Raw genomic sequence first — 115,343 nt, 5'->3', positions numbered from 1 at the left:
TTGGTCCGGACGGCACGGTTGGGCCATACCTGATGCGCGACGGCAATGTCTGGCACCTCAATAATTCGCGCTTGCACGGTGGCAATGATCGCTCCGGCGAGTTGGCCCGCGAGCGATTGCGCAAGAAGCTTGACGGGCCGATCGCCAAGGCTCAGGCCGAGATAGAGCGGCTTATCCTGGCCGCAGAGGCTGCCACGAAGGATTTCAACGCGTTGAGCGAGCAGATTGTCGGTTTGCGTGATCCGGTAAAAAAAGTCGAGGAACGGTTGCAAAAGGCGCCACCCACCGAGCCGGGAGAACGTGCGCAATTCGAGCAGGCTACCGAGTTGTTCAAGCTCAAGTTCCAGCAGTTGCAAGAGCAGACGAGTAAGTTGCGCAACCAGCGCCTGCCCTTGAACGAAAGATTGTTTCTTGATTATCTCGAGGCCGAACGCAACATTACCTACGTGCTTGACAAGTCGAGCGCCTCGACGCACGTCGGCAGCGTGAGAGATCAACGGATACTCTTGGGCCAGGTCCGCAAGAACCTGATCAGCTTTGGCATGTTCTTCATTGATGAGCTGCTGGCCTTGGGTGGGTTCAGGGAATATGACCAACTCACCAATGCGCTCAATGTCGCACCGCCAGAGAAACAGGCCGAGTTGTATGCCAGGTTCCGGACGATGTTGGAAAAGTTGCTTGAAGAGCAGCCCAGGATCATCAATGTCTCCAGCCAGCTGGATCGCCTGTTGGCCATCACCGACATCGACATGCAAGTGCCTTACGTCAATACCACTCTGACCGTCTCGAGCATTATCGCGAGCCGTAAGACGACCACGATCAACATCCGGTTTTTCCAGGCCATGGGCCTGGTCGAGCTGGCCCTGCAGTGGCACAAAGGCACGCCTACCCAGCACTACATGATCTTCCGCCATGCGCTCGCCAGTCAGCGTCTGCGGGTGGCCGCACAAACGCATCATCTGCTGATGTTCTGTGACTTGCCTGTCGCCGAACGAATCGAGGTGCTGCAAAGTGCGTGGGACGAATACCTCGCGGCGATTCTCAACGCCGAACGGATCAAGACACTCGGCAGCAAGCTCATCGATGTCCAGCGCCTTGAGGCCTACAAGCAACAGATGGTGGAACTGAAAACCATAGCCGGTGAGGCGTTGGTCGAGGCCATGCGCGAGCAGGCGGACGGGCAGGTCCGTGGCTCACGTCGTGCGGTCTATTCACGAAAGAGCCTGCAGGTGGCCCATACGCGGGCTGGTCAGATAGTCATTGGCAGCGAATCGGTGGTCGACGGGCAGGCTGTGCTGCAAGTTGTAGCGGCTTTCAACAAGAGTGCGCTGCATCGCTTCCAGAAGCAGGGAAACACCTGGGTTGAAGAGGTAGCCGCGGGCGAACCGGAACAGCAGTCGCGGACTTCTACGCCGGAGTCCGAAAGGAACAACCGGGAGCTGGCCGAGGCCATGCTGGCACAGAACGAAAATGTCATCGCTCAAGCCAGAGCCCTGGTTGCCAAGGATGCTGACGATATGGGCCTGATGTCGATGCTGGACGGCCAGATCAACGAAGTGTCCGAGTTGCGTGAACAGCTCAGCGATGCCAACGCAGAGCACGCGCTGCTGGCGGGCATGGACGATGCGCTGATTCAGTTGCGTCAGGCCCGCCGCGACTGTTTGGTAGCGCTTTACAGCAAGACGCGCTATCCAGGTGCCAGAGGGCTGAATTTTCTCCATCAGCAGGGTTTGCTCGCCGTGGAATATGTCGGGCCTCGGCAGGTGGTTTCCGATGGCTATCTGGACGAGTACCGGATCAGCCTGTTGCGTGCTCCCGGTGAGGGTCGAGGTAAACCCTTGTGGGCCGCGCATTTCCATTTTGCCGACTCGCAGGCGGCGCCGACGGCGTTTGGCAAAGGCCATCTCAAGCTGTGGAGCCAGCGCAAAATGGGGTATCGCGAGCAAATGAAGGCGGCGAGCGAGGGGCAGGTACTGAGCATTTATCGGGGTAACCTGACCTACGCACAGGCCAGGGATGTCATTCCGTTCAACCTCTGAACTTTGCCCGGGTGGCCCAGCGGCTGCCCGCGATCAGCAAATGCTAGCGATTGCTGTAACGGCCATGCTTACCGTGTGCAGGCATGGCCTGGTTGCCACGTGTGGCGATCATCTGTTGCAGCGTGACCAGTTCGATCCCCAATTGCTTGAGCCGTGGAATCTGACTTTCCAGCACCGCTAGCGTCTGCGGGTAGGGGTGGCCGATCAACACGGCCGAGCCTTGCTTGCGGGCCAGTGCAATACCCTGTTGCAGCTGAGCGTCGATGGCTTCCGGCGTGCGCACGTCATCCAGAAATACATCCCGTGATACATGCGCGACATCGTGTGCTTGAGCCTCGGCCGCGGCAACCGTGGCGGCACTGGTGCGGCTGTCGACAAAGAACAGATGGCGCCGCTGCAGCTCGCCCATCAACCACGCCATGGGTTCACGCTGTGCGGTCATGCGGCTACCCATGTGGTTGTTGATGCCGGCGGCGTAGGGCACCTTGACCAATGCTGCGTCCAGGCGCCGCGCCAGCTCTTCGATGGCGATGCCCGGGTGCCAGGCATAGGGCCCGGTGGCCGGGTCCATGGGCATGTGCAGGATCACCGTCTTGCCGGCCTTGTGCGCCTGGCGTGCAAAGTCGGTGGCATGCGGGGTGTCGGGCATGATCGCCATGGTCACCGGCCCAGGCAGGGCCAGGGTACGGCTGTCGCGCTCTGGGCTCTGGCCCAGGTCGTCGATGATGATGCTCATGTAGGCCTTGTTGGCCGGTGCCGCTTGCGCGATTCCGGCCATCAGGCAAAACAACAGACACAGCAGATAACGCATAGGGTGGCTCAGTCGCCCTTGGTGATGTTCAGGCCCTTGAGCAGGCTCAGTGCCTGGCTCAGCTGGAAGTCGTCATCCTGCGGGCGTTCCTTGCGCTTGCTGCTGCCGGTCGGGCGGTCGGCGCCGCCGTTGCCGTTGCCCAGGTGGCCCTGCAGGTCGGCTTCCTTGAAGTTTTCGGTGTCGGCTTCGGCGGTGAGCTTGGCCGGGCGCACCTCGATGTCCGGGACGATGCCCTGGGCCTGGATCGAGCGGCCATTGGGGGTGTAGTACAGCGCAGTGGTGAGCTTCAGGGCGCGGTCGTTGGCCAGTGGCAGCACGGTCTGCACCGAGCCTTTGCCGAAGCTGTCGGTGCCCATCAGCACGGCACGCTTCTGGTCCTGCAGGGCGCCGGCGACAATTTCCGATGCCGATGCACTGCCACCGTTGATCAGTACCACCAGCGGCACGCCCGCGCTGGCATCGGCCGGGTCGGCCGAGAAACGCAGCTCGGAGTTGGCGATGCGGCCTTTGGTGTAGACGATCAGACCTTTGGTCAGGAAGTGGTCGGCCACTTCCACTGCCGATTGCAGCACGCCGCCTGGGTTGTTGCGCAGGTCCAGCACCACCCCGCGCAGCTTCTTGCCGTTGTCCTTGCGCAGCTTGGCCAGGGCCTTGCCCACTTCGTCACCGGTCTTGACCTGGAACTGGGTGATACGGATGTAGCCGTAGTCGTTCTCCAGTAGCTGGCTCTTCACGCTCTTGACCTGAATGACTGCACGGGTCAGGTTCACGTCGAACGGGTTGCCGCCGTCGCGCACCAAGGTCAGGGTGATTTTCTCGCCGACCTTGCCGCGCATCTTGTCGACGGCTTCGGTCATGGTCTGGCCGCGGGTCGGGGCGCCGTTGATCTTGACGATCAGGTCACCAGCCTGCACGCCGGCACGCGAGGCTGGGGTGTCGTCGATTGGCGAAACTACCTTGATGAAGCCGTCTTCCTGGCCTACTTCAATGCCCAGCCCGCCGAACTCGCCGCTGGTGCTTTCCTGCAGCTCCTGGAAGTCCTCGGGGCCGAGGTAGGCCGAATGCGGGTCAAGGTTGCTAAGCATGCCCTTGATGGCGTTTTCCAGCAGGGTCTTGTCGTCTACCGGTTCGACGTAGGCAGCTTTGATGCGGTCCAGGACCTCGGCGAAGGTGCGCAGTTCTTCCAGCGGCAGTGGCGCCTTGGCGGTCACCTCGGTGGCTGGCACTGCAGCGGCCTTGGCCGGCTCTGCGGCGGTGGCCAGGGGCGCGCCGACCGCCAGGGCGATGGACAGGGCCAGCTGGGTGAGACGAGGCGAGTGCAGCATGTCGAACGAACTCCTGATCCTGTAAGCGCTCCCTGGGGAGCATCGGCGCAGCACTCAGGCTGCGCCGTAGAAATTTGACTAGCCCCGGCACCACTGCGAAGGGTCGGTAGGCCGGCCCTGCTGGCGGATAGCGAAATACAAGCCTGCCGCGTCCTGACCACCGCTGTCGCCAACGGTGGAAATGGCTTCACCGGCCTTGACGATATCACCGGCATTCTTGAGCAGGCTCTGGTTGTGGCCGTACAGGCTCAGGTAACCGTTGCCATGGTCGAGAATGACCAGAAGCCCGGCACCGCGCAACCAGTCCGCGAATACCACACGCCCGCCGTGCACGGCACGTACCTGGGTGCCTGGGTTGGCGCTGATCATAACCCCGTCCCACTTGGCACGGGCGTCGCTACCGCGGGCATCACCGAAACGTGCCAGCAATCGACCATTGACTGGCCATGGAAGTTTGCCCCGCGCAGCAGAAAATGCGCCGCCGTAGTTGGCGCCATCGCTGGAAACCATCGGCCCGAGGGTGGTACGGGCCTTTTTCGGCGGTTCCACTGGCTCTGCAGGCTCACGGGCCCGGTCGCGGGCAGCGGCGGCGGCCAGCGCTTCCTGCTGGCGGCGTTTTTCCGCTTCCTGCTGCGCCAGCAGGGCCTTCTTGCGTGCCTCTTCAGCTTCACGGGCCTGGCGGGCGAGGGTTTCCTCGATGGTCTTCAAGACCTTGGCCAGGTCGGCCTGGTCCTGTTCGCGCGCTTGCAGCTTCTGATCGCGGTCCTTCACATCGCTGTTGAGCTTTGCCAGTACCTGCTGGCGCTTGGCGCGCTCGGTTTCCAGGGCCTGGCGGCGGCTGTCGAGGTCGGTGCGCTGGGCCAGCTGTTGTTGTTGCTGGCTGGAAATTTCCTGTTCGACGTTGGCCAGTTGGCGCAAGGTCTCGTTGAAGGTGCGCAATTGCTCCAGGCGCGCCTTGCTCAGGTAGTCGTAATAGGTGAGGGTGCGGGCGAATTTCTCGGGGTTCTGCTGGTTGAGCAGCAGCTTGAGGTATTCCTCGCGACCATTGTTCTGGTAGGCCGAACGGGCCTGAATGGCGATCAGTCGTTGTTGTTCAACGCGGGCGCTCTGGAGTTTTTTTTTCTCGGTATCAAGGCGCTCCAGCTCGCCTTCAGTCTTTTTTAGTTCTTGCTGCAGGGCCTCCACCTGCTTTTCGAGGTTGCCGATGTCGGTTTCGGTGGCTTTGAGGTCTTTTTGCACACCGGCCTTTTCTTCCTGGAGCTTGCTCAGCGTTTTCTTGAGCTCGGCAATGTCCTGGCGGGTGGCATCCAGTTGCTGCTGGGTCTGCGCACGCTCATCGGCGAAGGCCGGGCTGAGCAGGCAAGACAGGGCTAGGAGGATCAGGGCGCGAAGCATGGGGTTTGGCGTACCAAGGATGGAGACTGGCCTAGTATGCCCGCCTGGGCAGGCAAAAAAAACGCCTCGCTGCGGATGCAGGGGGGCGTTTGTCTGGAATTCATGTGCAATTGGGGCTGCAACGCAGCCCCTTTCGACATTCAGGCGTCGACCAGAATCGAGGTACCGGTCATTTCCACCGGCTTTTCCAGCCCCAGCAGCTTCAGCATGGTTGGCGCCACGTCGGCCAGCACGCCGCCCTCGCGCACTTTCACGTTGCGCTTGCCCACGTAGATGAACGGTACCGGCTCGGTCGTGTGCGCGGTGTGCGCCTGGCCGGTGCACTCGTCTTCCATCTGCTCGACGTTGCCGTGGTCAGCGGTGATCAGCGCTTCGCCGCCGACCTTGTCCAGTGCGTCGACAATGCGCCCTACACAGGTATCCAGTGCTTCGACGGCCTTGACCGCTGCCTCGAACACGCCGGTGTGGCCGACCATGTCGCCGTTGGCGTAGTTGACCACGATGACGTCGAAGCGCTGCTGTTCGATGGCTTCGACGATGCGATCGGTCACCTCTGGTGCGCTCATTTCCGGTTGCAGGTCATAGGTGGCGACCTTCGGCGACGGGATCAGGATGCGTTCTTCGCCTTCGAACGGCTCTTCGCGGCCACCCGAGAAGAAGAAGGTGACGTGGGCGTATTTCTCGGTTTCGGCGATGCGCAGCTGGGTCTTGCCGTTTTTTGCAAGGTATTCGCCCAGCACGTTGTTCAGGCTGGACGGAGCGAAGGCTGCTGGTGCCGGGATCTTCGCCGAATACTGGGTCAGGCCGATGTACGCCGCCATCTTCGGCAGGCGCGCACGGGCGAATTCCGTGAAGTCTGGCTCTACGAATGCACGCGACAGCTCGCGAGCACGGTCGGCGCGGAAGTTCATGAAAATCACGGCATCGCCATCTTCGACCTTGACGGCTTCGCCAATGCGCGTGGCCTTGACGAATTCGTCGCTTTCGTCGCGGGCGTAGGCTGCTTCAAGGCCTGCCAGGGCTGTGTCAGCGGTGTACTCGGCAGCGCTGTCGACGATGAGGTTGTAGGCAGCGCTGACGCGGTCCCAGCGGTTATCGCGGTCCATGGCGTAGTAGCGGCCGATCAGGCTGGCGATACGGCCCTTGCCCAGTTTGGCGAAGGTGGCGTCGAGCAGTTCGATGGACGACTGCGCGCTGCGTGGCGGGGTGTCGCGGCCATCGAGGAAGGCGTGCAGGTAGATCTTTTCAGCGCCACGCTGGGCGGCCAGTTCGGCCATGGCCACCAAGTGGTCCTGGTGGCTGTGTACACCACCATCGGACAGCAGTCCGAGGATGTGCACGGCCTTGCCAGCACCGACTGCCTTGTCCACAGCACCGGTCAGTACCGGGTTTTCGAAGAACTCGCCGTCGCGGATGGCCTTGGTCACCCGCGTGAAGTCCTGATACACGACGCGACCTGCGCCGAGGTTCATATGACCGACTTCGGAGTTGCCCATCTGCCCGTCCGGCAGGCCGACATCCATGCCCGAGCCGGAAATGAGGCCATGCGGCTGGGTGGCGCACAGGCGGTCATAGACCGGTTTATTGGCGGCAAAGATGGCGTTGTGTTCGGGGATATCGCTATGGCCGAAGCCATCCAGGATAATCAGGACCAGGGGTTTGGGCGTGCTCGTCATCAATCAAACTCACGGTTGTTCAAAGATGATAAAGACACGCATTTTAGGGCAAATACGCCACCTGCGGCGAATATTCGTCCCATTCCACCGACCGGCGCACCTGTGGTGGCAACATGAAGGTGGTTTTGTGGCCGGCCCGTCGGGCTTTGGTGGCACCAAGGGGCTGTGTATACTGGCCGGCATTTTCAATCGCCTGGAACACCGCTGATGGTTGCTCACCTGATTCAATTCGCGACAGATCACTACATCCTGGTTGCGATCTTCCTCATTCTGCTGGTCCTGCTGCTCATCAATGAAATCCGTCGTGGTGGCCAAAGCCTGACCAACGGCCAACTGACAGCCCTGGTCAATGCCGAGAAGGCCCTGGTGATCGACATTCGCCCGGCCAAGGAATACTCCGCCGGTCATATCGTCGGCGCGGTGAACATCCCGCAGGACAAGCTGGCCAACCGCATGACCGAGCTGGGCAAGCATAAAGAAAAGACCTTGATCGTCGTCGACGCGATGGGCCAGCAGTCCGGCACCATTTGCCGCGAGCTGCTCAAAGCTGGTTACAACGCCGCCAAACTGAGCGGTGGCGTTTCCAGCTGGAAAGCCGATAACCTGCCCCTGGTGAAGTGATATGAAGCCTGTCATCGTCTACTCCAGCGACTACTGCCCCTACTGCATGCGCGCCAAGTACCTGCTCGAGAGCAAGGGCGTGGCCTTCGAGGAAATCAAGGTCGACGGCAAGCCGCAGGTTCGCGCCGAGATGAGTCAGAAAGCCGGCCGCACGTCGGTGCCGCAGATCTGGATCGGCAGCACCCATGTCGGTGGATGCGATGACCTCTATGCCCTGGAGCGCGCGGGCAAGCTCGACGCGTTGCTGGCGGCCTGATTTGCACTGCATTCAAAAACATTAGGATAAGGATCTGACATGACTGACCAACAGACCAACGGCGCTGCTGCAGAAGACAACAGCCCTCAGTTCTCCCTGCAACGCATCTATGTGCGTGACCTGTCGTTCGAGGCCCCGAAAAGCCCGCAGATCTTCCGTCAGACCTGGGAACCGAGCGTTGCCCTGGACCTGAACACCAAGCAGAAATCCCTGGAAGGTGACTTCCACGAGGTCGTGCTGACCCTGTCGGTTACCGTCAAGAACGGTGACGAAGTGGCCTTCATTGCTGAAGTGCAGCAGGCCGGTATCTTCCTGATCGCCAACCTCGATGCGCCTTCGATGAGCCACACCCTGGGTGCGTTCTGCCCGAACATCCTGTTCCCTTATGCCCGTGAGGCCCTGGACAGCCTGGTGACCCGCGGTTCGTTCCCGGCGCTGATGCTGTCGCCGGTCAACTTCGACGCCCTGTACGCGCAAGAAATGCAGCGTATGCAGGAAGCGGGTGAAGCGCCTACTGTGCAGTAATTACTGCCGGTTTCAAGAAAGCGCCTCTCGGGGCGCTTTTTTGTTGCCGGCGCGGGCCTCTTCGCGGGTAAACCCGCTCCTACAGGGGATTGCGCCGTTCCCTCGGCCTGCGTAGGAGCGGGTTTACCCGCGAAGAGGCCCGCACAGGCAACACATCAGCTCCCGGCAAACCCGTTCTGCCGCCACGCCTCATACACCGTCACCGCCACCGTATTGGACAGGTTCAGGCTACGGCACCCCGGCCGCATCGGCAGGCGCAGGCGATGCTCGGCCGGCAGGCTGTCCAGCACCTCGGCCGGCAACCCGCGGCTCTCTGGCCCGAACAGGAAGGCGTCGCCCGGCTGGAAGGCCACTTCGTGGAACGGGTGCGAGCCCTTGGTGGTAAAGGCGAACAACCGTGGGTTGCCAAGGCTTTCCAGGCATCCGGCCAAGCTCTCGTGGCGCTTGAGCGTGGCATACTCGTGGTAGTCCAGCCCTGCGCGGCGCAGGCGCTTGTCATCCAGTTCGAAGCTGATGGGTTCGATCAGGTGCAGGGCGCAGCCGCTGTTGGCGCATAGACGAATGATGTTGCCGGTATTCGGCGGAATTTCTGGTTGAAAAAGGATGACGTGAAACATGCACGGCTCCAAACGTGAAGATGACGGGCATTCTACCCCTGAACCGGACGTGCGTTCGAAGGCCTTCCCACGGGTGATGCTGTCGTTGGCGATCGTCGGCTTGATGGTAGGGCTGATGATCGGTCGCCTGACTACGCCGGACGAGCGTGAACTGCAGCAGGTGCAAGTGATGCAGGATGGCCTGGAGCTGTGGTTCAACGAAGAGCCCAAGCTGCATGGCGAGAACGTGGAAGGGACGGTGGCGTTGCTGTTTCAGGCCCAGGGCAAGGCTCAGCAAGGGCAGCTCAGCCTGCAGGGCAAGCCGGTGAGCTGGCGGGTACAGCACAGCAAGGAAGGTTTGTTGCTGACGGTGGTGGCCGCGCGCCCCCTGCACGGCGAATGGGCCGGTGCAGAGGACGCTGGGCGCTGGCGGGTGCAAGTGAAACTGCACGAATAAAAGAGGGGATATCCCGGCCTGCCTGTACCAGGGTCCCCAAAAGGGGTACTGCGTATAAAGGGGGGATACCCGGCCTGCCTGTACCGAGGTCCCCAAAAGCGGCGGTGCTGCAAATAAAAGAGGGGTTCACCCGGCCTGCCTGTACCAGGGCCCCCGAAACTGAAGATGTATTGCTTATTGCAGGGGGCGTGCCAGTTTTGCAAAAGCCGTGAATACTGGGCTTTGCGGGTGATTTGGCCGGATTTTGAGGGGATTTGTGCCTTCCAGAGGTGCAGCGGGCACAGGAACGGTGCATTCAGACGACTGAAATGGCTGGGGCCGCTTTGCGCCCCATCGCGACACAAGGCCGCTCCCACAGGATTGGGGTAGGAGATTCTATGGCCGGAGGCAAATTTTCAGTAAAAACGCCATCGGCCTCTCTCAGCAACCTCGAGGTACGAGTCAGCGTGCCAGAGAATTTCTCCCCAGCATTGGATACTGCCCGTCAGTTTGGGCGGGCTGCGTTGCAGCCCCAGCCTCAGCTGGCCGGCTTGGCACCTCCGGTATATATCTCGGGCTTCCAGTCGGCCTGATGCCTCATCAGGCCGAAGGCCAGCCGAGCCAAGCGACGTGCAAGGATCACCAAGGCTTGAGTGGTTTTCTTCCCCCGGGCTTGGTGATGGGCGTAATACTGCTTCCAGGTCGCGGTTCGACTGCCGCTCATCGAGGCGTTGTACAGGAGTCTACGGACCTCCGAGTCTCCGCGCTTGCTCAACTTCCCTCTGCCTGCCCATTTACCGGATTGGGAAACCGTTACATCCATGCCTAGATAAGCGACAAAGGCGTCGCTGTTCTTGAACTCGCCGCGCATGAAGGACATCACCAGGCCGGCAGCCGTTAAGAAACCAACACCCGGAAGCCTCTGAACACGGCGCATCTGATCGGAAAGCCCCGCCTTCTTGATCACCGCACGCAGCTGTTTTTCCAGCGAAAGCTCTATGCGTTCGAGCACTTCCTCAACACGTTTGAGTTCTGAGGCAAACAATTTGTCGCCCGACAAGCTCATCCGCAGCATGCCGCGCACTGCTACAAGTTTGGCGCGGCGGCGCAGCAGCACCTGGATCTCACGATGCCCGGCTGGTGGCGGAGTCCAAGCCTTCAAAGAGCCCCGCTCGTTGCTCAGGAAGCGGGCGAGCAAAGCGGCATCATGGGCATCTGTTTTTGCCCGTATAGCAACACTTTCCCGGTACTTACTCAGCCTCAGCCCATCGATAACGTATACCGCGAAGCCCGCAGCATGGGCTTGCTCCGCCATTTCCATGTGATAGGTACTGGTCGCTTCGATGGCCAGCGCTGAGCCTTTGGGCAGCGTCTTGAGCCAGGCTTTGATTGCTTTCGGAGTGTTAGGGATGGCGAAGGATTTGGTATTCGGAGCGGCTTGAATCACCAGTTCATCTTTGGAGGTGTCCACGCCAGCTTCGATTGGGATTGCGGACATTGCCATGAATAGCTGCTCCTTGTAGCGTAGTGTGACTTGAAGGGCACACCCTGGCGCAGGCTTGCTTCTATTGTCGCTTGCTCGCGAGGCATTCCTTATCGGCGCTTGGGTGTTGAAAGGAGGAGGGGTGATTTCTCCTACGGTCTGTACTGCGCGAACAGTCAGAAGCGAGTTATGGCCCTCCTCCTCCCTTCAAGTCCTACCATACAAGCGGGTTTACCCGCGAATACGGTGGTGGCGGCAACGCTGAACGGCAGGTGGAGATTGGCCAGCAGGCGCGGCCTCTTCGCGGGTGAACCCGCTCCTACGACGACCCCGATATGTGCCCACCGCCGTGGTAGGCGCGGGTTTACCCGCGAATACGGTGGCGGCAGCAACGGTGAACGGCAGGTGGAGATTGGCCAGCAGGCCCGGCCTCTTCGCGGGTGAACCCGCTCCTACGACGACCGCGATGTGTGTCCACCGCATCAGCCTTGGGGGCAGAGGTGATCCTGTGGGAGCGGCCTTGTGTCGCGATGGGCTGCAAAGCAGCCCCAGCAATCTAAAAAGCTAATTCAGAGCTCAGTGGTCATCACCTTCCTCATCATCCCCCCCGGCCACATTCATCCCCAGCTCCTTGATCTTGCGCGTCAGGGTATTGCGCCCCCAACCCAGCAACAGCGCAGCATCGCGACGGCGGCCGGCGGTGTGCTTGAGTGCCGTCTCGATCATGATCCGTTCAAAGCTCGGCACTGCGCTGTCCAGCAGGCTGGTCTGCCCGCGCGCCAAGGCCTGGTCGGCCCACTGGCGCAGGGCCTGCTCCCAGTTGGTTACCGGCGCGGCATCGTGTGGCAGGTTCAGCAGTTCTGGTGGCAGGTCGCCGATCAGCACTTCGCGGCTGGAGGCCATCACGGTGATCCAGCGGCAGGTGTTCTCCATCTGTCGCACATTGCCCGGCCATGGCAGGTTGCGGATGAACTCTTCAGTCTCCGGCTTGAGGATCTTCGGCTCGACTGCCAGCTCCTGGGCCGCCCGGGCAAGGAAGTGGCGGGCGAGGGCGGGGATATCCTCGCGGCGGTCGGCCAGGCGCGGAATATGGATACGGATCACGTTCAGGCGGTGGAACAAGTCCTCACGGAACTTGCCGGCCTGCACCAGTGACTCCAGGTTCTGGTGGGTGGCGGCGATGATGCGCACGTCGACCTTGACCGGCACATGGCCGCCCACGCGGTAGAACTCGCCATCGGCCAGCACACGCAGCAGGCGGGTCTGGGTGTCGGCAGGCATGTCCCCGATTTCGTCGAGAAACAGCGTGCCACCATCGGCCTGCTCGAAACGGCCGCGACGCAAGTTGGCAGCACCTGTGAAGGCGCCTTTCTCATGGCCGAACAGCTCCGACTCCATCAAGTCCTTGGGGATGGCGGCCATGTTCAGGGCAATGAACGGGGATGCTGCGCGTGGGCTGTGCCGGTGCAGGGCGTGGGCCACCAGTTCTTTGCCGGTGCCGGACTCGCCGTTGATCAGCACGGTGATGTTGGAGTGGCTGAGGCGGCCGATGGCGCGGAACACCTCCTGCATTGCCGGGGCTTCACCAATGATTTCCGGGGTGCGCGCCAGGTTCTGTGGCACATCCAGGCCTTGCTGCTCCTGGGCGTGCTGGTTGGCGCGCTTGACCAGCGATACCGCTTCGTCGACGTCGAATGGCTTGGGCAGGTACTCGAAGGCACCGCCTTGGTACGAGGCCACGGCGCTGTCCAGGTCGGAGTGGGCGGTCATGATGATGACCGGCAGGCGCGGGTGCTGCTCGCGGATCTGCGCCAGCAGGTCGAGGCCGCTGGTGCCAGGCATGCGAATGTCGGAAATGATCACGTCGGGTTGCTGACGTGCCAGGCGCCCCATGACACCGTCTGCGCTGTCGAAGCTCTGGGTGGTCATGCCTTCCTGTTGCAGGGCTTTTTCCAGGACCCAGCGGATGGAGCGATCATCGTCGACGATCCATACGGTTTCACTTCGGCTCATGAGGCGGTGGCTCCTTGTTCCAGAGGCAGGTAAATCGAGAAGGCGGTATGGCCAGCGTGGCTTTCACACTCGATCAGGCCCTGGTGCTGGCTGATGATGTTCTGGGTAATGGCCAGGCCCAGCCCGGTACCGTCCGGGCGGCCACTGACCATGGGATAGAAGAGGGTTTCCTGCAGTTCCGGCGGGATGCCTGGGCCGTTGTCGATGATCTCTACCCGCGCTACCAGGCGGTGACGCACGTGGCCGATGGTGAACTGGCGCAGGGCGCGGCTGCGCAAGGTGATGCGACCCAGGCGCAGCTCATTCTGCGAGCTGATCGCCTGCATGGCGTTGCGCACGATGTTGAGTACGGCCTGAATCATCTGTTCTCGGTCGATCAGCACGTCCGGCAGGCTTGGGTCGTAATCGCGCACCAAAGTGATGCACCCCTGGCTTTCGGCATCGACCAGGCTGCACACCCGCTCCAGCACTTCGTGAATATTGGTCATGGCCAGCGACGGCAGCTTGTTCGAGCCGAGCATGCGGTCGACCAGGTTACGCAAGCGGTCGGCCTCCTCGATGATCACATTGGTGTAGTCGCGCAGCCCTTCCTCTGGCAGTTCGCGGGCCAGTAGCTGGGCCGCTCCGCGGATGCCGCCAAGGGGGTTCTTGATTTCGTGGGCCAGGCCGCGCACCAGCATCTTGGTGGTTTCCTGCTTGCTCAGTTGGGCCTCTTCCTTGGTGATGCGCAGCAGCCGGTCACGCGGGTGCACCTCGAGCAGCAGCAGGGTCTGGCCTTGATGCAGTATCGGCGTTACCGCGTAATCGACGGTGATGGTCTGCCCGGTCAGCGATGTAAGCTGCGCTTCACGCTTGGTGAACGGGTGCGCCTGCTCGACCGCCTGGCGCAGCGAACTGAGCGCCTCGGTCGATTCGGTGAACAGCTCGCTGATGAACTGCCCATGGCTGCGCTGGCCACTGACGGCCAGCAGCATTTCTGCGGCCGGGTTCATGTACTCCAGGCGCAGCTCGGCGTTGAGCAGCAACGTGGCGGTGGTCAGGTTGTCCAGAAGCAGACGGTGCTGTGCATCGCTGATGGTCATAAGGCGTCGTTGACCTCGTTTGGCGCTTGCCTGGCACTGCTTTAGTCAGGGCCGGACGCGGGGTGGATCCACTGATGCGAGACTCAGGATAAGAAAATGCAAGAAACAAACCACAGCTCCGAAAAGAAGCGGGATTTACCGATAAAGGCCTGAATCTGCGCAAATTCGGATCAGAAAGTCTTGGTGAAACGTTTAACCTGAACCAGATTGGGGAGCAATTGAGGGCATGGTGTGAATTAATGCACCAAGATAGAGCATAGCGTGACAGGCGAATCAGCGGCGCTTCTGCAAGGTGCGCAGAAACAAAAACGGCCTCCCGAGGGAGGCCGTTTTGATCATGTCATCGGCGCGAGGCGCCAATCAGATCAGCAGCTGTAGTACAGCTCGTATTCCAGCGGGTGTACGAAGGTACGGACCTTGATTTCTTCTTCGCTCTTCAGCTCGATGAAGGCATCGATGAAGTCGTCGGAGAACACGCCGCCCTTGGTCAGGAACGCACGGCCTTTATCCAGCTCTTCCAGAGCTTCTTTCAGGCTGCCGCACACTTGCGGGATGTTCTTGGCTTCTTCTGGCGGCAGGTCGTACAGGTTCTTGTCGGCCGCGTCGCCTGGGTGGATCTTGTTCTGGATGCCGTCCAGGCCAGCCATCAGCAGGGCCGCGAACGCCAGGTACGGGTTGGCCGATGGGTCCGGGAAGCGTGCTTCGATACGTCGGGCTTTCGGGCTGCCAACGTAAGGAATACGGATCGAGGCGGAACGGTTGCGAGCCGAGTAGGCCAGCATTACCGGGGCTTCGAAGCCTGGGACCAGACGCTTGTACGAGTTGGTCGACGGGTTGGTGAAGCCGTTCAGGGCCTTACCGTGCTTGATGATACCGCCGATGAAGTACAGGGCGGTGTCGGACAGGCCGGCATAGCCTTCACCCGAGAAGGTGTTCTTGCCGTCTTTCCAGATCGACATGTGCACGTGCATGCCCGAGCCGTTGTCGCCGTACAGTGGCTTCGGCATGAAGGTGGCGGTACGGCCGTAAGCGTCGGCAACGTTGTGCACGACGTATTTCAGCGCCTGTACTTCGTCAGCCTTCTTCACCAGGGTGTTGAACTTGACGCCGATTTCGTTCTGGCCGGCAGTCGCCACTTCGTGGTGGTGAACTTCAACGGTCTGGCCCATTTCTTCCAGGGCGTTGCACATGGCAGTACGGATTTCGTGGTCATGGTCGAACGGCGGAACCGGGAAGTAGCCGCCTTTCACGCCTGGACGGTGGCCTTTGTTGCCGCCTTCCACGTCAGCGCCGGTCATCCACGAGCCCTGCTCGGAGAAGATCTTGAACATCGAACCGGAGATGTCCGAGTGGAACTTCACTTCGTCGAAGATGAAGAACTCAGGCTCTGGACCGGCGAATACGGTGTCACCGATGCCGGTGCTCTTCAGGTACTCTTCAGCACGCTTGGCGATGGCGCGTGGGTCGCGGTCGTAGCCCTGCATACTCGACGGGTCGACGATGTCGCAGGTGATGATCAGGGTTGGTTCTTCGGTGAACGGGTCCAGAACGGCGGTTTCGTCGACCGGCATCAGGATCATGTCGGAAGCTTCGATGCCTTTCCAGCCAGCGATGGAGGAACCGTCGAACATCTTGCCGACTTCGAAGAAGTCTTCGTCCAGCGCATCACGCGACGGCATGGTCACGTGGTGCTGAATGCCTTTGGTGTCCGTGAAACGCAGATCAATCCACTTGACGTCATGATCTTTGATGAGTTGAACCGACTTCGACATGTTGTCCTCCGGATGGTCTAGAGCGCGGTGGGCCGCTGCCCTGGAAAAAGGGTGTTGCCGGGCGCGGATAGTCGGCCAAGCTTACCTGCCTCACAAGGGAGCAAATTGCATGCCAGTGCCCGAAAATGGCGAGGGTGGGATAAAAGGGGGCGTTTGCGGGCATTTGGCGTTGGGTTAGCGGGTGAAAGTGCACCCTTACGATGCGTTTTTTGATCGTGTCGCACCAATAGGGTGCGTGGCGTGAGTGGTGTGCCAGGTTCTAGGGCCTCTTCGCGGGTAAACCCGCTCCTACGGGCTTTGCACCGCCTGTAGGCGCGGGTTTACCCGCGAAAGGGCCGGAACAGGCGCTGCAAAACCTGGCCTCTGCATTTATCTCAAAGCTTCTGATCAAAAGTTGGTCAAATCCTGAGCAATTTCCGATATAATTCGCGCCCCTCATTTTCGGCAGGCCCTGCGCGCGCTGTTAACCAATGAAACTTATCGTCAAAGTCTTCCCAGAAATCACCATCAAAAGCCGGCCGGTGCGCAAGCGCTTCATCCGCCAGCTTGGCAAGAACATCCGCAACGTGCTCAAGGATCTCGACCCTGAGCTCGCGGTCGATGGTGTCTGGGACAATCTCGAGGTGGTCACCCGCGTCGAAGACGAAAAAGTCCAGCGCGAGATGATCGAACGCCTCACCTGCACCCCGGGTATCACCCACTTCCTGCAGGTAGAGGAATACCCGCTGGGTGACTTCGACGACATCGTCGCCAAGTGCAAGCACCACTTCGGCCACCTGCTGGCCGGCAAGCACTTCGCCGTGCGCTGCAAGCGCGGTGGCCACCATGACTTCACCTCGATGGACGTCGACCGTTACGTCGGCAGCCAACTGCGTCAGCAGTGTGGCGCCGCCGGGATCGAGCTGAAAAAGCCTGAAGTGCTGGTGCGCATCGAAATCCGCGACCAGCGCCTGTACGTGATCCACAACCAGCACAATGGCATCGGCGGTTATCCGCTGGGTGCCCTGGAGCAGACTCTGGTGCTGATGTCCGGTGGTTTCGACTCCACCGTTGCGGCCTACCAGATGATGCGCCGCGGCCTGATGACCCACTTCTGCTTCTTCAACCTCGGCGGCCGTGCCCACGAGCTGGGCGTAATGGAAGTGGCCCATTACCTGTGGAAAAAATACGGCAGCAGCCAGCGCGTACTGTTCATCAGCGTGCCTTTCGAAGAAGTGGTTGGCGAGATCCTCAACAAGGTCGACAACAGCTACATGGGCGTGACCCTCAAGCGCATGATGCTGCGCGGCGCCGCCCATATGGCCGACCGCCTGCAGATTGACGCGCTGGTGACCGGCGAAGCGATTTCCCAGGTGTCCAGCCAGACCCTGCCGAACCTGTCGATCATCGACTCGGCCACCGACAAGCTGGTGCTGCGCCCGCTGCTGGCCAGCCACAAGCAGGACATCATCGACCAGGCCACCGAAATCGGTACCGCGGACTTTGCCAAGCACATGCCGGAATACTGCGGCGTGATCTCGGTAAACCCGACCACCCATGCCAAGCGTCACCGCATGGAGCACGAAGAAAAGCAGTTCGACATGGCCGTGCTGGAGCGCGCTCTTGAGCGCGCCAAGTTCATTTCCATCGATCATGTGATCGATGAGCTGGGCAAGGACATCGAAATCGAGGAAGTGGCCGAGGCGCTGCCAGGCCAGATCGTCATCGACATTCGCCACCCCGATGCCCAGGAAGACGAACCTCTGGTGCTGGAAGGTATCGAAGTCCAGGCCATGCCGTTCTACGCCATCAACAGCAAGTTCAAGCACCTGGACCCCACGCGCCAGTACTTGCTGTATTGCGACAAGGGTGTGATGAGCCGTTTGCACGCACACCATCTGCTCAGTGAGGGACATGCCAATGTGCGTGTTTATCGTCCGACATAAGACGCCGGGGCTGTATGGCGGCAGTATTCGCCATCGCCCTCCCGACCGCCGGGCCCGCTGAGCCTTAAACGGTACATATTGGCCGCCTACACTGGGCGGCAACCGAATCCTCTGATCGAGATACACTTGTGATCGAAAATCTGCGTAACATCGCCATCATCGCCCACGTTGACCATGGTAAAACCACTCTGGTCGACAAACTCCTGCGTCAGTCCGGCACTCTGGAGCGTAACGAGCTCAACGACGAGCGCGTCATGGACTCCAACGACCAGGAAAAAGAGCGCGGTATTACCATTCTGGCGAAAAACACCGCCATCAACTGGAACGGCTACCACATCAACATCGTCGACACCCCCGGCCACGCCGACTTCGGTGGCGAGGTTGAGCGTGTAATGTCGATGGTCGACTCCGTGCTGCTGCTGGTCGACGCCCAGGACGGCCCGATGCCGCAAACTCGCTTCGTGACCAAGAAGGCTTTCGAAGCCGGCCTGAAGCCAATCGTCGTGATCAACAAGGTTGACCGTCCGGGCGCACGTCCTGACTGGGTTCTGGACCAGATCTTCGACCTGTTCGACAACCTCGGTGCCACCGACGAACAGCTGGACTTCAAAGTGGTCTACGCCTCGGCCCTGAACGGCATTGCCGGCCTGGACCACACTGCCATGGCCGAAGACATGACCCCGCTGTACCAGTCGATCGTCGACAACGTACCAGCACCGTCTGTTGACCGCGACGGCCCGTTCCAGATGCAGATCTCGGCACTGGACTACAACAGCTTCCTCGGCGTTATCGGTGTTGGCCGCATCGCCCGTGGCCGCGTCAAGCCGAACACCCCGGTTGTCGCCATCGACACCAACGGCAAGAAGCGTAACGGCCGTATCCTGAAGCTGATGGGTCACCACGGTCTGCACCGCGTTGACGTCGAAGAAGCCCAGGCTGGCGATATCGTCTGCATCAGCGGTTTCGATGAGCTGTTCATCTCCGACACCCTGTGCGCCCCGGATGCGGTAGAAGCGATGAAGCCGCTGACCGTTGACGAGCCGACCGTTTCGATGACCTTCCAGGTCAACGACTCGCCGTTCTGCGGTAAAGAAGGCAAGTTCGTCACCAGCCGTAACATCAAGGACCGTCTGGACAAGGAGCTGCTGTACAACGTTGCCCTGCGCGTTCAGGAGACCGACTCCCCAGACAAGTTCAAGGTTTCGGGCCGTGGTGAGCTGCACCTGTCGGTGCTGATCGAAACCATGCGTCGTGAAGGCTTCGAAATGGCCGTGGGCCGTCCTGAAGTGATCATCCGCGAAGTCGACGGCGTGAAGCAGGAGCCGTTCGAGAACGTCACCATCGACATCCCTGAAGAATCCCAGGGCAAGGTCATGGAAGAGATGGGTCTGCGTAAAGGCGACCTGACCAACATGGTTCCGGATGGCAAGGGCCGTGTTCGTCTGGAGTACAACATTCCAGCCCGTGGTCTGATCGGTTTCCGTAACCAGTTCCTGACCCTGACCAACGGTGCAGGCATCCTGACCTCGATCTTCGATCGCTACGACACCATGAAGTCGGGCCAGATGTCCGGCCGCCTCAACGGCGTACTGGTTTCGGTCGAGACCGGCAAGGCACTGACCTACTCGCTGGAAACCCTGCAGGCTCGCGGCAAGCTGTTCGTTGAACACGGCCAGGAGATCTACAACGGTCAGATCATCGGCCTGAACAGCCGTGACAACGACCTGGGCGTGAACCCGACCAAAGGCAAGAAGCTCGACAACATGCGTGCTTCGGGCAAAGACGAAGTCATCGCCCTGGTACCGCCAGTTCGCCACACCCTCGAGCAGGCCCTGGAATTCATCCAGGACGACGAGCTGTGCGAAGTGACTCCTAAGTCGATCCGTCTGCGCAAGAAGATCCTGGACGAAGGCGAGCGTACCCGCGCAGCCAAGAAAGCCAAAAACTGAGTTAGCTCAGGCTGAATGAAAACGCCCCCGGTCGAAAGGCCGGGGGCGTTTTTGTGTGCCTTGTGGAAAGCTCCAGTAGGAAGCGACTGTGTTTTGCAGGTGCTTGTTCGACGGCAAACCGAGGAGCCTTGTGACAATCAGAAGCCGTGCTTAGGTTGGCTGGCTCTTGCTTTGGAGCTTGGAACATGAATTGTCGTTACCTGTTGTTTATTCCGTGTCTCGCCGTCAGTTTTCAGGCCAGTGCCCAGCAGGCGTGTAGCGCGTTGCGACCGCAGGAAATAGCCCGCTGTCATGTCGAGAAGGTGAGACAGGCACCCTTGCAGTACCAGTTGGAGCAGAAGACACCCGCACAGGGCTATACGCTGTATCAATACCGGATGACCTCACAGACCTGGTCGCCTGAGCCCGTTGTTGAGCCCCGCCTGTGGGAGCACCGCGTCGAACTGTTCGTGCCAGACGTGGCATTGGCGGAGAAAGCGTTGGTAGTAGTCAATAACGGTGTGAGGTTTGGTGAGGAACAACAAATCCCTGACTACTCGTCCGAGGCGTTGAGTGCCATTGCCGTGCAGACACAGACTGTTGTGGCATCGATCAGCGATGTGCCCAACCAGTATGTGACCTTCCGTGATGCACAAGCGCCGATGCGCGAGGATGATGCCGTGGCCCATACCTGGGCGCATTGGCTGCGTAACGAAGCGGCTGCGCCGGAGCTGCCGCTGCATGTGCCAATGGCCGCTGTCGCCAGCAGGGGCATGGACCTCATGGCTGACGCGTTGCCCGAGCTACGCCTCGAGCAGTTCATCATCACCGGTGCCTCGAAACGCGGTTGGAGTGCATGGCTGACGGCCATGGCCGATGACCGGGTAATTGCCATCGTGCCCAGCGTCATCGATGTTGCCGACACTTCCAGCATGCTGGAGGGCTTGCGCAAGCGGTACGGTGGTTCATGGCCATTGGCGCTTTGGTCCTATCAGGCTGCGGAGGTATTGCAGCAGTTGGGCAGCCCGGCCTTCGCTCGGTTGATGGCACTGATGGACCCGATGCAGTACCTGGATGAGCCGGGTGCTCGCCTGAAGATACCGAAATACCTGGTGTCCGCCAGCGGGGATGATTTCTTCGCCCCTGATCACGCCACGGACTACCTGCAGCGCCTGCCTGGCCAGACCAGCCTCAGGGTGCTGCCGAACTCGGACCATGGGGGCGTGCGTGCGCATGTTGTCACTACCCTCGTGCCGATGGTTCAGCGTATCCAGGCCAGCCTGCCGATGCCTCGCGTGCAAGTGGCTCCGGGCGAAGGAGCTGCGCATGTGCTGGTACGGCTTTCGGAAATGCCTGTAGCAGTGAAGGTATGGACTGCGGCTAACCCCTTGGATCGGGACTTCCGCCATGCCTGCGGGGTACGCTACACATCGCAGACGATCATCCCCAGTGAGGCGTTCAGCCTTGACTGGGCGCCGCCGGCGCAAGGCTGGCAGGCGCGGTTCGTAGAGGCGCGGTTTGCTGATGGTTTCGTTGTCACCAGCCCGGTCAGCGTTTTGCCGCAGACTTATCCTGAGCATCCACCAGCGGATCAGGGGGGTGCTTGCCGGAGCTTCCCCGCTGGCTGAAATGGGAGCGGTGGGTTCAGTGCTTCATGCCCAGCTCGGCATCGCCACAGAATCGAGCGCCGCCCGCGCGGCGCTCGATTTATGCCCCGGCGCAAGACTCAACGCCCAACCACCTTGGGCTTGTAGGCGCAATACCCCGGCCGTGGCCCGACCTTGGGGTGGTTGCGGCAGGTATCCGGGCGCTTGTCATAAATGGTGCACAGCCGGCTTTTACGATCCAGGTACATGCAGTCGTCGTTGCTCATCCGGGTCAGGGTGAAGATCCCGGACTTCTGGTTGAAGCGCTCGATGATGCCTTCTTTTTGCAGGCGCTTGGCCACGTTCTTGGGTGGTTCGTCTTTTTCGAACTCGTCGACCACGCCGATACGGATCAGATCCTTGATCTTCACCTCCACCGGCAGGGTGCAGCAGGTCGAATGGCAGCCATGGCACATGTTGCTGGTGTAGCGCTGCCAGGTCTCCAGGCGGTCGACTTCGGCCGCGGCGATCAGGGTCGTTTTCATCTTTATAGGGTGGATCACGGTCTTGGGGCGCGCGATGATACCGGAATTGTTCAATTTATGAACAACCTTTTGCCGGAATCGCAGAGTGGGCATGAAAACTGCGAACCGTAACTGTCGCTCTCTGTCGAAGGGTCTAGTCTCAACACTCTCCCTCCGCTTTCGTCAACTTGCCCGAGGATGCCGCATGTCCCAGGAACCTAAAGCACGTGACGCCGAAGTCGCGGATTTTCGCGCTGCTGTACTGAACAAGCTGACCTATGCAGTCGGCAAGGACCCCGAGCACGCCTTCGACCATGACTGGTTCGAAGCCATTGCCCTGGCCGCGCGCGATCACATGGTCGACCACTGGATGGATCACACCCGGCAGGCCTATCGGCGCAGCCAGAAGCGTGTCTACTACCTTTCCCTGGAGTTTCTCATCGGCCGCTTGCTGTACGACAGCCTGAGCAACCTGGGCCTGCTGGACGTCGCCCGCGATGCGCTGGAAGGGCTGAATGTGGACCTCGAACGCATTCGCCTGCTCGAACCGGACGCCGCGCTGGGCAATGGCGGCCTTGGCCGTCTGGCGGCGTGCTTCATGGAGAGCATGTCTACCCTGGGTATCGCTGCCCATGGTTACGGCATCCGCTACGAGCACGGGCTGTTCCGTCAGGCTGTGGTCGATGGCTGGCAGCAGGAACAGACCGAGAACTGGCTGGATTTCGGCAACCCCTGGGAGTTCGAGCGCGCCGAGGTGATCTACCCGATCAGCTTTGGCGGCAGTGTCGAAACGGTGCACGATGCAAGCGGTACCCAGCGCCAGGTATGGTGGCCGGGCGAGACGGTGCGGGCGGTTGCCTACGACACGCCGGTAGTCGGCTGGCGTGGATCCAGCGTCAACACCCTGCGCCTGTGGCGCGCGCGGGCGCTGGAAGAGCTGCACCTGGAGCGCTTCAACGCCGGTGACCATTTGGGGGCTGTGGCTGAAGTGGCGCGTGCCGAGAGCATTTCGCGTGTGCTTTACCCCGCCGACAGTACCGAGGCCGGCCAGGAACTGCGCCTTCGCCAGGAGTACTTTTTCGTCTCGGCTTCGCTGCAGGACTTGCTGCGGCGCCACCTGAACATGCACAAGGACCTGCTCAACCTGCCTGATGCAGCGGCGATCCAGCTAAACGACACCCACCCTTCGATTGCGGTGGCGGAGCTGATGCGGTTGCTGGTGGATCAGCACGAAGTGCCTTGGGAAAAGGCATGGGAGCTGACCGTCGGCACGCTCGCCTACACCAACCATACTCTGTTGCCAGAAGCCCTGGAAACCTGGCCGGTAGCGCTGATGGAGCGCATGCTGCCGCGGCACATGCAGATCATCTACCTGATCAATGCCTACCATATCGATGCGTTGCGGGCCAAAGGCCTGCACGATTTCGACGTGCTGCGCGCAGTTTCGCTGATCGAGGAAGACAACGGCCGACGGGTGCGCATGGGCAATCTGGCGTTTCTCGGCTCGCACAGCGTCAACGGCGTGTCGGCGCTGCACAGCAAGTTGATGAAGAGCACGGTGTTCTCCGAGCTGCACAAGTTGTACCCGCAACGGATCAACAACAAGACCAACGGCATTACCTTCCGCCGCTGGTTGTACCAGTCCAACCCTCAGCTGACCGACATGCTGGTCGAGGCGCTTGGGCCGGAACTCAAGGACGACCCGCAGACGCTTCTGGCGGGCCTGGTGCCGTTCGCCGACAAACCCGGGTTCCGCAAACAGTTCGCTGCCCAGCGGCTGCACAGCAAGCGCGCCCTGGCCAGCATCATTCAGGATCGCATCGGCGTCACGGTCAACCCCGAGGCGCTATTCGACGTTCAGGTTAAACGTATTCACGAATACAAGCGCCAGTTGCTCAACCTGATGCACACCGTTGCACTGTACCAGGCCATACGCAACGAACCTGGCACCAACTGGGTGCCGCGGGTGAAGATCTTCGCTGGCAAGGCTGCGGCCAGTTACCATCAGGCCAAACTGATCATCAAACTTGCCAACGACATCGCCCGGGTGGTGAACAACGACCCGACAGTGCGCGGCCTGCTGAAGGTGGTGTTCCTGCCCAACTACAACGTCAGCCTGGCCGAGAGCATCATCCCGGCGGCGGACCTTTCCGAGCAGATATCCACCGCGGGTTACGAAGCTTCCGGTACCAGCAACATGAAGTTCGGCCTCAATGGTGCGCTCACCATTGGCACCCTGGATGGCGCCAACGTGGAGATGTGCGAACAGGTGGGGGCCGACAACATGTTCATCTTTGGCCTGACCTCGCAGCAGGTTGAAGCGCGCAAGCGTGCCGGTGATTTTGGCGCCAATGCTGCCATAGCCGCTTCCAACCGCTTGACCGATGTGTTGCAGGCCATTCGCAGTGGTGTGTTCTCGCCAGACGACCCTTCCCGGTACACCGGGTTGATCGACGGCCTGGTGGCCTATGATCGCTTCCTGGTGTGTGCCGATTTCGATGACTACTGGGATGCTCAGCGGCGGGTCGAGGATCTGTGGCACACACCGCAGGAGTGGTGGCGCAAGGCGGTATTGAACACGGCACGGATGGGCTGGTTCTCGTCGGACCGCACCATTCGCGAATATGCCACCGAGATCTGGAAGGCATTGGATTGAGGTGAGGCCGTTCGCGGGCACGCCCGCTCCCACAGGTGTCTCGCAAGCTTCAAGGCTTGCGCTGTACCTGTGGGAGCGAGCGCGCCCGCGAATGGACACACAACCAGACCACCGGCCTGGCGAAGGCTGAACTACCGACCTATTGTGCCGTCTGAGAGCCGTGGCGAGTCTCATCACTCGCTAGCCCGTCACTCTCCCTGTAAACTGCGTGGGTTTTTCATCCCCCCAATCCGTTCGGAGCCATACATGTCCCGCGTTACCCTGAGTCGCTATCTGATTGAGCAGACCCGCAGCAACAATACCCCTGCCGATCTGCGCTTCCTGATCGAAGTGGTAGCGCGTGCGTGCAAGGAAATCAGCCACCACGTGTCCAAAGGCGCCCTCGGTGGTGTGCTGGGCAGCATGGGCACTGAAAACGTGCAGGGCGAGGTCCAGAAGAAACTGGACGTGATTTCCAACGATATCCTGCTGGAAGCCAACGAGTGGGGCGGTCACCTGGCTGGCATGGCTTCCGAAGAAATGGACAACGCGTACCAGATCCCGGGCAGGTACCCGAAAGGCGCCTACCTGCTGGTCTTCGACCCGCTGGACGGTTCGTCGAACATCGACGTCAACGTGTCGGTCGGTACCATCTTCTCGGTTCTGCGTTGCCCTAACCAGTACCTGAGCCAGAACGAAAGCCTCAACGAAGAAGCGTTCCTGCAGCCAGGTACCGAGCAGGTTGCTGCCGGTTATGCCATCTACGGCCCGCAGACCATGCTGATCCTGACCCTGGGCAACGGCGTCAAGGGCTTCACCCTGGATCGCGAACTGGGCAGCTTCGTGCTGACCCACGAAAACATCCGCGTACCGGAGACCACCGCCGAGTTCGCCATCAACATGTCCAACCAGCGTCACTGGGAAGCCCCGGTACAGCGCTATGTGGGCGAACTGCTGGCAGGCGAGACCGGCCCGCTGAAGAAGAACTACAACATGCGCTGGATCGCCTCGATGGTGGCCGACGTGCACCGCATCCTGACCCGTGGCGGCCTGTTCATGTACCCACGTGACGCCCGCGAACCAAGCAAGCCGGGCAAGCTGCGCCTGATGTACGAAGCCAACCCGATGTCGTTCATCATCGAACAGGCCGGTGGCGCTTCCACCAACGGTTACGATCGCATCCTCGACATCAAGCCAGAAAGCCTGCACCAGCGCGTGTCGGTGATTCTCGGCTCGAAGGAAGAGGTCGAGCGCGTCACCGCTTACCACAAGGAGTAAGTCATGCTCGCACCTTGGCAGCCGTTGCTGGAATGGTGGTTCGGTTGGGGCACCAGTGCCCAGGCCGTGGCTGACGAGAAGAGCACGCTGTGGTTCGGCAAGCATTACGATGCCGACGCCCATGCGCTGTTTGGCGACCTGGTCGAGCACGCCCTGGCGGGTGGGCTCGAAGAGTGGCAGCAAACCCCGCAGGGCTGGCTGGGCCTGCTGATTTTGCTCGACCAGCTGCCACGCATGATCTACCGCGACACGCCGCGCGCCTTCGAGGGCGACCGGCGTGCCCAGGTGGTCGCCATGCAGGGCCTGCAGAAGGGCTGGGACTACCAGCTGCTGCCGATCCAGCGCGTGTTCGTGCTGCTGGTACTGGAGCATGCCGAAGTGCTGGACTGGCAGAACCTGTGCGTGGAGCGTTATCGAATGCTGCTGGACGAACAGCCCGAGGCCAACCGCCGGCTGTTTGAAGGCTTCCTCGACTATGCCGAGCAGCACCAGCGGGTAATTGCCCGCTTCGGGCGCTTCCCGCACCGCAACCTGGTGCTGGAGCGGCCGAGCACCAGCGAAGAGATGGACTTTTTGCTGGAGCCTGGGTCCCGGTTCTGAGGCCCAAGGGGCCTGCTGTGCAGGCATCGCGACGCAAGGCCGCTCCCATTGGGGGCGGCCTTTTTTATTGGGCGCATGATTAATGCTTTGTGATTAATCGCACAGTAGTGGCCATCCGACCAATGGTGTAGGGACATAGGGGGTGGGGCAGGGAACCTGGGAGGGATTTTCACGTCGAAGGTCACTGCAGGCCACTCGCCTGTATCATCTTTCAGGAGTGTCCCTTCATGTCGTTGCGTTCCCTCGCCCTGTTGTCGCTGTGCGTCGTGCTGACTGCCTGCAGCAAGATCAATCAGGAAAACTATTCCAAGATCAAGGCCGGTATGAACAAGGCCGAGGTCGAGCAGTTGCTCGGCACGCCGACCGAGTGTTCTGGCGCGTTGGGCATGAGCAGCTGCACCTGGGGGGACGAGAAGAGCTTCATCAGCGTGCAGTACGCAGCTGACAAGGTGCTGATGTATTCCGGGCAGGGCCTCAAATGAGGCGTGCGTACCTGCTGATGGGGGTATGCCTGGCGTTGCTGCTGGGCGGTTGTGCAGGTTCCGTGCACGACCCGCTGGCGCCGAAAACCGCCGGCCATGTCGACCTCAAGCGCTACCAGGGCAAATGGTACGAGCTGGCGCGCCTGCCCATGCGCTTCCAGGAAGGCTGCGAGCAGTCCGAGGCCCATTACAACCTCAGGCCTGATGGCAGTTATGGCGTGCTCAACCGCTGCCGCACCATGGGTGATGAATGGCTTCGCGCCGAAGGGCATGCGAATATCCAGGAGCCGGGGCACACCGACAAGCTGTGGGTCGAGTTCGATAACTGGTTCACCAGGCTGGTACCAGGCGTGGCGCGGGGTGAGTACTGGATTCTTTATGTGGACGAGCACTACCGTACGGCCATCGTCGGCAGCCCGGACCGCAAATACCTTTGGATTCTGTCGCGCACACCGACACTGCCGGCCTGGGAGCGTGAGAACCTGCTGTCCAGGGCGCGGCAGCAGGGGTATGACACCAGCCGCTTGATCTGGCGGGCGTCCGATCAGCAAATAGTAAAAATGCACTGAGTTTTTTGGGGTTGCGTTGCAACCCTTCGCGGGCTTGCACGCGAAGGGCTGCAACGCAACCCCGGTACGCTCAGCCCAAAAGCTGGCGCAACACCTTGGCAAACGCCCGCCCGCTTTCATCTTCCTGGGCATGCCGCCCCTGGCGCACCACCCATTGCCCATTCACCATCACATCGCGCACCTGGCGATCGCCACCGGCAAACAGCCAACGGTTGAGAATGGCATCACCCTCCGCCATGGCGATGTAGGGGTCCTGCCCATCGAGCACCAGCCAGTCGGCGCGCTTGCCCACCGCCAACTCGCCGATCGCCTGCCCCAGCGCCTGCGCACCACCGCTCAGCGCCGCGTCATACAGCGTGCGCCCGACCATTGGCTGGTCGCCGCGATACAGGCGGTTGCGTCGCTGGTCCCGCAGGCGCTGGCCATATTCCAGCCAGCGCAGCTCCTCCACCACGCTTAACGACACATGGCTGTCCGAACCAATGCCCATGCGCCCGCCCTGTGCCAGGAAATCCACTGCCGGGAAGATCCCATCGCCCAGGTTGGCTTCGGTGGTCAGGCACAACCCGGCGACCGCGCCGCTGCGGGCCATGGCAGTCACTTCGTCCGGTTCGGCATGGGTAGCGTGTACCAGGCACCAGCGGCGGTCCACGTCCACGTGCTCGTACAGCCACTGCAGCGGGCGCAGGCCGCTCCAGGCCAGGCAGTCGTCGACTTCCTTCTGCTGTTCGGCGATGTGGATATGCACCGGGCACTGCCTGTCGCTGGCCGCCAGCACTTCGGCGATCTGCCCAGGCCTCACCGCCCGCAGAGAGTGGAAGCACAGGCCCAGGTGCTGCGCGGGTTGCGCGGCCAGCAACGGGAAGAGTTGCGCTTGCAGTTGCAGGTACTGTTCAGTGGAGTTGATGAAGCGCCGCTGCCCGTCGTTCGGCGCCTGGCCGCCAAAGCCTGCATGGCTGTACAGCACCGGTAGCAAGGTCAGGCCGATGCCGCTGTCGGCTGCGGCCGCGCTAATGCGTCGCGACAGCTCGGCCGGGTCGGCGTAGGGCTTGCCGGCCTGGTCGTGGTGCACGTAGTGGAATTCGGCCACCGAGGTGTAGCCGGCCTTGAGCATCTCGATGTACAGCTGGCGGGCGATGACCTGAAGCTGCTCTGGGCTGATCTGCCCGACCAGGCGGTACATCAGGTCTCGCCAGGTCCAGAAACTGTCGTTGGGGTTGCCGGCGACTTCCGCCAGGCCTGCCATGGCGCGCTGGAAGGCATGCGAGTGCAGGTTGGGCATGCCGGGCAGCAGCGGGCCGGCCAGGCGCTCGGCGTCTTCGGCCGAAGCGCCAGGCTCGATGCTGGCCACACGGCCATCGCTGGCGACCTCGATACGCACATGGCTGGCCCAACCCGTAGGTAGCAGGGCGCGTTCGGCGAAGTAGGCTGACATCGGTGGAATCCTGTTATTGTTAACTTGTATATACATATACAGGCGTTTGCCTGCCGGGTAAACTGCGGCAAGCTACCGCTCATTTCATTTGCACAAGGATCCATCGCCGTGCCGACACCTCCTGTCTCCGTGCTGGTTGCCCAGATGGGCGAGGGCCCGGCGCCGCTCTACGCCCGGGTCAAACAGATGATCATCCAGCAGATCGACAACGGCAGCTGGCCACCGCATCACCGGGTACCCTCCGAGAGCGAGCTGGTCAACGAGCTGGGCTTCAGCCGCATGACCATCAACCGCGCCCTGCGTGAACTCACCGCAGAAGGCCTGCTGGTGCGCATGCAAGGGGTCGGCACCTTCGTGGCCGAGCCCAAGGGCCGTTCGGCGCTGTTCGAGGTCAACAACATTGCCGACGAAATTGCCGCGCGCGGACACCAGCATAGCTGCCAGGTGATCACGCTTGCCGAAGAAGCGGCCGGCTCCGAACGGGCGCTGGCGCTGGACATGCGTGAAGGTCAGCGCGTGTTCCATTCGCTGATCGTGCATTTCGAGAACGGCGTGCCAGTGCAGATCGAGGACCGTTACGTCAACGCGGCCATTGCGCCCGATTACCTCAAGCAGGACTTCACCCGGCAGACGCCTTACGCCTACCTGTCCCAGGTGGCGCCGCTGACGGAGGGCGAGCATGTGGTCGAGGCAATCCTGGCCGAGCCGGAAGAATGCACCCTGTTGCAGATCGACCGGGGCGAGCCTTGCCTGCTGATTCGTCGTCGCACCTGGTCCGGCCGCCAGCCGGTGACCGCTGCACGGCTGATCCACCCCGGTTCCCGTCATCGCCTGGAAGGACGTTTCAGCAAATGAGTCAGCTGCAATTGTTGCGTGCGCACGATTACCCGCGCATGCCTTGGAAGAACGGTGGTGGTTTCACCGAAGAGATCACCCGCGACAGTGGCGAGGGTCTGGACGGTTTTGGTTGGCGTCTATCGATTGCCGACATCGAGGAGTCGGGCGGCTTTTCCACCTTCGCCGGCTACCAGCGGATCATCACCGTGCTGCAGGGCGACGGCATGCGCCTGCTGGTCGATGGCCAGGCCAGTCGGCCATTGCTGGCGTTCGATGCGTTTGCGTTCAGCGGCGAGAGCCAGGTCAGCTGCAAGTTGCTGGGCGGGGCGATCCGCGATTTCAACCTGATCTATGCACCGCAGCGATATCGGGCGCGGCTGCAGTGGCTGGATGGCACCAGCCGGGTGTACAGCTCGGCGTCGACGGTGTTGTTGTTTGCTGCCAGCAGCCTGGTCGAAGTCACTATTTCCGGGCGCGAGACGCAGCGGTTGGGGTTGTTCGACTGCTTGCGGCTGGAAGGCAATGATGAATTGCTGGGGCTGGTTGTGCAGGGGCGGTGCTGCCTGATCGAACTTGATGGGCGCTGAAGGTTCGGCTGTAGATTTTTGGCGCCTGTGAGATCGAGCGCCGCCCGCGCGGCGCTCGATCTATACCCCAACATAAATCTCAAGCCAGGAACGGTAAGGTCCGATTATTTTGGTTGTCCATGCTTGTACATACAAGTAAAGGTGTGTTTGTATATTGACCACGACATACCCGCCCGCGGACGACCGCAGAGGACCTTTCCCGTGACCGACAACAACAAATACCGTGACGTTGAAATCCGTGCCCCACGTGGCAACAAGCTGACCGCCAAAAGCTGGCTGACCGAAGCGCCACTGCGCATGCTGATGAACAACCTCGATCCACAGGTCGCGGAAAACCCGAAAGAGCTGGTGGTATACGGCGGTATCGGCCGCGCCGCGCGCAACTGGGCCTGCTACGACAAGATCGTCGAAACCCTGACCCGCCTGGAAGACGACGAAACCCTGCTGGTGCAGTCGGGCAAGCCGGTCGGTGTGTTCAAGACCCACAGCAACGCACCGCGCGTGCTGATTGCCAACTCCAACCTGGTGCCACACTGGGCCAACTGGGAACACTTCAACGAACTGGACGCCAAGGGCCTGGCGATGTATGGCCAGATGACCGCCGGCAGCTGGATCTACATCGGCAGCCAGGGCATCGTCCAGGGCACCTATGAAACCTTCGTCGAAGCCGGTCGCCAGCACTACGGCGGCAGCCTGAAAGGCAAGTGGGTACTCACCGCTGGCCTGGGCGGCATGGGCGGCGCCCAGCCACTGGCCGCGACCCTGGCTGGGGCTTGCTCGCTGAACATCGAATGCCAGCAGAGCCGTATCGACTTCCGCCTGGAAACCCGCTACGTCGACGAGCAGGCCACTGACCTCGACGACGCCCTCGCACGCATCGCCAAGTACACCGCCGAAGGCAAGGCCATCTCCATCGCCCTGCACGGCAACGCCGCCGAAATCCTCCCAGAGCTGGTCAAACGTGGCGTCCGCCCGGACATGGTCACCGACCAGACCAGCGCCCACGACCCACTGAACGGCTACCTGCCAGCCGGCTGGACCTGGGAACAGTACCGCGATCGTGCGCAGACCGAACCGGCTGCAGTGGTCAAGGCCGCCAAGCAGTCGATGGCCGTGCACGTGCAGGCCATGCTGGACTTCCAGAAGCAGGGCATCCCGACCTTCGATTACGGCAACAACATCCGCCAGATGGCCAAGGAGGAGGGCGTGGCCAATGCCTTCGACTTCCCAGGCTTCGTCCCGGCCTACATCCGCCCACTGTTCTGCCGCGGCGTCGGCCCGTTCCGCTGGGCGGCGCTGTCCGGTGAAGCCGAGGACATCTACAAGACCGACGCCAAGGTCAAGGAACTGATCCCCGACGACGCCCACCTGCACCGCTGGCTGGACATGGCCCGCGAGCGCATCAGCTTCCAGGGCCTGCCGGCACGTATCTGCTGGGTGGGGCTGGGCCTTCGCGCCAAGCTGGGCCTGGCTTTCAACGAAATGGTCCGCAGCGGCGAGCTGTCGGCACCGGTGGTGATCGGCCGTGACCACCTCGACTCCGGCTCGGTATCCAGCCCGAACCGCGAAACCGAGGCCATGCGTGATGGTTCGGACGCTGTTTCCGACTGGCCGCTGCTCAACGCCCTGCTGAACACCGCAGGCGGCGCCACCTGGGTATCGCTGCACCATGGCGGTGGCGTGGGCATGGGCTTCTCGCAGCACTCGGGCATGGTCATCGTCTGCGACGGTACCGATGAGGCCGCCGAGCGCATCGCCCGGGTACTGACCAACGACCCAGGGACTGGCGTCATGCGTCACGCCGATGCCGGTTATGACATCGCCATCGACTGCGCCAAGGAGCAGGGCCTGGACCTGCCGATGATCACCGGCTGATCACCACGCTTTGGATCGCACCCTGCAAGGGGTGATACTGAACAACAAGAAGGAGCGCGCAGGTACCCACAAGCGGGCCTGCGGCTCCACGCGATTTGGAGTAGTAACGTGACCGAACTCACCCTCAAGCCTGGCACCCTGACCCTGGCCCAGCTGCGCGCGATCCATGCCGCGCCCGTGCGCCTGCAACTGGATGCCAGCGCCGCACCGGCCATCGACGCCAGCGTCGCCTGTGTCGAGCAGATCATTGCCGAAGACCGTACTGCCTACGGCATCAACACCGGTTTCGGCCTGCTGGCCTCGACCCGCATCGCCAGCCATGACCTGGAGAACCTGCAGCGCTCGCTGGTGCTGCCCCACGCCGCCGGTATCGGCGCGCCGCTGGATGACGACCTGGTGCGGTTGATCATGGTACTGAAGATCAACAGCCTCAGCCGTGGCTTCTCCGGCATCCGCCGCAAAGTCATCGACGCGCTTATTGCCCTGGTCAACGCCGAAGTCTACCCGCACATCCCGCTGAAAGGCTCGGTAGGCGCATCCGGTGACCTTGCCCCGCTAGCGCATATGTCGCTGGTGCTGCTGGGCGAAGGCAAGGCCCGCTACAAGGGCCAGTGGCTGCCGGCCACCGAAGCCTTGGCGATTGCCGGCCTCGAACCGCTGACCCTGGCCGCCAAAGAGGGCCTGGCCCTGCTCAACGGTACCCAGGCCTCCACCGCCTATGCCTTGCGTGGCCTGTTCCAGGCCGAAGACCTGTATGCCGCGGCCATCGCCTGCGGCGGCCTGAGCGTCGAAGCCGCATTGGGCTCGCGCTCGCCCTTCGATGCGCGTGTCCACGAAGTGCGTGGCCAACGCGGCCAGATCGACACCGCGGCCTGCTTCCGCGACCTGCTGGGCGACTCCAGCGAAGTGTCGCTGTCGCACAAGAACTGCGACAAGGTCCAGGACCCGTACTCGCTGCGCTGCCAGCCGCAGGTCATGGGTGCCTGCCTGACCCAGCTGCGTCAGGCCGCCGAGGTACTGGGCATCGAAGCCAACGCTGTGTCGGACAACCCGCTGGTGTTCGCTGCCGAAGGTGATGTGATCTCCGGCGGCAACTTCCACGCCGAACCGGTGGCCATGGCCGCCGACAACCTGGCCCTGGCCATCGCCGAAATCGGCTCGCTCAGCGAACGCCGCATCTCGCTGATGATGGACAAGCACATGTCCCAGCTGCCGCCGTTCCTGGTGGAAAACGGTGGGGTCAACTCCGGCTTCATGATCGCCCAGGTCACCGCTGCCGCCCTGGCCAGCGAGAACAAGGCTTTGTCGCACCCGCACAGCGTCGACAGCCTGCCAACTTCGGCCAACCAGGAGGACCACGTGTCGATGGCCCCGGCCGCCGGCAAGCGCCTGTGGGAAATGGCCGAAAACACCCGTGGCGTGCTGGCCATCGAATGGCTGGGCGCGTGCCAGGGCCTGGACCTGCGCAAAGGCCTGAAGACTTCGGCCAAGCTGGAGCAGGCGCGCCAGGCGCTGCGCAGTGAGGTGCCGCACTACGACCGTGACCGTTTCTTCGCGCCGGATATCGAAAAGGCCGTGGACCTGTTGGCCAAGGGTAGTCTGACCGGCTTGCTGCCGGCGGGTGTACTGCCAAGCCTGTAACGCCCCTGGGGCCGCTGGGCGGCCCTTCGCGGGCGCGCCCGCTCCCACAGAAGTAGGTGCAAAACACCATCCCCTGTGGGAGCGGGCGTGCCCGCGAAGGGGCTGCGCAGCAGCCCCCTGAATCTCACGACCACAAAAACAATTCAAGGACGTGACATGCAACAAGCTCAAGGTCTCAAGCGCGGGCTAAGTGCCCGCCACATCCGTTTCATGGCCCTCGGCTCCGCCATCGGCACCGGCCTTTTCTACGGCTCTGCCTCGGCCATCCAGATGGCAGGCCCGGCCGTTCTGCTGGCCTACCTGATCGGCGGCGCTGCAGTGTTCATGGTCATGCGCGCCCTTGGCGAAATGGCCGTGCACAACCCGGTGGCCGGCTCCTTCGGCCACTACGCCACCACCTACCTCGGCCCAATGGCCGGCTTCATCCTTGGCTGGACCTACGCTTTCGAGATGGTCATCGTCGCCATCGCCGACGTCACCGCGTTCGGTATCTACATGGGCTTCTGGTTCCCGGAGGTAGCCCGCTGGATCTGGGTGCTGGGCATCGTTTTCCTGATCGGCGGCCTCAACCTATGCAACGTCAAGGTATTCGGCGAAATGGAATTCTGGCTGTCGCTGCTCAAGGTCGGCGCCATCGTGGCGATGATCCTGGCCGGCCTCGGCATCATGGCTTTCGGTTTCAGCCAGGTGGGTACCGGGCATGCCGTGGGCATGAGCAACCTGTTCGACCACGGCGGCTTCATGCCTAACGGCGTGGGGGGCTTGATTGCGTCGTTTGCCGTGGTGATGTTCGCCTTCGGCGGTATCGAGATCATCGGCGTCACCGCCGGCGAGGCAAAAGACCCGCAGCGCGTCATTCCCAAAGCGATCAACGCGGTGCCACTGCGTATCCTGCTGTTCTACGTGCTCACCCTGTTCGTGCTGATGTGCCTGTACCCATGGCCGCAGATCGGCAGCCAGGGCAGCCCGTTCGTGCAGATCTTCAGCAACCTGGGCATTGGCTCTGCCGCTGCCGTGCTGAACGTCGTGGTGATTTCCGCTGCCATCTCCGCCATCAACAGCGACATCTTTGGCGCTGGCCGCATGATGTATGGCCTGGCCCAGCAAGGCCACGCCCCGCGCGGTTTCAGCAAGTTGTCGAAACATGGCGTACCGTGGATGACCGTCGTGGTGATGGGGGCTGCGCTGCTGATCGGCGTATTGCTCAACTACCTGATCCCGGAAAATGTGTTCCTGCTGATTGCCTCGATCGCCACCTTCGCCACGGTGTGGGTGTGGCTGATGATCCTGCTCACCCAGGTAGCCATGCGCCGCAGCATGAGCCGCGAGCAAGTGGCCCAGCTCAAGTTTCCGGTACCGTTCTGGCCATACGGCCCGGCCATGGCCATTGCGTTCATGGTGTTCATCTTTGGCGTGCTCGGTTACTTCCCGGACACCCAGGCGGCATTGATCGTCGGCGTGATCTGGGTGGTATTCCTGGTGGCGTCCTACCTGCTGTGGTGCAAGCCGCGCGCAGGGCAGGGCCAGCCGGTAGCGGAGCCGGCCGAGCTGCACCGCTAGCAAAGGAGATTGTGCATGAGAACCCTCTGGCAGCATTGCCATGTTGCAACCATGGCCGATGGCCGCTACTCGGCCATCGAGGATGCGGCGATCGTCACCAGCGCCGGGCTGATCGAGTGGATAGGCCCGCGCGCCGAGCTGGCGCCCGTCGAAGCTGACCGCACGGTTGACCTGGGTGGTGCCTGGGTCACTCCCGGGCTGATCGACTGCCACACCCATGCGGTGTTCGGCGGCAACCGCAGCGGCGAGTTCGAGCAACGCCTGCAGGGCGTGAGCTATGCCGAAATCGCCGCACAGGGTGGCGGTATCGCCAGCACTGTGCGGGCTACCCGTGCGGCCAGCGAAGACGAGTTGTTCGCCAGTGCTCACCAGCGCGTTCAGGCACTAATGCGCGATGGCGTGACCACCCTCGAGATCAAGTCCGGCTACGGCCTGGACCTGGCCAACGAGCGCAAGATGCTGCGAGTGGCCCGCCGCCTGGCCGACGAGCTGCCGCTGACGGTGCGTGCCACGTGCCTGGCGGCGCACGCTTTGCCCCCGGAGTACGCGGGTCGGGCCGACGACTACATCGCGCACATCTGTGACGAGATGTTGCCGGCCTTGGCCGGCGAAGGCCTGGTGGATGCGGTGGATGCCTTCTGCGAACACCTCGCGTTCTCGCCGGCCCAGGTCGAGCGGCTGTTCATCAAGGCGCGCGAACTGGGCCTGCCGGTCAAGCTGCATGCCGAACAACTGTCATCGTTGCACGGCTCAAGCCTGGCCGCGCGTTACCAGGCACTGTCGGCTGACCATCTGGAGTTCATGACAGAGGAAGACGCCGTGGCCATGGCAAGCGCCGGCACGGTCGCCGTGCTGCTACCGGGTGCTTTCTACTTCCTGCGTGAAACCCAGCTGCCGCCAATGGATGCATTGCGCCGCCACGGGGTAAAGATTGCCCTGGCCAGCGACCTCAACCCCGGCACCTCGCCAGGGTTGTCGCTGCGGTTGATGCTGAACATGGGCTGCACCTGCTTCCGCATGACGCCGGAAGAGGCCCTGGCAGGCGTTACGGTGCACGCTGCCACGGCGCTGGGCTTGGGTGACAGCCACGGCTCGCTGCAAGTGGGCAAGGTGGCTGACTTCGTTGCCTGGCAAATCGAACGCCCCGCCGACCTGGCCTACTGGCTGGGTGGCGACCTGCCCAAGCGCGTAGTGCGCATGGGCCACGAAATCTCCAACTGAGCGAGGCACGATGGACAAGGTATTGAGTTTTCACCAAGGTCGCCTGCCGCTGCTGATCAGCATGCCGCACGCTGGCTTGCGTCTGACCGACGCCGTGCGCGACGGCCTGGTCGACCAGGCGCAAAGCTTGCCGGACACCGACTGGCACATCCCGCAGTTGTACGACTTTGCCCGTGACATGGGCGCCAGCGTGGTGGCCGCAGAGTACTCACGCTTCGTCATCGACCTGAACCGTCCGGAGGACGACAAGCCGCTGTACGTCGGCGCCACCACGGGCTTGTACCCGGCGACCTTGTTCGGCGGCGAACCCCTCTTCAAAGACGGGCTGGCGCCGTCTGGCGAAGAGCGCAAACGCTACCTGGAGCAAATCTGGCGCCCTTATCACACGACTATTCGTCGTGAACTGGATCGCTTGCGTGAGCAGTTTGGCTATGCGCTGCTGTGGGATGCCCATTCGATCCGTTCGCTGATCCCGCACCTGTTCGACGGCAAGTTACCGGACTTCAACCTGGGTACTTTCAACGGCGCCAGTTGCGATCCTGCACTGGCTGATCGGCTGCAGGGTGTGTGCGCCAAGGTGCAAGGTTACAACCATGTGCTTAATGGTCGGTTCAAAGGCGGTCACATCACCCGGCATTATGGCGACCCGGCCAACCATATCCATGCTGTGCAACTGGAGCTGGCGCAAAGCACCTATATGGAGGAAGTCGAGCCTTTTGCCTACCGGGAAGACTTGGCGCAACCGACGCAAGCGGTATTGAGGCAGCTACTGCAAGCGCTGCTGGCCTGGGGCGACGAGCGTTACAAGCGTTGAGTGGAGGCGGCGACGCTATCGGCGTCGCCAGGCACCGTGGGAGGCAGTTGCCGGAATTCTGCGCAAGGGTCAATTCGCGCCGTTCGAACGCGTCAGCAAGGACGGTGCTGAAAGCGCAATTCAGGTTTATGATGGCCCACGGCCGAATAATCCTCACACGGAGTGCGCAATGCAGACCCTCTACCCGCAGATCAAACCCTACGCCAGGCACGATCTGGCCGTGGAAGCGCCGCATGTGCTTTATGTCGACGAAAGCGGCTCGCCGGAAGGTCTGCCCGTGGTGTTCATCCACGGAGGCCCCGGTGCTGGCTGCGACGCCCAGAGCCGCTGCTACTTTGATCCCAACCTGTACCGCATCATCACCTTCGACCAGCGCGGCTGTGGCCGCTCCACGCCCCATGCGAGCCTGGAGAACAACACCACCTGGCACCTGGTCGAAGACCTGGAGCGCATTCGCGAACACCTTGGCATAGACAAGTGGGTGCTGTTCGGTGGTTCTTGGGGCTCGACCCTGGCCCTGGCCTACGCTCAGGCTCACCCCGAACGCGTGCACGGCCTGATCCTGCGCGGCATCTTCCTGTGCCGGCCGCAGGAAATCGAGTGGTTCTACCAGGAAGGCGCCAGCCGCCTGTTCCCCGACTACTGGCAGGACTACATCGCACCGATTCCACCGGAGGAACGCGGCGACCTGGTCAGGGCCTTCCACAAGCGCCTGACCGGTAACGACCAGATCGCCCAGATGCACGCCGCCAAGGCGTGGTCCACCTGGGAAGGCCGTACCGCCACCCTGCGCCCCAACCCGCTGGTGGTCGACCGCTTTTCCGAACCGCAGCGGGCGCTGTCGATCGCCCGCATCGAATGCCACTACTTCATGAACAACGCCTTCCTCGAACCGGACCAGCTGATCCGCGATCTGCCCAAAATCGCCCACCTGCCGGCGGTGATCGTGCATGGTCGCTACGATGTGATCTGCCCCTTGGACAACGCCTGGGCGTTGCACCAGGCCTGGCCGAACAGTGAGTTGAAAGTGATCCGTGACGCCGGTCACGCGGCTTCCGAGCCTGGCATCACCGATGCCTTGGTGCGTGCCGCCGACCAGATGGCCCGGCGCCTGCTCGATTTGCCTCTGGAAGAAGCATGAGGGGCCTGCTGCAGCGCGTGCGCGGTGCGCGGGTTGAAGTGGCGGGGGAGGTGGTCGGCGCCATCGACCAAGGGTTGCTGGTGCTGGTCGCGGTCGAGCCTGAAGATTCCCGTGAACAGGCCGATAAGCTGTTGCACAAGCTGCTGAACTACCGGGTGTTCAGTGACGAGCAGGGCAAGATGAACCTGTCGCTCAAGGATGTCGGGGGTGGCCTGCTACTGGTGTCACAGTTCACCTTGGCGGCCGACACCCGCAATGGCATGCGTCCAAGCTTCTCGACCGCAGCGCCACCGGCCCTCGGCGCCGAGTTGTTCGACTATCTTTTGCAACAGGCAAAAGCTCAGTACGCCGACGTAGCCAGCGGCCGTTTTGGTGCGGATATGCAGGTGCACCTGGTCAATGATGGCCCGGTAACATTTATGTTACAAATATGAGGTCAAAAAACCCGTTGTTCACAGGAAAACAAGGGGTTTTGTACGATAAATAGTTGCTCCAGCCTGATGCGTTGTCACGCAACCTGCTGGATAATCGCGCGCTGCATGGACCTGCGTTCGTAGGTCCGTTTCACTCTGACTCGAGCATTGTCTGGATCCGTTTGGGGATCATTACGCCCTCTCGGGGTCCGAACAGTGCTCGCCAACCCGGCATTTGTCGCTGGCCGTTGGTTTCATGATCTGTTTTCGGCGAGGGTTGCTCGTGATTGTTAGTCCCCAAAAAGCATCAAGAATCCCCAGCGTCGGGCTACGCAAGGCGCTGATGGCCAGTGTGGCTCTGGTCGGCCTGATGAGCGCGGGCCAGCTGTGGGCATTCAATCTTGACGATGTTGCTGCCAAGGCAAAGGATCTGGCCGGCCAGAAGTACGAAGCGCCAAAAAGCAACCTGCCGGCCGTGTTCCGCGACATGAAGTTCGCGGACTACCAGAAAATCCGTTTCCTGCAGGAAAAGGCCGAGTGGGCCAAGGACAAGACCCCGTTCAAGCTGTCGTTCTATCATCAGGGCATGCACTTCGACACCCCGGTGAAAATCAACGAGGTCACCGCCACCAAGGTCGAGGAAATCAAGTACGACCCGGACCGCTTCGAGTTCGGTGACGTGCCGCACGACCCGGAAACCACGAAAAACCTCGGTTATGCCGGTTTCCGCGTGCTGTACCCGATCAACAAGGCCGACAAGCAGGACGAGATCATGACCCTGCTTGGCGCCAGCTATTTCCGCGTAGTCGGCAAGGGCCACGTGTACGGCCTGTCTGCCCGTGGCCTGGCCATCGACACCGCCCTGCCGTCGGGCGAAGAATTCCCGCGCTTCACCGAGTTCTGGGTTGAAAAGCCCAAGCCAGCCGACAAGCACCTGGTGATCTACGCGCTGTTGGATTCGCCGCGCTCCACCGGCGCCTACAAGCTGACCCTGCGTCCAGGCAACGACACCGTGGTCGACGTGCAGTCCCGCGTGTTCCTGCGTGATCATGTCAGCCGCCTGGGCATTGCTCCGCTGACCAGCATGTACCTGTTCGGCCCCAACCAGCCGTCCAAGGTGCTCAACTACCGCCCGGCCCTGCACGACTCCGAAGGCCTGTCGATCCATGCCGGCAACGGCGAGTGGCTGTGGCGCCCGCTGAACAACCCGAAACACCTGGCCGTGAGTAACTTCAGCGTCGAGAACCCACGTGGTTTCGGCCTGATGCAGCGTCAGCGCGCCTTCAGTGACTACGAAGACCTCGACGACAACTACCAGAAGCGCCCAAGCGCCTGGATCGAGCCGAAGGGTGACTGGGGCAAGGGTAGCGTCGACCTGGTCGAAATCCCGACCGCCGACGAGACCAACGACAATATCGTGGCCTTCTGGAGCCCGGAGAAACTGCCGGAGCCAGGTAAGCCGTTCGAGTACGCCTACCGCCTGCACTGGACCATCGACGAGCCGAAGTTCCAGGCCCCTGATCTGGGCTGGGTCAAGCAGACCCTGCGTTCCACGGGTGACGTCAAGCAGTCCAACCTGATCCGCCAGCCAGATGGCAGCGTGGCATTCCTGGTCGACTTCGCCGGCCCGGCGCTTGCCGCCCTGCCGGAAGACGCCGCCGTGCGCAGCCAGATCAGCGTGGGCGACAACGCCGAGGTGGTCGAGAACAATCTGCGCTATAACCCTGAGACCAAGGGCTGGCGCCTGACCCTGCGCCTGAAGGTCAAGGAAGCCAACAAGTCGACCGAAATGCGCGCCGCACTGGTGCGTGATGTACCGGTCGAGCCTGCCAAGCCTGCCCAGGACGCCAAGCAGGACAAGGCCGCAGCCAAGCATGCCAAGGCCGAGAAAGCCGTCAAGGCTGAGCAATCTGCCAAGGCCGAACAACCTGCCGCCGATGCGGCGCCCACCAACGGGGCCCTGGCCACCACCGAGAAGGTGCTGACCGAGACCTGGAGCTATCAGTTGCCTGCCGATGAGTAACTCAAGCGCAAGGCCGGAATCGCTTGGCGAGTACCTGGCCCACCTACCACTGAGCGACGAGCAGCGGGCTGAGCTTGCCAGCTGCACCTCGTTCAGTGAGCTACACCAACGCTTGGCGGCCAACCCGGCCGCCAGCTCTGCCGAGGCCGTGCAGGCCTCGGTGGGCCCGCGCCTGACCGTGGGCAGCGCCGCCGAGCTGGAAGAAGCCGAAATGCTCGGCGTCGACGGCAGCGGCCGCCTGTGCCTGAAGATCGCCCCGCCGATCAAACGCACCAAGGTCGTGCCCGAGCCATGGCGCACCAATGTGCTGATCCGCATGTGGCGACGCATGACCGGCCGCCCCAATGCCCCGCAGCCGCCCAAGCGCGAGCTGCCGCCGGCCCGCTGGCGCACGGTCGGCTCTATCCGCCGTTACATTCTGCTGGCGCTGATGATCGGCCAGACCATCGTCGCTGGCTGGTACATGAAAGGCATCCTGCCGTACCAGGGCTGGTCGTTCGTGGACTTTGACGAAATCGTCAACCAGCCGCTGTGGGACACGGTGGTGCAGGTGTGGCCGTATGCCCTGCAAACTTCCATCCTGATCCTCTTCGGCATCCTGTTCTGCTGGGTGTCGGCGGGCTTCTGGACCGCGCTGATGGGCTTCCTCGAGCTGCTCACCGGGCGTGACAAATACAAGATTTCCGGTAGCAGCGCAGGCAACGAGCCGATCGCGCCCGAGGCGCGTACCGCGCTGGTGATGCCGATCTGCAACGAAGACGTGCCGCGGGTGTTCGCCGGCCTGCGCGCAACGTTCGAGTCGGTGGCCGCCAGCGGCAACCTCGACCGGTTCGACTTCTTTGTGCTCAGCGACACCAACGACACCGACATTGCCGTGGCCGAGCAACAGGCCTGGCTGGATGTGTGCCGTGAAACCAAAGGCTTTGGCCGCATCTTCTACCGCCGCCGTCGGCGCCGTGTGAAGCGCAAGAGCGGTAACCTCGACGACTTCTGCCGTCGCTGGGGTGGCGAGTACAAGTACATGGTCGTGCTCGACGCCGACAGCGTCATGAGCGGCGAGTGCCTGAGCAGCCTGGTGCGCCTGATGGAGGCCAACCCGGACGCCGGCATCATCCAGACCGGGCCGAAAGCCTCGGGCATGGACACCCTGTATGCACGCATGCAGCAGTTCGCTACCCGCGTGTACGGCCCACTGTTCACTGCCGGTCTGCACTTCTGGCAGTTGGGTGAGTCGCACTACTGGGGCCACAACGCGATCATCCGCATGAAGCCGTTCATCGAGCACTGCGCCCTGGCGCCGTTGCCGGGCAAAGGCGCGTTCGCCGGTGCCATCCTTTCCCACGACTTCGTCGAAGCTGCGCTGATGCGCCGTGCCGGCTGGGGTGTGTGGATTGCCTACGACTTGCCGGGCAGCTACGAAGAACTGCCGCCAAACCTGCTTGACGAGCTCAAGCGCGACCGCCGCTGGTGCCACGGCAACCTGATGAACTTCCGCCTGTTCCTGGTCAAGGGCATGCACCCGGTTCACCGTGCGGTGTTCCTTACCGGGGTGATGTCTTACCTGTCGGCGCCGCTGTGGTTCCTGTTCCTGGTGCTGTCGACCGCGCTGCTGGCAACCAACACGCTGATGGAGCCACAGTATTTCATCGAGCCGTACCAGCTTTACCCGCTGTGGCCGCAGTGGCACCCGGAGAAGGCTGTGGCGCTGTTCTCCACCACCATTGTGCTGCTGTTCCTGCCCAAGCTGCTCAGCGTCATCCTGATCTGGGCCAAGGGCGCCGTCGAGTACGGTGGACGCGTCAAGGTCACCTTGTCGATGCTGATGGAGATGCTGTTCTCCATGTTGCTGGCACCGGTACGCATGATCTTCCACACCCGCTTCGTGCTGGCCGCATTCCTCGGCTGGGCTGCGACCTGGAACTCGCCGCAGCGTGACGACGACTCCACGCCGTGGGGCGAAGCGGTGCGCCGGCATGGCCCGCAGACGCTGCTGGGCATTGCCTGGGCCGCACTGGTGGCGTGGTTGAACCCGAGCTTCCTGTGGTGGCTGGCGCCTATCGTCGGTTCGCTGGTGCTGTCGATCCCGGTATCGGTGATTTCCAGCCGCACCCGCCTGGGCCTGGCGGCCAAGGACGAGAAGCTGTTCCTTATCCCAGAGGAATACGCCACGCCACAAGAGCTGTTGGCTACCGACCAGTACACCCACGAAAACCGCTGGCATGCCCTGCATGATGGCTTCGTGCGGGCCGTGGTCGACCCGCGGCAGAATGCCCTGGCCTGTGCCATGGCCACTGCCCGCCATGGCCAGGCGGCACCGATCGAAGCGTTGCGTGCCGAGCGCGTTGCCAAGGCGATTGAAGTCGGGCCGAAAGGCCTGGACCTCAATACTCGCCTGGCTCTGCTCAGCGACCCGGTGGCACTGAGCCGCCTGCACGAGCAGGTGTGGGCCGAGCACAATGCGGCATGGATCGATGTGTGGCGTGCGTCGATCAACAATGACCCGCATTCGCCGCTGTTGCCGTTGCACCCTGAAAACGCAGGCCAACCGAGCCTCGTCGGCGCTTGATCGGGTCTGTTCGCGGCGGTTCGGCGCCCCGATGAACCCGCCCTACGGGGCGCATGACCGGGCCTCTTCGCGGGTGAACCCGCTCCTACCAGGGATACACATGCCCTTGTAGGAGCGGGTTCACCCGCGAAGCTTTTTGGCCTAACCCCCTCATTTTGGCCAACAAAGTCCCCCTGCGGCTCTAGGTCCACGGGCCGCCATGCGTTAGCATCCCTCTCCGATACGACGCTTCGGCCAGTACGGCCGTGCCAACACAATAAGATTCGCTACTTTTCTTGCTAGGGGACTTGGTGATGATCAAGAAATACCTTTCGCGACTGCTGGTCGGTGTGACCGCCCTGGTCGCCGTGACCGCGGCCCAGGCGGGCGCCATCGACGACGCGGTCAAGCGTGGCACCCTGCGGGTGGGCATGGACCCGACTTACATGCCGTTCCAGATGACCAACAAACGTGGCGAGATCATCGGCTTCGAAGTCGATATCCTCAAAGCCATGGCCAAGTCCATGGGCGTGAAGTTCGAGGCAGTGTCCACCGCCTATGACGGCATCATCCCGGCCCTGCTGACCGACAAGTTCGACATGATCGGCAGCGGCATGACCCTGACCCAGGAGCGCAACCTGCGCCTGAACTTCAGCGAACCCTTCATCGTGGTTGGCCAGACCCTGCTGATCCGCAAGGAGCTGGCTGGCGAGATCAAGTCGTACAAGGACCTGAACAACGAGAAGTACCGCCTGACCTCCAAGCTTGGCACCACCGGCGAAATGGTCTCCAAGAAGCTGATCAGCAAAGCCAAGTACCACGGCTACGACAACGAACAGGAAGCCGTCATGGACGTGGTCAACGGCAAGGCCGACGCCTTTGTCTATGACGCGCCGTACAACGTGGTGGCGGTGGATAAAGCCGGTGCAGGCAAGCTGCTGTTCCTCGACGAGCCCTTCACCTACGAGCCGCTGGCCTTCGGCCTGAAGAAAGGCGACTACGACAGCATCAACTTCATCAACAACTTCCTGCACCAGATCAAGCACGACGGGACCTACGATCGTATTCACGACAAGTGGTTCAAGAACAAGGACTGGCTGAAGGAAATGGAATAAGGCTCAGGCCACAAGCCCGGCTTTATGACCCCGACGCGCAGGCAAACCCTGCGCGTTCGCATTTACGGAAGTACCCCACGTGATCAAACACAAGAAAGCCCAGTGGCCTTGGCATGGGTTGACTGCCCTGGTCCTGGTAGGCCTGGCGCTCAGCCTTTACATGGCCACCTCGATGATTTCCTACGAGTGGCGCTGGAACCGCGTACCGCAGTACTTCGCCTACAAGGCCGAGGAAACACAACGCGCTGCCGGCTACGGCACTGTGCAGGAAATCGTCATTTCCGGTGACAACGCCCGCGTCACGCTGAAGGACGAAAGTGGTGCCGAGCAAGTGCTCGATGTGGACAAGGACAGCCTGCAACTGAGCCGCGGCGACGATGTTGCCGAAGGCGACCAGATCGGGGTAACCCGCCATTGGGCCGCGGGCCCGCTGGCATGGGGCCTGTGGACCACCTTGTGGATCTCGGTGGTGTCCGGGGCGCTGGGCCTGGTGATCGGCCTGTTCGCCGGATTGTGCCGGTTGTCGAACAACCCGACCCTGCGCGACCTGTCGACCGTGTATGTCGAGCTGGTGCGCGGCACGCCGCTGCTGGTGCAAATCTTCATCTTCTACTTCTTCATCGGCACCGTGCTCAACCTGTCCCGCGAGTTTGCCGGGGTAGCGGCGCTGGCATTGTTCACCGGTGCTTACGTGGCCGAGATCGTCCGTGCAGGCGTGCAGTCGATCGCCAAAGGTCAGAACGAGGCTGCCCGGTCGCTGGGCCTGAACGCTGGCCAGTCGATGCGCCATGTGATCTTGCCGCAGGCCTTCAAGCGCGTGCTTCCGCCCCTGGCCGGCCAGTTCATCAGCCTGGTCAAGGACACCTCGCTGGTGTCGGTGATCGCCATCACCGAACTGACCAAGAGTGGCCGTGAGGCTATCACCACCTCGTTCTCTACTTTCGAGATCTGGTTCTGCGTGGCAGGCCTGTACCTGCTGATCAACCTGCCGCTGTCGCACATCGCCAGCCGGCTCGAGCGGAGGCTTGCGCAAAGTGATTGAAGTCCGTGACCTGCTGAAAGTCTTCGACACCCGTGGCCAGGTGGTAAGGGCTGTGGATAACGTCACCACTCAGGTCGCCAAGGGCGAAGTGGTGGTCGTGCTCGGCCCGTCGGGGTCGGGCAAGTCGACATTCCTGCGCTGCCTCAACGGCCTGGAGCATTTCGACCAAGGCCATGTGGCCATCGACGGCTTGCAACTGGCCGACCCCAAGACCGACATCAATGCCTACCGCCGCGAAGTCGGCATGGTGTTCCAGCACTTCAACCTGTTTCCGCACATGACTGTGCTGGAAAACCTGTGCCTGGCGCAGAAGGTGGTGCGCAAGCGCAACAAGGCTGACCGCGAAGCCAAGGCCCGGGCGTTGCTGGAGAAGGTGGGTATTTCGCAGAAGGCCAACGAGTACCCGTCGCGCTTGTCTGGCGGCCAGCAACAGCGGGTGGCGATTGCCCGGGCCCTGGCGATGGACCCGAAAGTGATGCTGTTCGACGAGCCGACCTCGGCGCTCGACCCGGAAATGGTCGGTGAGGTGCTGGACGTGATGAAGACCCTGGCCCAGGAAGGCATGACCATGGTCTGCGTCACCCATGAAATGGGCTTTGCCCGCGAAGTGGCTGACCGCGTGCTGTTCTTCGACCATGGCAAGCTGCTGGAAGATTCGGCCCCGGCCGCATTCTTCGCTGCGCCGAAAGACCCGCGTGCGCAGGCATTCCTGCGCCAGGTGCTGTAACCGCGCGGGCTTCTTCGCGGGCAAGCCCGCTCCTGCATGTCCACCACTGCCTTGATGGGGGTGATGTACCTGTGTGAGCGGGCTTGCCCGCGAAGAGGGCGAGGCGAAGTCAGATGCTGAACCGCCCAACCATCCCCCGCAATTGCTGCCCCAACTGCTCCAGCTCTCCACTCGAGGCTGCCGTCTGCTCACTGGCCGCGCTGGTCTGATCCGAAACATCCCGCACATTGATCACACTTCGGTTGATCTGCTCGGCCACCACGCTCTGTTCCTCACTGGCGGTGGCGATCTGCTGGTTCATGCCCTGAATGCTCGATACCGTGTCGGTGATCTGGCTCAATGCGTGCCCGGCCCTGCGGCTCAGCTCCACGCTTTGTTCGGTCAGGCTCTTGCTGCTGTCCAGCAAGCGGGTCACTTCGTCGGTACCGTTGTGCAGGCTGTCGATCAGTTGGCCGATCTCCTCGGTCGCCGTCGACGTGCGCTGGGCCAGGCCACGCACCTCATCGGCCACCACGGCAAAGCCGCGCCCGGCCTCACCGGCCCGTGCGGCTTCGATCGCTGCGTTCAACGCCAGCAGATTGGTCTGTTCGGACACCGACTTGATCACATCGAGAATGCTGCCAATCCTTTGGCTCTCGCCTGCCAGGTGCTGCATGGCCGCCAGGCAATGGTCCATCTGCCCGGCCAGTTGTTCGATACGGCCGATGGCTTCGGAGACTACCTGGTCACCCACCTGCGCCTGCTGGTCAGCGTTGGTCGCGGCCAGGGAGGCTTGCTCGGCGTTCTGTGCCACTTCCTGCACGGTGGCGCTCATCTGGTTCATGGCAGTCGCAACCTGGTCGGTTTCCTCGCGCTGCTGATTGATGCGCAGCTTGGTGTCTTCGCTACTGGCCGCCAACTGCGTGGCGGCCTGTGACAGCTGGCCGACACCCTGATCAATGCCGCCGATCAGGTCGCGCAGGCTCAAGGTCATCTCGCGCATGCTGGTTTGCAGCTGGCCCATTTCGTCGCGACGTTGCACGGTGTCGACCTGGCTCAGGTCCCCCTTGGCGATGCGGGCGGCCACAGCCAGCGTCTGGCGCAACGGCTGGGTGATCTGCAAGGTGATCAGCCAGGCGGCCAGCGCCCCTACAACCATTGCCAGCAGCGCCACACTGGTCAGCAGCGACCGGGCGGCCAGGGCCTCTCTGTCGCGTTGTTCGACTTTGCGTTTGCCCAGGTCGAGGCTCACCGTTCGCAGCTCATTGCCCATGATTTCCATGTTGTTCTGCAACTGCTCGACGCGTACGGCGGCGCGGCGGTACTGATCCAGGCTGGTGCGGTACTTGCTCAGCTCGACACCGGGTTGCTCACTGATGGCGCGTGGCAAGCCCAGGGGCGCAAGGCCTTCAAGCAGTTGCGCAAGGCTACTGTCGGCGGCGTTCAGGGCGTTATCACCGACTTTGGCAAAATCCTCGACCGGGACGAAGGTGTAGGCTGGAACCAGGCTTTGCTGGTTGGCACCTTCGACATGCCGGCTGAGGGTGTCCATCAGGCCCAGCACACCACTTTGCTGACTGTCGTCAGGCATTTTCAGCAAGGCCTGGGTCTGCAGTTGGTCAATCGCCTCGCTGAGTGCATGCTCCTGTGACTGCAGGGCTTCACGCAGGGCTACACGGCTGGCGACGCTGCGCTGCAGTTCGCTGAAGTTGTCGCGCAGACGCTGTAACAATGCCATTTTTTCTGTCAGCAACTGCCGTGACTCATCGACATTGCTGCGTTGCTGCAGGGTGGTCAGCATGCTGTTGAGCTGGTCGAGGATGTTGCTGATGCGTGCTTTGCTGGCATCGTCGTTGAGCACGCGGTAGGTGATGCGTTCCGCGCGCAGGTCTTTTGTCAGGTCGTTGATCAGGCCTATTTCGCTGAGTTGCTGTGAGCGCACGATGGCACCATCCAGGGCACGCCAGCCGCTGATGGTGGTGGCCAGGGTGAGCAGCAGGACCACGGCAAAGCCGAGGGCCAGCTTGGCGGCGACACTGATGTTGCCGAGCTTGCGGTTGAGGGAGCCAAGCATGGGGAATCTCCGAGCGAGTGAGAGAAAGGATGCAGGCGCATGGCTGGCATCACATCTCTGCCCATCGGCAGCGGAGCTGTAGGACTTGACCTGATAATCAAGTAGGAAAATTCGCCGCGAACAGTAGGATATATTTCGTCCTGTGCCGGTCTCTTCGCGGCGGCAATGGTGAACGGCGGGTGGAGATTGGCCAGCCGGCTTGGCCCATTAGCGGGTTTACCCGCGAAGAGGCCCGACCGGGCGACCGCTAGTTCAGATCACAGCCTGAACCGCCCAACCAACCCTTGCAAATGGGTACCCAACCGCGCCAGTTCCACGCTGGAGCTGGCCGTCTCCTCACTGGCCGCCGAGGTCTGGTCGGAAATATCACGCACATTCATCACGCTGCGGTTGATTTCTTCGGCCACCGCCGTCTGCTCCTCGGCCGCCGTGGCAATCTGCTGGTTCATCGCCTGGATCGACGACACCGTGCGGGTGATGGTTTCCAGCGAGCTGCCGGCGCGGCGGGTCAGCTCTACGCTGCTGTCGGTCAGTTGGCGGCTGTTGTCCATCACGCTGGCCACCCGTTGGGTGCCGCTTTGCAGGCCGGCAATCAACTCTTCGATCTCTTCGGTCGACTGCTGTGTGCGCTGGGCCAAGCTGCGCACTTCGTCGGCAACCACGGCAAAGCCACGCCCGGCCTCACCGGCGCGGGCGGCTTCGATTGCCGCGTTGAGGGCCAGAAGGTTGGTTTGCTGGGCCACCGATTTGATTACGTCGAGTACGCTGCCGATCTTGTCGCTTTCGGTCTTGAGCAGGTTCATCGCTTCGCTGGAGTTGACCACTTCGCTGGCCAGGCGCTCGATCTGTGCCACTGCCTCGCCCACCACGCGATCACCCTCGCGGGCCTGCTGGTCGGCCATCAAGGCGGCTTCCGAAGCCTGTTCGGCATTGCGTGCCACTTCGTGCACGGTGGCAGTCATCTGGTTCATCGCAGTCGCCACCTGGTCGGTTTCGACCTTCTGATTGTTGACCCCGGCGCTGGTCTGTTCTGTCACCGCCGACAGCTCCTCGGCAGCGCTGGCGATCTGCGTCACGCCATCGCCAATGCCGCCGATCAGTTCACGCAAACCTTGGGTCATGCGATGCATGCTGGCCTGCAATTGGCCCAGTTCGTCGCGGCGTTGTACCTGCAGGCTCTGGGTCAGGTCTCCACTGGCCACACGCTCTGCGGCGCGCAGTGTTTGGCGCAGCGGAATGATGATCTGCCGGGTAATGGCCCAGGCGGCCAGCAGGCCAAGGGCCAGTGCCAGCACGGTGGCAACCGTGAGCAGTGTTTTGGCCTGCGCGGCAGCGGCATCGCGCACCTCGGTTTGCGAAGCGGTCATCATCTCGCTGGCCTGCAGCAGTACCGTGCCTTGTTCAACCATGCGTTGCAGCGCTTGCTCGCTGGCGAGCTGGGCATTGCCGAACTGGGTGACCGCATCGCGGTAGCCGCCCATGGCTGTGGCGGCATCATCCAGGCTGGCAGCATGTTCGGCTGGCACTTTGGCCGGCAGTGCACGCAGCTCGGCCAAGGCCTGGTCGATGGCCTTCAGTGCCGTTTGCTGGTAATCGGCATTGCCGCTGTAGGTGTAGCCACGCACCTGGAAACGCGCTTGTTGCAGCAGGGCGCTGACGTCCACCGCGTGCTGGTACTGGTTGATGTTTGCGCCTTGCAGCAGGCTACGCTGTACGCGGCCTATCAAATCCACGGCCTTATCGGCGCTGCTACCCAGTACATCACGGCTGGCTTCGCGGCGTTGGTCGGCCTGCTTCAGCTCGTTGAATGCCTGCTGGTAGATGCGCACTGCCTCGCGTTGCTGTTCGAGGCGTTGGTGATCGGCGGGTTGTTCGATCTGGCCAAGCATCAGCTGCACCTGGCGGTCGAGGTTGCTCAGGGCTTTTTCCAGTTCTGCCAGCGAAGCGTCGTCGCGGCGGCGATCGTACTGCTGGCGGGCGATGCGCAATTCCTGGGTGTATTGCTGGATAACCGAGATGTTTCCCAGTTTGTCGCCACGGTCGATGATGCTGTCCATGCCGTGCCAGCCGGTCAGGGTAATCGCCAAGGTCAACAGAAGCACCAGGCCGAAACCCAGCCCCAGTTTGCGATTGACGCTCACATTGCCCAGCGATTGGGCTAACCATTGATACATGTTCGACTCCCCGGCGGCTTGGCAGCACAAATAATTGTATTGTTGCCAAGGCCATCGGCCCGGGAGGGGGAAACTTGATGGGCGAAGAAGGGGTGTTTGTGTCAGAAAATACGCGAAAGCAGCGCGGTGACGGCGGTCTCCACCCGCAAGATGCGATCACCCAGCTGTACCGGCGCCAGGCCTGCCTTGCCCAGCAGGTCGACCTCGTAGGGGATCCAGCCACCCTCAGGGCCGATGGCCAGGGTAACGGCTTGTTCTACGGCGCGCGGACAGGCTGGGTAAGGGCCGGGGTGGCCGACCAGGCCCAGGGTGCCAGCGGCGATGGTGGGCAGGCGGTCTTCGACAAAAGGCTTGAAGCGCTTTTCGATGATCACCTCGGGCAGCACGGTGTCACGCGCCTGTTCCAGGCCCAGGATCAGGTTCTCGCGAATGGTGTCGGGCTGCAGAAAGGGCGTTTGCCAGAAGCTTTTCTCGACCTTGTAGCTGTTCAGCAGGATCAGCCGCGGCACGCCCAGCGTGGCTACGGTCTGGAACAGCCGTCGCAGCATTTTGGGGCGAGGCACCGCCAGCACCAGGGTCAGCGGCAGCTTGGCCGGTGGCTGCTGGTCGAAGGCCACTTCAAGTTCGGCTTCGTGCTTTTCCAGGCGCAGCACCGTGGCCCTGCCCATCAGGCCGTTGATACGGCCCACGCGCAGGTTGTCGCCCACTGCCACGCGGTGGATTTCCTGCATATGGGTGAAGCGCCGATCAGCAAGAACGACGCGGTTGGCCGAGACGAAGTCGGCCTCTTCAAGAAGCAACAGGTTCACGGTTGGGTCGCTGGTGGCTGGTCGTTATGGTCGTCGGCGGTTTCGTCGTGGGCGCTGCGCTTGCGGATCAGGCTGCCGCACAGCACGCCGATCTCGAACAGCAGCCACATGGGCACGGCCAGCAGGGTCTGGGAGAAGATGTCCGGTGGGGTGAGGACCATGCCGACCACGAAGCAGCCGATGATCACATACGGGCGGACTTTCTTCAGGTACTTCACGTCGACCACGCCGATCCACACCAGCAGCACCACCGCCACTGGGATTTCGAAGGCCACGCCAAAGGCGAAGAACAGCGTCATCACGAAGTCGAGGTAGCTTGCGATGTCGGTCATCATCGAAACGCCTTCTGGTGTAGCGCTGGCGAAGAAACCGAAGATCAGCGGGAATACCAGGAAATAGGCGAATGCCATACCGGCATAGAACAGGAAGATGCTCGACACCAACAGTGGAATGGCGATGCGCTTTTCATGGCGGTACAGCCCTGGCGCGATAAACCCCCAGATCTGCTGAAGGATGAACGGGATGGCCAGGAACAGCGAGACGATCATGGTCAGCTTGAACGGCGTGAGGAACGGCGAGGCCACATCGGTGGCGATCATCGTTGCATTGGCCGGCAAGTGCTCGCGCAGTGGCGCGGAAACCAGTGTGTAGATCTGCTGGGCGAAGGAGAACAGCCCGGCAAAGATCAGGAAAATGACGGCAACGCAGCGCAGCAGGCGGGTGCGCAGTTCGGTCAGGTGCGAAACCAGCGGCATTGGCTGGTCGTGTTCCGGGTTCTCGCTCATGGGGCTCGCGGCGGTTGAGGCGGTTCAGACGGTGCGGCCGGGGCAGCGGGTGCTTCGACCGGCTTGGCTTCGAGCCCGGCAGGTGGCTGCACGCTGGCCGTGGTGACCGGCGGCTGCGCGGGTGGCGTCATTGGGTTGAGGATACGCTTGGCTTCCTCTTCCATCTGCAGGATGTGCTCGTTATGCAGTTGGCGGCGGATGTCGTCGGCGCCTATTTCGCGCTCCACTTCCATCTTGATGCTGTTGAAGCTGCGTTTGAGCCGGCCGATCCACAGCCCTGCCGTGCGCGCGGCACCCGGCAGGCGCTCGGGGCCGAGCACCAGCAGGGCGACCAGGCCGACGAGCAGCAGCTCGCTGAAACTCATGCCGAACATGGGTCAGTCTTTCCGCTGCGGCTCTTGGACCGGGTGGGCCTGGCCTTCGATGGTGTGGCCTTGCTGCGGCTGCGCGGTGTTTTGCACCGGTGGCACAGGCTGGGCAGGCGGCGGAGTCTGCTCGGCCGGCTTGGTCTCTTCTTCGTTCATGGCCTTGCGGAAGCCCTTGATCGACTCGCCCAGGTCGCTGCCGAAGTTCTTCAGCTTCTTGGTGCCGAACACCAGGACCACGACGACCAGCAGGACGATCCAGTGTTTCCAGTCAAAGATACCCATTTCGTACTCCTGAAAATTGTGTGTACAGCATATCGATGCGGCAACCCGGCGCCTGTGGGAGCGGGCGTCCCCGATAAAACATCAGGCAGATGGCTGGCGTGCGGCCTTTTCATCATGCCCGGAAAGCCCGAAGCGGCGTTCCAGTTCATCCAGCACGGCTTGCGGATGCTGGCCCAGCGCGCTGAGCATCACCAGGCTATGAAACCACAGGTCGGCGGTTTCGTAGATGACATCGCTGTAATCCTTGCTGATCTGGGCATCCTTGGCCGCAATGATCGTTTCGACCGACTCTTCGCCGAGCTTTTCAAGGATCTTGTTCAGGCCCTTGTGGTACAGGCTGGCCACGTAAGAGCTGTCAGGCGCCGCTTGCTTGCGTTCTTCAAGCACTTCGGCCAGGCGGTTGAGGGTGTCGCTCATGTCAGTGTCCTGCGCTGTAGATGGCATCCGGGTCCTTCAGGACCGGGTCGACGATTTTCCACTGGCCGTCTTCATAGACGCGGTAGAAGCAGCTTTCACGACCGGTATGGCAGGCGATATGGCCCAGTTGCTCGACCATCAGGATGATCACGTCGGCGTCACAGTCCAGGCGCAACTCATGCAGTTTTTGCACATGCCCGGACTCCTCGCCTTTACGCCACAGCTTGCCACGCGAACGCGACCAGTAGATGGCACGCTGCTCGGCGGCGGTCAGGGCCAGCGATTCACGGTTCATCCAGGCCATCATCAGCACGCGTCCGGTCTTGTGGTCCTGGGCGATCGCCGGTACCAGGCCATCGCTGTTCCACTTGATCTCGTCCAGCCAGTCTTTCATCGTCGACTCCAAAGCGGGCCCGCTCCTGTGCCGGGCCCTTTGCGCTAGTGTGCCAGCCACAGGCGCGGCTGGCTATTGGCGCACGATCAGGTAAAGGCCCGCAGCCAGCATCAGCCACGCGGGCCAGGCGGCCGGGGCGGCCAGGCTGGCGGTTTCGGCAGCGCCTGCGGCCAAGACTGCGCCACCGCCGAGCAGGCCGGCGCCCAGCAGGCGCAGCGCCCAGCGGTCGCCCTGGCGGCGCCGTTCCGGCAATTGTGGATCGTGCAGGTGAGGCTGCGACAGGCGTTCGAGCAGGTCGCGGGTCATGCCGGCCAGGTGCGGCAGTTGCTCTACCTGGCTGTGCAGGTTGCCGAACACGGCCTTGGGGCTATAGCGGTCGCGCATCCAGCGTTCGAGGTACGGCTTGGCGGTGCTCCACAGGTCCAGGTCGGGGTACAGCTGACGGCCCAGGCCTTCGATGTTGAGCAGGGTTTTCTGCAGCAATACCAGCTGTGGCTGCACTTCCATGTTGAAGCGTCGTGCAGTCTGGAACAGGCGCATCAGCACCTGCCCGAAGGAAATATCTTTTAACGGTTTCTCGAAGATCGGCTCGCACACGGTGCGAATCGCTGCTTCGAACTCGTTGACCTTGGTGTTTGCCGGCACCCAGCCCGAGTCGATGTGCAACTGGGCGACGCGGCGGTAGTCACGCTTGAAGAACGCAAACAGGTTGCGCGCCAGGTAGTCCTGGTCCTCGGCGGTGAGGCTGCCGACGATGCCGCAGTCGATGGCAATGTACTGCGGGCTCCACGGTTTGACCGTGCTGACGAAGATGTTGCCGGGGTGCATGTCGGCATGGAAGAAGCTGTCGCGGAACACCTGGGTGAAGAACACTTCCACGCCGCGCTCGGCCAGCAGCTTCATGTCGGTGCGCTGGTCGGCCAAGGTGGCCATGTCGGTCACCGGTACGCCGTAGATGCGCTCCATCACCAGCACCTTGGGGCGGCACAGGTCCCAGTACACCTGGGGCACGTACATCAGCTCGGAGTCTTCGAAGTTGCGCCGCAGCTGGCTGGCGTTGGCAGCCTCGCGCAGCAGGTCGAGCTCGTCGTAGATGGTTTTTTCGTAGTCGCCGACGATTTCCACCGGGTGCAGCCGACGGGCATCCGCCGAGGCGCGTTCGGCGGCCTTGGCGATCAGGAACAGCCAGGCCAGGTCCTGGGCGATGACCGGCTTCAGGCCCGGGCGCACCACCTTGACCACCACCTCTTCGCCGGTTTTAAGACGTGCGGCGTGCACCTGGGCCACCGAGGCCGAGGCCAGAGGCTCGACGTCGAAGCGGCTGAACACCTCGCCGACCTTCGCACCGAGCTGTTCCTCGATCAAGGCCACGGCTTGTGTCGGGTCGAACGGTGGCACACGGTCCTGCAACAGCATCAGCTCGTCGGCGATGTCGGGGGGCAGGAGATCGCGGCGGGTGGACAGCAGCTGGCCGAACTTGATGAAGATCGGCCCCAGGTCTTGCAGTGCCAGGCGCAGGCGCGCGCCACGGCTGAGTTCGGTGGGCTTGCGTGGCAGCCAGCGCCACGGCATCAACAGGCGCAGGCTGGCCAGCCACCAGGGCAGCAAGGGCTGATCGAACAGCAGGTCATCGAGGCGGTAGCGGATCACCACACGCTGGATGCGAAAAAGACGTCGGACGGCGAGCAGCTTCATGCGTTATCGCTGGTATCAAGGGATCGGGACAGGCGCTTGAGGCGCGCTTCGAGGCGTTCTGTATCAAGCTTCAAGGCATCGAGCTCGCTGAAGGCGGCTTCGGCCTCGCGCTTGCCGACCAGGGTACGGGATTCTTCGGCCAGGTATTCGGACAGGTTCTGGCTGAAACGTGCCAGGCCTTGGCGAGTCCAGCGAGCGCGCAGGCGGATATGGCCGGCCAGCATTGCCGTGGCGACCGGGCCAAGCCAGCGTTGCAGCTCGTGCTCCCAGTCCAGCTCCAGGTCCTGCAGCACACCGAACAGGTCGAGCAGTACGGCGCTGTCGCCGTGCAGCTCGACCTGCGGGCTGTGCAGCACAGCGGTCTTGTCCTTGACCAAGGCCAGTTGCGCCAGGCTACCGGCGGGGGCGCGCAGGCGGCAGTCGACCTCGCCCTGCCAATGGGCGGCGAGCATCAGGCCCTCTTCATCGGGCAGGATGAACACCTGCAGGGCCGGTTGGCGGCAGTCGATCTCGATGACCTTGCCTTCCAGCGCGGCCAGCCGCGGCAGGGCCGTGCTGTCCAGGCGCAGGACGCGGTTCAGGCCATGTTCGACGCTGGCGAGCAGCCCGGCCAGCAACATCAGGGCTTGATCCCCCGGTGCACGGCAACGATGCCGCTGGTCATGTTGTGGTAGGTGACGCGGTCGAAGCCGGCCTCGACCATCATGCTCTTCAGGGTTTCCTGGTCCGGGTGCATGCGGATCGACTCGGCGAGGTAACGGTAGCTCTCGGCGTCATTGGTGATCAGCTTGCCAGCCAGCGGCATGAAGGCGAACGAGTAGGCGTCGTAGGCCTTGGACATCAGCTTGTTGGTCGGCTTGGAGAACTCCAGGATCAACAGGCGGCCACCGGGCTTGAGCACGCGCAGCATCGAACGGATGGCGGCGTCCTTGTGGGTGACGTTGCGCAGGCCGAAAGCGATGGTCACGCAGTCGAAGTGGTTGTCCGGGAACGGCAGCTTTTCAGCGTCGGCCTGGACGAACTCGATGTTGCCGGCCACGCCACGGTCAAGCAGGCGGTCACGGCCAACCTTGAGCATCGAATCGTTGATGTCGGCCAGCACCACCTGCCCGGTCGGCCCGACAAGACGCGAGAACTTGGCCGCCAGGTCACCGGTACCGCCGGCGATGTCCAGCACGCGGTTGCCGCTGCGCACGCCCGACAGCTCGATGGTAAAGCGCTTCCACAGGCGGTGCATGCCGCCGGAAAGCACGTCGTTCATCAGGTCGTACTTGGCTGCTACCGAGTGGAACACTTCGGCGACTTTCTTCGCTTTCTGGCTTTCAGGCACGTCCTGGTAGCCGAAATGGGTGGTGGGTTCGGCGTGGTCGCCTTTGCGCTGGTCGTTCATATCGCTTCACCGGAAAAAATTACCGCCATTCTAGGGCGAACGGGCGGATTTGTCTTGGCGGGGTGTGCCAGTGGGCAGGGGCGGGCATAATGCTCATTATGTCTACATCTTCAGGAACGCCCGCATGACCCAGATCAGCGTCGAACGCAAACACTCCCTCGGCCGTGATGCCGCCCGCGCCAAGGCCGAAGCGCTGGTCGACAAGCTCAGCCGTGAGTACGACCTCAAGGCCACCTGGAACGGTGACCGGGTGGACGTTGCGCGCAGTGGCGCCAATGGCAGTGTGCACATTGGCGACGACAGCATCCGTGTCGAATTGAAGCTGGGCATGATGCTGTCGATGATGAGCGGCACCATCAAGGGTGAGATCGAGCGGGCGCTGGACAAGGCCCTGGCCTGAGCCAGAGCCGCTCTCAGATTACTGCGGCGCGTCCGCCGGAAAGGGAATGATGCCAATCACCTGCTCCAGGCGCAGATCGCCGCGGTAGATCGCGATGCGCTCGTGTGCGTCTGCGGCCTGCTCGAGCATGGCCTTTCGGCCCCTTACACCTGCATCCCAGAATTTGAGGTGGCCCTTGACGAAGTCATGCCCCCTCGCTTCGAGGCTGGGGTAGTGAAAATGCGCCTCCCACAGTACCCGCTGTGGCGCTTGCACATCGCGAATCTCGTAGACGTCGAGGTAATCATTGGCGTGACGTAGCTGCCGGCGAATCACGGTCTGCCTTATCCGAATCCGCTTCTGCTCAGCCAGGAAGCGAAGGGCCTTGCCGTCGGGATGGCGGGTGTTCAGATACGCGTCGGTGAGCAGCCGAAGCCTCTCTTGATGGATGCGGTCTACCGCAGCCCGAAGGAGGTCGACCAAGCTGGAATCCAGTGGGTTGTTCAGCTCGGTCAGTTGCTGCTGGACTTCGCGCATGTCACCGGCCGGCCATTCCAGAAAGTCGCTCAGGCTGTTGGGCTCATCGGCATAGTGAGCGGCGAAGGCGATTTTTCCATCCACCTCTGCCAGCAGGCGGTTTGCTCGCTGGCGAAGCTGTGCCCGGTCGCGCGGGGCCGGCCGCGCTTGCTCAGGCACGGCATGCCACACCCCGTCGCGTTGCGCGAAACTGCCCGCAGGCTCCTGGTTGAATGCACTGCGCTGGATGGCCCGGTTGCCCATTTGGTCGATTTCCACCAGCAGCGGTCGACCTCGGTCAACGCGGATGACCCGGCGCCTGATCGTTGCGGGGCGATGGTAGGGCGCTGGCGAGGGGGGGCTGATGCCGCTGTCGAGGTTGGTCAGGGTCGCGCTCAGTTGCTGCTCCGTGATCTGGGTAATGCTGGACAGTTCGCGTATGTATTCGTCCAGCACGTCAGCGACCAGCGCAGGCGAGTCCAGTGTCCTCATGTATTGGGCGCGATCCAGCACGTTACGGTATTTCTGAAGGATATCCTCAAGCAGTTCGGCTTTGACCTGGGCCGTCTCTTCGGTGGCTGCCAGCCCGTCGTGGCTCCATATTGTGCGGCTGAATTCGATGCCGCTGAGCGGCGCGCGCATCGCAAGCAAATCCTCGGCCGTGTCCGCAGTGAGGCGGGTCTTGTCCACAGCGAGGTAGGCCAGGTCACTGAGCAGCTGGGCCCGAATGACCAGTGTCGAATACGTCCTGCGTTCAATGGTCTTGGCTAGTTTCGTGGCTTTATTGGGAAAATCGATCTTGGGGTCCTGCAGTGTTTCCGCCAGGATCCGATCCAGCCGCTGACTGACGACAAGCAGGCGGCGGCTGGCCTGGCTGGAATCGCGGACCCGTTCGCGATAATCGAGGTATTGCTGTATCTGCTCGGCAGTCTCTGGAACGCGGGGCAGCCCGATGGACTGTGCGCTCAGCGCCTGGTGGTCGACCTGCTCCAGCAAGCGGCGGCACAGCAGCATGTCGTTTTCGATGGCTGCACCGTACCAATTGCCGTATCGGCGTCGGTTCGGGGCTCGGGTGTCGAATTTGCTGAACCTGGGTTCGGCCATCTCCTTGAATACTTCAATGTTTCCATGCAGCAGCGTGCTCTGCCGTTCCAGGTAGAGCGCGGATGCCCGGATTTCCGGCAAATGGCGCAGGCGTTGGGCTTTGAGTGCTTGCCTCTGAACCTGCAATGCTGGCGGCGGTGAAGCGCGCTCATGTGCAGGCAGTGCGTCGATAGCCATGCTGTACTCCAGAGCGAGGTCGTCATAAGCCTGCAGTTGCACTTGGCTGCGTTCCATCAGTGGCGCCATCTGATTAAGCATTTGTTGATTCGCCGTGGCGGTTGCACTCAACGTGTCGAACCGTTGGCGGTTTTCAGCGTTGATGGTGTGCCTGTCCTTTGGCATGCCGCCAAAGAGGCTCACGTTCAAAGTCCATTGTTCATGCCAGCGCGTAAGCCATGGCCCTTTTTGCCGTTCACGACCCACGATGTGGTAACCGTCCGGGTCGCCATTCCATTGCGACACCCATTCGCTGCTGCTCGGCTCGGGCCCGATGATCTGCATGCCGTTCCAGGTCTCGATGACCTCATAGGCGTCATCGCCGAGCTTGACGTAGTACCGGTCGGCGATGCTGTACAGCCCCCGCAGACGGCCCTTAGCCAGTGGCACGTGCCCTTCCAGCGGCTGCGAAGCCTGCAATTGGGCCATTGACTGACGCACCTGGGGCGACAGCTTGCTCAGGCTCTGCTCCTCACGCCAGGCATTTACCCGCATGATCCTGGGCGGCGGCGGCTCGACGGGGGCCTGCCAGGGTTTCTCCTGTGGCTGCTCGAGCGCTGGCGGCGGGGAATCTTCCTTCGGCGCAGGGCCTGAAAAACGGAGCGTAGCGGCCTCTTCGCTGTTGGTGGGTGGCGTTGCAGGGCGGTGGGCAAGGAGCAAGGCCAGGTTGGTGATCAGGTCTATGGCTGCGACGATCTTGTTGTCACCGCTGCGCTTGATCAGCGCCTCCACGTCTTCCTTGGCTGCCGACAGCGCCACCACCAGCCACACCAGCGTGGTCATCGGGCCATGCCAAAGTTGGGTGACGGTATTGAAGATCGCCCACGCAGCCTCCTTCACCAAAGCCCGCACTTCCTGGGCATTGGAGACGCTGTTGCTGGCTGAGGCCAATAACATGGTCTCGATACGCGCGTTGAACAGGTGGGTGTCCAGATCTTCCGTCCACGCCTCGAACGAGACCTGGACCGGGCGTCTGAGGCGTTGCAAAAGGCCGTCCAGTAGCTCGACCGGCACATTGAGCAAGTGCGTCAGCGCTGTAATGTTCGGGTGCAAGTGCGGGTGCTTGAACCCGTCGTTCTGGTAAATCGGGCGCGCGTCATCGTCGAGCCAGGCCAATACGCTCTCTTGCAGTTCGCCCCTGTTGCGGATTGCGTCCATCAGCAATTCGAGGGTCGGAAATTCCTGCAACGCCCTGTCGGCATAGAAGGGGCGGTACAAGACCCAGCTGCCGCTTGCCGGTATTTCGATAATGAACATCCCGTGCGCCACATCGCTTGCCGAAGCGCCAGGTGCGCAAAGAAACGCCAGGGGGGCGATGCGCAGAAGGTCCACGCCATTGGACATGCGCTGGCAGAACCTGAGAATTGCCTGGCTTGCCGTTTCGCCAAGCTGTTGCTCGATCTTGGCTTTCAGGGTGCTGAACCGAAGGGCGTAACGCCATTCCCTGGCATGCTGTCGGATTCGCTCGGCCCTGCGCGGTTGGGTGTTGACTTGGTCCTTCAGGTAGGAGGGGTAGTGACCGCCGATGTCGACCTGATGAATCAGGCCCCTGATCTGGTCGATGCTCAGCCAGTCGGTCACAGGCGAGCCGTCCTCGAAATTCATCCCGCTCATCACCTCGCCAGCCTCCAGCCGCAGGCGTGAAACTGCCAAGTCGGTCAGGGGCACCGTGCGCAAGAACAGTGACTGCCCTTGTGTGCCGGCGCCGATGATGGCTTGGGAAATGCGGATGTGCACATCGTTCGGGTCGTGTACTGCCTTGTCTGGATAGCTGGTCTGCAGGGTCTCACGCAAGCGGCGAGCGGCGTAATCACGGATATCTTCGACATCGCCCAGCGATGTGCAGCCCTTCGACCGACCTTGGTTCGCCGCCAGATCGAGCAGTGCCGTGTGATAGGCGTAGCGGTCCTCAGCGCTGGCATTGAGCAGCCATCGCGGTGGGCTGACAGCGGGCGCAGTTCGTTCCTGCGAAGGCAGGTCGAAGAAGTAAGCTGACGGGTCGCTTACCTGGCGCAGTTGTCGCTCCAGCTCGTCGACGGTTGCCAGGCCACCAAGACGCAGGCGTCCGATGTCGTCAAGGATATCGTTCAGCAGCTGCCTGGCCTGGAAGGCGAAAGGCTGTCCGATCACCGGTCTGTGCGCCCAGGACAACGCCTCGAAGCGATAGCGTTGCGCTAGCTGCCGTTGCAGCGCAGTGGCAAAGCTGGGCAGGTCGACATGGCGACGAACCGAACCGCAGGGCTTGCATTGCAGAACCAGGTTGCGGTTGCCACTTGTGGTGATGAGCAATAGATCCGGTAGGGTAACGGTGTGTGCCCCGCCATCCGTTCCGAGCGTGACTTGTATCGCCTCGACAGCCAGGCTGTCGTGTACCCCGTCGAGCAGGGCGTACATTGCAGCTTTTGCATCATCTGCCAGGCCTTGGCGAGGGAGGTTCTCGAGCAATGCAGCCTTGATGGTGTGCTCCAGCCAGAGCATGCGCGAGACTTGGCTGTCTTCGTCGAGCCCGTTCCAGAAGCCGATCTGGGCTTGCTGGAAGGCGGGTATCAACACGCCAAGCACTGTATCGAAGTCATCGTTGAGCTTCGACAGGTCCGGCATGATTTCGGGTTGGCGGATGTTGTCCGGGCCTTGCTCCTGAATTTGAAACACATGGGGTGGGCTGATGCTCAGCTTGTCTGCGGCGCTTAGTTGCACACGTTCCTTGGCCAGAAAATGCCTGAGAAGCTCGTCCAGCAGCCCGCTCTGACCTGGGAGATCACCTGTGCTGGCCGGTTCATGCAGGATGACGAAAGGATCGAGCGATGTGATGTGAGGGTGGTTGCGGTGCAACCATGGATACCGGTCGCTGAAAACCTGAAATGCTTCTTTTGATAAGACGTCCCTCAGGCTGGGTCGTTTGGAGAAACAGGCTGCCACGCTTTGCTTGAACGTCAGCCTGGGTGGGTTTGCTACAGCAGTCATGGCGTCGATGTCCGTGAGGTGAAGCCTGCGACGCTAGCGCTGTGGTCAACGGGGCTTGCGGTATATAGATGCGACAACGACGACCTTAGGGTGAGGTTTCTAATTTTCTTCCCTACCTTAATGCTCAAGCCCAGCCTCCATGGGCGGTTTTCCACCACTCATGAGCATGAGGTACACAGCATGGCCAAAGTGATTGCGAAGAAAAAAGACGAAGCCCTGGACACGCTTGGCGAGGTGCGCGGCTATGCGCGCAAGATCTGGCTGGCCGGTATCGGCGCCTACGCCCGCGTCGGTCAGGAAGGCGCTGACTACTTCAAAGAGCTGGTCAGGGCGGGTGAAGGTGTCGAGAAGCGCGGCAAGAAGCGCATCGACAAAGAGCTCGATGCGGCCAACCACCAGCTTGACGAAGTCGGTGAAGAAGTGAGCCGCGTACGCGGCAAGGTAGAAATTCAACTCGACAAGATCGAAAAAGCTTTCGACGCACGGGTCGGTCGCGCCTTGAATCGCCTGGGTATTCCGTCTAAACATGACGTTGAGGCGTTGTCGATCAAGCTTGAACAGTTGCATGAGCTGCTTGAGCGCGTCGCGCACAAACCATAAGGAGAGCAGGATGGCTGGCAAGAAGAACACCGAAAAAGAAGGCAGCTCCTGGGTCGGCGGGATCGAGAAATACTCCCGCAAGATCTGGCTGGCGGGGCTGGGTATCTATTCGAAGATCGACCAGGACGGCCCGAAGCTGTTCGACTCGCTGGTGAAGGATGGCGAGAAGGCCGAGAAGCAGGCGAAAAAGACGGCTGAAGATGTTGCCGAGACTGCCAAGTCTTCGACCACTTCGCGGGTGTCGGGCGTGAAGGACCGTGCGCTGGGCAAGTGGAGCGAACTTGAAGAAGCCTTCGACAAGCGCCTTAACAGCGCCATCTCGCGCCTTGGCGTGCCGAGCCGCAACGAGATCAAGGCACTGCACCAGCAGGTGGACAGCCTGACCAAGCAGATCGAGAAGCTGACCGGTGCTTCGGTTACGCCGATTTCGTCGCGCGCTGCAGCAACCAAGCCGGCTGCAAGCAAGGCTGCGGCCAAGCCACTGGCCAAGGCAGCAGCTAAGCCTGCGGCGAAAACGGCGGCGGCCAAACCTGCTGGCAAAACCGCAGCGGCCAAACCCGCAGCCAAAACCGCAGCGGAAAAACCTGCAGCTAAGCCAGCAGCCAAGCCTGCAGCGGCCAAACCTGCGGCAGCCAAGAAACCTGCGGTGAAGAAAGCTCCAGCCAAACCGGCAGCGGCCAAACCAGCAGCACCAGCTGCCAGCGCTGCGCCTGCAGCGACCACAGCACCGGCAACTGCCGCCACCCCGGCCAGCAGCACGCCGTCGGCACCGACTGGCACCGGTACCCTGATCTGATACCGCGTCGCCTTCTTCGCGGGTAAACCCGCTCCTACAAGATGCGCCAAACCTTGTAGGAGCGGGTTTACCCGCGAATGCGTCGGCTGCAACACTACATCTCCAGCAGGCCTACCCCTCCAGGTACTTCACTGCCAGCTGCTCCGCCGCCGCCCGGGCCTGGGCCTGCAGATGCGGCGCCACCAGCATCATCACCTGATACACCACGATCCCCACATCCCCCTCGCGCCCCAGCACACGCTGGTAATCCAGCGAGAACATCAGCGTCAGTGTGATCTGCTCGACCAGTTGCCCCAGCGCCTGGGTATCACTTTCTACCAGCCCCTGGCTCTTGAGGCTGGCCAACAGCGCCGCCAGCGTGCGTTTGATTGCATTGATCAGGCTGCGCATGCCTCGGGCGAGTTTGGGCAGGCGCCCGGTCAGGTTGGACAGGTCCTGGAACAGGAAGCGGTACTGAGCCATGCGCTCGACGATCAAGTGCAGAAACAGCCAGTAATCCTCTGCGTCCAGCCGCACCTCCAGCGGTGGGTCCAGCAACGGCATCAACGCTTCTTCAAAACGCTCGAACAAGCCCAGAACCAAGGGCTCCTTGCCATGGAAGTGGTAGTACAGGTTGCCTGGGCTGATGCCGAGTTCGTTGGCAATTTCCAGGGTGGATACGTTGGGTTCGCCCTGCTGGTTGAACAACTGCAGGGCGCATTCAAGGATACGATCGCGGGTTTTCATCCAGTCAGCAGCTCATCGGGTCAGCACGTAGGTGCCTGGCGCGGGGCCTAGCGGTGGGTAAGTGGCGTTGCCCAGTTCAGTACGCGGTGCCTTGAGCAGGCCGGAGCGTGCGGTGATCCACTCCAGCCACAACGGCCACCAGCTGCCTTCACTGCGCTTGGCGTCGTGGAACCAGGCGCGTGGGTCGCTGCTCAGCTTGGGGTTGGCCAGGTAGTAGGCCTTGGGGTTGCCTGGCGGGTTGATGATGCTCTGGATATGCCCGCTGTTGGCCAGCACGAAGCGCCGCTCGCCACCCAGCAGCAAGGCCGAGCGGTACACCGCATCCCATGGTGTGATGTGGTCGTTGCTGCCGGCCACGGTAAAGCTGTCGATATTGACCTGCTGCAGGTCGATCGGCGTACCGCACACCTCCAGCCCGGACGCGTAGGTCAAGGGGTTGAGCTTGAAAAACTCCAGCAGGTCGCCATGCAGCGCGGCGGGCAGGCGCGTGCTGTCGGCATTCCAGTACAGGATGTCGAACGCCGGCGGTGTCTTGCCGAGCAGGTAGTTGTTTACCCAGTAGTTCCAGATCAGGTCGTTGGGCCGCATCCAGGCGAAGATCCGCGCCACTTCACCACCGTCCAGCACGCCACACTGATAGGAGCGTCGCTTGGCCGCTTCGATGGTCTGCTCATCGGCGAACAGGCTGGCCGGGCTTTCGAACTTGCTGTCCAGCAAGCTGACCAGATACGTGGCACTGCGCACCCGGCGCAATTGCTTCTTGGCTTGCAGATGGCCTTGCAGTGCGGCCATGGTCAGGCCGCCGGCACAGGCACCCATCAGGTTGGGGTCGCGGTTGCCGCTGATACTGCGGCAGGCATTGAGCGCTTCCTCCAGGGCTTGCACATAGCTGGAAAGGCCCCATTCACGGTGGCGTGGGTCGGGGTTGCGCCAGCTGACCATGAACACCTGCAAGCCGCTTTTGAGCATGTACTGGACGAAGCTGTTGGTCGCGCTGAGGTCGAAGATGTAGAACTTGTTGATCTGAGGCGGCACGACCAGCAGTGGGCGTGCGTGCTGCTTTTCGCTCATCGGCGAGTACTGGATCAGCTCCAGCAGCTCGTTGCGAAATACCACTGCGCCAGGGGTTGCGGCCAGGTTAACGCCCACTTCGAAGGCGCGCTCGTCCACCTGACGAGGCAGCCCATCGTTGTGACGCAGGTCGTCGAGCAGGTGAGCCACGCCGCGCACCAGGCTCTGGCCGCCGGTGTTGAACAGCTCCTTGACCGCCAACGGATTGAGCAGTGAGTTGCTGGGCGCCAGCGCATCGTTGATCAGGTTGAACAGGAAGTGGGCGCGGGCTCGATCATCGTCGTTCAAATGGCTTTCATCGATCCACTGGCGTGTCTGCTTCTGCCAGGCCAGATAGGCTTGCAGGCCGCGGCGGTAGAACGGGTTCTGGCTCCAGGTCGGGTCACTGAAGCGTGCGTCACGCGGGTTCGGCTGGTAGGGCGTGTCCCCCAGCATCACCCGCCCCAACTGCCCGCCAAGCGCCAGCAGATGATGCGCGGTATGCAGCGGGTGGCGCAGGCCGTGGCGGCCGACGTTGCGCAGCGTGGAAAGCAGGTCGCGGCCGCGCAGGCCGAGGATGGCGTTCTGCACGTTCATGCGGGTGGCGGGGAGCGTTGTCGATCCTTTGGCCGGTTTGTCTGTCATGGCAACACTCCCTCGTCTGATCCATTTCCCCTGTCAGGCCGCAGCTGTTTCACCCCCCCGAGGCCGGACGGGGATGCATGACCGCACGCTGACGTTCTTCCTGCAGGAACTTCATGATGATCGGGGCGACGGCTTCGGCACGGGTGATCAGGAACAGATGGCCGTCGTCGATAATGTGTAGCTGGGCATTGGGAATCCGCCAGGCCAGCAGGCGCATGTTGATCAGCGGGATCAACGGGTCGTCGTCGCCAGCCAGTACCAGGGTGGGCTGCCGGATCTTGTGCAGCCAGTGGATGCTGGTCCAGCCGAGCCCTGCGAACAGCTGCCAGTAGTAGCCCAGCTTGCCGCCGGAGCGCACCTTGGCGGCATGGTGCATGGCCAGGTCGGGGTCACGTCGGAAGCCGCCGCCATAGATCATCGGCGCAATGCGGATGACATGCGATGGCTGCACGTAACGCCGGGGGCTGGCCATCATCCACAGCACCTTGGGCTTGCCTGGCACCATTACCGCACCGGCAGCGGTGGCGGCCAGCACCAGCTTCTTGCAGCGCTCGGGGTAATCGTGAGCAAACTGCTGGGCCAGGGCGCCGCCCCAGGACACGCCGATGACGTTGACCTGGCCGTAGTCGAGGTAGTCGAGCATCCGCGCGGTCAGCTTGGCCAGCCCAGGGAAGCGGTACGGGTTGCGTGGCGTAGACGAGCCGCCGACCCCGGGCACATCAAAGGCGATGACTTCCAGGTCCGGGTCAAGTGCATCGATGAACGGGAACACCAGCTCGAGGTTGGCGCCGATGCCGTTAAAGATCAGCAACGGCGTCAGGTGCGGCTTGCCGGGGCGAACAGCGGTGCGGATGGACTGGTTGTCCAGCTCGACGGTCCTGAAAATATAGGGTTGCGGCATGCACGTGACTCTTGGGTGAAGTAAACACCGTGGCGCCGTGCAGGCCGCCACGGCGCTGTAACTCAACGCTCGTGAACGTAGGTGCCTGGGGAGGCTTCGCCGGCGGCATAGGTACGGTTGCCCAGGCGGGTCGGTGCCTTTTTCAGCGCGCCGGCACGCTCGCCCAGCCAACTCTGCCAGTGCAACCACCAGGAGTCTGCATGCTTGATGGCATTTTCCTGCCAGGCCACCGGGTCACCCGGGCGATCGGCACCGGTCATGAAACGTGCCTTCGGGTTGCCCGGCGGGTTGAGGATGCTCTGGATATGCCCGCTGTTGGACAGTACGAATTCGATCTTGCCGCCGAACAGATGTGCCGAGCGGTAGCATGACGGCCAGGGGGTGATGTGGTCGTTGGTGCCGGCGAGGCTGTAGATGTCGCATTTGACCTGTTTCAGGTCGATCGCGGTGCCGCACACTTCCAGGGCGTCGGGGCGGGTCAGCGGGTTGCTCTTGAACATTTCGATCAGGTCGCCGTGGAAGGCGGCCGGCAGGCGCGTGGTGTCGTTGTTCCAGAACAGGATGTCGAACACGGGGGGCTCATTGCCGAGCAGGTAGTTGTTTACCCAGTAGTTCCAGATCAGGTCGTTGGGGCGCATCCAGGCGAACACCTTGGCCATTTCGCTGCCTTCCAGCACGCCCGCCTGATAGGAGTGGCGCTTGGCGGCCTCCAAGGTCTGCTCGTCGACAAACAAAGCAACCTGGTTGTCCATGGTGGTGTCCAGCACGCTGACCAGCAGGGTCAGGGCGTTGACCTTGTTCTCGCCAATGGCGGCATAGTGGCCCACCAGTGCGGTACAAGTGATGCCACCGGAGCAGGCGCCGAGCATGTTCAGGTCCTTGCTGCCGGTAATCGACAGCACCGCGTCGACGGCTTCTTTCAGCGCATCGATGTAGGTGGACAGGCCCCATTCACGCTGGGCCTTGGTCGGGTTGCGCCAGCTGATGATGAAGGTCTGCTGCTGCGAGCGCAGGCAGAAGCGCGCCAGGCTCTTTTCCGGGCTGAGGTCGAACACGTAGAACTTGTTGATCTGCGGTGGCACCACCAGCAGCGGACGGGCATGCACCTGCTCGGTGATGGGGCTGTACTGGATCAGTTCCAGCACATCGTTGCGGTACACCACCGCGCCTTCGCTGGTGCCCAGGTTCTTGCCCACTTCGAAGGCATCCATGTTCACCTGGCTGGGCATGCCGCCGTTGTTGACCATGTCCTTGGCCAGGTTGGACAGGCCATCGAGCAGGCTCTTGCCGCCGGTTTCGAAGAAGCGTTTGACCGCAGCCGGGTTGGACAGGGTATTGGTCGGCGCCATGGCCTCGGTCATCAGGTTGATGACGAACTGGCCGCGGCTGATGTCCTGGGGGGACAGGTCGCTGCTGCTCACCCAGTCCTGCAGCTCCTTGCGCCAGGCCAGGTAGGTTTGCAGGTAGCGGCGGTACAGCGGGTTGTTGCTCCAGGCCGGGTCATTGAAGCGACGGTCGTCGCTGTCCGGGGCCAGGCTGGATTTGCCCAGCAACACGTTCTTCAGCTCCAGGCCAAAGTGAGCCACATGCTTGGCGCTGTGCAGCGGTTGGCGCACGGCCTGGCGCAGCACGGTGCGTGCCGAGCTCAACAGGTCCTTGCGGCGGATGCCGATGACCGGGTTCAGCCCCAGGGTGTTTTCCGAGGCCTGCCGCTGTAGCTCATCGTTGTTCTTGTTACTCATCTACGACGCTCCGTTGTCCTGAGACGAGTACCGGTTGCTGTGGCGGGTGCACAGCCCTGAGCCCGGTACTGCTACTCGGGTGACCAGTGATAAGGAACAGCGGTGCTGCGTGGGTTCTGCCGACCTGCAAAGTCATGCAGGGAACTTGCCACACCCATTGGTTACCCGACTTTCGTGTAATGCGCAAGACAGCCCTTCACTGGGCTGTCTGCAAGTCATTCAAACAGATGAATTTAGAAAATGCGCTCTAAACCCCGCAGGCCTTGCGCTAGAGCATGAGCTTGACCACAGATTCGGCTGGGTCGCGGGATTTGCCGGCCTTTTGCAACTCATCGAGGTATTCTGCCCACAGTTGTTCCTGGCGCAGGCACAGTTGCTCAAGGTATTCCCAAGTGAACAAGCCGCTGTCATGGCCGTCGTCGAAGGTCAGTTTCAGTGCATATTGGCCGGCAGGTTCCAAGCCACTGAGGCCGACGTTGATCTTGCCGAACTGCAGGATGGGGTTGCCGTGGCCCTGGACCTCGGCGGAGGGAGAGTGCACGCGCAGGAATTCGGCGGGCAGGTGGTAGACCTCGCCGGGTGCGTAGGTGAGGCTGAGGGTCTTGGAGGCTTTGTGCAGGTTGATGGCGGTAGGCAGGCGGGCCATGGGCAGAATCTCTCGGGAGCTGATGAAGCACAGCTTCCAGCTTATGGGGGAGGGATTCAAGGGCCTCTTCGCGGGCAAGCCCGCCCCCGCACGGATCACCACAGGCCCAAGGGTTGTGGTGGCGCGTGCAGGAGCGGGCTTGCCCGCGAAACTGTCGAAACCGGTCTTACAGAATGTAACGCGACAGGTCTTCGTTCTGTGCCAGCTCACCCAGGTGGCTGTTCACATACGCCGCGTCGATCTGGATCGGCGCTTCGTCATGGGTGCTGGCCAGGTCGCCCGCACTGAACGACACTTCTTCGAGCAAACGCTCGAGCAGGGTGTGCAGGCGGCGGGCACCGATGTTTTCGGTCTTCTCGTTGACCTGGTAGGCAATCTCGGCCAGGCGCTTGATGCCGTCGGCGAGGAACTCGATGTTCAGGCCTTCGGTCTTCAGCAATGCCTGGTACTGCTCGGTCAGCGACGCGTGCGGCTCCTGCAGGATGCGCTCGAAGTCTTCCGGGGTCAGTGCCTTGAGCTCGACACGAATCGGCAGGCGGCCTTGCAGCTCGGGCACCAGGTCGCTCGGCTTGCTCAGGTGGAATGCACCCGAGGCAATGAACAGAATGTGGTCGGTCTTGACCATGCCCAGCTTGGTGTTGACGGTGCAGCCTTCGATCAGCGGCAGCAGGTCGCGCTGTACGCCTTCACGGGACACGTCGGCGCCGCCAACGTTGCCACGCTTGGCAACCTTGTCGATTTCGTCGATGAACACGATACCGTGCTGTTCGACTGCTTCCAGGGCCTTGGCCTTGAGCTCTTCCTCGTTGACCAGGCGGCTCGCTTCTTCATCGCGAACCATCTTCAGCGCTTCTTTCACCTTCAGCTTGCGCGCTTTGCGTTTGCCCTTGCCCATGTTGGCAAACAGGCTCTGCAGCTGGTTGGTCATTTCTTCCATGCCAGGCGGCGCAGCAATTTCGACACCGACGGCATCGGCCACTTCGATCTCGATTTCCTTGTCGTCCAGCTGGCCTTCGCGCAGGCGCTTGCGGAATAGCTGGCGGGTGTTGGAGTCGCTGCTGGTCTGTGCGGCTTCTTCGCTGAAGCTGGTGACGCGTGCCTGGGGCAGCAGGGCGTCGAGGATGCGGTCTTCGGCGGCGTCTTCGGCGCGGTGGCGCACGCGGATGATTTCCTGCTCGCGCAGCATCTTCAGCGCGGCATCGGCCAGGTCACGGATGATCGACTCGACGTCGCGGCCCACGTAGCCCACTTCGGTGAACTTGGTGGCCTCGACCTTGAGGAACGGCGCGTTGGCCAGTTTGGCCAGCCGGCGGGCGATTTCGGTCTTGCCGACGCCGGTAGGGCCGATCATCAGGATGTTTTTGGGGGTGACTTCGGCACGCAGCTCGGCAGGGAGCTGCATGCGCCGCCAGCGGTTGCGCAGGGCAATGGCCACGGCGCGCTTGGCGTCGTCCTGGCCGATGATGTGGCGGTTGAGTTCGTGGACGATCTCGCGGGGGGTCATGGACATGATCAATACGGTCCTTGGGCAGGTGAGTCAGCGTGGAAAAGCCCCTTCACCGGGAAGGGGCGCCAGAACAGCTGAATCAGTCGGCCAGGTCCTGCTCCTCGATGGTCAGGTTGTGGTTGGTGAACACGCAGATGTCGCCGGCGATGTTCAGGGCGGTCTCGGCGATTTCGCGGGCCGAGAGGTCGGTCTTGTTCAGCAGGGCACGGGCTGCGGCCTGGGCATAGGCGCCGCCGGACCCCATGGCGATCAGGCCATCTTCGGGTTCGACCACGTCACCGTTGCCGGTGATGATCAGGGATGCATCCTTGTTGGCCACGGCCAGCATGGCTTCCAGGCGGCTCAGGGAGCGGTCGGTACGCCATTCCTTGGCCAGCTCGACGGCGGCGCGTACCAGGTGGCCCTGGTGTTTTTCCAGCTGACCTTCAAAGCGCTCGAACAGGGTGAAGGCGTCGGCAGTGGCGCCGGCGAAGCCCGCGATGACCTGGCCGTGGTACAGGCGGCGCACCTTCTTGGCGTTGCCTTTCATCACGGTGTTGCCGAGGGATACCTGGCCGTCGCCGCCCATGACGACTTTGCCGTTACGGCGGACAGAAACGATTGTGGTCAAGGGGAGAGTCTCCACGCAGCGGGGCGAAAGTGCCTGATGCAGACTCATATGGGGGTGGGGGGAAGGATTTCAACCGGGGGGGATGAATGGTCGCGCTTGGCGGGGGGACTATGTGAAGGCATTCGCGGGCATGCCCGCTCCCACAGGGTTACCACATGCCTTGGAATTGTGGTGATCCTGTGGGAGCGGGCGTGCCCGCTAAGCATGGTACTCAGGCCTCGTGGCAGATGTGGCCATCGACCAAGGTATAACGCACCGCGCCCGGCAGGCAGTGGCCGATGAACGGGCAGTTCTCGCCACGGGAGAACCATTGTTCGCCAGCAACGGTGGACGCTTGCGGGTCGAACAGCACCAGGTCGGCCGCGCCACCCACTTTCAGCTCACCGGCCGGCAGGCGCAGGGCGGCAGCCGGGCCGCTGCTCAGGCGGGCCAGCAAGGTCGGCAGGTCGAGCAGGCCGTCCTGCACCAGGGTCATGGCCAGTGGCAGCAGCAACTCGACGCTGCTGATACCCGGCTCGGTGGCGCCGAACGGGGCCAGCTTGGCGTCGCGCTCGTGCGGCTGGTGGTGGCTGGAGATGGCCTGGATCACCCCCGACTTCACCGCCTCGCGCAATCCGTCACGGTCGGCAGCGGTGCGCAGCGGCGGCTGCACGTGGTACAGGCTGGAGAACTCGCGCAGCGACTCGTCCGTGAGGATCAGCTGGTACAGCGCTACATCGGCGGTTACCGGCAGGCCCAAGGCCTGGGCCTGGGCGATCAGCCGCGCGCCACGGGCGCTGGTGATCTGGCTGAAGTGCGCACGCACGCCGCTCTGTTCCACCAGCAGCAGGTTGCGCGCCAGGGCCACGGTTTCGGCGCTCTCCGGGATGCCCGGCAGGCCGAGGAAGCTGGCCATGGCACCTTCGTGGGCCAGGCCGCCCTGGGCCAGGTCGCGGTCCTGGGAGTGGAACACCACCGTCAGGTCGAAGGTGGCGGCATACTCCAGGGCGCGGGCCAGGGTACGGTTGTTGGGGATTTCCTTCAGGCCGTTGCCAAACGCTACGCAACCGGTGTCACGCAGGGCCACCAGTTCGGCCAGTTGCTCGCCCTCCAGGCCCTTGGTCAGAGCGCCGACCGGGTAGACCTTGCTGTTGGCGGCTTCGCGGGCGCGGTCAAGAATAAGTTCGGCTACCGCCGAGGTGTCCAGCACCGGCTTGGTCTGTGGCGGGCAGCACAGGCTGGTGACACCGCCGGCAACGGCAGCGCGGGTTTCACTGGCGATGTTGCCTTTGCGGCTGTAACCCGGCTCGCGCAGGGACACGCCCAGGTCGACCAGGCCGGGCGCAGCGACCAGGCCATCAGCCTGGATCGTGCGGCTGGCGCTGAAACCGGCCGGTGCGGCGCCGATGGCGACAATGCGGCCGCCGTCCAGGTGCAGGTCGGTGACCTGGTCCAGGCCACTGTTGGGGTCGATCACCCGGGCGCCAAGAATACTGATGGTCACTGGGCATTCTCCTGGTCCAATTGACGTTGCGCGTTCTGCCCGCTCATGGCCATGGACAGCACGGCCATGCGCACGGCGATACCGTAGGTGACCTGGTTGAGGATCACCGAGTGCTTGCCATCGGCAACCGCCGATTCGATTTCCACGCCACGGTTGATCGGGCCCGGGTGCATGACGATGGCGTCAGGCTTGGCCCCGGCCAGGCGGGCGGTCGTCAGGCCGAACAGGCGGTAGAACTCACCTTCGCTGGGCAGCAGGCCACCGGCCATGCGCTCACGCTGCAGGCGCAGCATGATCACCACGTCGACGTCCTTCAGGCCTTCGGCGAGGTCGGTGTAGACCTTTACGCCGTACTGCTCGATACCGATCGGGATCAGGGTTTTCGGCCCGATCACGCGGATGTCCGGGCAACCCAGCGCTTTGAGCGCGAGCATGTCGGAACGGGCCACACGCGAGTGCAGGATGTCGCCGACGATCGCCACGGACAGGTTTTCGAAGCTGCCTTTGTGACGGCGGATGGTGAGCATGTCGAGCATGCCCTGGGTGGGGTGCGCGTGGCGGCCGTCACCGCCGTTGATCACGGCCACTTCCGGGCACACGTGCTCGGCAATGAAGTGCGCGGCGCCGGAGTCGGAGTGGCGTACGACGAACATGTCGGCGGCCATGGCTTCGAGGTTGCGCAGGGTGTCGAACAGGGTTTCGCCCTTGCTGGTCGAGGAGGTCGACACGTTCAGGCTGATCACGTCGGCCGACAGGCGCTGGGCTGCCAGTTCGAAGGTGGTACGGGTACGGGTCGAGTTCTCGAAGAACACGTTGCACACAGTCTTGCCGCGCAGCAACGGGACTTTTTTCACAGCCCGGGCACCGACTTCCAGGAAGGAGTCGGCGGTGTCGAGGATCTCGGTGAGCAGTTCGCGGGGCAAACCGTCAAGCGAGAGGAAGTGGCGCAGCTGGCCCTGATCATTGAGCTGCAGCGGGCGCTTGGCGTCGATTGGCGTCATCGCGGGGGACTCTTAAAGGGCGGAAGCGGAGGCGAGGTCCTGGCGCTCGAGGGCGAGCGGTGCGGGTCCGGTCAATTTTACCCGTTCATGGGCGCCCAGCGACAGGGTGGCGCCGAGCACGTTCGGGCGAATCGGCAGTTCGCCGGCATCCAGGTCCAGCAGGCAGACCAGGGTGACGCTGGCCGGGCGGCCGTAATCGAACAGTTCGTTGAGCGCCGCGCGGATGGTGCGACCGCTCATCAGCACGTCATCCACCAGCACCAGGTGCTGGCCTTCGACCTCGAACGGCAACTCGGACGGGCGCACTTGTGGGTGCAGGCCGTTCTGGCTGAAGTCGTCGCGGTAGAACGACACGTCCAGGGTGCCCATTGGGCTGGTGTCGCCCATGGCATCCTGCAGGGCCTGGGCAACCCAGACGCCGCCGGTGCGGATACCGATGTAACGGGGCTCGGTGATTGCCCGGCGCGCCAGGTGGGCACGAAGGTCGACAGCCATCTGCCGGATCAGCTCGGCGGGATTGGGTAGGCTCATTGCGGGCTCCTCGGAAGGGGGCGCCGGGTGGGCCCGGCGGCAAAGATGATCAGGTATTGGCCTCCAGCCAGCCTTGCAGCAACAAGGCGGCGGCAATGGCATCGACCGGGTTGTCGCGGTAGCTGCCACGCTGGCCGCCACGGGCCATGCGCTCGCCTTTGGCCTCGAAGGTGGTCAGGCGCTCGTCGTGCGTGTGCACGGGCAGGTTGAAGCGGCCGTTCAGGCGGCGGGCGAACTTTTCGGCGCGGGCGCTCATTTCGCTGGGTGTGCCGTCCATGTTCAGCGGCAGGCCGACGACAATGGCATCTGGCTTCCATTCGGCAATCAGCTTTTCCACCTGGGCCCAGTCCGGTACGCCGTTCTGCGCCTTCAGGGTGCACAGTTCGCGGGCCTGGCCGGTAATCACCTGGCCGACGGCCACGCCGATCTGTTTGCTGCCATAGTCGAAGCCCAGCAGCAGGCGTAGATCAGCCATCAGGCGTGGCCCGCCTGGCTGGTCAGCAGGTGCAGGTTGATCCCCAGGCTGGCGGCCGCAGCCTCAAGGCGCAGGTCGCTGGCCATGCCGAAGACGATTTCCGGGTCGAACGGGCAGTTCAGCCAGGCGTTGTCGGCCAGTTCCGCTTCCAGTTGGCCCGCTTCCCAACCGGCATAGCCCAAGGTGATCAGGCTCTGTTTCGGGCCCACACCGGCGGCGATAGCCAGCAATATGTCCTGTGACGTGGTCAGCGACAGCCCTTCCAGCGCCACGCTGGCCTGGAAACTGCACTCGCTGCTGTGCAGCACGAAGCCGCGGTCGGTTTGTACCGGGCCACCCTGGTAGATCGGCACCTGCAAGGTGCTGGCCGGCGGCGTTTCGTCCGGGCGCAGTTGCTCGAGGATGTCGGCCAGGCTCAGTTCCTGTGGTCGGTTGACCACCAGGCCCATGGCGCCATGCTCATTGTGCTCGACGATATACGTGAGGGTCTGGGCGAAGTTCGGATCGGCCATGTGCGGCATGGCGATCAGGAACTGGTGCTTGAGGTAGCTGGGTGCGAGGGTTTTCATGGGGGATAGTGTGGCGCCAGGTGGCGAGACTGACAAGGTGGGCTTTGTGTCGCTTTTGCCAGCCCCTTCGCGGGCATGCCCGCTCCCGCCGATACTCCACAGGCTTCAGCGCCGGTGAGCAACCCGTGGGAGCGGGCGTGCCCGCGAAGAGGCCGGCACATGCAGAAAATCAGTTACTGGACAAACGGTCCCCACGGGCAAAGCGCCAGGTGCGGATGATCTCCAGCCGGTCGAACTCGGCTAGATCCCCGGTAAACGGTGCAAACGGCGCGGCCAGCCGCACGATGCGTTGCGCCGCCTGGTCCAGCACGGGCTGCCCGGATGATTCCAGTACCAGCACCTCGTACAGCGAGCCATCGCGGTTGATCGACACCATCATGCGCAAGTTGCCGTAGATCTGCTGTCGGCGTGCTTCGTCGGGGTAGTTGAGGTTACCCACGCGCTCGACCTTCTTGCGCCACTCTTCCTTGTACCAGGCGCCCTTGTCGCGCATGGTCGATGCGGCGTTCAGGCGATGGATGCGCGGGCGCTTGGCGTACATCTGCTGCTCGTTGGACAGCTCCGCCTCCAGGCTGGCGATCTGGCTGGACAGCTGCGAGCTGTCGAAGTCCGGCGTCGGCGCGGCTGGCTTGGGCTGCGCCTTGCTTTCCTTGGGTTTGGGCTCGACCTTGTGCGGCTTGGGCGCCGTCGTCACCACTGCCGACTTTTTCGGGGGAGGGGGTGGGACCACCTCGGGCCTGGCCGCAGGCGGTGGGGTGATCTTGTTGATCTTGCTGTCCTGGAACGGCGCCAGCTCAGTGGTCTTGGGCACCGCTTTCTTGTCCAGGGTGCCGCTGCCTTGCTGGTTGTCCTGGGCCTGGAAGTCAGCCTTCTCGGGCGGTTTCTCGCTCTTGAAGGTGGCCAGGGTGATGTCCATGGTGTGGCGGATTTCGGCAGGCTTGACCACGGTGAAGCCGACGCCAAGGATCAGCGCCAGGTGCACCAGCGCAGCCAGGAACAGGGTGAAGCCAAGCCGGTCCGCAGGGCGAACACGGGGAGGCAGCAGGTCGGCAGGGACGTCAGCGGGGTGCGTCATCAGGTATCCAGCAACCGCAGGGCGGGGCAGCAGCTCAGTCGAATAGGACCGGCATCATACCCCACTCTACGGCTTTACTTCGCGTTGGCTGTCAGCGTGCCTTTAGCTTGCGATCAATGGCATCCATCAGCTTGCCACCGATATCGGTGTTGTAGGCGGCATCGATTTCGCGGATACAGGTGGGGCTGGTGACGTTGATTTCGGTGAGGTAGTCGCCGATCACGTCCAGGCCAACGAACAGCAGGCCCTTCTCGCGCAGCGTCGGGCCGACCTGAGCGGCGATCCAGCGGTCGCGCTCGGTCAGTGGGCGGGCTTCGCCACGCCCGCCTGCGGCCAGGTTGCCACGGGTTTCGCCGCTGGCCGGAATGCGTGCCAGGCAATAGTCCACTGGCTCGCCATCGATCATCAGGATGCGCTTGTCGCCGTCCTTGATTGCCGGCAGGTAAGCCTGCGCCATGATCTGCTGGGTGCCCAGTGCGGTCAGGGTTTCCAGGATCACCGACAGGTTGGGGTCGCCAGCCCGGTGACGGAAGATCGACGTACCGCCCATGCCATCCAGTGGCTTGAGGATCACGTCGGCATGCTTGGCGGTGAATTCGCGAATGATGTCCGGGCGGCGGCTGACCAGGGTCGGGGTGGTGCATTGCGGGAACAGCGTGGCGAACATCTTCTCGTTGCAGTCGCGCAGGCTTTGTGGGCGGTTTACCACCAGTACGCCGTCGTTCTCGGCTTGTTCCAGCAGGTAAGTGCTGTAGACGAACTCCATGTCGAAGGGCGGGTCCTTGCGCATCAGGATCACGTCCAGCTCGGCCAGCGGGCTGTCCTGCTCCTCGCCCAGTTCGAACCAGCGTGCAGGGTCGGCAAACACCTTCAGCGGGCGCATGCGGGCGCGGGCCTTGCCTTCGCCCTGATACAGGTCTTGCTGTTCCATGTAGAACAGGCTCCAGCCGCGTGCCTGGGCGGCCAGCAGCATGGCCAGCGAGCTGTCCTTCTTGTAGGAGATGGACGCGATGGGGTCCATCACAATGCCGAGGCGAACGCTCATGGGTGGTCCTCTTGGCGGCAGGTGGCCGCGGTGGATCGAAAGAAAAGTGGCTCAGGGTGGCGCCGCGAACGCCGACGGTCAAGGGGCGCGGCAGATGGAATGGCCACCCGGAGTATGCTAAAAATGCAGCTGCAAGCCTTGAGCTACAAGCCTCAAGAAAAGAGCATCCATGCGCCGAGCTGCTTTCTTGCAGCTTGCCGCTTGCAACTTGCGGCTTCAATCCTACTGGTAGGCGTCTATGGAACAACCCCTGAAGGTGATGGTGATCGACGATTCCCGCACGATCCGCCGCACCGCGCAGATGTTGCTCGGTGAAGCGGGCTGCGAGGTGATCACCGCCAGCGATGGCTTCGATGCCCTGGCCAAGATCGTCGACCATCAGCCCAGTATCATTTTCGTCGATGTGCTGATGCCACGCCTGGACGGCTACCAGACCTGCGCGGTAATCAAGCACAACAGTGCCTTCAAGGACACCCCGGTTATCCTGCTGTCGTCCCGCGATGGCCTGTTCGACAAGGCCCGCGGGCGGGTGGTCGGTTCCGATCAGTTCCTGACCAAGCCGTTCAGCAAGGAAGAACTGCTCGACGCGATCCGCGCCCATGTGCCCGGGTTTGCCGCACCTCAACAACACGCACCCTGACCGAGCCCCGCCATGGCGCGGTCCTACTTTCCTGATGGGGAAACAGCATGGCCCGAGTTCTGATTGTCGACGACTCGCCGACAGAGATGTACAGATTGACCGAATGGCTGGAAAAGCACGGCTACCAGGTGCTCAAGGCCAGCAACGGTGCCGACGGCGTGGCCCTGGCCCGGCAGGACAAGCCCGACGCGGTGCTGATGGACATCGTCATGCCTGGCATGAACGGCTTCCAGGCCACCCGCCAGCTCAGCAAGGACCCGGACACCAGCGCTATTCCAGTGATCGTGGTAACCACCAAGGACCAGGAAACCGACCGTATCTGGGCCACGCGCCAGGGTGCCCGTGACTTCCTGACCAAACCGGTGGAAGAGGAGGCGCTGATCGCCAAGCTCAAAGAAGTGCTGGGGGCTTGACCACCCGCCCGCAAGGCGCGTCGCTGACCGCCTTTGAGTTGTTGCTGGACATCGACCGGCGCTGTCGCCTGCTGGTTGCCGACCAGCCGCCGCAGGACAACCGCGTGCAGCAGTGGAGCGGCATTGGCTTTCGCATTGCCGGGCAGTGGTTCGTCGCGCCCATGGGCGAAGTGGCCGAGGTGCTGCGCGAGCCGCGCAGTAGCCGCGTTCCCGGCGTGCAGCCGTGGGTGTGCGGGGTGGCCAACCTGCGTGGCCGGCTGTTGCCGGTGATGGACCTGAGCTGCTTCTTCGGCCTTGGCCACGCCGCACCGGGCAAGCAGCGGCGAGTGCTGGTGCTGGATCACGACGACCTGTTCGTCGGTTTGCTGGTCGACGAGGTGCTGGGCCTTCAGCACTTTGCCCTCGACAGCCTGCAGCTGTCGCCGCCGCAGCCGCTGATCCCTGCCGCTGCACGCTTTGTGCAGGGGTATTTTCCGCGTGAACGTAACTGGGCGATCTTCAGCCCCTTTGCCCTGGCCCAGGCGCCGGGCTTTCTCGATGTGGCGTTATAGGACCTGCGAACGTGAACAAGCCTGCCGCCCCCGTCACTGCCACCACCGTGAGCCCACGTACCCGCAGCATCGCGCAGATCACCGTGCTGTTCCTGATCCTGATCCTTTCGATCATCTTGCTGTTCGCCAACTTTGCTTACCTGAATACCCAATCCAACTACGACAAGCAGTACATCGGCCATGCCGGCGAGCTGCGCGTGCTGTCGCAGCGTATCGCCAAGAACGCCACCGAGGCGGCCACCGGCAAGGCCCTGGCCTTCAAGCTGCTGTCGGATGCGCGCAATGACTTCGAACGACGCTGGGGTTACCTGCGCCAGGGTGACAAGTCCACTGGCCTGCCGCCTGCGCCACCTGCGGTGCGTGACGAGATGGAATCGGTACGCCGCGACTGGGAAAACCTGCGCAAGAACACCGACATCATCCTGGCCAGCGAGCAGACCGTGCTGTCGCTGCACCAGGTGGCAGCGACCCTGGCCGAGACCGTGCCGCAGCTGCAGGTGGAATACGAAAAAGTGGTCGAGATCCTGCTGCAGAGCGGTGCCCCGGCCAATCAGGTTGCGGTGGCCCAGCGCCAGCTGTTGCTGGCCGAACGCATCCTTGGCTCGGTCAACACCGTGCTGGCCGGTGACGACAGCGCCGCCCAGGCGGCCGACGCCTTCGGCCGTGACGCCGGGCGCTTTGGCCAGGTGCTGGAGGGCATGATCAATGGCAATGCGACAATCCAGGTCACCCGCGTCGAGGACGCCGACGCGCGTGCGCGGCTGGCCGAAATCGCCGAGTTGTTCCAGTTCGTTGCCGGTTCGGTGGATGAAATCCTCGAAACCTCGCCCGAACTGTTCCGTGTTCGAGAGGCCGCGGGCAACATCTTCAGCCTTTCGCAAACCCTGCTCGACGAAGCGTCGCACCTGGCGAACGGTTTCGAGAACCTGGCTGGCGGGCGCACCCTCGACACCGTTGGCGGCTATGTCCTGGGGCTGCTGGCGCTGGCCTCGATCATCCTCATCGGCCTGGTCATGGTGCGCACCACCAACCGCCAACTGCGCGAGACCGCAGAAAAGAACGAACGCAACCAGCAGGCCATCATGCGCCTGCTCGACGAAATCGAAGAGCTGGCAGATGGCGACCTGACGGTGACCGTATCGGTGACTGAAGACTTCACCGGTGCCATTGCCGACTCGATCAACTATTCCGTGGACCAGTTGCGCGACCTGGTCGCCACCATCAACCACAGTGCAGTGCAGGTCGCCGCCGCCGTGCAGGACACGCAGAACACTGCGCGGCAACTGGCCAAGGCCTCCGAGCACCAGGCTGCACAGATCAGCGAGGCCTCCGAGGCGGTGGGTGACATGGTCGAGTCGATCGACCGGGTTTCGGCGCATGCCTACGAATCGGCCAAGGTGGCCGAGCGTTCGGTGGCCATTGCCAACAAGGGCAACGAGGTGGTGCACAACACCATCAACGGCATGGACAACATTCGCGAGCAGATCCAGGACACCGCCAAGCGGATCAAGCGTCTGGGCGAGTCCTCACAGGAAATCGGCGACATCGTCAGCCTGATCGACGACATTGCCGACCAGACCAACATCCTCGCCCTGAACGCCGCCATCCAGGCCTCGCTGGCCGGTGAGGCCGGCCGCGGCTTTGCCGTGGTTGCCGACGAGGTGCAGCGCCTGGCCGAACGTTCATCGTCTGCCACCCGCCAGATCGAGGCGCTGGTGCGTACCATTCAGGCCGATACCAACGAAGCGGTGATCTCCATGGAGCAGACCACCGCCGAAGTGGTGCGTGGCGCACGCCTGGCCCAGGATGCCGGGGTGGCGCTGGCCGAGATCGAAGGGGTGTCGCAGAACCTCGCCGACCTTATCCACAGCATCTCCGACGCTGCCCAGTTGCAGACCTCGTCGGCCGGGCAGATCTCCCACACCATGGCGGTGATCCAGCAGATTACCGCGCAAACCTCTGCCGGCTCCGGTGCCACTGCCGACAGCATCCGCCACTTGGCCCGCATGGCCAGCGAGATGCGCCGTTCGGTGTCCGGTTTCACCCTGCCACCCCCTACCGAGCCGCGTTAAGGAATAGTGACCATGGCTTCTGCCGTAAGCCCCGAGCGTCACGAAACAGTGGCGCTGGCCTGGACCAAGGCCGCCATCCTCGATTGCCTGGGCCAGGCACGGCAGGCGCTGGAGCGCTTTGCCGGCGAGACGGGAGACCTGTCGATGATGGCTTTCGTGGTCGACAACCTGCACCAGGTGCACGGCTGCCTGCGCATGCTCGAACTGCGCGGCGCGACGCGCCTGGCGGAGGAGCTGGAGCTGTTTGCCAGGGCGTTGGCCGACGGCCAGGTCAGCCCCCGGGGTGATTGCCTGGGTGCATTGTTCCGCGGCCTGGAGCAGTTGCCCTCGTACCTGGAGCGGTTGCGCGGTGCTCGCCATGACCTGCCACTGGTGATGCTGCCGTTGCTCAACCAGCTGCGCGCCTGCCGGGGGGAGGAACCGCTGGCTCAGGCCAGCCTGATGACCGGCGCCGCCCAACGCTTTGCGGGTGACGATGACCTTGCCAACCTCGACCTGTCGCTGGGCAACTGGCGTGACCAACTGCAGGCCGGGTCGGGGCGCGATGCGCTGCGTTCGGTGGTGACTGCACTGTGCGATGACTTGATGCGCATCAAGGAGCGCCTGGACCAGTTCGGGCGCGGCGACCGTCAGCACCGCGAACAGCTCGATGCGCTGTTGGCGCCGTTGCGCCACGTGGCTGACACCCTGGCGGTACTGGGCTTTCAGCAACCGCGGCGGGTGATCATCGACCAGGTGCTGGCGTTGCAGGCATTGGCTCAGGGCGAGCGGGCGGTGGACGACGCGGTGTTGATGGATGTGGCGGGGGCTCTGTTGTACGTGGAAGCCTCCCTGAACGGCATGGTCGGCCCTTTGGAGGAAAACGGCCAAGGCAGCCTGCCGGGCTCGGACCTGGCCGAGATACGCCAGCTGGTGCTGAATGAATCGCTGAACGTGTTGCAGCAGGCCAAGGATCTGATCGGCGATTACCTGGAGTCCGACTGGCCCCGGCAACGCCTGCAGCCCTTGCCGGGGCTGTTGCAGCAGATCCGCGGGGCATTGGCCATGTTGATGCTGCCGGCCGTGGCCGAGCTGTTTGTCGGCTGCGCAAGCTATGTGCAGCGTTGGTTGCAGCACCTGGAGGAAGAGCCGCCGATTGATGAGCTGACGCACTTGGCCGAGGCACTGAGCGCTGCCGAATGCTACCTGCAATGGCGGGCGGCAGACCCGCTGGCCGATGGCCAACCCTTTATCGAGATGGCACGGGCCAGCCTGGCGGCGCTGGGTGTGCAGTGCGTGGTGGTCGGGGCCAGCCCAGACCAGGACGGCAATGGCGATGGCATCGATGATGAGCTTCGCCAAGTGTTCCTTGACGAGGCGGGCGAACTGCTGCCGGAAATCGAGCGCCACTGGCTGCGCTGGCGTGCCGACAACCAGCAGCGCGAGGCACTGGGTGAAGTGCGTCGCGCGCTGCATACACTCAAAGGCAGCGGCCGCATGGTCCATGCCGAGGCGGTGGCTGAACTGGCCTGGGGCGCCGAGCACCTGCTGAACCGGGTGCTCGAGGGCCGCAGCGTGCTCAGTCCGGAAGGGGTTGTAGCGCTGCAGCAGGTGTTCGTTCACCTGCCTGACCTGCTGGCCGACTTTGCCGCCGGCCAGTTGCCGCAACTGACTGAAATCGAGCAATTGGCCGGGCATCTGCACAGCCTGGCCGAAAACGATGCCCCGGCGGCTGCCGGTGTCGATGGCCTCGATCCGCAGTTGCTGGGCATTTTTCGCAGCGAGGCGCAGGGCCATCTGGCCAGCCTTGAGGTTTATCTGCAAAGCACCGGCGGCCACGACACGCCGGTCAGCGATGACTTGCAGCGTGCCTTGCACACACTCAAAGGCAGTGCCGCCATGGCCGGTGTGATGCCGGTGGCCGAACTGGCCACTGCCTTCGACCGCCTGGCCCGTGAGTACAAGGGCCATCAACTGCCACTGCAAATGGCCGAAATGGAATGGCTGGAGGCTGCGCGGTCGTTGTTCCATCTGGGCTTGGCGCAACTCGATAGCACGCCCCTGGCCGCCATCCCCGGTGCCGCGGAACTGATCGAGCAGGTTGGCCAGGCCGTGGACCGCCGCCTGGCCAGCCTGCATGAAGACCCGCACCATGCCGGCCGCAGCAAGCGTGATCCGCAGTTGGTCGCCAGCTTCCTGGCCCATGCCATGGACATCCTGCTCGATGCAGAGACGTTGTTGTCGCGCTGGCAGCAACAGCCCGGCCAGCGTGACGCTCTGGATAACCTGCTCGACCAGATGACCACCCTGGGGCACGCTGCGCACCTGGCCGACCTGTGGCAGATGGATGACGTGTGCGAGGCGTTGCTGGACCTGTATGGCGCTGTGGAGGAGGGCAGCCTGCCTGCCGATGCCCGCTTCTTCAGCCAGGCGCAGCGGGCCCATGAAGCCTTGCTGGACATGCTGGACGAAGTGGCGGCCGGGCAGGATATTCCACCGCGCCCGGAGCTGGTCGACCGTCTGCGCAACCTGCTGGACCAGGCCCTGGCGCCAGATGCCACCGGCCTGGTGGGCATCGATACGGTCACACCACTGCACCCGGACATGGACCTGTCCGATACCTTGGGGTTGCCACGCCCGCCGTTGCAGCCGCAGGTGGCCGAGCCGCTTGCCGAGGAGCCGGAAAGCCCCGGCGAAGAGCTGCTGGAAGTGTTCCTGGAAGAAAGCTCGGACATCGTCGAGAGCGCCGCGGCGGCCCTGGCGCGCTGGCAGGCCGACCCGCGCAGCAGCGTCGAGGTGGACAACCTGATGCGCGACCTGCACACCCTCAAAGGCGTGGCGCGCATGGTCGAAATCACCCCGATCGGCGACCTGGCCCACGAACTGGAGTTCCTCTACGAGCTGTTGGCTGCGGGTAGATTGCCGCCAAGTGCGCCACTGTTCGCACTGCTGCAGAACTGCCACGACCGGCTGGCGCATATGCTTGACGCTGTGCGTCTGGGGCAGCCGCTGCATGCCGCTACAGCGCTGATCGACTACATTCGCAACTTCAGCAGTGCCGCACTGACAGACAGTGCCGCGGGCCAGGGGCCGCCAGAAGCTGCCACCGCCGAAATACCGGCAGCAGCGCCAGAGCGGGCACCGGGTGACATGGTCAAGGTCGACGCCGAGCTGCTCGACGACCTGGGTAACCTGGCAGGCGAGCACTCGATCATCCGGGGGCGCATCGAGCAACAGGTCAACGACGCGCAGTTCGCCCTCAACGAGATGGAGACCACACTCGAGCGCATGCGTGATCAGTTGCTGCGTCTGGATGTCGAGACCCAGGGGCGAATCTCCAGCCGGCAGCAGTTCGAAGGCGATGCCTATGACGACTTCGACCCGCTGGAAATGGACCGCCACTCCCAGCTGCAGCAGCTGTCACGGGCCCTCTTCGAGTCTGCCTCGGACCTGCTCGACCTGAAGGAGACCCTGGCTCAGCGCGCTCAGGAGGCCTACAGCCTGCTGCAACAGCAGGCGCGGGTGAACAGCCAGTTGCAGGAGGGCCTGACGGCCACCCTGATGGTGCCGTTCGAGCGCCTGGTGCCGCGCTTGCAGCGCGTGGTGCGGCAAGTGGCCAGCGAGCTGGGCAAGCAGGTGGAACTGGTGGTTGGCAATGCCGAGGGCGAACTGGACCGCAGCGTGCTGGAACGTATGGTGGCGCCGCTGGAGCATATGCTGCGCAACGCCGTTGACCACGGCCTGGAAAGCCGCGCAATGCGCCTGGCCGCCGGCAAGCCGGAGCAGGGCACCATTCACCTGAATTTGCTGCATGAGGGCGCCGATATCGTCATCGAAATGACGGATGATGGTGCCGGCGTGCCCCTGGAGGCGGTGCGGCGCAAGGCCATCAAGCGCGGCCTGCTGGACCCGCAGGCGCAGTTGAGTGACCACGAGATCCTGCAGTTCATCCTGCGGCCAGGCTTTTCCACCGCCGAAAAGATCACCCAGATTTCCGGGCGCGGGCTGGGCATGGATGTGGTGCACGAGGAGGTCAAGCAACTGGGTGGCTCGATGAGTATCGAGTCGGCGCAGGGCAAGGGGGCGCGTTTCCTGATCCGCCTGCCGTTCACCGTGTCGATCAACCGTGCGCTGATGGTGCACCTGGGCGAAGAGCAATACGCCATTCCGCTCAATACCATCGAGGGCATCGTCCGCGTGCCACCTGCCGAGCTTGCGGCGTGCTACCAGCTGGACTCGCCGCGCTATGTCTATGCCGGCCACGAATACGAGCTGCGCTACCTGGGCGAGTTGCTGCAAGGCCTGCCGCGCCCCGCGCTGCTGGGGCAGAGCGTGCCGTTGCCGGTGCTGCTGGTGCATTCCAAGGAGCAGTCGTTCGCCATCCAGGCCGACAGCCTGTCGCCCAGCCGCGAGATCGTGGTGAAAAGCCTGGGGCCGCAGTTTGCCGCGGTTGCCGGGTTATCGGGGGCGACACTGCTGGGCGATGGCCGGGTGGTGCTGATTCTTGACCTGCTGGGCCAGCTGCGCGGCCAGCAGCGACGGCTGGCCCGCTTGCCTGGTGGCGGTAGCCAACGCCAGTTGCTTGGCCCGGCGCCGCGCCGTGCCTTGCTGGTGATGGTGGTGGACGATTCGGTAACCGTACGCAAGGTAACCAGCCGCCTGCTGGAGCGCCACGGCATGAGCGTGCTTACGGCCAAGGATGGTGTAGATGCCATGGCCCTGCTGGAAGAGCACCGGCCCGACGTGTTGTTGCTGGACATCGAAATGCCGCGCATGGACGGCTTCGAGGTGGCCACACGCATCCGCCGTGACGCACGGCTGAAAGACTTGCCGATCATCATGATCACCTCGCGTACCGGGCAGAAGCACCGGGACCGCGCCATGGCCATCGGCGTCAACGAATACCTGGGCAAGCCGTACCAGGAATCGCTGCTGTTGCAGAGCATCGCCCATTGGAGCCAGGCCCATGCTTGAACTGATTTCCGGCCAGCGCAGCAGCCTGACCGGGCTGTTGCTGCCGTTGGGCGACCGCACGCTGGTGTTGCCCAACGTGGCGGTGGCCGAGTTGAGCGGGCAGCGTAACCTGGTGTGCCAGCATGGCGACCCCGCCTGGCACCTGGGGTGGATCGACTGGCGTCAGCAACGCCTGCCGTTGATCGGTTTCGAGGCCGCGTGCGGTGGTGAGACGCCGTGCGGCGAGCGGGCTCGCGTGGTGGTGCTCAATGCGTTGGGCGATACCGGTTTGCGCTACCTGGCGCTGTTGCTGCAGGACATTCCGCGCTCGTGCAAGCTCGACAGCCAGCTGAACTACGTGGATGTGGCGCTGGGCAGGTTGGAGCTGGCAGCGGTGCAGGTGGGTGAGCAGGTGGCGCGGGTACCGGACCTGGTCGCATTGGAAAGGCTGGTGCGTGACGCGGATCTGCAACCTGACCTTGGTTAGGATGTGAGGCGCAGGGCCTGGTGGTCTGGAGTGGGAGCGGCCTTGTGTCGCGATAGGGCTGCGCAGCAGCCCCGGCGGTTCATGCAGTGGCAATGAAAGCCTGGGGCCGCTTCGCGCCCCTTTCGCGACACAAGGCCGCTCCCACAAAGAACGAAGCCATCAGCATCACAACAGGAACCCAGCCCACCTCAGGAGGTCTGTGTTTGCATGTATTACGGTGAACGCTTCAACGCCTGGACCCACCTGGTCGGTGCCGTCCTCGCTGCTATTGGTGCCATCTGGCTGATCGTGGCCGCGGGCCTGCAAGGCGACCCGTGGAAGATCGTCAGCTTCTCCATCTACGGCGGCACGCTGCTGTTGCTGTACAGCATTTCCACCCTGTACCACAGCACCCGTGGGCGGGCGAAAGTGATCATGCGCAAGCTCGACCACCTGTCGATCTATCTGCTGATTGCCGGCAGCTACACGCCGTTTTGCCTGGTCAGCCTGCGCGGCCCTTGGGGATGGAGCCTGTTCGGCGTGGTCTGGGGGCTGGCGATCATCGGCATGTTGCAAGAGATCAAGCCGCGCTCCGAGGCGCGGATCCTGTCGATCATCATCTATGCGGTAATGGGCTGGATCGTGCTGGTGGCAGTCAAGCCGCTGCTGAACTCGCTGGGCACGGCCGGCTTCGCCTGGCTGGCTGCCGGCGGCGTGTTCTACACCGTCGGCATCATTTTCTTCGCCTTCGACAGCCGTTTCCGCCACTGGCATGGCATCTGGCACCTGTTCGTCATCGCTGGCAGCCTGATGCACTTCGTGGCGGTGTCGCTCTACGTGCGCTAGTTAAAAGTCGCCCCACAACTGCTGTGCCACCGACAGCGCCACCACCGGCGCGGTCTCGGTGCGCAGCACGCGCGGGCCAAGGCGTGCTGCGTGGAAGCCGGCGGCTTTGGCCTGCTCGACCTCGGCTTCGCTAAGGCCGCCTTCGGGGCCGATCACGAAGGCCAGGGTGGCGGGCTTTTCATGGCTGATAAGCGGCTCAGCCACCGGGTGCAGGACCAGCTTCAGGTCAGCCTTGGTGCTGCTCAACCATTCGGCCAGGGTCACGGGTGGGTGGATGACGGGCAAGGTAGAACGCCCGCATTGTTCACAGGCGCTGATCGCCACTTGGCGCCAGTGGGCCAGGCGCTTGTCGGCGCGTTCGTCTTTCAGGCGCACTTCGCAGCGCTCGCTGACGATCGGGGTGATTTCGTTGGCACCAAGCTCGGTGGCCTTCTGGATCGCCCAGTCCATGCGCTCGCCACGGGAAAGGCCCTGGCCCAGGTGCACATGCAGCGGTGAATCGGCCTGGCCGGCAAAGGCCTGGTCAAGGCTGACGCGGACAGTTTTCTTGCCCACCTCGAGCAACTGACCACGGTATTCCTGGCCGCTGCCATCGAACAGCTGCACGGCGTCGCCGGGTGCCATGCGCAGCACGCGGCCAATGTAATGGGCCTGGGCCTCGGGCAGGTCGTGCTCGCCAAGGCTCAGGGGGGCGTCGATGAAGAAGCGGGACAGTCTCATGGGTTTGCTCGGTAAATAGAGAGACGCAGATCCCCTGTGGGAGCGGGCGTGTCGATGCGTCGAACCGCCGCGAATCAGGCGCCGCGGTGCCTGGCAAGGGCTTCGCCCTTGTTCGCGGGCTCGCCCGCTCCCACAGGAAAAGTGGTGTGGCGAATTGCCGGGCCTAGCCCGGGTCGCGGAAGTCGGGGTGGAAGTTGGCCGGTACTGCGACACTGACGCTGTCGCGGGTGGCGATATCGATGCCTTCGCTGGCCACTTCGGCAAGGAAGTCGATCTGCTCGGGGGTGATCACGTACGGCGGCAGGAAGTACACCACGCTGCCCAGCGGTCGCAGCAGGGCGCCGCGGGTCAGGGCGTGCTCGAACACCTTCAGGCCACGGCGCTCCTGCCAGGGGTAGGCAAGCTTGCCTGCCTTGTCTTGAACCATTTCGATGGCCAGGGCCATGCCAGTCTGGCGTATTTCGGCAACATGAGCATGATCGGCCAAATGTGCAGTGGCTGTGGCCATGCGCGTGGCCAGGGCCTTGTTGGCCTCGATCACGTTGTCCTGCTCGAAGATATCCAGGGTCGCCAGCGCTGCAGCGCACGCCAGCGGGTTGCCGGTGTAGCTGTGCGAGTGCAGGAATGCGCGCAGTGTCGGGTAATCGTCATAGAACGCCTGGTACACCTTGTCGGTGGTCAGGCAGGCGGCCAGCGGCAGGTAGCCGCCGGTCAGGGCCTTGGACAGGCACAGGAAATCCGGGCGGATGCCGGCTTGCTCGCAGGCGAACATCGTGCCGGTGCGGCCGAAGCCCACGGCGATCTCGTCGTGGATAAGGTGCACGTCATAGCGGTCGCAGGCCTCGCGCAACAACTTGAGGTACACCGGGTGGTACATGCGCATGCCACCGGCACCCTGTATCAGCGGCTCGACGATCACGGCGCTGATCGAGGCGTGGTGTTCGGCCAGGGTCTGCTCCATGGCCTGGAACATGTTGCGCGAGTGCTCCTCCCAGCTCATGCCCTCGGGGCGCAGGTAGCAGTCAGGGCTTGGCACCTTGAGGGTGTCGAGCAGCAGCGCCTTGTAGGTTTCGGTGAACAGCGGCACATCACCCACCGACATGGCGGCAATGGTTTCGCCGTGGTAGCTGTTGGTCAGGGTGACGAAGCGCTTCTTGTCCGGTTTGCCGATGTTCTGCCAGTAGTGGAAGCTCATTTTCAGCGCCACTTCGATGCACGACGAGCCATTGTCGGCATAGAACACCCGGTCGAGACCGGCCGGGGTCATGGCGACCAGGCGTTCGGACAGCTCGATCACTGGCTGATGACTGAAACCGGCCAGGATCACGTGCTCGAGCTGGTCAACCTGGTCCTTGATGCGCTGGTTGATGCGCGGGTTGGCATGGCCGAACACGTTGACCCACCAGCTGCTCACCGCATCCAGGTAGCGTTTGCCCTCGAAGTCTTCCAGCCACACGCCTTCGCCGCGCTTGATAGGGATCAGCGGCAGCTGCTCGTGGTCTTTCATCTGGGTACAGGGGTGCCACAGGACCTTGAGGTCGCGTTGCATCCACTGATCATTGAGGCCCATGGGCACTTCTCCTGGCTTTGCGGCGTGGTTCGACCGCGTAAGCCTAAGCAATGCCGCAGGGCAGGACAACCGCTGCCGTTCAATGGAGGTGGGGGCTGGTCCATTCGAGCCTGCTGCCATGCACAGAGCAAAGCCCTGCAGGATGTGGTGCCGGAGTGAAGGCTCAGGCCTGAGGCTGTGCGCAGTCACCAGGTTCATGCAGAGGTCCTGCTACTGTGTGGCATAGCTACCGACAAAAATATGAGCTGCCAAAAGGACTTGATGTCACTGCGCTGGCAGGGTGCTCGGACCTGACGTATTCTTAACGCATCTTCCTGGGGCATTCCTGCCTCTCCCCGTTTCTGTAACCTCTGACTCGGAGTTCGCCGACATGGCTGCTGCTTGGGTGCGCCTGTGCGCGTTGGTATTGATTGGTGTGTCCAGCGGCGCTGCGCTGGCAAAAGACAAGACGCCCACGGCGATTGTCGTGGGGGGGGGGCTGGCAGGCCTGACGGCAGCCTACGAGCTGCAGAACAAAGGCTGGCAGGTGACCCTGCTGGAGGCCAAGGCGGGCATGGGCGGGCGTTCGGGCCTGGCCACCAGCGAGTGGATCGGCAACGCCAAGGCACAGCCGGTGCTCAACCAGTACCTCGACCGTTTCAAGCTTGAAACACTGCCGGCGCCCGAGTTCGTGCGTACCCCGGGTTACCTGATCGACGGCGAGTACTTCAGCGCCAGCGACCTGGCCACCAAGCAACCGGCCACTGCCGAGGCGCTCAAGCGTTACGAGAAAACCCTCGATGACCTGGCCCGTTCGATCGATGACCCGCTGAACCCGCAGGCAACCAGCACGCTGTTCGCCCTTGACCAGATCAACGTCTCCACCTGGCTGGACAAACTGCAACTGCCGGCCACCGCCCGTCAGTTGATCAATCAGCAGATCCGCACCCGCTACGATGAACCGTCGCGCCTGTCGCTGCTGTACTTCGCCCAGCAGAACCGCGTCTACCGCGGCGTCAGCGACCGCGACCTGCGCGCTGCGCGCCTGCCCGGTGGCAGCCCGGTGCTGGCCCAGGCTTTCGTCAAGCAGCTGAAAACCATCAAGACCAACTCGCCGGTTACCGCCATTGTCCAGGACAAGGATGGTGTCACGGTAAAAGTCGGCAGCGTCGGCTACAAGGCGGACTATCTGGTCATGGCTGTGCCCCTGCGCGCGCTAGCCAAGATTCAGATGACCCCTGGCCTGGACAGCCAGCACCTGGCGGCGCTCAAGGGCACCAACTATGGTTGGCGCGACCAGATCATGCTCAAGTTCAAGAAACCCGTTTGGGAAAGCCGTGCACGCATGTCGGGCGAAATCTACAGTAACGCCGGCCTCGGCATGCTGTGGGTCGAGCCGGCGCTCAAGGGTGGTGCCAACGTGGTGATCAACCTGTCCGGCGACAACGCACGCCTGCTGCAGGCCTTTGGTGAAAAGCAGATGGTCGACCAGGTGCTGATCCGGCTGCATGCGTTCTACCCCCAGGCCCGTGGCGCATTCACCGGTTACGAGGTCAAGCGATACAGTGCTGATGCTGGCACGGGTGGTGCCTACCTGGCCTACGGCCCAGGGCAGATCAGTAAATACTGGCGCCTGTGGGAACGTCCGGTGCAGCGCATGACCTTTGCCGGTGAGCACACGGATGCCCTGTACCCGGGCACCCTGGAAGGCGCCCTGCGCAGTGGCCAGCGTGCGGCCAGCCAGGCACAGGACCTGTTGGCCGGCAAGTCGTTCGACCCGGCCAAGGCGCTGCCGGTTGCGGCGGCGGCAGGTGCGGCCGCCGCCAAGGAGAGCAAGGGCGGGTTCTTCTCCAATATGTTCGGCGGTTCGTCCGACAAGGGCGACAAAGCTGACAAGGCGCCGGCCAAAGCTGAGCCCAAGCAGACCGAAGAGGCCAAGCAGGACAAGCCAGGCTTCTTCAAGCGCCTGTTTGGCGGGGCGCAAGCGCCAGAGGCGAAGGTTGAGCCAATTGCCAAGGCTGAGGAAGTGGCGCCTGCACCTGCGCCCGCTCCACAGGCAGCTCCGGCTCCTGCAGCACCTGCGCCTGTGGCCAAGGAAACGGCTGCCAAGCCTGCGGCAACCAAAGCCGCTCCCGCCAAGCATGCGCCCGTGCATAAGCCAGCCCACAAGCCTGCCGAGACGAAGAAGGCGACAGCCAAGTCGGAGCCTGCGAAGAAGCCTGTAACCAATACCCAGGCCAAGGCGGGCTGACCGATCGACAGTGCCGGCCTGTTCGCCTGTTCGCCTGAGGGCCGGCACTGCAACCCTAACTCTCCGACTATCGTTAATGTTTTCTTAATGGTCAGCTAACAGAATAAATATCGGATTCCTCGATAATCCAAAGCAATTTTTTCCGCTTTTCTTCGATACGTTACGCGTTAGTCTGTGCATAGCTTTCACGGGGAAACACGCAACATGCAACTGCGCAATTCACCTTCTCGCTACGGCGTGGTCAGCATCATCCTGCACTGGGGCGTGGCGCTGGCAGTTTTCGGCCTGTTCGGCCTGGGCTTGTGGATGGTCGGCCTCGACTACTACAGCCCTTGGCGCAAAGCTGGCCCGGACCTGCACAAGAGCATCGGCCTGGTGCTGCTGGCGGTGATGCTGCTGCGGGTAGTCTGGCGTTTCATCAGCCCGCCACCACCGGCACCAACCAACCATGGTGCGGTCACACGCCTGGCGGCCAAGCTGGGCCACCTGGCCCTGTACCTTGGGCTGTTTGCGGTGATGGTTGCCGGTTACCTGATTTCCACCGCCGACGGCGTCGGCATTCCGGTGTTCGGCCTGTTCGAAGTGCCGGCACTGATCAGCGACCTGCCTGACCAGGCAGATGTGGCGGGTGTGGTTCATTTGTGGCTGGCTTGGGGGCTGGTGATTTTTGCCGTGCTGCATGCCCTTGCCGCGCTCAAGCATCATTTCATCGACCGTGACGCGACCCTGACTCGCATGCTGGGCCGCAAAGCTTGACTCTCAACCTCAATTACACAGGAAGGAACAGGATGTTGAAAAAGACTTTTGCCGCTCTGGCGCTCGGTACCGCTCTGCTCTCTGCTGGCCAGGCCATGGCTGCCGAGTACAAGATCGACAAGGAAGGCCAGCACGCGTTCGTTGACTGGAAAATCAGCCACCTGGGCTACAGCTTCATCCACGGTACTTTCAAGGATTTCGACGGCAACTTCAGCTGGGACAGTGCCAAGCCTGAAGCCAGCAAGATCAGCGTCGACTTGAAAACTGCCAGCCTGTGGTCGAACCACGCCGAGCGTGACAAGCACATCGCCAGCGCCGACTTCCTCGACGTGAAGAAGTACCCGGACGCCAAATTCGTCTCCACCAGCGTCAAGTCTACTGGCGACAAGACGGCTGACGTGACTGGCGACCTGACCATGCACGGTGTCACCAAGCCGGTGACGTTCAAGGCTACCTTCAACGGTGAAGGCAAGGACCCATGGGGTGGCGAGCGCGCTGGCTTCAACGCCACCACCACGCTGAACCTGAACGACTTCGGCATCAAAGGCCCGGGTGCTACTTCGCAGACCCTGGACCTGGATATCAGTGTCGAAGGTGTGAAGCAGAAGTAATTTCTGCCAGCTGAAAACCGAGGGGGCCGCTTTGCGGCCCTATCACGACACAAGGCCGCTCCTGTAGAGATCAAGAAATTCTCTGCAGGAGCGGCCTTGTGTCGTGATAGGGCTGCGAAGCAGCCCCCTCGGTACTTCTATCAGCCCTTGCGGGTCAGCAGCGCTGGGCGCTCACCGCGTGGGCGGCTTGGCAGGTCATCCAGTTGCTCAGGCGTCGGGAAACGGTCCAGCTTGGACTCCTTGCGAATGATCACTGGCTGTTTTTCCGGCTGACGCGGGTTGCGCACGGCCGGCTCTTGCCGGGCAGCATCGTCACGCGCAGGGCGACCACGGCCACCGCCGCCATCACGACGGGCACCGCCACCGTTGTTGGCGCGGGGCGGGCGTTTTTCTCCGCCACCACTGCGTGGCTGGCCGCCATTGCGGGCTTGGCCCTGGCCGCCAGCGTTGCTGCGTTGGCCATTGCCTTGCCCCTGACCTTGGCCAGCACCACCCGGGCGGCGGTTGCGGCCCTGGTTCTTGCCCTGGTAAGGGCTGACATAGTCCGCGCGGTTACCGAAGTTATCGAGTTCGTCGTCCAGGAACTCTTCCGGGTCGCGGTCTGCCGGCGGCTTCGGCACGCTGTTATTGCTGGCCTGCTGCGGGCGTGACTTCTTGTCACGCGGCTTGCGCGGTTGCTGCTTGTCGCCGCTCTTTTCCTTGTCGTCCGGCTTGGCCGCAGCTTGCTGCCTGGCTTTGCCTTTGTCCTTGCCTTTGTCCTTGCGGCCGCCGTTGGTGTCTTTACCACCTTCGCCACGGGCCTGCTGGTTGCGGCCACCGCGGCCGTTATTCTGCGGGCGCTCGCGTGCTTCGGGCTTCTCGGCTTCTACCTGGCTGGCGTCGAAGCCCATCAGGTCGCCATCCGCGATGCGCTGCTTGGTCACCCGCTCGATGCTCTTGAGCAGCTTCTCTTCATCTGGCGCGACCAGGGAAATAGCTTCGCCCGAACGACCGGCACGGCCGGTACGGCCGATGCGGTGGACGTAGTCTTCCTCGACATTCGGCAGCTCGAAGTTGACAACATGGGGCAACTGGTCGATGTCCAGGCCGCGGGCAGCGATGTCGGTGGCGACCAGTACGCGCACGCTGTTGGCCTTGAAGTCGGCCAGCGCCTTGGTGCGGGCGTTCTGGCTCTTGTTGCCGTGGATCGCGGCGGCGGTCAGGCCTTGCTTTTCCAGGTACTCGGCCAGGCGGTTGGCGCCATGCTTGGTTCGGGTGAACACCAACACCTGTTCCCAGGCGCCCAGGGTGATCAGGTGCGCCAGCAAGGCACGCTTGTGGCTGGCAGGCAGGCGATATACCCGCTGCTCGATACGCTCGACGGTGGTGTTCGGCGGGGTGACCTCGATACGCTCCGGGTTGTGCAGGAGCTTGTCGGCGAGGTCGGTGATGTCCTTGGAGAAGGTGGCCGAGAAGAGCAGGTTCTGGCGTTTGGCCGGCAGGCGGGCGAGGACCTTCTTGACGTCGTGGATGAAGCCCATGTCGAGCATGCGATCGGCTTCATCAAGTACCAGGATTTCCACGTGGGCCAGGTCGACCTTGCCTTGGCCGGCGAGGTCGAGCAGGCGGCCTGGGCAGGCGACCAGCACATCAACGCCTTTGGCAATGGCCTGGATCTGCGGGTTCATGCCAACGCCGCCGAAGATGCAGGCGCTGACCAGTGGCAGGTCACGGGCATAGACCTTGAAACTGTCATGCACCTGGGCTGCCAGTTCGCGGGTCGGCGTCAGGACCAGCACGCGAGGCTGGCGCGGGCCGTGGCGCTGTGATTTGTCGGGATGGCCGGCCGGGAACAGGCGCTCGAGAATCGGCAGGGCAAAGCCGCCGGTTTTACCCGTACCTGTCTGTGCGGCAACCATCAGGTCGCGGCCTTGCAACACGGCGGGAATAGCCCGCTGTTGCACGGGGGTCGGCTGGGTGTAGCCCGCAGCCTCGATAGCGCGGACAAGAGCCTCGGAGAGACCGAGGGAAGCAAAGGACATGGGCGATCCTGTTCTCGTGTGGGCTGGGCCCGTTGGGATGTTCTGCCTGGCGCGACGGGCATCGGTGAAATGCGATCGCGTCCGGTCCAGCTGGGCTTTCACTGCACATCCGGGAAACGGAGGCTGGACGCGAAGGGGCGTCGGTACCGATCGGGATGCCTGTTGCGAGGCCGAGCGTCCGGGCGTGAGCCGGGCGGGAAGGCCCGAGTATAACAGAGCTATCGCGCTGTGCTGCTTTCCTGCTGCTCAACGGCGTTGAGAATGTTTCCAGTGTCGGTTGTATAACGGTTGCTGATCGCTGCATAGGCCGGCTCCTGCTTGAACCGCTGCAGCTCTTCGGCAAAGGCCACGGCCAGTGCCTCGCGCCCAGGCTTGCGCACCAGGCCCAGGTACTGCGCCTGGCGGCTGATTACCAGCGGCAGTTCTTCGACTTGCTGTTGCAGGCCGAGCTGGCGGAGCAGGTAATGCCCCACCCTGCGGTCGGTGATCACCAGGTCGATGCGGCCCAGTATCAGCTTGCCGAAGTTGGCTTCTTGAGTAGGTGCGGCTTCGCGCTTGAAGTGCGGGGCCTCGGTGAACCCTTTACCGTAGGCGTAGCCGGGCGATGTGCCGACGGTGAGGCCGGCGAGGTCGTCCAGGTGGGTGACGGCATGGCGGCGCGAGCGGCTTTGGAACAGGACGAATTCGACCTCCGACATGGGTTCGGCGCCATACACCATGTAGGGTTGGCGTGCGTCCGTCTGGAAGATGTCGAGAATGCCATCGGCCAGGCCCTGCTCAGCCATCGCCAAGCAGCGCTTCCAAGGCAGGAATTGCCACTCCACCTCGACGCCGAGGCGTGCGAAGACCTGGCTGGCGACTTCGTAGTCGATGCCGCGCGGTTGGCCGTTGTGCTGAAACACATAAGGTGCCCAGTCGTCGGTTACCAGGCGCAAGCGTTCGCCCAGAGCCAACGGGCTCAGGCAAACGAGCAGCAGGATCCAGAACAGACGGGCGATATGTGGCATGGCCGGAGATTACGCGCTCGGCCGGTGTACGGTAAAGGCATGCATTATCGATGTGGGAGCGGGCGTGCCCGCGAACACCGGCGAAGCCGGTGCCAACGATCGGGTTGCTCTCTTCGCGGGCACGCCCGCTCCCACAAGACCGCGCAAGACAATGAGTTTTGCGGGCACATCAGGCTTGGGTGGATCGCAGCAGATGCGCCTCGATATCCTTGCGCCGCTCGCCCAGCGATAGCCGTAGCCCCGGATGGCGCAGGCACTGACGCAGCCGCTCGGGCTCCACGTGGCCGTAGCGGTCATTGAGGTTTTCCAGGGCCTTGTCCCACCAGGCAGACGCACAGGCGCGATCGAACTCATTGGGGTAGGGGTAGCAGCCATAGAGCAATTCGCGGGCGAACTGGCGCTCGTGACTGGGCAGGGTCAGGCTCAACGCCTTGTAACCCAGGCGGTGCAGAGTGGGTGGCCGCGGCAGTTGATCGTTGACCAGCGCAACGTCGGCCAGGGCCGGGGGGCTGAGTGGGTCGTGCTCGTGCTTGCGCAGCCAGGCCTGGATCTTGGCGCGGAACTGCGCCTTCCGGCTCCAGTAGTGATGGATGACATCGGTACACTCGGCCAGCTCCAGGTTGCGGTAGGCCGCCACTGCCAGGCAGAACTCCTCGAGGGTATAGGCCTCTCGAGCCAAGGGGTAGAATTCGTCCATCATGGCGATGGAGCGGTCCAGGGTGTCGCAGTTCTCGGCAGTGAGGCCGATAACGCCGGAATTGACGAGCGGCATCTGGCAGTCGGCCAGTCCCCGGGACTCGAGAATGGCCAGCAGGTTCTTGTACAACAGGCACTTCTGGTCAGCGCCGTAGCGCGTGCCGATGGCGTTGCACAGCAGGCGGTTGGGCGCCACGCGGGCGAACAGATGCAACGGCGAAGTGCGGAAGAAGGTGTCGGTGTCGATCAGCACTGCCAGCGGGTGTTGCTGCAGTACCTGGCGCAACAGCACATGCTTGCTGCGAAAGTGATAACCGTGCGGGGCATTCCATGCCTGGCGCGTGGCCTCGTCCAGCAGGTGGACGGTGACGGGCAGCCTGGCGTATGGCTGCGCATTGTCGGTGTAGACCTGGATGTCCATGGCCTCGCCGGCTGCGCTGCCTAGCTGGGCGAGGGCGCTGACGATGCTGAAGCAGGCTTCCTGATGGTAGGTTGCCGGGCCAAAAGCCAGGTATACAAGCTGTGGGCGCGAAGGTTGGGTGTGCTGCATGGCAGGCAAGACCTGTTTAACCCGAAAATGAATAAGGCTTTAGTCTATGACCAAAGCCTTAATCATTTCTTAAGCAGACTTTGCCAAAAGATTTCAGCGCGGCAGCTTCAGGTTGTTCCAGATCGCCAGGCTCGGTTCAGCCTGGTTCAAGGTATAGAAGTGCAGGCCTGGCGCGCCGCCTTGCAACAGCTGTTCGCACATGCGGGTAATCACTTCTTCGCCGAACGCCTGGATGCTGGCAGTGTCGTCGGCATAGGCTTCCAGCTGCTTGCGGATCCAGCGCGGGATCTCGGCGCCACAGGCATCGGAGAAGCGGGCCAGCTTGCTGTAGTTGGTGATCGGCATGATGCCCGGTACCACCGGAATCTCCACGCCCAGCTTCTGTGCACGCTCGACGAAGTAGAAGTAGCTGTCGGCGTTGAAGAAGTACTGGGTGATGGCGCTGTCGGCACCGGCCTTGACCTTGTGCACAAAGTTGGCCAGATCCGCCTCGAAGTTGCGCGCCTGCGGGTGCATTTCCGGGTAGGCAGCCACTTCCAGGTGGAAGTGATCAGCGGTCTCCTCGCGGATGAACTCGACCAGGTCACTGGCATAGCGCAGTTCACCACTGGCCATGCCCATGCCCGACGGCAGGTCACCACGCAGCGCGACAATGCGTTTGATGCCGGCTGCCTTGTACTCGGCCAGCAGGGCACGCAATTCGGCCTTGGTGTCGCCCACGCACGACAGGTGCGGCGCGGCAGGTATCTTCACTTCGCTTTCCAGCTGCAGCACGGTATTGAGCGTGCGGTCGCGGGTCGACCCACCGGCACCGTAGGTGCAGGAGAAGAAGTCCGGGTTATAGGTGGCCAGCTGGCGGGCGACGCCCATCAGCTTTTCGTGACCGGCATCGGTCTTGGTCGGGAAGAACTCGAAACTGTAGCGGCGTTCTTGTGACATCAGGCGTTCCTCTGGCAACAAGCGTCTGGCGGCAAGCTGCAAGTAAAAGCCAGATCGGTGATGGCCGGTCTGGCTTGGGCGTCGTTCAAGATCTGTGTTTCCGGAGCTGCAAGTGGCAACGGCACGGTATGCCTTTGCCTGCCACTTGCAGCTTCAAGCTTGCCGCTTAGTAGCGGTAGGCGTGCGGCTTGAACGGGCCTTCGACGGTCACGCCGATGTAGTCGGCTTGCTGCTTGGTCAGCTGGGTGACCACGCCGCCGAAGCCGCGGACCATTTCCAGGGCCACTTCTTCGTCGAGTTTCTTCGGCAGCACTTCAACGGTCAGGCGCTCGGCTTTCTTTTCGGCCGGCAGGTCAGCGAACTTCTGCTCGAACAGGAAGATCTGTGCCAGAACCTGGTTGGCGAACGAGCCGTCCATGATGCGGCTTGGGTGGCCAGTGGCGTTGCCCAGGTTGACCAGGCGGCCTTCGGCCAGCAGGATCAGGTAGTCGTCGTTCTGCGGGTCGAAGCTGCCAGCGCCGGTACGGTGGATCTTGTGAACCTGCGGCTTGACCTCTTCCCAGGCCCAGTTCTTGCGCATGAAGGCGGTGTCGATCTCGTTGTCGAAGTGGCCGATGTTGCAGACTACGGCACGCTTTTTCAGGGCCTTGAGCATGTTGGCGTCGCAGACATTGACGTTACCGGTGGTGGTCACGATCAGGTCGATCTTGCCCAGCAGGGCCTTGTCGATGCTGGCTTCGGTGCCGTCGTTGATACCGTCGATGAACGGCGAGACCAGCTCGAAGCCGTCCATGCAGGCCTGCATGGCGCAGATCGGGTCAATTTCGGAGACCTTGACGATCATGCCTTCCTGACGCAGGGACTGGGCCGAGCCCTTGCCCACGTCACCGTAGCCGATCACCAGGGCCTGCTTGCCCGACAGCAGGTGGTCGGTACCACGCTTGATGGCATCGTTCAGGCTGTGACGGCAGCCGTACTTGTTGTCGTTCTTGCTCTTGGTGACCGAGTCGTTGACGTTGATCGCCGGGACTTTCAGCTCGCCCTTGGCCAGCATGTCCAGCAGGCGGTGTACGCCGGTGGTGGTCTCTTCGGTCACGCCGTGCACGCGGTCCAGTACCTGCGGGTACTTCTTGTGCAGCAGTTCGGTCAGGTCACCACCGTCGTCGAGGATCATGTTGGCGTCCCATGGCTGGCCATCTTTCAGGATGGTCTGCTCCAGGCACCACTCGTACTCTTCTTCGGTTTCACCTTTCCAGGCGAAAACCGGGATACCGGCGGCGGCGATCGAGGCGGCGGCCTGGTCTTGAGTCGAGAAGATGTTGCAGGACGACCAGCGCACTTCGGCACCCAGGGCAACCAGGGTTTCGATCAGCACGGCGGTCTGGATGGTCATGTGGATGCAGCCCAGGATCTTCGCACCCTTGAGCGGTTGCTCGGCCAGGTACTTGCGACGCAGGCCCATCAGCGCAGGCATTTCCGATTCGGCAATGATGGTTTCGCGACGGCCCCAGGCGGCCAGGGAGATGTCGGCGACTTTGTAATCGGTAAAACCAGCAGGCATGTTTGCAGCGCTCATGAGAGCCTCCATTCGTAATGTGCGAATGGGCGCCGTTGTGCGTTAAGCGCTCGCGGGAGCGAGCAACGCCCCATCCGAGCCTGACAGGCCTAGCCTGCTGCAGCGCCCCTCGGACAGGTGGCGGGCATGGCACCGCTGTGGGCAACCATGTAAAACGGCGCAGATTATAGCTGCCCCCGCCGGCTTGCCCAAGGTTTTCCGTCGATTAATCGCGACGATAGTCGATGTTCAATGGAGCGAAGGCAGCCGCTCTGCCATCATTGCTACACGTTAGCCAAGCAGGTCAGGAGTACAGATGAACTTTCACACCCGCAAGTGGGTTAAACCCGAAGACCTCAACCCCAATGGCACCCTGTTCGGTGGCAGCCTGTTGCGCTGGATCGATGAAGAGGCGGCGATCTACGCCATCGTCCAGCTGGGCAACCAGCGTGTGGTGACCAAGTACATGTCGGAAATCAACTTCGTCAGTGCTTCGCGTCAGGGTGACATCATCGAGCTGGGCATCACCGCTACCGCGTTCGGCCGCACCTCGATCACCCTCAAGTGCGAAGTGCGTAACAAGATCACCCGCAAGAGCATTCTGACTGTCGACAAGATGGTGTTCGTCAACCTGGGCGAGGATGGCTTGCCGGCAGCCCATGGGCGCACCGAGATCAAGTACGTGCAGGACCAGTTCCCGGATTCGGCAGTCGAATAGACCCTGGTTGCCTGTGCCGGCCTCTTCGCGGGTTCACCCGCGAATGGGCCGCAAAGCGGCCCCGGCATTCTCAAGGCTGGGCGCTGACCTTGCGCACCACCCGCCCAATGCTCAACCCCTGCACCAGAATCGACGACAACACCACGATGTAGGTGATCGACAGCAGCAGGTCCCGTTCCTCGCCCAGCGGTAGCGACAGTGCAAGTGCCACCGACACGCCACCGCGCAGGCCACCCCAGGTCAGCACCCGCACCGTGCCTTTGGGCACCGGGCGCCAGCGCCGCAGCAGCACGATCGCCGGGGCCACCGTCAACAGGCGCGACAGCAGCACTGCCAGCGCCAGCACGCCGCCGGCCGCCAGGTGCATCCAGTTGAACGGCAGCAGCAACAGCTCCAGGCCGATCAATGCGAACAGCAGGGCATTGAGCATGTCGTCGATCAGCTCCCAGAAACCGTCCATGTAACGGCGGGTCATGTCATTCATCGCCAGGTTGCGCCCCAGGTTGCCGATGATCAGGCCTGCCACCACCATGGCGATCGGTGCCGACACATGCAGCTCGTAGCACATTGCCGAACCACCGATTACCAGCGCCAGGGTCAGCATGACCTCCACCTGGTACTGCTCGACACTCTTGATCATGCGGTAGGTGGCGTAGCCGATCAGGCCACCGAACACCACACCGCCAATGGCCTCGCGGGCGAACAGGATCGCCGTGTCGGCCATGCTCGGTGTTTCACCCAGCTGGATGATGCCCAGCAACACGGTGAATACCACGACTGCCGTGCCGTCGTTGAACAGTGACTCGCCGACGATGGTGGTTTTAAGCGGTTTGGGCGCATTGGCAGTACGCAGCGCGCCAAGCACGGCAATCGGGTCGGTCGGTGAGATCAGTGCACCGAACAGCAGGCAGTAGATCAGGGGCACCTGCCAGCCGAACAGGGCAAACACCCAATGCGCCAGGTAGCCGATGACCACGGTGGCGATCAGCACGCCCAAGGTAGCCAGCAGGCCGATCGGCCAGCGGTAGCTGCGCAGGTCGCTGAGGTTGACGTGCAGGGCGCCGGCAAACAGCAGGAACGCCAGCATCCAGTGCATGAGCAGATCGTTGAAGTCGATCTGGTTCATCAGCCCTTCGACGCGCTCTTCCAGGCCGGGGAAGCCGACAAGGCTCAGGCCTTGCAATATCAGGGAAAACAACAGCGCCGTAACCATCACGCCGATAGCGGGGGGCAGGCCGATGAAGCGGTAGTTCACATAGGTCAGAAGTGTGGTGAGGCAGATAAACGCGGCAACTAATTCAAGCATCCCGAATCCTATAACAGTGGCTTCCAAGTCGTTACCCGAGTGACTCGGGCAGTTCTTTGATGACCTGGCACGGGGTTCGGGGCACAGGGTTTGACCGAATTAGTCCAAATCGTTCCCGTGACAGTCTGCACTGGCTACCCTGTGGGAGCGGGCGTGCCCGCGAACACCGGCAAAGCCGGTGCCATACACCGAGTTGCATTCTTCACGGGCATGCCCGCTCCCCCAAAGCCCCCCTGAACGCTATATATTCACAGCCATGAACAGCCATAAGGACAAGAAGGCGTGTTGGCAACATCTCTGGTGCTGGTTGCCGCCCTGCTGCATGCAACCTGGAATACCTTGATCAAATTCAGTGGCGAGCGCTTGCTGGTGATTGCCAGCATGGACACGGTAGCGCTGGCCTTCGCGGTGCTGGCGGTGCCCTTCGTCGATGTTCCGCCTGCTGAAATCTGGCCCTGGTTGGTAGCCTCGGCACTGGCTGAGCAGTTGTACCGCTATCTGCTGATCAAGGCCTACCGCGTGGGCGACCTTGGGCTGGTCTATCCTCTGATGCGCGGGCTGTCGCCGTTGGTGGTGCTGGGGCTGACCCTGGCCTTTGCCGGGGAATCGCTGAGCCAGCAGCAGATCATCGGTATCCTGTTGATCCCCTGTGGCATGGCCTGCCTGTTGTGGCAGGGCGGCGGCGGTGACCGTCTGCCATGGTCGATGCTGCCGGTGGTTGCCTTGATTGGCCTGTGCATTGGTTGCTACACCTGGTTCGACGGGCAGGCCGTGCGCCTGTGGGGCAAACCGTGGGATTACCTGGTCTGGCTGACCCTGCTCAGCGCCTGGCAATTCCCGTTGTTGGCGAGCGTAGCGCGGCGGGCGCCATTCGTACTGTTCTGGCGAACCCAATGGCGCCTTGGGTTGGCGGTAGGGTTCTGCGTATTGTTCAGCTATGCCCTGGTGCTGTGGGCCATGCACCTGGGGTCAGTGGCCGAAGCGGCGGCACTGCGGGAGTTGAGCGTGATCCTGGTGGTGCTGCTGGGCATGCGCTACCTCAAAGAACCTTTTGGCGGGCCGAGACTCCTAGCTTGCGGGCTGGTGTTGGCCGGCATGCTGGTAATGAAGCTTTGACCTGAAGACTGAACAAGGAGTCCTGTCCATGACTGTTGCCCTGTGGTGCATCCTGATTGCGCTGCTGTTGAACCCGCTTTGTGCCTTGATCGCCAAGGCGAGCAGTGGCCGCTTCGGCCTCAAGGACAATCACGATCCGCGAGCCTTCCTCGATACCTTGTCGGGCCTGCCGCGGCGTGCTCATGCAGCGCAGCAGAATGGCTACGAAGCGTTTCCGGCATTTGCTGCGGCGGTGCTTGTGGCGGATATCGTGGGCAATGCCGAGCAGGTGACCCAGGATGTGCTGGGGGTGATGTATATCACCAGCCGCTTGCTTTACATCATCTGCTACCTGGCCGACTGGGCTGCCTTGCGGTCGCTGGTGTGGTTTGCCAGCCTGGCACTGATCGTGTCGTTCTTCGTGGTTTCCATCTGAAACCGGCTGGCCATCTTCGCGGGCAGCCCCCGCGAAGATAGCCACAACGATCAAGGTACCTTGGGTACCTCAGGCAGTGGCTGGCCCTTGGGCCACAGCATCCAGATCTGCCCTTGCTGCTTCATGTTCCCGGCCAGTTCGCCTGCTTCCGGCCCGGTGCCCCAGAACAGGTCGGCACGCACTTCGCCGGTAATCGCCCCGCCGGTGTCCTGCGCGCCAACCGGTCGTACCACCGGCGTGCCGTCCGGGCGTGTGGTAGACAGCCACAACAAGCTGCCCAGGGGAATCACCTTGCGGTCAATGGCCACGCTGTAGCCGGCGGTAAGCGGTACGTTCAGCGAGCCGCGCGGGCCTTCGTTGCTGTCCGGGCGGGTGCTGAAGAATACGTAGCTGGGGTTGCTGGCCAGCAGCTCTGGTACGCGCTGCGGGTTGGCCTGGGCCCAGGCATGAATGGCGCCCATGCTCACTTCTTCTTTTTTCAGCTGACCTTGCTCCACCAGCCAGCGGCCGATCGGCCGATAGGGGTGGCCGTTCTGGTCGGCGTAGCCCAGGCGCAGTTGACGGCCGTCCTCCAGTTGCACCCGGCCAGAACCCTGGATCTGCAGGAATTGCAGGTCCATCGGGTCGGTCAGCCAGGCCAGCACCGGTGCCTTGACGCCGTTACGGTTGATGACTTCGGCCGTGTCGTAGGGCTTGAGCACCCGACCCTCCAGGCGGCCGCGCAGGCGTTTGCCCTTCAGTTCGGGGTACACGCTGGCCAGGTCGACCACGATCATGTCATCAGGGATGCCGTAGACCGCCACATGGTTGGTTGCCGATTGGCTCAGGCTGCCTGGGTAGACAGGCTCGTAGTAGCCGGTAATCAGGCCGTTGGCATTGTTCTCTGCAGAGCGCAGGCCGTACACCTGCAGGTTCTGTTCAAGGAAGGTTCGCACTTGGGCGGCGCTGGCTGTGGCGCTGCCGGCCGCTTCGCAGGTGGCCGCCCACACCGGGTCGCGCTTGAGTTTTTCGCAGCCGTTGCGCCATGCATAAAAGCCTGCCAGCAGGTCTTCATCGCTGACGGGCGGCAAGTCTTTCCAAGTGGCCGGGGCATAGGTGGCGACAGCGTGGGGCTCGGGCTTGGCGCTCTCGCCGCCGTTGCAGCCGGCCAGCAAAGCCAGCACCGGCAGTGTCCAGGCCAGGTGGCGCAGGGCAGATTTCATGTGTGCATTCCTGTCATGAGCGAACATGAAGGTTCGCCCCTGTCTTTTATGTGGCTATTGGTGTTTGGCCCAGGGGCAGCGATACTGGCCGCCCATTTGCGTAGGCCGAAGTGAGCGTGATGTTTAAGCGATTGACCGTTGTTCTGCTGGCAGCACTTGCCCTGGGAGGGGCTCTGACGGGTTGTGACCGGGTTGACCCGAATTCGCCGCTGGGCAAACGCAAGGTGATCTTCAAGGACATGCTCAAGACCAGCGAGGACCTCGGCGGCATGCTGCGTGGCCGGTTGCCGTTCGACGGGGTGAAGTTTGCCGACGGTGCGCTGAAGCTGGACAGCCTGTCGCATCAGCCGTGGCAGCATTTTCCACAGGTGCGCGATGGTGGTGACAGCGCCGCCCGTGCCGAAGTGTGGGAGCGCCAGGCGCGGTTCCATGACCTGGCCCGGCAGCTTGAGGGCGTCACCGGCGAACTGGTCGATGTCACCCGCAACCAGCCACTGGATGCTGCGAAACTGAAGGCACCGATGGACAAGGTCGAGGCTGCGTGCAAGGCCTGTCATAGCGAATTTCGTAATCATTGAATGGCTGTGCTGTTTGCGCAAACCTTCGAGGCGTGTACAAATTCCACAAAGACCAGGCTTGCCGGCCAGATGCCTTAGCGGTCGAGAGCGTCGACCGCTTCCTGCAGCTCTTTACGCGACTCGGCCAGCTTGTCCTTGCGCTTGTTGATCTTCTCGGCGTCGCCTTTCTTCTCTGCCTTCTTCAAGTCCTTTTCCCGCTGCGCCACTTCGTGACGCGCATCGAGCACCTTCTGCTCACGTTCCTTGCGCAGGCTGGCGTCGGTGCAGTTGTCCACACCGCGCAGGGCTTCCTCCAGCCCTCCAACCTGGTCGCTGTTGCCGTGGTCACGGGCAATTTTCAGCTGGTTTTCGATGGCGCTGCGCTTGGCGGCGCAACCGGTCAGGCCGGCATCCGGCTGGGCAGCCTGAGCAGTGCCCGCGGCCAGGCCCAGTGTTGCGAGCAGGAAAAGAGTCGAAATACGTTTCATGAAAAGCCTCCCTAACGGGGCGGGGCAGCAAAAGTTGGGGGAAATCCTGCCTTGGTTTTGCCCATTTAGAAACCCTTGGTGAGGTTTTCTGCCGGAGTCTCGGGTTTTTCCTACGCACTATTTGGTAAAAAATCATTGCTCAATGCGCTGGGGTGGGGTCCGGAAACCTTCTATGCCGGCTTCGGCCAACTGTGCGGCAATGGCTTGCACCTCGGAGGCCGCGAAAAATTCCACAAGTTGGCGCGAGCGTTTTGCGCCGATGCCGGGCACGGTTTGCCATTGCCCGGCACTGCGTGAAGCCAGCGCCTGCCAGTTGCCAGTCAGTGGCAAATGCTTGCCAATGGGCACGCCAAGGGCGCGCAACCACTGATCGAACGGGCGTGAGCGGGCTTGGTCGAAACTGCCCAGCATCTGTGTTGCAGTGAGTCTGCTGATTCCGGGGGCCTGCTGCAGGCGCTCGGCATCGAGCTGCAGCCAATCGGTCATGGACGTTACCAGGCCCGCTTCGACCAGCCGACGCCATGTGCCGGGCCCGGTGCGTGGCAAGGCCAGGCCCTGTTTACCGCCAAGCCAGGTGAGTCGGGCAATGAACTGCTCATCACAGCCCTCGCTGGCCTGCCAGCAGCTGTGGGCATGATGCTGGTCGGGTGCTGGTGCGGTTATCGGTTGGCGCTCTACAGCGCGGTGCACGACGTGTTCGAGCCGCGGAATGGTCAGCCCGGCAAGGCTGATGGCCACCTGATCGCCAGGGCGAATATCCAGGCGTTGCCAGCGCGCCAGCGACCCAAGGCTGACTTGGGTAATGCGCCGGTCATCGAGGGTAACGGGTTGCACGTGAAGAACGGGCGTGACCCTGCCAGTGCGGCCGACCCGAAAGCGCACGTCGCGTACTTCGGCCAAGGCTTGTGCATAGGGGTACTTCCAGGCCGCGATCCAGTATGGCGCCTTGGCCTGCCAGCGCTCGGCAGGTGGCCGACTGCCCTGGCGCAGGATCACACCGTCGGTGGCGAAGGGCAGAGCAGAGCGATACCAGTGCTCGCGCCAGTGTGCTGCATCCTCCAGCGTGTCGATGGCGATGCTGTAAAGCTGGCTGTCCGGAAAACCCAGTCGTGCCAGCTGGGCGAGGCGTTCGGCCTGTTGCTCGGGGCCGTGCGGCCAGCCCCACACGAACAGGCCGATAGCGTTGCCTTGTGCGCCAGTCAGTTGCTTGCGTGCGAGCAGCCCTGCCACGGTACCCCGGGCGTTGGCGCTGCCTGCCTTGGCTTGCACATGTTCGTCCAGGCGCAGATACAGCTCACCTTGCAAGTGCAGGTCGACCGCCTCGGGCAACTGCCGTGTGACAGCGCCGAGCTGTGGGATGTGTCGGCTCCAGTCATGGCCGTGTACACCGTCCCCCCGGCTGGTCAACTGCACCAATCGACCCTGTTGGTAAGTGAGGGAAACTGCAACACCGTCGACCTTGGGCTGTACCCACACGCCGGTCTTGCCGGTCATCCATCGCGCCACGGCCTGGCGGTCTGCCAGCTTGTCGACGCCGGTATGCGGCACAGGGTGGGGGACCGGGCCGCGAGCACTGGCCAGGGGGGAGGGGCTGGTGCCAACCGCGAAGCACTGCTGCAGGTGGTTCAGGCGCTCATGGCTCTGGTCGTACAGTTCGTCGGCCACCAGGGCTATGCCCTGCCGATGGTAGTGCTCGTCCCATCGGGCAAGCGTCGCGCGCAGTTGCGCAACTTCGGCCTTGGCCTGTTGCGGGTTCCAGTGTGGGCATGAGGCAGCCCTGGCCAATGGGGTGTTCAGCACAAATAGCAGGGCGAACAACAACAGGTACGGCATGGCCTGGCATCCTTGCATGGCGGGGAAGCGCTTAGCGTAGGCGGGTGGCGGGGCGGGCGGTGCGTGCAGTTGTCAGGTGATATTTCGCTGGTGCTCGTCTCCAAGCCCGAGACGGAGCAAGAAACGAGCGCGGCCCTCGATCTGACGGGCGATGAAAATGCCGTAACAGGCACAAAAAAGCCCCTGCCGATCGCTCGGCAGGGGCTTTCGTCTGGCGCTGCAGGAAGCTTACAGGCCGGCAGCGTCACGCAACGACTGGGCGCGGTCGGTGCGCTCCCAGGTGAAGGTGGTGAAGGTGTCGTCGCCGACAGTCTTCTGCTGCGGAGTACGGCCGAAGTGGCCGTAGGCAGCGGTTTCCTGATACATCGGGTGCAGCAGGTCGAGCATGGTGGTGATGGCGTACGGACGCAGGTCGAAGCACTCGCGCACCAGCTGGATGATCTTGTCGTCGGAGACCTTGCCGGTACCGAAGGTGTTGATCGAGATGGAGGTCGGCTGGGCCACGCCAATGGCGTACGACACCTGGATCTCGCAACGCTCGGCCAAACCGGCGGCGACGATGTTCTTGGCCACGTAGCGGCCGGCGTAGGCAGCGGAACGGTCGACCTTGGACGGGTCCTTGCCGGAGAACGCGCCACCCCCGTGACGGGCCATGCCACCGTAGGAGTCGACGATGATCTTGCGGCCAGTCAGGCCGCAGTCACCCACCGGGCCACCGATGATGAAGTTGCCGGTCGGGTTGATGTGGTACTGGGTGCCTTTGTGCAGTAGTTCGGCCGGCAGCGTGTGCTTGACGATCAGCTCCATCACGGCTTCTTGCAGGTCTTTCTGCGAAACCTCCGGGTTGTGCTGGGTCGACAGCACCACGGCGTCGATACCGACCACTTTGCCGTTCTCGTAGCGGCAGGTGACCTGCGACTTGGCATCCGGGCGCAGCCATGGCAGCAGGCCGGACTTGCGCGCCTCGGCCTGGCGTTCTACCAGACGGTGCGAGAAGCAGATCGGTGCAGGCATCAGGACTTCGGTTTCGTTGCTGGCATAGCCGAACATCAGGCCCTGGTCACCGGCGCCCTGGTCTTCCGGCTTGGAGCGGTCCACGCCCTGGGCGATGTCTACCGACTGTTTGCCGATGATGTTCATCACGGCGCAGGTGGCGCCGTCGAAGCCGACGTCGGAGCTGTTGTAGCCGATGTCGATGATGACTTTGCGTACCAGGTCTTCCAGGTCGACCCAGGCCGAAGTGGTGACTTCGCCGGCGATGATGGCGACACCGGTCTTGACCAGGGTTTCGCAGGCTACGCGGGCGTATTTGTCCTGAGCGATGATGGCATCAAGGACTGCGTCCGAAATCTGGTCGGCGATCTTGTCCGGATGCCCTTCGGACACGGACTCGGAGGTGAAAAGGGAGTATTCGCTCATCTCGAAGGTTCCTGAAATTTACCGATGGTGTATGTCGCCAGCCGTCCGCTGAAAATGGCGGACCTGGATCTGGAAACCGTTACGCAAGCCCACGTACAGGCTGTCCGCATGGGCCAGCCCGGCAGCGTTGGCCCAGCGCGCCAGGTCGTCCTGTTCGAAGCCCAGCCAGAGGTCGCCGCAGGCTTCGCGCGCCCACCCCTGGTCATGGCTGCACAGTTCGGTGACCAGCAGGCTGCCGCCTGCCTTCACCCGTTTGGCCAGCTGGCGCAAGGCCAGGGCCGGGTCGCTGAAATGGTGCAGCACCATGTTCAGCACAACGCAGTCGGCGGCCACATCCGTTGCACCCAGTGCATCGGCCAACTGCAGGTTCACGTTGTCGAGCCCTTCGCGCTGGCACACCTGGCGCGCAAGCTCGAGCATGGTAGGGCTGTTGTCCAGGGCGGTGACCTGGGCGAAGCGCCGGGCCAGGTCGGGCAGGAAGCCACCGTCGCCGGGGCCGACTTCCAGCGCGCTGGCGGCCGGGTCGAAATGCAGTTTGTCGAGCAGCGCCAGCAGGCTGTCGCGGTACTGCGGAAGGCCGGCGATCAGGTCCTGCTGGGCACGGAACTTCTCTTCCACGCGCAGGAAGAAGTCCTGGCTGGTGGCCGCCCGTCGCTGCTGGACATGGGCTATGCGCGCCTGCACATCGGGCGGTAGGGCCAGGTCGTCGACTTCTTCGAGCAGCGCCGCGTGCAGCCGGCCACCCAGGCGCAGGCCATCGGGCAGGGCACGGCGGTAGAAGATGGCGTTGCCTTCGCGGCGGGTTGCCACGAGGTCGGCCTGAGCCAGCACCTTGAGGTGATGGCTCATGCCCGACTGGCCGATGTCGAAGATCTGCGCCAGTTCCAGCACGCCGAACGAGTCATTGGCCAAGGCGCGCAATACGTTCAGGCGCAGCGCATCGCCACTGGCTTTGCACAGGGCTGCCAATGTTTCGCGTTGCTCGGGGATCGATTGCGCACGCAGATTCATGGGGCGGCAGTCTAGACAGGCATCGATGCCCTAGCAAGGCCAATATCAAAAAGTTTTGATATTGGCGATGAGCTGCAAGCCGAAAGCCTCAAGTTACACGCTTTGGGGCGCCCCGAGTCGCGCTCTGCTTCTTCAGTTGCGGCTTAAAGCCGGCGCTTGGCGCTTAAATGTTTGCCCCAAGCGCCCCCAGTGGGCGAAAATGGCCGCCTTTTTCGTGACACCACCTATTCAAGCCCCCTAGGAGATCAGCGATGCCCAGCCGTCGTGAACGTGCCAACGCCATTCGTGCCCTCAGCATGGATGCCGTGCAAAAGGCCAACAGCGGCCACCCAGGTGCCCCCATGGGCATGGCGGATATCGCCGAAGTGCTTTGGCGCGACTACCTGAAGCACAACCCGAGCAACCCGAGCTTCGCCGACCGTGACCGCTTCGTGCTGTCCAACGGCCACGGCTCGATGCTGATCTACTCGCTGCTGCACCTGACCGGCTACGACGTCACCATCGATGACATCAAAGGCTTCCGCCAACTGCACAGCCGCACCCCGGGCCACCCGGAATACGGCTACACCCCAGGCGTTGAAACCACCACCGGCCCGCTCGGCCAGGGTATCGCCAACGCCGTGGGCTTCGCCCTGGCCGAAAAAGTACTGGCTGCCCAGTTCAACCGTGACGGCCACAATATCGTCGACCACAACACCTATGTGTTCCTCGGCGACGGCTGCATGATGGAAGGCATCTCCCATGAAGTCGCCTCGCTGGCCGGCACCCTGGGCCTGAACAAGCTGATCGCCTTCTACGATGACAATGGCATCTCCATCGACGGCGAAGTGCACGGCTGGTTCACCGACAACACCCCGGCGCGCTTCGAAGCCTACAACTGGCAGGTGATCCGCAACGTCGACGGCCACGATGCCGAAGAAATCAAGATGGCCATCGAGACCGCCCGCAAGAGCGATCGCCCGACCCTGATCTGCTGCAAGACCACCATCGGTTTCGGTTCGCCGAACAAGCAGGGCAAGGAAGACTGCCACGGTGCCCCGCTGGGCAACGACGAAATCGCCCTGACCCGCCAGGCCCTGAACTGGAACCACGGCCCGTTCGAAATCCCGGCCGACATCTACGCCGAGTGGGATGCCAAGGCCGCCGGTGCCAAGGTTGAAGCCGAGTGGAACCAGCGCTTCGACGCCTACGCCAAGGCCTACCCGGAGCTGGCTGCCGAGTTCAAGCGCCGTGCCAGCGGCGAGCTGCCGGCCGACTTCAGCGAAAAGGCCCAGGCCTACATCAACGAAGTGGCTGCCAAAGGCGAAACCATCGCCAGCCGCAAGGCCAGCCAGAACGCCCTGAACGCCTTCGGCCCGCTGCTGCCCGAGTTCCTCGGCGGTTCGGCGGACCTGGCCGGCTCCAACCTGACCCTGTGGAAAGGTTGCAAGGGCGTCGAAGCCAATGACGCCAGCGGCAACTACGTGTTCTACGGCGTGCGCGAGTTCGGCATGACCGCCATCATGAACGGCGTTGCCCTGCACGGTGGCCTGGTGCCTTACGGCGCGACCTTCCTGATGTTCATGGAATACGCCCGCAACGCCGTGCGCATGTCGGCCCTGATGAAGCAGCGCGTGATCCACGTGTACACCCACGACTCCATCGGTCTGGGCGAAGACGGCCCGACGCACCAGCCGATCGAGCAGCTGACCAGCCTGCGCAGCACCCCGAACCTGGACACCTGGCGCCCGGCCGACGCGGTGGAATCCGCCGTGTCCTGGAAAAACGCCCTGGAGCGCAAGGACGGCCCATCGGCGCTGATCTTCTCGCGCCAGAACCTGCAGCACCAGGATCGCGATGCCCAGCAGATCGCCGACATCAGCCGCGGTGGTTATGTGCTCAAGGACTGCGCCGGCGAGCCTGAACTGATTCTGATCGCCACCGGTTCCGAAGTGGGCCTGGCTGTTCAGGCCTTCGACAAGCTGACCGAGCAAGGCCGCAAGGTGCGCGTGGTTTCCATGCCATGCACCAGCGTGTTCGATGCCCAGGACGCTGCCTACAAGCAGTCCGTGCTGCCGCTGGAAGTCGGTGCGCGCATCGCCATCGAAGCTGCCCACGCCGACTTCTGGTACAAGTACGTCGGCCTGGAAGGTCGTATCATCGGCATGACCACCTACGGTGAGTCGGCGCCGGCTTCGGCATTGTTCGAAGAGTTTGGCTTCACCCTGGAGAACATCCTCGGTACTGCCGAAGAGCTGCTGGAAGACTGATTTAAAGATCTGCGGGCGGTGTCGCCTTCATTCGCGGGCAAGCCCGCTCCCACAGAGGTTGCATGAAACCCTGTGGGAGCGGGCTTGCCCGCGAATGCCACACCGCAAATTCCGCAGGCTGACGACAATTGAACTGTCTCGTGAGCCCCGAATGCCCCACCGTCCCTACAAAGTTGCACTCAACGGTTATGGCCGTATCGGCCGCTGTGTCCTGCGCGCGCTGTTCGAGCGGGGGGCAAAGGCCGGTTTCGAGATCGTCGCGCTGAACGATCTGGCCGATCAGGCCAGCCTCGAATACCTGACACGCTTCGACTCCACCCACGGGCGTTTTCCCGGCGAGGTCAAGGTCGACGGCGACTGTCTGCACATCAATGGCGACTGCGTGAAGGTAATGCGCAGTGCCACCCCCGAAGGCATCGACTGGGCTGCGCTGGGCATCGACCTGGTGCTGGAGTGTTCCGGTGCCTATAACACCCGTGCCGATGGCCAGCGTTTCCTCGAAGCCGGTGCGCCAAGGGTGCTGTTCTCGCAGCCCATGGCCAGCGAGGCCGACGTTGACGCCACGGTTGTCTACGGCATCAACCAGGCCTGCCTTACCGGCAGCGAGCGCCTGGTGTCCAACGCCTCGTGCACCACCAACTGCGGCGTGCCGCTGCTGCGTGTGCTGGACCAGGCGTTTGGCATCGAATATGTGCAGATCACAACCATCCACTCGGCGATGAACGACCAGCCGGTGATCGATGCCTATCACCACGAAGACCTGCGCCGCACGCGTTCGGCCTTCCAGTCGGTGATCCCCGTGTCCACTGGCCTGGCGCGTGGCATCGAGCGCCTGCTTCCGGAACTTGCCGGGCGAATCCAGGCCAAAGCGGTACGTGTACCGACCGTCAACGTCTCGTGCCTGGACATCACCCTGCAGACTGCCCGCGACACCAGTGCGGCCGAAGTCAACCGAGTGCTGCGCGAGGCTGCGCTGGAAGGTCCGCTTAAAGGCTTGCTGGCTTACACCGAGCTGCCGCACGCCAGCTGTGATTTCAACCATGACCCACATTCGGCGATCGTCGATGCCAGCCAGACGCGTGTTTCCGGCCCCCGCCTGGTAAACCTGCTGGCCTGGTTCGACAACGAATGGGGTTTTGCCAACCGTATGCTCGACGTTGCCGAACACTTTCTGCACGTCGTTCACCCAACCCGCACCAAACAGCCCTGAAGGACTGCATTCATGACCGTGTTGAAGATGACCGACCTCGACCTGCAAGGTAAGCGCGTACTGATCCGCGAAGACCTCAACGTGCCTGTGAAGGACGGTGTGGTAGCCAGCGATGCGCGTATCCTGGCAGCGCTGCCGACCATCAAGCTGGCCCTGGAGAAGGGCGCAGCGGTAATGGTCTGCTCGCACTTGGGCCGCCCGACCGAAGGCGAATTCTCTGCCGAGAACAGCCTCAAGCCGGTCGCCGATTACCTGAGCAAGGCCCTGGGCCGCGACGTGCCGCTGGTTGCCGACTACCTGGACGGTGTCGCGGTACAGGCCGGTGAACTGGTGCTGTTCGAGAACGTGCGCTTCAACAAGGGCGAGAAAAAGAACGCCGACGAGCTGGCGCAGAAATACGCAGCCCTGTGCGACGTATTCGTCATGGACGCTTTCGGCACCGCACACCGCGCCGAAGGCTCGACCCATGGCGTCGCCAAGTTCGCCAAGGTGGCCGCTGCCGGCCCACTGCTGGCAGCCGAACTGGATGCCTTGGGCAAGGCCCTGAAAGCCCCGGCCAAGCCAATGGCGGCCATCGTTGCCGGCTCCAAGGTTTCCACCAAGCTGGACGTGCTGAACAGCCTCAGCAGTGTTTGCGACCAGCTGATCGTCGGTGGCGGTATTGCCAACACTTTCCTGGCCGCTGCCGGCCACCCGGTGGGCAAGTCGCTGTACGAGCCTGACCTGGTGGACACCGCCAAGGCCATTGCCGCCAAGGTCAGCGTGCCGCTGCCAGTCGACGTGGTGGTTGCCAAGGAGTTTGCCGAGAGCGCCGAAGCCACCGTCAAGGCCATTGCCGACGTAGCTGCCGACGACATGATCCTGGACATCGGCCCGCAAACCGCGGCCAATTTCGCCGAGCTGCTGAAATCGTCGAAAACCATTCTTTGGAATGGCCCGGTTGGCGTGTTCGAATTCGATCAGTTCGGCAACGGCACCAAGGTACTGGCCAAGGCCATCGCCGACAGCGCCGCGTTCTCCATCGCCGGTGGCGGTGACACCCTGGCAGCCATCGACAAATATGGCGTCAGCAAGGAAATCTCCTACATTTCTACCGGTGGTGGCGCCTTCCTCGAGTTCGTCGAGGGCAAGGTCCTGCCAGCTGTGGCAATTCTGGAAGAGCGGGCCAAGGCCTGATGACGTCGGCGCTTGGCAAAGGGAGTGCCCTGGTGGTCAAACAATTGCCTGTGATGATGCTGGCCGGTCTGCTGAGCGCTTGCGCGGGCAGCCCGGCCTCGGATGCCGACCCGGCGCAGTCGCACAAGGGCGGTTGCTATCAGTCCGACTGGCAGGCCGAGACTGTGCCGGTCATCGGCAAGCGCGTGGGCCCGGAAGGCCTGGAAAAGTACGACGAAGACCACCAGCGCAAGGCGCCGGGTTGCCCTTGATCGGGTAATAGGCAACCTGAACGTTGATTTGTGGTCTTGAAGAAGGGGCCGCTGTGCGGCCCTTCGCGGGCTCGCCCGCTCCCACAGAGACTGCACTGTACCTGTGGGAGCGGGCGAGCCCGAGAAGGGCTGCACAGCAGCCCCAAATCGAGGAAACTGAATGAAAGCGCTTTTGGCCGTGACGGCCCTGGCGACACTGGCAGGATGCTCACTGCTGCAGCCGGCGCAACCGGCCCCGGCAGACAACTGGACCCGTTGGGTCTGCGACACCCAGGCTGAGGTGCTTTGGCGCTTCGCCGATGCGCAACGTGACCAGGTTGACGTGCGCCTTGGCGG

Annotated in this window: 99 protein-coding genes, 2 pseudogenes and 1 riboswitch (2 of these 102 running past the window's edge); of the genes and pseudogenes, 49 read left to right on the top strand and 52 right to left on the bottom strand. The window is 62.7% G+C overall.

From position 1 onward, the window contains the following. Positions 1-2,039, top strand: the 3' end of a protein-coding gene (locus LU682_RS27520; protein WP_049588300.1) for a dermonecrotic toxin domain-containing protein. Its footprint begins 2,647 nt before the window's first position; 2,039 of the gene's 4,686 nt are visible here — the last part of the coding sequence; its start codon lies beyond the left edge, outside the window; the stop codon is at positions 2,037-2,039. A 43-nt stretch (positions 2,040-2,082) separates the two neighbouring features. Here the strand turns inward: LU682_RS27520 and LU682_RS27515 are convergent, their stop codons facing one another. The 4 genes from LU682_RS27515 to gpmI form a co-directional block, all read right to left on the bottom strand. After that, positions 2,083-2,850, bottom strand: a complete 768-nt coding sequence (locus LU682_RS27515; protein WP_003249191.1) for a divergent polysaccharide deacetylase family protein — start codon at positions 2,848-2,850, stop codon at positions 2,083-2,085. Between the two features lie 8 nt (positions 2,851-2,858). After that, positions 2,859-4,175, bottom strand: a complete 1,317-nt coding sequence (locus LU682_RS27510) for a S41 family peptidase (protein WP_004576741.1) — start codon at positions 4,173-4,175, stop codon at positions 2,859-2,861. Between the two features lie 78 nt (positions 4,176-4,253). Then, positions 4,254-5,570 carry a murein hydrolase activator EnvC family protein gene (locus LU682_RS27505; protein WP_010955607.1) on the bottom strand — a complete coding sequence of 439 codons (1,317 nt, stop codon included), beginning with the start codon at positions 5,568-5,570 and terminating at the stop codon, positions 4,254-4,256. A 140-nt stretch (positions 5,571-5,710) separates the two neighbouring features. Then, complete coding sequence (gpmI, locus tag LU682_RS27500; protein ID WP_010955606.1) at positions 5,711-7,246, bottom strand: 2,3-bisphosphoglycerate-independent phosphoglycerate mutase; 1,536 nt, start codon at positions 7,244-7,246, stop codon at positions 5,711-5,713. 207 nt (positions 7,247-7,453) lie between these two features. On the opposite strand from gpmI, the gene LU682_RS27495 reads away from it, so the two are divergent. From LU682_RS27495 to secB, 3 genes are read left to right on the top strand one after another with little or no spacing between them, the layout of a single operon-like run. Continuing rightward, positions 7,454-7,867 carry a rhodanese-like domain-containing protein gene (locus LU682_RS27495; protein ID WP_010955605.1) on the top strand — a complete coding sequence of 138 codons (414 nt, stop codon included), beginning with the start codon at positions 7,454-7,456 and terminating at the stop codon, positions 7,865-7,867. A 1-nt stretch (position 7,868) separates the two neighbouring features. Then, on the top strand, positions 7,869-8,123 hold the full coding sequence (gene grxC, locus LU682_RS27490) for a glutaredoxin 3 (RefSeq protein ID WP_003249204.1): 255 nt from the start codon (positions 7,869-7,871) through the stop codon (positions 8,121-8,123). A gap of 39 nt (positions 8,124-8,162) precedes the next feature. Continuing rightward, on the top strand, positions 8,163-8,648 hold the full coding sequence (gene secB / locus LU682_RS27485) for a protein-export chaperone SecB (protein WP_003249206.1): 486 nt from the start codon (positions 8,163-8,165) through the stop codon (positions 8,646-8,648). Positions 8,649-8,803: 155 nt separating this feature from the next. Here the strand turns inward: secB and trmL are convergent, their stop codons facing one another. Continuing rightward, positions 8,804-9,265 carry a tRNA (uridine(34)/cytosine(34)/5-carboxymethylaminomethyluridine(34)-2'-O)-methyltransferase TrmL gene (gene trmL / locus LU682_RS27480; RefSeq protein WP_003249209.1) on the bottom strand — a complete coding sequence of 154 codons (462 nt, stop codon included), beginning with the start codon at positions 9,263-9,265 and terminating at the stop codon, positions 8,804-8,806. Between trmL and LU682_RS27475 the strand changes: the two genes are divergently transcribed. Then, positions 9,264-9,701 carry a hypothetical protein gene (locus LU682_RS27475; protein WP_010955603.1) on the top strand — a complete coding sequence of 146 codons (438 nt, stop codon included), beginning with the start codon at positions 9,264-9,266 and terminating at the stop codon, positions 9,699-9,701. The two genes, trmL and LU682_RS27475, sit on opposite strands and share 2 nt — an antisense overlap. 517 nt (positions 9,702-10,218) lie before the next feature. Here the strand turns inward: LU682_RS27475 and LU682_RS27470 are convergent. The 4 genes from LU682_RS27470 to glnA form a co-directional block, all read right to left on the bottom strand. Next, on the bottom strand, positions 10,219-11,184 hold the full coding sequence (locus LU682_RS27470; RefSeq protein ID WP_010951808.1) for an IS110-like element ISPpu10 family transposase: 966 nt from the start codon (positions 11,182-11,184) through the stop codon (positions 10,219-10,221). A 555-nt stretch (positions 11,185-11,739) separates the two neighbouring features. Next, positions 11,740-13,176, bottom strand: a complete 1,437-nt coding sequence (ntrC, locus tag LU682_RS27465; protein ID WP_010955601.1) for a nitrogen regulation protein NR(I) — start codon at positions 13,174-13,176, stop codon at positions 11,740-11,742. Further along, entirely contained in the window at positions 13,173-14,258 is a 1,086-nt protein-coding gene (gene glnL / locus LU682_RS27460; protein ID WP_010955600.1) for a nitrogen regulation protein NR(II), read from the bottom strand. The genes ntrC and glnL overlap by 4 nt, the downstream gene beginning before the upstream one ends. Positions 14,259-14,623: 365 nt before the next feature. After that, positions 14,624-16,030: a type I glutamate--ammonia ligase gene (gene glnA, locus LU682_RS27455; RefSeq protein ID WP_003249219.1), complete on the bottom strand. Its 1,407-nt coding sequence runs from the start codon at positions 16,028-16,030 to the stop codon at positions 14,624-14,626. 470 nt (positions 16,031-16,500) lie between these two features. Between glnA and thiI the strand changes: the two genes are divergently transcribed. From thiI to LU682_RS27440, 3 genes are all read left to right on the top strand, one after another. Next, a complete protein-coding gene (gene thiI, locus LU682_RS27450) occupies positions 16,501-17,955 on the top strand; it encodes a tRNA uracil 4-sulfurtransferase ThiI (RefSeq protein WP_003249221.1) in 1,455 nt (484 codons plus the stop codon). A gap of 128 nt (positions 17,956-18,083) precedes the next feature. Continuing rightward, complete coding sequence (typA, locus tag LU682_RS27445) at positions 18,084-19,904, top strand: translational GTPase TypA (RefSeq protein WP_010955599.1); 1,821 nt, start codon at positions 18,084-18,086, stop codon at positions 19,902-19,904. A 302-nt stretch (positions 19,905-20,206) separates the two neighbouring features. After that, positions 20,207-21,511: a PhoPQ-activated pathogenicity-related family protein gene (locus LU682_RS27440; RefSeq protein WP_371321088.1), complete on the top strand. Its 1,305-nt coding sequence runs from the start codon at positions 20,207-20,209 to the stop codon at positions 21,509-21,511. Positions 21,512-21,609: 98 nt separating this feature from the next. On the opposite strand, the gene LU682_RS27435 is transcribed toward LU682_RS27440, so the two are convergent. Next, complete coding sequence (locus LU682_RS27435) at positions 21,610-22,014, bottom strand: YkgJ family cysteine cluster protein (protein WP_003249225.1); 405 nt, start codon at positions 22,012-22,014, stop codon at positions 21,610-21,612. A gap of 184 nt (positions 22,015-22,198) precedes the next feature. On the opposite strand from LU682_RS27435, the gene LU682_RS27430 reads away from it, so the two are divergent. The 5 genes from LU682_RS27430 to LU682_RS27410 all read left to right on the top strand — a co-directional run bounded on the left by LU682_RS27430 (position 22,199) and on the right by LU682_RS27410 (position 27,557). Further along, positions 22,199-24,649, top strand: a complete 2,451-nt coding sequence (locus tag LU682_RS27430; protein ID WP_010955596.1) for a glycogen/starch/alpha-glucan phosphorylase — start codon at positions 22,199-22,201, stop codon at positions 24,647-24,649. A 246-nt stretch (positions 24,650-24,895) separates the two neighbouring features. Further along, positions 24,896-25,906 (top strand): class 1 fructose-bisphosphatase, encoded by a 1,011-nt coding sequence (locus LU682_RS27425; RefSeq protein WP_010955595.1) that lies wholly within the window; start codon positions 24,896-24,898, stop codon positions 25,904-25,906. Between the two features lie 3 nt (positions 25,907-25,909). Then, entirely contained in the window at positions 25,910-26,506 is a 597-nt protein-coding gene (locus tag LU682_RS27420; protein ID WP_010955594.1) for a DUF924 family protein, read from the top strand. A gap of 227 nt (positions 26,507-26,733) precedes the next feature. After that, complete coding sequence (gene bamE / locus LU682_RS27415) at positions 26,734-26,988, top strand: outer membrane protein assembly factor BamE domain-containing protein (protein WP_003249234.1); 255 nt, start codon at positions 26,734-26,736, stop codon at positions 26,986-26,988. After that, positions 26,985-27,557, top strand: a complete 573-nt coding sequence (locus LU682_RS27410) for a lipocalin family protein (protein ID WP_010955593.1) — start codon at positions 26,985-26,987, stop codon at positions 27,555-27,557. The genes bamE and LU682_RS27410 overlap by 4 nt, the downstream gene beginning before the upstream one ends. A gap of 70 nt (positions 27,558-27,627) precedes the next feature. Here LU682_RS27410 and LU682_RS27405 read toward each other — a convergent pair whose 3' ends face one another. Then, positions 27,628-28,992, bottom strand: coding sequence for a formimidoylglutamate deiminase (locus LU682_RS27405; RefSeq protein ID WP_010955592.1), 1,365 nt, complete (start codon positions 28,990-28,992; stop codon positions 27,628-27,630). 144 nt (positions 28,993-29,136) lie between these two features. Here LU682_RS27405 and hutC point away from each other — a divergent pair, with 144 nt between their 5' ends. The 14 genes from hutC to LU682_RS27335 all read left to right on the top strand — a co-directional run bounded on the left by hutC (position 29,137) and on the right by LU682_RS27335 (position 46,533). Beyond that, positions 29,137-29,847, top strand: a complete 711-nt coding sequence (gene hutC / locus LU682_RS27400; RefSeq protein WP_172830964.1) for a histidine utilization transcriptional repressor HutC — start codon at positions 29,137-29,139, stop codon at positions 29,845-29,847. Beyond that, positions 29,844-30,416 carry a HutD/Ves family protein gene (locus tag LU682_RS27395; RefSeq protein WP_010955590.1) on the top strand — a complete coding sequence of 191 codons (573 nt, stop codon included), beginning with the start codon at positions 29,844-29,846 and terminating at the stop codon, positions 30,414-30,416. Before hutC ends, LU682_RS27395 begins: the two co-directional genes overlap by 4 nt. 201 nt (positions 30,417-30,617) lie before the next feature. Next, positions 30,618-32,291: a urocanate hydratase gene (hutU, locus tag LU682_RS27390; protein ID WP_004577162.1), complete on the top strand. Its 1,674-nt coding sequence runs from the start codon at positions 30,618-30,620 to the stop codon at positions 32,289-32,291. Between the two features lie 108 nt (positions 32,292-32,399). After that, positions 32,400-33,932, top strand: coding sequence for a histidine ammonia-lyase (gene hutH / locus LU682_RS27385; RefSeq protein ID WP_232914903.1), 1,533 nt, complete (start codon positions 32,400-32,402; stop codon positions 33,930-33,932). A 156-nt stretch (positions 33,933-34,088) separates the two neighbouring features. After that, on the top strand, positions 34,089-35,492 hold the full coding sequence (locus tag LU682_RS27380) for an amino acid permease (RefSeq protein ID WP_010955588.1): 1,404 nt from the start codon (positions 34,089-34,091) through the stop codon (positions 35,490-35,492). A 15-nt stretch (positions 35,493-35,507) separates the two neighbouring features. Continuing rightward, positions 35,508-36,713, top strand: a complete 1,206-nt coding sequence (gene hutI / locus LU682_RS27375) for an imidazolonepropionase (protein WP_010955587.1) — start codon at positions 35,508-35,510, stop codon at positions 36,711-36,713. 10 nt (positions 36,714-36,723) lie between these two features. Next, complete coding sequence (hutG, locus tag LU682_RS27370; RefSeq protein ID WP_010955586.1) at positions 36,724-37,527, top strand: N-formylglutamate deformylase; 804 nt, start codon at positions 36,724-36,726, stop codon at positions 37,525-37,527. A 169-nt stretch (positions 37,528-37,696) separates the two neighbouring features. Then, entirely contained in the window at positions 37,697-38,668 is a 972-nt protein-coding gene (pip, locus tag LU682_RS27365; protein ID WP_003249260.1) for a prolyl aminopeptidase, read from the top strand. After that, on the top strand, positions 38,665-39,102 hold the full coding sequence (gene dtd / locus LU682_RS27360; RefSeq protein WP_003249262.1) for a D-aminoacyl-tRNA deacylase: 438 nt from the start codon (positions 38,665-38,667) through the stop codon (positions 39,100-39,102). Before pip ends, dtd begins: the two co-directional genes overlap by 4 nt. 262 nt (positions 39,103-39,364) lie before the next feature. After that, positions 39,365-41,104 carry a glucan biosynthesis protein G gene (locus LU682_RS27355; RefSeq protein ID WP_202814911.1) on the top strand — a complete coding sequence of 580 codons (1,740 nt, stop codon included), beginning with the start codon at positions 39,365-39,367 and terminating at the stop codon, positions 41,102-41,104. Next, the gene (gene mdoH, locus LU682_RS27350) at positions 41,097-43,670 is read left to right on the top strand and encodes a glucans biosynthesis glucosyltransferase MdoH (RefSeq protein ID WP_010955584.1); all 2,574 of its coding nucleotides are present in this window, start codon (positions 41,097-41,099) and stop codon (positions 43,668-43,670) included. Before LU682_RS27355 ends, mdoH begins: the two co-directional genes overlap by 8 nt. Before the next feature lie 296 nt (positions 43,671-43,966). After that, on the top strand, positions 43,967-44,764 hold the full coding sequence (locus LU682_RS27345; RefSeq protein WP_026031986.1) for a transporter substrate-binding domain-containing protein: 798 nt from the start codon (positions 43,967-43,969) through the stop codon (positions 44,762-44,764). A gap of 79 nt (positions 44,765-44,843) precedes the next feature. Further along, on the top strand, positions 44,844-45,806 hold the full coding sequence (locus tag LU682_RS27340) for an amino acid ABC transporter permease (RefSeq protein ID WP_010955582.1): 963 nt from the start codon (positions 44,844-44,846) through the stop codon (positions 45,804-45,806). Next, positions 45,799-46,533 carry an amino acid ABC transporter ATP-binding protein gene (locus LU682_RS27335; RefSeq protein ID WP_010955581.1) on the top strand — a complete coding sequence of 245 codons (735 nt, stop codon included), beginning with the start codon at positions 45,799-45,801 and terminating at the stop codon, positions 46,531-46,533. The genes LU682_RS27340 and LU682_RS27335 overlap by 8 nt, the downstream gene beginning before the upstream one ends. A gap of 109 nt (positions 46,534-46,642) precedes the next feature. On the opposite strand, the gene LU682_RS30135 is transcribed toward LU682_RS27335, so the two are convergent. From LU682_RS30135 to ubiE, 13 genes and pseudogenes are all read right to left on the bottom strand, one after another. Continuing rightward, a complete protein-coding gene (locus LU682_RS30135; RefSeq protein ID WP_371321098.1) occupies positions 46,643-47,347 on the bottom strand; it encodes a methyl-accepting chemotaxis protein in 705 nt (234 codons plus the stop codon). A gap of 198 nt (positions 47,348-47,545) precedes the next feature. Continuing rightward, a pseudogene (locus LU682_RS30130) lies at positions 47,546-48,586 on the bottom strand (methyl-accepting chemotaxis protein); the annotation flags it as partial. A gap of 257 nt (positions 48,587-48,843) precedes the next feature. Then, on the bottom strand, positions 48,844-49,548 hold the full coding sequence (locus LU682_RS30125; RefSeq protein ID WP_371321097.1) for a methyl-accepting chemotaxis protein: 705 nt from the start codon (positions 49,546-49,548) through the stop codon (positions 48,844-48,846). Positions 49,549-49,746: 198 nt separating this feature from the next. Next, positions 49,747-50,643, bottom strand: a pseudogene (locus LU682_RS30120) (methyl-accepting chemotaxis protein); the annotation flags it as partial. A gap of 218 nt (positions 50,644-50,861) precedes the next feature. Next, a complete protein-coding gene (locus tag LU682_RS27320) occupies positions 50,862-51,569 on the bottom strand; it encodes a 16S rRNA (uracil(1498)-N(3))-methyltransferase (protein ID WP_010955578.1) in 708 nt (235 codons plus the stop codon). Further along, positions 51,566-52,354 carry a twin-arginine translocase subunit TatC gene (tatC, locus tag LU682_RS27315; RefSeq protein ID WP_010955577.1) on the bottom strand — a complete coding sequence of 263 codons (789 nt, stop codon included), beginning with the start codon at positions 52,352-52,354 and terminating at the stop codon, positions 51,566-51,568. The genes LU682_RS27320 and tatC overlap by 4 nt, the downstream gene beginning before the upstream one ends. Beyond that, complete coding sequence (tatB, locus tag LU682_RS27310) at positions 52,351-52,728, bottom strand: Sec-independent protein translocase protein TatB (RefSeq protein ID WP_010955576.1); 378 nt, start codon at positions 52,726-52,728, stop codon at positions 52,351-52,353. The genes tatC and tatB overlap by 4 nt, the downstream gene beginning before the upstream one ends. A 3-nt stretch (positions 52,729-52,731) precedes the next feature. Next, the gene (locus LU682_RS27305; RefSeq protein ID WP_010955575.1) at positions 52,732-53,004 is read right to left on the bottom strand and encodes a twin-arginine translocase TatA/TatE family subunit; all 273 of its coding nucleotides are present in this window, start codon (positions 53,002-53,004) and stop codon (positions 52,732-52,734) included. An 81-nt stretch (positions 53,005-53,085) separates the two neighbouring features. Further along, the gene (locus LU682_RS27300) at positions 53,086-53,421 is read right to left on the bottom strand and encodes a phosphoribosyl-ATP diphosphatase (RefSeq protein WP_003249283.1); all 336 of its coding nucleotides are present in this window, start codon (positions 53,419-53,421) and stop codon (positions 53,086-53,088) included. A gap of 1 nt (position 53,422) precedes the next feature. Next, complete coding sequence (hisI, locus tag LU682_RS27295; RefSeq protein ID WP_003249284.1) at positions 53,423-53,815, bottom strand: phosphoribosyl-AMP cyclohydrolase; 393 nt, start codon at positions 53,813-53,815, stop codon at positions 53,423-53,425. 72 nt (positions 53,816-53,887) lie between these two features. After that, positions 53,888-55,510, bottom strand: coding sequence for a ubiquinone biosynthesis regulatory protein kinase UbiB (gene ubiB / locus LU682_RS27290; RefSeq protein ID WP_049587492.1), 1,623 nt, complete (start codon positions 55,508-55,510; stop codon positions 53,888-53,890). Then, a complete protein-coding gene (locus LU682_RS27285; RefSeq protein ID WP_010955574.1) occupies positions 55,507-56,130 on the bottom strand; it encodes a ubiquinone biosynthesis accessory factor UbiJ in 624 nt (207 codons plus the stop codon). Before LU682_RS27285 ends, ubiB begins: the two co-directional genes overlap by 4 nt. Beyond that, positions 56,130-56,900 carry a bifunctional demethylmenaquinone methyltransferase/2-methoxy-6-polyprenyl-1,4-benzoquinol methylase UbiE gene (gene ubiE / locus LU682_RS27280; protein ID WP_004576729.1) on the bottom strand — a complete coding sequence of 257 codons (771 nt, stop codon included), beginning with the start codon at positions 56,898-56,900 and terminating at the stop codon, positions 56,130-56,132. The genes LU682_RS27285 and ubiE overlap by 1 nt, the downstream gene beginning before the upstream one ends. 124 nt (positions 56,901-57,024) lie before the next feature. Here ubiE and LU682_RS27275 point away from each other — a divergent pair, with 124 nt between their 5' ends. Next, complete coding sequence (locus LU682_RS27275; RefSeq protein ID WP_003249289.1) at positions 57,025-57,300, top strand: polyhydroxyalkanoic acid system family protein; 276 nt, start codon at positions 57,025-57,027, stop codon at positions 57,298-57,300. Positions 57,301-57,318: 18 nt separating this feature from the next. Here LU682_RS27275 and LU682_RS27270 read toward each other — a convergent pair whose 3' ends face one another. Beyond that, positions 57,319-61,812: a DUF6543 domain-containing protein gene (locus LU682_RS27270; RefSeq protein WP_232014111.1), complete on the bottom strand. Its 4,494-nt coding sequence runs from the start codon at positions 61,810-61,812 to the stop codon at positions 57,319-57,321. 447 nt (positions 61,813-62,259) lie between these two features. On the opposite strand from LU682_RS27270, the gene LU682_RS27265 reads away from it, so the two are divergent. Both LU682_RS27265 and LU682_RS27260 read left to right on the top strand, forming a co-directional pair. Next, entirely contained in the window at positions 62,260-62,679 is a 420-nt protein-coding gene (locus LU682_RS27265; RefSeq protein WP_010955571.1) for a phasin family protein, read from the top strand. A gap of 10 nt (positions 62,680-62,689) precedes the next feature. Beyond that, positions 62,690-63,475 carry a phasin family protein gene (locus tag LU682_RS27260; protein WP_010955570.1) on the top strand — a complete coding sequence of 262 codons (786 nt, stop codon included), beginning with the start codon at positions 62,690-62,692 and terminating at the stop codon, positions 63,473-63,475. A gap of 111 nt (positions 63,476-63,586) precedes the next feature. Here the strand turns inward: LU682_RS27260 and LU682_RS27255 are convergent, their stop codons facing one another. The 14 genes from LU682_RS27255 to gshB form a co-directional block, all read right to left on the bottom strand. Then, positions 63,587-64,201: a TetR/AcrR family transcriptional regulator gene (locus LU682_RS27255; protein ID WP_010955569.1), complete on the bottom strand. Its 615-nt coding sequence runs from the start codon at positions 64,199-64,201 to the stop codon at positions 63,587-63,589. A gap of 12 nt (positions 64,202-64,213) precedes the next feature. Then, positions 64,214-65,896 carry a class II poly(R)-hydroxyalkanoic acid synthase gene (gene phaC, locus LU682_RS27250; protein WP_060488921.1) on the bottom strand — a complete coding sequence of 561 codons (1,683 nt, stop codon included), beginning with the start codon at positions 65,894-65,896 and terminating at the stop codon, positions 64,214-64,216. Positions 65,897-65,945: 49 nt separating this feature from the next. Continuing rightward, complete coding sequence (gene phaZ, locus LU682_RS27245; RefSeq protein WP_010955567.1) at positions 65,946-66,797, bottom strand: poly(3-hydroxyalkanoate) depolymerase; 852 nt, start codon at positions 66,795-66,797, stop codon at positions 65,946-65,948. 62 nt (positions 66,798-66,859) lie between these two features. Beyond that, positions 66,860-68,539 (bottom strand): class II poly(R)-hydroxyalkanoic acid synthase, encoded by a 1,680-nt coding sequence (phaC, locus tag LU682_RS27240; protein ID WP_010955566.1) that lies wholly within the window; start codon positions 68,537-68,539, stop codon positions 66,860-66,862. A 268-nt stretch (positions 68,540-68,807) separates the two neighbouring features. Then, entirely contained in the window at positions 68,808-69,185 is a 378-nt protein-coding gene (locus LU682_RS27235) for a gamma-butyrobetaine hydroxylase family protein (RefSeq protein ID WP_010955565.1), read from the bottom strand. A 166-nt stretch (positions 69,186-69,351) separates the two neighbouring features. Next, the gene (hslU, locus tag LU682_RS27230) at positions 69,352-70,695 is read right to left on the bottom strand and encodes an ATP-dependent protease ATPase subunit HslU (RefSeq protein WP_003249308.1); all 1,344 of its coding nucleotides are present in this window, start codon (positions 70,693-70,695) and stop codon (positions 69,352-69,354) included. A gap of 76 nt (positions 70,696-70,771) precedes the next feature. Continuing rightward, positions 70,772-71,302 (bottom strand): ATP-dependent protease subunit HslV, encoded by a 531-nt coding sequence (gene hslV / locus LU682_RS27225; RefSeq protein WP_003249309.1) that lies wholly within the window; start codon positions 71,300-71,302, stop codon positions 70,772-70,774. Positions 71,303-71,513: 211 nt separating this feature from the next. Next, the gene (locus tag LU682_RS27220) at positions 71,514-72,785 is read right to left on the bottom strand and encodes a dihydroorotase (protein ID WP_010955564.1); all 1,272 of its coding nucleotides are present in this window, start codon (positions 72,783-72,785) and stop codon (positions 71,514-71,516) included. Next, on the bottom strand, positions 72,782-73,786 hold the full coding sequence (locus tag LU682_RS27215) for an aspartate carbamoyltransferase catalytic subunit (RefSeq protein WP_003249311.1): 1,005 nt from the start codon (positions 73,784-73,786) through the stop codon (positions 72,782-72,784). The genes LU682_RS27220 and LU682_RS27215 overlap by 4 nt, the downstream gene beginning before the upstream one ends. A 12-nt stretch (positions 73,787-73,798) precedes the next feature. Continuing rightward, positions 73,799-74,317, bottom strand: a complete 519-nt coding sequence (gene pyrR, locus LU682_RS27210; RefSeq protein ID WP_003249313.1) for a bifunctional pyr operon transcriptional regulator/uracil phosphoribosyltransferase PyrR — start codon at positions 74,315-74,317, stop codon at positions 73,799-73,801. Positions 74,318-74,366: 49 nt separating this feature from the next. Next, positions 74,367-74,792: a Holliday junction resolvase RuvX gene (ruvX, locus tag LU682_RS27205; protein ID WP_010955563.1), complete on the bottom strand. Its 426-nt coding sequence runs from the start codon at positions 74,790-74,792 to the stop codon at positions 74,367-74,369. Then, positions 74,792-75,361 carry a YqgE/AlgH family protein gene (locus tag LU682_RS27200; protein ID WP_003249318.1) on the bottom strand — a complete coding sequence of 190 codons (570 nt, stop codon included), beginning with the start codon at positions 75,359-75,361 and terminating at the stop codon, positions 74,792-74,794. Before LU682_RS27200 ends, ruvX begins: the two co-directional genes overlap by 1 nt. Before the next feature lie 169 nt (positions 75,362-75,530). Continuing rightward, on the bottom strand, positions 75,531-76,436 hold the full coding sequence (locus tag LU682_RS27195; protein WP_010955562.1) for an energy transducer TonB: 906 nt from the start codon (positions 76,434-76,436) through the stop codon (positions 75,531-75,533). Positions 76,437-76,527: 91 nt separating this feature from the next. Beyond that, positions 76,528-77,481 (bottom strand): glutathione synthase, encoded by a 954-nt coding sequence (gene gshB, locus LU682_RS27190; RefSeq protein WP_010955561.1) that lies wholly within the window; start codon positions 77,479-77,481, stop codon positions 76,528-76,530. Positions 77,482-77,719: 238 nt separating this feature from the next. Here gshB and LU682_RS27185 point away from each other — a divergent pair, with 238 nt between their 5' ends. From LU682_RS27185 to trhA, 7 genes are all read left to right on the top strand, one after another. Then, positions 77,720-78,121, top strand: a complete 402-nt coding sequence (locus LU682_RS27185) for a response regulator (RefSeq protein WP_010955560.1) — start codon at positions 77,720-77,722, stop codon at positions 78,119-78,121. Positions 78,122-78,168: 47 nt separating this feature from the next. After that, positions 78,169-78,534, top strand: a complete 366-nt coding sequence (gene pilH, locus LU682_RS27180) for a twitching motility response regulator PilH (protein ID WP_003249327.1) — start codon at positions 78,169-78,171, stop codon at positions 78,532-78,534. Then, a complete protein-coding gene (locus tag LU682_RS27175; RefSeq protein ID WP_010955559.1) occupies positions 78,531-79,085 on the top strand; it encodes a chemotaxis protein CheW in 555 nt (184 codons plus the stop codon). The genes pilH and LU682_RS27175 overlap by 4 nt, the downstream gene beginning before the upstream one ends. A 47-nt stretch (positions 79,086-79,132) precedes the next feature. Next, entirely contained in the window at positions 79,133-81,157 is a 2,025-nt protein-coding gene (locus LU682_RS27170) for a methyl-accepting chemotaxis protein (protein WP_232014163.1), read from the top strand. A 12-nt stretch (positions 81,158-81,169) separates the two neighbouring features. Next, positions 81,170-86,110, top strand: coding sequence for a hybrid sensor histidine kinase/response regulator (locus LU682_RS27165; protein ID WP_010955557.1), 4,941 nt, complete (start codon positions 81,170-81,172; stop codon positions 86,108-86,110). Beyond that, on the top strand, positions 86,103-86,576 hold the full coding sequence (locus LU682_RS27160; RefSeq protein WP_003249336.1) for a chemotaxis protein CheW: 474 nt from the start codon (positions 86,103-86,105) through the stop codon (positions 86,574-86,576). Before LU682_RS27165 ends, LU682_RS27160 begins: the two co-directional genes overlap by 8 nt. A gap of 207 nt (positions 86,577-86,783) precedes the next feature. After that, the gene (gene trhA / locus LU682_RS27155; RefSeq protein ID WP_010955556.1) at positions 86,784-87,401 is read left to right on the top strand and encodes a PAQR family membrane homeostasis protein TrhA; all 618 of its coding nucleotides are present in this window, start codon (positions 86,784-86,786) and stop codon (positions 87,399-87,401) included. Here trhA and LU682_RS27150 read toward each other — a convergent pair whose 3' ends face one another. Continuing rightward, the gene (locus LU682_RS27150) at positions 87,402-88,121 is read right to left on the bottom strand and encodes a 16S rRNA (uracil(1498)-N(3))-methyltransferase (protein WP_010955555.1); all 720 of its coding nucleotides are present in this window, start codon (positions 88,119-88,121) and stop codon (positions 87,402-87,404) included. A gap of 163 nt (positions 88,122-88,284) precedes the next feature. Next, entirely contained in the window at positions 88,285-89,691 is a 1,407-nt protein-coding gene (locus tag LU682_RS27145; RefSeq protein ID WP_010955554.1) for an adenosylmethionine--8-amino-7-oxononanoate transaminase, read from the bottom strand. A gap of 370 nt (positions 89,692-90,061) precedes the next feature. On the opposite strand from LU682_RS27145, the gene LU682_RS27140 reads away from it, so the two are divergent. From LU682_RS27140 to LU682_RS27130, 3 genes are all read left to right on the top strand, one after another. Continuing rightward, positions 90,062-91,921 (top strand): flavin monoamine oxidase family protein, encoded by a 1,860-nt coding sequence (locus LU682_RS27140; RefSeq protein ID WP_010955553.1) that lies wholly within the window; start codon positions 90,062-90,064, stop codon positions 91,919-91,921. Positions 91,922-92,125: 204 nt separating this feature from the next. Beyond that, positions 92,126-92,677 carry a cytochrome b gene (locus tag LU682_RS27135; protein ID WP_010955552.1) on the top strand — a complete coding sequence of 184 codons (552 nt, stop codon included), beginning with the start codon at positions 92,126-92,128 and terminating at the stop codon, positions 92,675-92,677. Positions 92,678-92,709: 32 nt separating this feature from the next. After that, entirely contained in the window at positions 92,710-93,288 is a 579-nt protein-coding gene (locus tag LU682_RS27130) for a YceI family protein (protein ID WP_003249350.1), read from the top strand. A 140-nt stretch (positions 93,289-93,428) separates the two neighbouring features. Here LU682_RS27130 and rhlE2 read toward each other — a convergent pair whose 3' ends face one another. The 5 genes from rhlE2 to ahcY form a co-directional block, all read right to left on the bottom strand. Further along, positions 93,429-95,309 carry an RNA helicase RhlE2 gene (gene rhlE2 / locus LU682_RS27125; RefSeq protein WP_010955550.1) on the bottom strand — a complete coding sequence of 627 codons (1,881 nt, stop codon included), beginning with the start codon at positions 95,307-95,309 and terminating at the stop codon, positions 93,429-93,431. A gap of 218 nt (positions 95,310-95,527) precedes the next feature. Beyond that, the gene (locus LU682_RS27120) at positions 95,528-96,316 is read right to left on the bottom strand and encodes a substrate-binding periplasmic protein (RefSeq protein WP_010955549.1); all 789 of its coding nucleotides are present in this window, start codon (positions 96,314-96,316) and stop codon (positions 95,528-95,530) included. Positions 96,317-96,485: 169 nt separating this feature from the next. Then, entirely contained in the window at positions 96,486-97,562 is a 1,077-nt protein-coding gene (locus tag LU682_RS27115) for a hypothetical protein (protein WP_049587487.1), read from the bottom strand. A 93-nt stretch (positions 97,563-97,655) separates the two neighbouring features. Beyond that, positions 97,656-98,501: a methylenetetrahydrofolate reductase [NAD(P)H] gene (metF, locus tag LU682_RS27110; protein ID WP_049587485.1), complete on the bottom strand. Its 846-nt coding sequence runs from the start codon at positions 98,499-98,501 to the stop codon at positions 97,656-97,658. Positions 98,502-98,667: 166 nt separating this feature from the next. Further along, on the bottom strand, positions 98,668-100,077 hold the full coding sequence (ahcY, locus tag LU682_RS27105; RefSeq protein ID WP_021783768.1) for an adenosylhomocysteinase: 1,410 nt from the start codon (positions 100,075-100,077) through the stop codon (positions 98,668-98,670). A 20-nt stretch (positions 100,078-100,097) separates the two neighbouring features. Continuing rightward, positions 100,098-100,194: riboswitch (S-adenosyl-L-homocysteine riboswitch) on the bottom strand. Positions 100,195-100,372: 178 nt separating this feature from the next. Between ahcY and LU682_RS27100 the strand changes: the two genes are divergently transcribed. Next, positions 100,373-100,774 (top strand): acyl-CoA thioesterase, encoded by a 402-nt coding sequence (locus LU682_RS27100; RefSeq protein ID WP_003249362.1) that lies wholly within the window; start codon positions 100,373-100,375, stop codon positions 100,772-100,774. A gap of 70 nt (positions 100,775-100,844) precedes the next feature. On the opposite strand, the gene LU682_RS27095 is transcribed toward LU682_RS27100, so the two are convergent. Continuing rightward, a complete protein-coding gene (locus tag LU682_RS27095; RefSeq protein WP_010955546.1) occupies positions 100,845-102,080 on the bottom strand; it encodes a cation:proton antiporter in 1,236 nt (411 codons plus the stop codon). Positions 102,081-102,362: 282 nt separating this feature from the next. On the opposite strand from LU682_RS27095, the gene LU682_RS27090 reads away from it, so the two are divergent. Next, positions 102,363-103,196, top strand: coding sequence for a DMT family transporter (locus LU682_RS27090; protein ID WP_010955545.1), 834 nt, complete (start codon positions 102,363-102,365; stop codon positions 103,194-103,196). Between the two features lie 28 nt (positions 103,197-103,224). Next, positions 103,225-103,611, top strand: a complete 387-nt coding sequence (locus tag LU682_RS27085; RefSeq protein ID WP_010955544.1) for an MAPEG family protein — start codon at positions 103,225-103,227, stop codon at positions 103,609-103,611. A gap of 50 nt (positions 103,612-103,661) precedes the next feature. Here the strand turns inward: LU682_RS27085 and mltA are convergent, their stop codons facing one another. Then, on the bottom strand, positions 103,662-104,813 hold the full coding sequence (gene mltA / locus LU682_RS27080) for a murein transglycosylase A (protein ID WP_049587483.1): 1,152 nt from the start codon (positions 104,811-104,813) through the stop codon (positions 103,662-103,664). Positions 104,814-104,932: 119 nt separating this feature from the next. Between mltA and LU682_RS27075 the strand changes: the two genes are divergently transcribed. Next, on the top strand, positions 104,933-105,391 hold the full coding sequence (locus LU682_RS27075; RefSeq protein ID WP_049587482.1) for a c-type cytochrome: 459 nt from the start codon (positions 104,933-104,935) through the stop codon (positions 105,389-105,391). A 74-nt stretch (positions 105,392-105,465) separates the two neighbouring features. Here LU682_RS27075 and LU682_RS27070 read toward each other — a convergent pair whose 3' ends face one another. From LU682_RS27070 to LU682_RS27055, 4 genes are all read right to left on the bottom strand, one after another. After that, complete coding sequence (locus LU682_RS27070; RefSeq protein ID WP_010955541.1) at positions 105,466-105,858, bottom strand: DUF1090 domain-containing protein; 393 nt, start codon at positions 105,856-105,858, stop codon at positions 105,466-105,468. 132 nt (positions 105,859-105,990) lie between these two features. After that, positions 105,991-107,691, bottom strand: coding sequence for an NAD-dependent DNA ligase LigB (gene ligB, locus LU682_RS27065; RefSeq protein ID WP_010955540.1), 1,701 nt, complete (start codon positions 107,689-107,691; stop codon positions 105,991-105,993). A 228-nt stretch (positions 107,692-107,919) separates the two neighbouring features. Further along, positions 107,920-109,110 carry a methionine adenosyltransferase gene (gene metK / locus LU682_RS27060; protein ID WP_003249375.1) on the bottom strand — a complete coding sequence of 397 codons (1,191 nt, stop codon included), beginning with the start codon at positions 109,108-109,110 and terminating at the stop codon, positions 107,920-107,922. An 18-nt stretch (positions 109,111-109,128) separates the two neighbouring features. Then, positions 109,129-110,121: an ArsR/SmtB family transcription factor gene (locus tag LU682_RS27055; protein WP_003249377.1), complete on the bottom strand. Its 993-nt coding sequence runs from the start codon at positions 110,119-110,121 to the stop codon at positions 109,129-109,131. A gap of 251 nt (positions 110,122-110,372) precedes the next feature. Here LU682_RS27055 and tkt point away from each other — a divergent pair, with 251 nt between their 5' ends. The 5 genes from tkt to LU682_RS27030 all read left to right on the top strand — a co-directional run. Continuing rightward, the gene (gene tkt, locus LU682_RS27050; protein WP_010955539.1) at positions 110,373-112,370 is read left to right on the top strand and encodes a transketolase; all 1,998 of its coding nucleotides are present in this window, start codon (positions 110,373-110,375) and stop codon (positions 112,368-112,370) included. A 151-nt stretch (positions 112,371-112,521) separates the two neighbouring features. Then, entirely contained in the window at positions 112,522-113,580 is a 1,059-nt protein-coding gene (gene epd, locus LU682_RS27045) for an erythrose-4-phosphate dehydrogenase (protein WP_010955538.1), read from the top strand. Between the two features lie 12 nt (positions 113,581-113,592). Next, positions 113,593-114,756: a phosphoglycerate kinase gene (locus LU682_RS27040; RefSeq protein ID WP_010955537.1), complete on the top strand. Its 1,164-nt coding sequence runs from the start codon at positions 113,593-113,595 to the stop codon at positions 114,754-114,756. Continuing rightward, a complete protein-coding gene (locus LU682_RS27035; RefSeq protein WP_010955536.1) occupies positions 114,756-115,007 on the top strand; it encodes a hypothetical protein in 252 nt (83 codons plus the stop codon). The genes LU682_RS27040 and LU682_RS27035 overlap by 1 nt, the downstream gene beginning before the upstream one ends. 160 nt (positions 115,008-115,167) lie before the next feature. After that, positions 115,168-115,343, top strand: partial view of an MliC family protein gene (locus LU682_RS27030; protein ID WP_004576614.1) — the 5' portion only. The gene runs 154 nt beyond the window's last position; the window shows 176 of its 330 coding nt (coding positions 1-176); its start codon is at positions 115,168-115,170; its stop codon lies off the right edge, out of view.

The sequence above is a fragment of the Pseudomonas alloputida genome (genome assembly GCF_021283545.2).
Taxonomy (GTDB): Bacteria; Pseudomonadota; Gammaproteobacteria; order Pseudomonadales; family Pseudomonadaceae; genus Aquipseudomonas; species Aquipseudomonas alloputida.
Note: the sequence above shows the minus strand (reverse complement) of the source record. Positions and strands in the feature narration are given on the sequence as shown.

Excerpts from the sequence above, each read along its gene's own strand:
- LU682_RS27515 (WP_003249191.1), bottom strand. The coding sequence starts at position 2,850 with ATGCGTTATCTGCTGTGTCTGTTGTTTTGCCTGATGGCCGGAATCGCG.
- LU682_RS27510 (WP_004576741.1), bottom strand. The coding sequence starts at position 4,175 with ATGCTGCACTCGCCTCGTCTCACCCAGCTGGCCCTGTCCATCGCCCTG.
- LU682_RS27505 (WP_010955607.1), bottom strand. The coding sequence starts at position 5,570 with ATGCTTCGCGCCCTGATCCTCCTAGCCCTGTCTTGCCTGCTCAGCCCG.
- gpmI (WP_010955606.1), bottom strand. The coding sequence starts at position 7,246 with ATGACGAGCACGCCCAAACCCCTGGTCCTGATTATCCTGGATGGCTTC.
- LU682_RS27495 (WP_010955605.1), top strand. The coding sequence starts at position 7,454 with ATGGTTGCTCACCTGATTCAATTCGCGACAGATCACTACATCCTGGTT.
- grxC (WP_003249204.1), top strand. The coding sequence starts at position 7,869 with ATGAAGCCTGTCATCGTCTACTCCAGCGACTACTGCCCCTACTGCATG.
- secB (WP_003249206.1), top strand. The coding sequence starts at position 8,163 with ATGACTGACCAACAGACCAACGGCGCTGCTGCAGAAGACAACAGCCCT.
- LU682_RS27475 (WP_010955603.1), top strand. The coding sequence starts at position 9,264 with ATGCACGGCTCCAAACGTGAAGATGACGGGCATTCTACCCCTGAACCG.
- trmL (WP_003249209.1), bottom strand. The coding sequence starts at position 9,265 with ATGTTTCACGTCATCCTTTTTCAACCAGAAATTCCGCCGAATACCGGC.
- LU682_RS27470 (WP_010951808.1), bottom strand. The coding sequence starts at position 11,184 with ATGGCAATGTCCGCAATCCCAATCGAAGCTGGCGTGGACACCTCCAAA.
- ntrC (WP_010955601.1), bottom strand. The coding sequence starts at position 13,176 with ATGAGCCGAAGTGAAACCGTATGGATCGTCGACGATGATCGCTCCATC.
- glnL (WP_010955600.1), bottom strand. The coding sequence starts at position 14,258 with ATGACCATCAGCGATGCACAGCACCGTCTGCTTCTGGACAACCTGACC.
- glnA (WP_003249219.1), bottom strand. The coding sequence starts at position 16,030 with ATGTCGAAGTCGGTTCAACTCATCAAAGATCATGACGTCAAGTGGATT.
- thiI (WP_003249221.1), top strand. The coding sequence starts at position 16,501 with ATGAAACTTATCGTCAAAGTCTTCCCAGAAATCACCATCAAAAGCCGG.
- LU682_RS27435 (WP_003249225.1), bottom strand. The coding sequence starts at position 22,014 with ATGAAAACGACCCTGATCGCCGCGGCCGAAGTCGACCGCCTGGAGACC.
- LU682_RS27430 (WP_010955596.1), top strand. The coding sequence starts at position 22,199 with ATGTCCCAGGAACCTAAAGCACGTGACGCCGAAGTCGCGGATTTTCGC.
- LU682_RS27425 (WP_010955595.1), top strand. The coding sequence starts at position 24,896 with ATGTCCCGCGTTACCCTGAGTCGCTATCTGATTGAGCAGACCCGCAGC.
- LU682_RS27420 (WP_010955594.1), top strand. The coding sequence starts at position 25,910 with ATGCTCGCACCTTGGCAGCCGTTGCTGGAATGGTGGTTCGGTTGGGGC.
- bamE (WP_003249234.1), top strand. The coding sequence starts at position 26,734 with ATGTCGTTGCGTTCCCTCGCCCTGTTGTCGCTGTGCGTCGTGCTGACT.
- LU682_RS27410 (WP_010955593.1), top strand. The coding sequence starts at position 26,985 with ATGAGGCGTGCGTACCTGCTGATGGGGGTATGCCTGGCGTTGCTGCTG.
- LU682_RS27405 (WP_010955592.1), bottom strand. The coding sequence starts at position 28,992 with ATGTCAGCCTACTTCGCCGAACGCGCCCTGCTACCTACGGGTTGGGCC.
- hutC (WP_172830964.1), top strand. The coding sequence starts at position 29,137 with ATGGGCGAGGGCCCGGCGCCGCTCTACGCCCGGGTCAAACAGATGATC.
- LU682_RS27395 (WP_010955590.1), top strand. The coding sequence starts at position 29,844 with ATGAGTCAGCTGCAATTGTTGCGTGCGCACGATTACCCGCGCATGCCT.
- LU682_RS27380 (WP_010955588.1), top strand. The coding sequence starts at position 34,089 with ATGCAACAAGCTCAAGGTCTCAAGCGCGGGCTAAGTGCCCGCCACATC.
- hutI (WP_010955587.1), top strand. The coding sequence starts at position 35,508 with ATGAGAACCCTCTGGCAGCATTGCCATGTTGCAACCATGGCCGATGGC.
- hutG (WP_010955586.1), top strand. The coding sequence starts at position 36,724 with ATGGACAAGGTATTGAGTTTTCACCAAGGTCGCCTGCCGCTGCTGATC.
- pip (WP_003249260.1), top strand. The coding sequence starts at position 37,697 with ATGCAGACCCTCTACCCGCAGATCAAACCCTACGCCAGGCACGATCTG.
- dtd (WP_003249262.1), top strand. The coding sequence starts at position 38,665 with ATGAGGGGCCTGCTGCAGCGCGTGCGCGGTGCGCGGGTTGAAGTGGCG.
- mdoH (WP_010955584.1), top strand. The coding sequence starts at position 41,097 with ATGAGTAACTCAAGCGCAAGGCCGGAATCGCTTGGCGAGTACCTGGCC.
- LU682_RS30135 (WP_371321098.1), bottom strand. The coding sequence starts at position 47,347 with ATGAGCGCCACCGTGCAGGAAGTGGCACAGAACGCCGAGCAAGCCTCC.
- LU682_RS30125 (WP_371321097.1), bottom strand. The coding sequence starts at position 49,548 with ATGACTGCCACCGTGCACGAAGTGGCACGCAATGCCGAACAGGCTTCG.
- tatC (WP_010955577.1), bottom strand. The coding sequence starts at position 52,354 with ATGAGCGAGAACCCGGAACACGACCAGCCAATGCCGCTGGTTTCGCAC.
- tatB (WP_010955576.1), bottom strand. The coding sequence starts at position 52,728 with ATGTTCGGCATGAGTTTCAGCGAGCTGCTGCTCGTCGGCCTGGTCGCC.
- LU682_RS27305 (WP_010955575.1), bottom strand. The coding sequence starts at position 53,004 with ATGGGTATCTTTGACTGGAAACACTGGATCGTCCTGCTGGTCGTCGTG.
- LU682_RS27300 (WP_003249283.1), bottom strand. The coding sequence starts at position 53,421 with ATGAGCGACACCCTCAACCGCCTGGCCGAAGTGCTTGAAGAACGCAAG.
- hisI (WP_003249284.1), bottom strand. The coding sequence starts at position 53,815 with ATGAAAGACTGGCTGGACGAGATCAAGTGGAACAGCGATGGCCTGGTA.
- ubiB (WP_049587492.1), bottom strand. The coding sequence starts at position 55,510 with ATGAAGCTGCTCGCCGTCCGACGTCTTTTTCGCATCCAGCGTGTGGTG.
- LU682_RS27285 (WP_010955574.1), bottom strand. The coding sequence starts at position 56,130 with ATGTTGCTGGCCGGGCTGCTCGCCAGCGTCGAACATGGCCTGAACCGC.
- ubiE (WP_004576729.1), bottom strand. The coding sequence starts at position 56,900 with ATGAACGACCAGCGCAAAGGCGACCACGCCGAACCCACCACCCATTTC.
- LU682_RS27275 (WP_003249289.1), top strand. The coding sequence starts at position 57,025 with ATGACCCAGATCAGCGTCGAACGCAAACACTCCCTCGGCCGTGATGCC.
- LU682_RS27265 (WP_010955571.1), top strand. The coding sequence starts at position 62,260 with ATGGCCAAAGTGATTGCGAAGAAAAAAGACGAAGCCCTGGACACGCTT.
- LU682_RS27260 (WP_010955570.1), top strand. The coding sequence starts at position 62,690 with ATGGCTGGCAAGAAGAACACCGAAAAAGAAGGCAGCTCCTGGGTCGGC.
- LU682_RS27255 (WP_010955569.1), bottom strand. The coding sequence starts at position 64,201 with ATGAAAACCCGCGATCGTATCCTTGAATGCGCCCTGCAGTTGTTCAAC.
- phaC (WP_060488921.1), bottom strand. The coding sequence starts at position 65,896 with ATGACAGACAAACCGGCCAAAGGATCGACAACGCTCCCCGCCACCCGC.
- phaZ (WP_010955567.1), bottom strand. The coding sequence starts at position 66,797 with ATGCCGCAACCCTATATTTTCAGGACCGTCGAGCTGGACAACCAGTCC.
- phaC (WP_010955566.1), bottom strand. The coding sequence starts at position 68,539 with ATGAGTAACAAGAACAACGATGAGCTACAGCGGCAGGCCTCGGAAAAC.
- LU682_RS27235 (WP_010955565.1), bottom strand. The coding sequence starts at position 69,185 with ATGGCCCGCCTGCCTACCGCCATCAACCTGCACAAAGCCTCCAAGACC.
- hslU (WP_003249308.1), bottom strand. The coding sequence starts at position 70,695 with ATGTCCATGACCCCCCGCGAGATCGTCCACGAACTCAACCGCCACATC.
- LU682_RS27215 (WP_003249311.1), bottom strand. The coding sequence starts at position 73,786 with ATGACGCCAATCGACGCCAAGCGCCCGCTGCAGCTCAATGATCAGGGC.
- pyrR (WP_003249313.1), bottom strand. The coding sequence starts at position 74,317 with ATGAGCCTACCCAATCCCGCCGAGCTGATCCGGCAGATGGCTGTCGAC.
- ruvX (WP_010955563.1), bottom strand. The coding sequence starts at position 74,792 with ATGGCTGATCTACGCCTGCTGCTGGGCTTCGACTATGGCAGCAAACAG.
- LU682_RS27200 (WP_003249318.1), bottom strand. The coding sequence starts at position 75,361 with ATGAAAACCCTCGCACCCAGCTACCTCAAGCACCAGTTCCTGATCGCC.
- LU682_RS27195 (WP_010955562.1), bottom strand. The coding sequence starts at position 76,436 with ATGACGCACCCCGCTGACGTCCCTGCCGACCTGCTGCCTCCCCGTGTT.
- gshB (WP_010955561.1), bottom strand. The coding sequence starts at position 77,481 with ATGAGCGTTCGCCTCGGCATTGTGATGGACCCCATCGCGTCCATCTCC.
- LU682_RS27185 (WP_010955560.1), top strand. The coding sequence starts at position 77,720 with ATGGAACAACCCCTGAAGGTGATGGTGATCGACGATTCCCGCACGATC.
- pilH (WP_003249327.1), top strand. The coding sequence starts at position 78,169 with ATGGCCCGAGTTCTGATTGTCGACGACTCGCCGACAGAGATGTACAGA.
- LU682_RS27165 (WP_010955557.1), top strand. The coding sequence starts at position 81,170 with ATGGCTTCTGCCGTAAGCCCCGAGCGTCACGAAACAGTGGCGCTGGCC.
- LU682_RS27160 (WP_003249336.1), top strand. The coding sequence starts at position 86,103 with ATGCTTGAACTGATTTCCGGCCAGCGCAGCAGCCTGACCGGGCTGTTG.
- trhA (WP_010955556.1), top strand. The coding sequence starts at position 86,784 with ATGTATTACGGTGAACGCTTCAACGCCTGGACCCACCTGGTCGGTGCC.
- LU682_RS27150 (WP_010955555.1), bottom strand. The coding sequence starts at position 88,121 with ATGAGACTGTCCCGCTTCTTCATCGACGCCCCCCTGAGCCTTGGCGAG.
- LU682_RS27145 (WP_010955554.1), bottom strand. The coding sequence starts at position 89,691 with ATGGGCCTCAATGATCAGTGGATGCAACGCGACCTCAAGGTCCTGTGG.
- LU682_RS27140 (WP_010955553.1), top strand. The coding sequence starts at position 90,062 with ATGGCTGCTGCTTGGGTGCGCCTGTGCGCGTTGGTATTGATTGGTGTG.
- LU682_RS27135 (WP_010955552.1), top strand. The coding sequence starts at position 92,126 with ATGCAACTGCGCAATTCACCTTCTCGCTACGGCGTGGTCAGCATCATC.
- LU682_RS27130 (WP_003249350.1), top strand. The coding sequence starts at position 92,710 with ATGTTGAAAAAGACTTTTGCCGCTCTGGCGCTCGGTACCGCTCTGCTC.
- rhlE2 (WP_010955550.1), bottom strand. The coding sequence starts at position 95,309 with ATGTCCTTTGCTTCCCTCGGTCTCTCCGAGGCTCTTGTCCGCGCTATC.
- LU682_RS27120 (WP_010955549.1), bottom strand. The coding sequence starts at position 96,316 with ATGCCACATATCGCCCGTCTGTTCTGGATCCTGCTGCTCGTTTGCCTG.
- LU682_RS27115 (WP_049587487.1), bottom strand. The coding sequence starts at position 97,562 with ATGCAGCACACCCAACCTTCGCGCCCACAGCTTGTATACCTGGCTTTT.
- metF (WP_049587485.1), bottom strand. The coding sequence starts at position 98,501 with ATGTCACAAGAACGCCGCTACAGTTTCGAGTTCTTCCCGACCAAGACC.
- ahcY (WP_021783768.1), bottom strand. The coding sequence starts at position 100,077 with ATGAGCGCTGCAAACATGCCTGCTGGTTTTACCGATTACAAAGTCGCC.
- LU682_RS27100 (WP_003249362.1), top strand. The coding sequence starts at position 100,373 with ATGAACTTTCACACCCGCAAGTGGGTTAAACCCGAAGACCTCAACCCC.
- LU682_RS27095 (WP_010955546.1), bottom strand. The coding sequence starts at position 102,080 with ATGCTTGAATTAGTTGCCGCGTTTATCTGCCTCACCACACTTCTGACC.
- LU682_RS27085 (WP_010955544.1), top strand. The coding sequence starts at position 103,225 with ATGACTGTTGCCCTGTGGTGCATCCTGATTGCGCTGCTGTTGAACCCG.
- mltA (WP_049587483.1), bottom strand. The coding sequence starts at position 104,813 with ATGAAATCTGCCCTGCGCCACCTGGCCTGGACACTGCCGGTGCTGGCT.
- LU682_RS27075 (WP_049587482.1), top strand. The coding sequence starts at position 104,933 with ATGTTTAAGCGATTGACCGTTGTTCTGCTGGCAGCACTTGCCCTGGGA.
- LU682_RS27070 (WP_010955541.1), bottom strand. The coding sequence starts at position 105,858 with ATGAAACGTATTTCGACTCTTTTCCTGCTCGCAACACTGGGCCTGGCC.
- ligB (WP_010955540.1), bottom strand. The coding sequence starts at position 107,691 with ATGCCGTACCTGTTGTTGTTCGCCCTGCTATTTGTGCTGAACACCCCA.
- metK (WP_003249375.1), bottom strand. The coding sequence starts at position 109,110 with ATGAGCGAATACTCCCTTTTCACCTCCGAGTCCGTGTCCGAAGGGCAT.
- LU682_RS27055 (WP_003249377.1), bottom strand. The coding sequence starts at position 110,121 with ATGAATCTGCGTGCGCAATCGATCCCCGAGCAACGCGAAACATTGGCA.
- tkt (WP_010955539.1), top strand. The coding sequence starts at position 110,373 with ATGCCCAGCCGTCGTGAACGTGCCAACGCCATTCGTGCCCTCAGCATG.
- epd (WP_010955538.1), top strand. The coding sequence starts at position 112,522 with ATGCCCCACCGTCCCTACAAAGTTGCACTCAACGGTTATGGCCGTATC.
- LU682_RS27040 (WP_010955537.1), top strand. The coding sequence starts at position 113,593 with ATGACCGTGTTGAAGATGACCGACCTCGACCTGCAAGGTAAGCGCGTA.
- LU682_RS27035 (WP_010955536.1), top strand. The coding sequence starts at position 114,756 with ATGACGTCGGCGCTTGGCAAAGGGAGTGCCCTGGTGGTCAAACAATTG.